Origin of the sequence: Litorihabitans aurantiacus (genome assembly GCF_030161595.1) — a bacterium.
Lineage (GTDB): Bacteria > Actinomycetota > Actinomycetes > Actinomycetales > Beutenbergiaceae > Litorihabitans > Litorihabitans aurantiacus.
The window spans coordinates 3321318-3435821 of record NZ_BSUM01000001.1 but is presented as its reverse complement, the minus strand read 5'-3'; the positions used below and the strand labels follow the sequence as shown (position 1 = coordinate 3435821).

Below are 114504 nucleotides of genomic sequence, written 5' to 3'. Positions count from 1 at the left end.
CATGCGGATCATCGACGCCGGCCTCCCGATCCCCGACCTCGACCACGTCATCCGGGAGTCCGACGCTAAGGAGTGGCACCTCGACTCGTATTTCGTCGCGTCGCGCCTCGCGTCGGAGTACGACGGACGCGCGAACCACAGCACCGCGGCCGACACGGAGCACGACGGCGGCCGGCGCGTCCACATCGGCTTCGTGCACTCCATCCGCTTCGTCATCGCCCACCGCGAGAACCTCTTCGGCGAGGACCCCGCCTACGAGCTCGAGCTCGGGGACGCTCTGGGGTGCGCCGTCCGGCCACGTACCTGGTGAGCGCGACGACGGCGGGTCCCGACGTCGTCGGAGACGTCAGGACCCGCCGTGACGGGCGTCGGCAATCCTCTCGGCGAGGGTCAGCAATCCTCTCGCGAAGGTCAGCCCTTGACCGAACCCGCCAGCAGGCCGCGGACGAAGAACCGCTGCAGCGCGATGAAGACCACGATCGGCACGATCATCGAGATGAACGCCCCCGCCGTCAGCAGGTGCCACTGGCCGCCGCGCGACCCCGCGAGCTCGGCGATCGCGACCGTGATCGGTCGGGACCCGGTGCTCGAGAAGGTCAGGCCGACCAGGAGGTCGTTCCACACCCACAGGAACTGGAAGATCGCGAACGACGCGATCGCCGGGACCAGCAGCGGCATGAGCACCTGGAGGAAGATCTTCACGTGCCCGGCGCCGTCGACCCGGGCGGCCTCCACGAGCGCCGGCGGGATGTCCTTCATGAAGTTGTGCAGGAGGAAGATCGCGAGCGGCAGGCCGAACATCGCGTGCGAGATCCACACCGCCCAGAACGACCCGTTGATCCCGAGGGACAGGTACGCCTTGATCAGCGGGACCAGCGCGACCTGCAGCGGCACCACCTGCATCGCGAACATCGCGACGAACAGGAAGTTCCGACCCTTGAAGTCGATCCACGCGAACGCGTACGCCGCCAGCAGGGCGATCGAGATCGGGATGACCACGGCCGGCAGAGTGATGACGAACGAGTTCACGAAGAACGACCCGAGCCCGCCCGACCCCGACAGCGCGTTCGTGTAGTTGTCGAGCGTGAAGTCACCGCCCAGGCCCGTCCACCAGCCGGAGCGCCGGATGTCGAGCTCGGGCCGGACCGAGGTGACCAGCAGCCCGAGCGAGGGCACGGTCCACAGGATCGCGATGATGATCGCGAGCGCGGACGCCCACGGGGAGCTCAGACGCTTGGTCGCGAGCTCGGCGCGGCCACCGATCCTGCCGCGTCCTCGGACGCGGCGCGGTCCGGGCTCCTGGACGGCGACGTCGTCGTCGACCAGCGCGGGGCCGACGGTCACGGGCTGGCTCATCGGATCTCCTCCGCCTTCTTCATCTGGCCGATGTTGTAGATCACGAGCGGGATCACCAGCACGAACAGGATGACCGCGAGCGCAGCCGCCAGCCCCTGGTTCGCCTGCCGGAACTGCTGCGTGTAGAACTCGTTCGCGATGACCGAGGTGCCGAACTGGCCGCCTGTCATCGTGCGGACGATGTCGAACACCTTCAGCGTGCCCATCGCGATCGTCGTGATCACCACGACGAGCGCCGGACGCACGCTCGGGATCGTGATGTGGCGGAACATGCCCACGCCCTTCACGCCGTCGAGACGCGCGGCCTCGACGACGTCGTCGGGGATCGCCTTGATTGCCGCCGACAACACGGTCATCGCGAAACCGGTCTGGATCCAGATCATCACCACGATGAGGAAGAGGTTGTTCCACGGCTGCGTGGACAGGAACTGCTGCGGCTCGAGCCCGACCCAGACGAGGAGCTGGTTCAGCAGTCCCGTCTGGCTGACGCCGGGCTGGTCCGGCTTGAACTCGTAGACGAACTTCCAGATGATCGACGCGCCGACCATCGAGATCGCCATCGGCAGGAAGATGAGCGCCTTGGCGAGCTTCTCGAACCGCGTGCGGTCGACGAGGACGGCGTAGATCAGGCCGATCGCCGTCGCCAGGATCGGCACGAGGATGACCCAGACCGCCGTGTTGCGCAGCACGATCTGGAACTGCCCCTCGGTGAAGGCCTGGGCGTAGTTGGCGAACCCGACCCAGTCGCGCCCGTTCGTGCTCTTGAACGAGTTGACGATCGTCAGGATGCCCGGGTAGACGAGCCCGACGGCGACGAGCGCGATCGCGGGGCCGGCGAACGCCGTCGCCACCACCCAGCGGGGCACGCGCCGCGGCCGGTCGACCGCGAACAGGATCACGGCCATGACGAGGACGAACAGGACGATGGCCACGACCATCACCAGGAACTTGCCCCCGGTCGAGCTGGGGTTGATCAACCAGTCCATGTGAAAACTCCCCTCCGGCGGGCACCATCGCCCGCGCCACCTGCTCGGAGCCCGACGAGGGGACCCGCCGATCGGCGGGCCCCCTCGTCGGATCGGATCAGCTCGTGGGCCAGGAGGCCTCGACCTGGTCGACCACCGTCTCGGTGTCTGCCCCGGTCAGCCACTCGACGATCGCGGTCCAGAAGGTGCCGGCACCGACGGAGCCGGGCATGAGGTCGGAACCGTCGAACCGGAACACGGAGTCGGGGTCCTGGAGGATCTCGGCGTTCAGCTGGTCGAACTCGGTGACGAGGTTCTCGGGGTCGAGGCCCTTGTTGGCGCTGACCCAGCCACCGGTGTCGGTCACCTTGGCCTTGGCGTTGGCCCACTCCGGCGAGGACAGGTAGGTCTGGAACGCCTGGACCTCGGGGCGGTCGGAGAACGCCGCGACGAACTCGCCACCGCCGAGGACGGGGCGGGTCTCGCCGTCGCCCGGGAGGTAGAACGCGTACACGTCGCCGTCGGGCGCGACGGTCGTGCCCTCGGGCCACTGCGTGGCGTAGAAGTTGGCGGCGCGGTGCAGGTAGCAGGTGCCGTCGAGGATGCCGAGACCGGCGTCGGTCCACGGCGTCGTGGCGATCGAGTCGACCCCGCCGAGCCCGGCGTTGACGTAGTCCGGGTTCTTCAGGATCTCGCCGGCGGCGTCCCACGCCTCGACGATCTGCGGGTCGTTGAAGGGGATCTCGTGCGTCACCCACTGGTCGTAGACGTCGGGGCCGGCGGTGCGCAGCACGACGTCCTCGATGAAGTCGGTGCCCGGCCACCCGGTCGCGTCACCGGACTCGACACCGGCGCACCAGGGCATCGCGCCGTCGTCGACGATCTGGTCGGACAGGGCGAGCAGGTCGTCCCACGTCTCGGGGATCTCGTAGCCGGCGCCCTCGAACACGGACGGCGAGTACCAGACGAACGACTTCACGTTGGCGCCCAGCGGCGCGGCGTAGAACGTGTCGTCGACCGAGCCGTAGCCCTTCCACGCGGGGTCGAAGTACTCGTCGACGTTCGCCGCGGTCTGCGCGGGTGCCTCGACGATGGCCTCGGGGTACTCCGTCACGATGGTGTTGAGCAGGCCCGGCTGCGGCAGGAAGGCGATGTCGGAGGTGTTGCCGGCCTGGATCCGCACCAGGAGCTGCGCCTCGAACTCGCGCGAGCCCTCGTAGTCGATGGTGACGCCGGTGCAGTCCTCGAACGGCTTGTAGGAGTTGATCTGCTGGTCCGACTCCGGCTCGACGATCGAGGTGTAGACCGAGACGGACGTTCCGTCGAGGTCGCCGAACTCCTCGTAGGGGGTGCAGTCGATCTCGCCGGCGGCGCTGGCGGTGTCGTCACCCCCGCCACCTCCGCCTCCGTCGCCGGATCCGCCGTCGCTGCACGCGGAGAGGACGAGGGCGAGGGCGGCGGTCGCGACGACCGCGGCGCTCCCGCGCCTACGAGAAAGGGGCGATGCAGTCATGAGTTCCTCCACAGCGTCGTGGTGCCATCCCGTGCGCTCCAGGCACGGGCGATCGCCTGAACGTCCGGGCGACGGAGTGATCCAACGCCCCCTCTGGACCCCCTGGCAACTGTCGAATCGTTTCGACCATCATCACAGTTTGGTCTCAGTGGGATCTCAGCCGCGCGGCAGCACCCGGCGCTCAGCGAGGGACGACGACGGCGGCCGGGGCCGTGGGCGACGTGCCACGGCCCCGGCGTCGGGAATCCTCTCGGCGAGGGTCAGCAAACCTCTCGGGGAGGGTCAGCAAAGCTCTCGCGAAAGTGTCAGGCGAGGCCGGCGCGCACCTCGCGGGCCGCCGCGACCAGGTGGCGCAGCGACGTCGTCGTCTCCTCGTAGCCCCGCGTCTTCAGACCGCAGTCCGGGTTCACCCACAGGGTGCGCTCGCCCACCGACCCCAGCGCCCCGCGCAGCAGCTCCGCCACCTCGGTCTGCGACGGCACGCGCGGGCTGTGGATGTCGTACACACCCGGGCCGATCCCCCGCTCGAACCCGGCCGCCGCCACCGCGGGCAGGATCTCCATGCGCGAGCGCGCCGCCTCGATCGAGGTGACGTCGGCGTCGAGCCCGTCGATCGCGTCGAACACCTCCTCGAACTCCGAGTAGCACAGGTGGGTGTGGATCTGCGTCTCGGCCGCCACGCCCGAGGTCGCGAGCCGGAACGACGCGACCGACCAGTCGAGGTAGGCGGCGTGGTCCGCGCGGCGCAGCGGCAGCAGCTCGCGCAGCGCCGGCTCGTCGACCTGGATGATCCCGATGCCCGCCGCCTCGAGGTCCGCGATCTCGTCGCGCAGCGCCAGCGCGACCTGGTTGGCCGTCTCACCCAGCCCCTGGTCGTCGCGCACGAACGACCACGCCAGGATCGTGACCGGCCCCGTCAGCATCCCCTTCACGGGAGCCGTCGTCAGCGAGGACGCGTACGTCGCCCACGGCACGGTGATCGGCGCGGGCCGCGAGACGTCGCCCCACAGGATCGAGGGCCGCGCGCACCGGGAGCCGTAGCTCTGCACCCAGCCGTGCTGCGTCACCGCGAACCCGTCGAGGTTCTCGGCGAAGTACTGCACCATGTCGTTGCGCTCGGGCTCGCCGTGGACCAGCACGTCCAGGCCGAGCTCCTCCTGCAGCGCGATCACGCGCGCCACCTCCTCGCGCATGGCCGAGGTGTACTCACCGTCCGACAGCGTCCCGGCGCGCAGCGCCGCCCGTGCCCGGCGCAGCTCGCCCGTCTGCGGGAACGAGCCGATCGTCGTGGTCGGCAGCGCGGGGAGGTCGAGCACCGCCTCCTGCGCGGCCCGGCGCACGCCATACTCCTCGCGCGAGAACGACGACGGCGCGAGCGAGCCCGTCCGGTCCCGCACCTCCGCGCGGCGCACGCCGGGCGCCGCGGCGCGGTCGGCCGCGACCTCGCGCGAGCGGGCGAAGGCGGCGGTGGCCACCTCGGGCCCGGCCGCGAGCGCCAGCACCTCGCCCACCTTCTCGTCGGCGAACGCGAGCCACGAGGCCACCTGCGCCGGCAGCTCGGGGTTGCCGGCCTCGTCGGCCACGGTGTGCGGCACGTGGAACAGCGACGTCGACGTCGTCACGCCGGTGCTCGCCGCGCCGAGCGCCCGCAGCTCCTCCAGCCGCGCGGCGGCGCGGTCGAGGTCGGTCGCCCACACGTTGTGCCCGTCGACCACCCCGCCGAGCAGCGCGACCCGTGAGAAGTCGCGCGTCGCGCCGTCGGGCGCCGACGCCGCCGGCACCTCGCCCTTCACCAGGTCCAGCGCGATCGCCTCCACGCCGGCCGCGAGCAGCGGGTCGATCGCGTCGCCGAGCGCGCCGTAGCCCGCCGCGACGGCGATGGCGGGCCGACCGCCCGTCGCGACCTCCGCCGTCGTGAGCACGCCGTAGGCGCGGGCGACGGCGCCGCGCACCTGCGCCGGCGACGCGGCCCAGGTGTCGCTCGTCAGGGCGGGCTCGTCGAGCTGCACCCACGCGGCCCCGGCGGCCCGGAGGTCAGCGAGCAGCGCGACGTAGGCCTCGACCACCTCGTCCAGGCGGTCGAGCGGCGAGAAGCCCTCGGGCGCGCCGTCGGCCGCCTTGGCCAGAAGCAGCAGCGACACCGGCCCGACGACGACCGGACGACCCACGACGCCGAGCGCCGCCGCCTCGCGCACCTCGGCGACGCGACGCGACCCCGCGTAGCCGATCGCCGTGTCCGGCCCGATCTCGGGCACGAGGTAGTGGTAGTTGGAGTCCAGCCACTTGGTCATCTCGAGCGGCACCCGCTCGCCCTCGCCGCGCGCGAGCGTGAAGGAGCCGGTGAGGTCGATCGAACCGTCGGCGGCGCGCACGTCCGCGAACCGCTCGGGCACGATCCCGAGCGCGAGCGTCGCGTCGTGCACCTGGTCGTAGTAGGAGAAGTCCAGCGGGATCGCCGAGTCCTCCGCGCCGAGACCGAGCTCGCGCAGGCGCTCCAGCGTGCGACGGCGCAGCGCGGCCGCGCTCGTCTCGAGCTCCCCGAGCGTGGTGCGGCCGGCCCAGTGGCTCTCGACCGCCTTCTTGAGCTCGCGGCGCGGGCCGATGCGGGGGTAGCCGAGGATCGAGGCGGTCGGGTGGGCGGGGGCGTGCGTGGCGGAACTGGTCACGTGTGCTCCTTCGAGCGTCGGTGGGTGCGGTGAGCAGCGGCGTCGCGCGGGGCTCCGGCATGCGACGTCGTGCGGGGTGATCGGGTGGCTCTGGTGGTGCCGGGTGGTCACGCCGCGCGGGGCTCCGGCTGCGGCGCTTGGTTCCGGTGGTGCTGGTCGTGCTGGCTGGTGGGGGCGTCAGACGGTCTGGCGCAGGACGTCCTCGAGGAGGGCGGTCACGCCGTCGGACCTGTTGAACGTGTAGAGGTGCAGGCCGGGGGCGCCGGCGTGCAGCACCTCGCGGATGAGCGACGACGTCGCCTCGAGGCCCACGCGCGCCCGGTCCGGCTCCGGCGCGTCCTCGAGCCGCGCGAGCAGCTCGCGCGGGTGCGGGATCGCGTTGAGGTCGCACAGGCGGCGTATCCGTGAGGGGTCGGTCAGCGGCAGGATGCCGGGCACCAGCGGGATCGTGATGCCGGCCGCGACGGCGGCGCGCAGCAGCTCGCGGTACGCCGCAGCGTCGAAGAACAGCTGCGTGATGGCGAAATCGGCGCCCGCGTCCTGCTTGGCTCGCAGGGCGGCGAGCTCGTCGTCGCGCACGCGGAAACCCGCGCCCGGTTCGGGCATCCCCGGGTAGGCGGCGACGGCGATGCTCACCGCCGCGCGGCGGCTGCGGTGGTCCGCCAGGCGCGAGAGCGGGTCGAGCCCGCGGGTGCCGAACCGCTCGGCCTCGACCTCGCGGATGAGGGTGACGAGGTCGCAGGCGCGCGCGACCTCGTCTGGCCCGGGCGCCCAGTCGGTCTCCCCCGCGGGCGGGTCGCCGCGCAGCGCGAGGAAGTTGCGGACGCCGGCGTCGAGGAACTCGCCCACGACCTCGCGCAGCTGCGGGTCCGTGCGGCCCACGCACGTCAGGTGGGCGATGACCGGGACGCGCGTCTCGGCGATGATGCGCGCCACCAGCGCCTGCGACCTCTCCGCCGTCGAGCCCGAGGCGCCGTAGGTCACGGAGAAGTAGTCGGCGACGTGGTCGCTGAGGGTGGTCACGGTGTCCCACACCTGCGCCTCGCCCTTCGGCGTGCGCGGGGGTAGAGCTCGTAGCTGATCGTCGGTCGGGGCGGCCGGTACAGGTCGGAGGTGGTCATGCCACGCGCCTCCCGGGTACCGGACGCCGAGAGGGGTGTGCCCGCATCGGTGTCTCCATCGGTCCTGGCGTGAGCACCCTTCCCGCGGGAGGCTTCCGTTGGGGGTTGCTGCGGCGTCGACGAGCCAGGTCTCTCGGCCGCTCTGGATGGTGCTGCGACCCTAGCCCGACGGCGGGGCCCGAGTCCACGGGACGGGCGGGGCGTCCGCATCGTGGTCGGCTCGAGCCCGGGCCACTCCGAGGACAGCACAGCGCCCCGCCCCCCTGATCGGGGACGGGGCGCTGTGGGTCAGCGGGGTGAGGCTCAGGACATCATCGACGGCGGCATGAGCACCGTGTCGATGAGGTAGACCGTGGCGTTGGCGGTCTGGACGCCACCGCAGATGACGGAGGCCTGGCCGCCGACCATCAGGTCGTCGCCCGAACCCTCGATCGTGAGGTCCTCGCCCTCGACGGTCGTGTGGGTGCCGACGACCTGCTCGGGGTCGAGCTGGCCGGGGACCACGTGGTAGGTCAGGACCGTGGAGAGCGCGGTGGCGTCGCCACCGAGCGACTCGAGGGTCGCGGGGTCGATCTTCGCGAACGCGTCGTCGACCGGCGCGAAGACGGTGAACTCGTCGCTGTTCAGCGTGCTGACGAGGTCGACCTCGGGGTTGAGCTGGCCGGAGACCGCGGAGACCAGGGTGGTCAGCAGCGGGTTGTTCGACGCGGCCGTGGCGACCGGGTCCTGCGCCATGCCGGAGACGGAGCCGGCGCCGTCCGGCACGGCCTCCGCGTAGGCGGCGCAGCCGGGGCCGACGAGGTTGGCGGCCGGGTCCATGCTCGGGTCCATCGACTCGGACTCGGTCATGTCCTCGGACGGGCTGGCCGACGTCTCGGTCTCGGACGGGCTCATCGACTCCGAGGACGACGAGGTCTCGCTCGGCGACATCGGGGTCTCGGCCTCGTCGCCGCCGCCACCGCACGCCGACAGCGTGAGCGCGAGAGCGGCAGCGGCGGCCAGCGACGTGAAGGTCTTCTTGGTGGTGAACATCTGAGTGTCTCCTTCGATCGGGGTGCGGCCTGTCGGCCGGTCTCTCACGGATGGTTCGGCGCCCCCGGGAAAGCGGATGGGTCGGATCGAGAAAATTCTCGATCCGACCCATCGATGCTGGTCAGGTGGGGTGCGACAGGGTCGCCCCCGGTACGTCAGGTGACCGTGATGCTGCGCGAGTCGTAGCCGGAGGACCCGTTCGGGATGGGGGCGACCATCTCCTCGATCTGGAGCTCGCCGTCGCCGTCGTAGGCGCGGCAGCGGATCGTGTGCACGCCCTGCTCGGCGGTCCACGTCGTGCGCCACTGGCGCCACGTGTCGTTCGAGAGCGCCGGCGAGAGCTCGACCTCCTGCCACTCCCCCTGGTCGACCTGGATCTCCACCGAGGCGATCCCCCGAGTCTGTGCCCACGCGACACCACCGATCACGACCTCGTCGCCGGCGCTGACCTGGCTGAAGCCGCGCGGCACGTCGATGCGGGAGGCGGTCTTGATCGGTGCCTGCTCGGCCCAGCCGCGCTCGGTCCAGTACGCGACCTCGTCGGCGAACCTCGAGACCTTCATCTCCACGACCCACTTCGTCGCGGAGACGAAGCCGTACAGACCCGGCACGACCATGCGCACCGGGAACCCGTTGCGCTGCGGCAGCACCTCACCGTTCATCCCGACGGCGAGCAGCGCGTCGCGCCCGTCGGTCAGCGCCTCGAGGGGGCGGTCAGCGTGAACCCGTCGATGCTGGTGCACAGCACGCAGTCGGCGTCCGACGCCGGGCCGAGGTCCTTCAGGAGCGGCTCGAGGGGGTACCGGTCCACGTGGCCGTCCCGACGAGCGAGCCCCCGACCTCGTTGGAGACGCAGGTCATGGTGATCGTGCGCTCGACCTGCTCCAGCTCCAGGAGCTCCTGATACGTCAGCGTGCGCTCGGTGTCCACGAGGCCGTAGATGCGCAGCGACCAGTCCTCGGCAGTGATGTTGGGCAGCGTCAGCGCCGTGTCGATGCGGTAGAAGTCCTCGTTCGGCGTGAGGAACGGCTCCTGCCCCTCGACCGCCTCGTCGATCGTGTCGAGCGAGAGGCCCGAGGGGAACTGCTGCGGCGTCGCCTCGGGGAGCCGGAGCGCCTCGCGGCTCGCGTTCACGTCGGCCGAGCTGGGCAGGAGTCGCCCGACGGCGGTCGCGGCCGCCGCCGCGGCGGCGGTGATCCCGACGAGACCGAGGAAGCGACGGCGGCCCAGGGAGCTGGCGTAGGCGGGCTTCGTGGAACGACGCGTGGGGTACTCGCGCGGGTCGGTCGTCCCGGCGCCCTCGGCGGCCTTGGCGTCCGTCTCGGCCTCGGTGTCCGTCGCGTCCTCGGCGTCCTTCGAGCCCTTCGTGTCCTTGCCGCCCGTCGCGCCCTCGCCGTCGCGCTCGGCGATCAGCCGCTCGCGCGTCTCGCGGTCCAGCGCGGTGCGGCGGAAGAGGAGGCCGAGCACGTAGACGCCCACCACGCCGCCGACCAGTGACGGGATGAGGTCCCACACGCCGACGGCGGCGGGCCGGGTGATCACCGCGACCCCGCAGACCGCCACGAGGAGTCCGAGGATCACGGCCGCGATGCGCGGGCTGCGGCGCGCCACGACGCCGATGACGCCGGCGAGCACGAGGACGGTGATCCCCATGCCCACCTGGAGCGCGATCTTGTCGGACTCGCCGAACGTCGCGATGGCGAACTGCTTGAGCCACTCGGGCGTCAGCGTGATGAAGGCGGCCCCGATGGCCAGCAGCGGTGAGCTGAACTGGTTCAGGAGCTGGAAGCGGTCACCGAGGATCGACAGGAGCTCGGCGACGGCGAGGGCGAGCCCGGTGACCACGATCCCCGCGAGTGCGGCGGTCAGGATCCCGGGCTGCCAGAGGCGGGGTGCGCCGCGGTCGGGTGCGGGACGAGCCGCGTCGGCGGTCGTCGCGGCACCCGTGCCGGTCCGTCCGCTGCGCTCGTCGCTGGGATTGGCGCCGTTCGTGGTCTCGTCCATGTACGAAGTTCGACACGGAACGGTGTCCGGATGGGTGCGACACGCCGTCGGGCGCACCTTCTCAGGCGCGGAACAGCGCCTCGCCGCGCTCGGGGAGCGCGTCCGCGATCCGGGAGCGCATGCGCTCCGTCATCGGCGGGAGGTCGTCGACGTCGCACCACCGCGCCTCGGTGTTCTCGCCGTCGGCCGGGTGCGGCCGACCGGAGACGAAGTCGCAGCGGAAGGTGAGGTCGAGGTACTGCGTGCGGTCGCCGTTGTCGTAGACGACCTCCTCGGTGACGGCCACGCTCGCGAGGCGCTGCGCCGTCGCGACGACGTCGGCCTCCTCGAGCACCTCGCGCACGGCCGCGACGGCCGGCTCCTCGCCGGGGTCGACGATGCCGGTGACCGGCGTCCACGCACCGTTGTCGGCGCGCCGCACCAGCAGCACCTCGCGCCCGCGGAGCACGACGGCGGTCACGCCCGTCAACCACAGCGGTGCGGTTCCGACGTGGCGGCGGAGCTCGAGGATGAAGTCGGGGGTGGGCACGGCCCCACGCTACGGCGGACCGTGCCCACCCTGGTGCAGCACGCTCACGTCACTCGGGCACGACCAACCCCCGCGTCACGGCGCGCGCGAGCCGGCGTGGCACCCGCACCCACTCCCCGGCCGGCGTCCGGACGGGGACGAGGTCGACGGGCTCAGCCTTCCACCGCGACCGTCGCGAGCGCGTGTTCGACCGCGACAGCTTGCGCTTGGGGACCGCCATCAGCCCTGCCTGCCCTTCCACCGAGGATTCTTCTTGTTGATCACGAACACCTTGCCGCGCCGTCGCACGACGATCGAGCCGTCCTTGCGCGCGAGCGAGGCCAGGGAGGCGCGGACCTTCACGAGGCACCGCCCGAACGGCCGTAGCGGCGGTTGAACTTCTCGACGCGACCGGCGGTGTCGAGGATCTTCTGGCGGCCCGTGTAGAACGGGTGGCTCACCGAGGAGATCTGGACCTCCACGACGGGGTAGGTGCGGCCGTCGGACCACACGGTCGTGGCGGTGGCGGAGGTGGCCGCCGTGGAGCGCGTGAGGAACTCGCGGCCGGGCGTGCCCTCGGGCACGGAGACGTCGCGGAACACGACGGGCTCGTAGACGGGGTGGATGTCTCTCTTCATCAGCTCACCAGCTCGACTTCGTCACGCCGGGGAGCTCCCCGGCGAGGGCCATCTCGCGCAGCTTGACGCGCGAGAGGCCGAACTTGCGGTAGTAGGCGCGCGGCCGACCGTCGGAGACGTCGCGGTTGCGCACGCGGGTGGGGCTCGCGTCGCGCGGGAGCCGGTGCAGCGCGCGCATCGCGGCCTCGCGCTCGGTGTCGGTGCGTGCGGGGTCGACGCTCGCGCGCTTCAGCTCGCGCCGCACCTGCGCGTGGCGCTCGACGACGGCGCGGCGCTGCTCGTTGCGCGCGATCTTGCTCTTCTTGGCCATCAGCGCTCCTCGCGGAACTCGACGTGGCGTCGCACCACGCGGTCGTACTTGCGCAGCACGAGCCGGTCGGGGCTGTTGCGACGGTTCTTGCGCGTCACGTACGTGACGCCGGTGCCGGCGGTGGAGCGCAGCTTGATCTTGGGGCGGACGTCCGCGGTCCTGCTCGCCATCAGACCTTCCCTCCCCGCGCACGGATCTGCGCGACGGCGACGTCGATCCCGATGCGGTCGATCGTGCGGATCGCCTTCGTGGACAGCGTGAGCGTCACGGTGCGGCCGAGCGACGGCACGAAGTACCGCTTTCGCTGGACGTTGGGGTTGAAGCGGCGGGACGTGCGCACGTGCGAGTGGGAGACGGACCTCCCGAAGCGCGGGTGCACGCCGGTGAGCTGGCAGATGGCTGACATGCGGACCAACCTAGAGTTTGAGAATCGTTATCGTCAAGGCTACGCTCGTGGCCATGACGACCTCCGCCGTTCCGATCGTCGTGCTGGCCAGCACCGATCGCACCGACCGCGACGCCCTCGTGATGACCGCGCTGCTCGACGCGCCCGGCGTCGTCGCCGTCGTGCACGATCTCGAGTCCGACGGCGACGGCGGGACCGACGGCGACCCCGACGTCGTGCTGCGCCGGCGCGTGCTCGGCGAGGGCGGGCTCGAGGGTTCGCTCGGGTTCCGGTCCGGCGACGCAGGGCCCGCGTCGCCGTCGCGCGACGAGGTCGTGCCGATGGAGCACGCCTGCCCCGGTTGCGCCCTGCGCGAGGACGCGGTCCCGGTCATCGCCGAGCTGCTCGAGGCCGCCGCCGACGGGAGCACCCCCTGCGCGGCGTGCTGCTCGCCCTCCCGGTCGGCGCGGAGATCTTCCCGGCCACACGCACCCTCCTCGCGGCCTCCGGACCGGAGGGTCCCCTGCACCGCGCACGGCTCGGCCTCACCGTCGCGGTGGTCGACGGCGCACGCGCACTCCCCCAGCTGCACGACGGCGACGACGCGCTGCTCGCGCAGCTGACGGCGGCCGACGTCGTCGTCGTGGCACCCGTCGACCGCGAGGCCGCGCTCGACCCGAGCGCCCGGCGTGGCAGCGACGTCGTCGACGCGCTCCGCTCCCCCGCCTCGCACCGCTGCGACGACACGTGCGCCCCGTGGCTCGCCGACGCGCTGGCGGGTGAGCACGACGACGCGGCGCTCGAGATCGCGCACGACCCGGTCACGCTCGGGGCGGGGCACGGTTTCGTCGAGGCCGTCACGACCGCCGACGGCGCCCGCCTGGCCCCCTCCGGTGCGTGGTCGCTCGACCTGCGCAGCGAGCGGCCGTTCCACCCCGACCGGCTGATGGAGCGCATCCGCGACCTCGCCTGCGAGCGCACCACGAGCCGCGGCCGGTTCTGGCTGCCCAACCGGCCCGACGCGGTGTGCGGCTGGGAGGCGACGGGCGGGACGGTGTGCGTCGGCGTCGCCGGACCGTGGGAGGACGCGCGCCCCGAGACGTACCTGACCGTCGTCGGCACCGGCCCGGCGAGCGAGCGCACCCGCCTGCGGCGCGCCTTCGACGAGGCGCTGCTGACCGACGCCGAGATCGCCGCCGGACCGGCCGCGTGGCTCGGCCGCCCCGACCCGCTCGAGGTCTACCTCGGCGACCCCGCGGACCTGTACCGGTCCTGACTCGCACCACCACCAGACCCGCACCACCCAGATGAAAGGCGCGCTCCCCGCCCGGGGAGCCAGGTTCCACCCATGAGCGTTTCGACCCGACGCCCGCTCGCCCTCACCGGCGCGCTCGCCCTGACCCTCGTGCTCGCCGCGTGCGGCGGCAGCGACACCGACGCCGCCGACTCCGGCACGTCCGGCACGTCCACGCCGTCCGAGTCCGGCACCGCGACCGAGTCCGACGACCACGAGGGCGAGGGCGAGGAGGGCCACGACGAGGAGGCCGGTGCCACCGAGGCCGCGGCGCGCACCCCGCGCGTCACGCTGACCTACGACGGCGGCCTCCTCGTGCTCGACGCCTCGACCCTCGAGGTCGAGGCCGACCTCCCGCTGGACGGCTTCAACCGCCTGTCCGACGCCGGTGACGGCCGGCACGTCGCCGTCACCACCGCGGGCGGCTGGGCGCTGCTCGACGCCGGCACCTGGAGCCAGGCGCACGGCGACCACTCCCACTACTTCACCGCCGCCCCGGCCCTGCACGACGTGATCGTCGAGGCCGAGACGCCTGCCCACGTCGTCGTGCACGACGGCCTGACCGCGCTCTTCGACGACGGCACCGGCGACGTGACGGTCGTCCCGGCCGACGGCTGGGCCGACGCCGCCGAGGCGGGCGAGGTGGCGCCCGTACGGACCTTCACGACGCCGTCGGCGCACCACGGGGTCGCCGTGGCGTCGCAGGACGGCCAGCTCGTGGTGACCGAGGGCACCGACGAGGGCCGTACCGGCGCTCGCGTGCTCGACGCGTCCGACGTCGAGCTCGACGCGAGCGCGGAGTGCCCCGGCGTGCACGGTGAGACCGTGGCCGGTGAGGAGACCGTCGTGCTCGGCTGCGAGGACGGCGTCCTGATCCTGCACGGCGACCACTTCCACAAGGTCGCCTCGCCCGACGCCTACGGCCGCATCGGCAACCAGTTCGGCACCGAGACGTCCTCGGTCGTGCTCGGCGACTACAAGACCGACCCCGAGGGCGTGCTCACGAGCGTCTCGCTGATCGACACCGAGGCGGAGACGATCCAGATCGTCGACATCGGCTCGCAGTACACCTTCCGCAACCTCGCGCGGGGCGACGACGACACCGCGCTGGTGCTCGGCACCGACGGCGCGCTCCGCGTGATCGACCCGACCACGGGCGAGATCGTGCGCACCGCGCCGGTGATCGACGCGTGGGAGGTGCCCGAGGAGTGGCAGCAGCCGCAGCCGGCCGTCAAGGTCGTCGACGGGATGGCGTACATCACCGAGCCCGCGACGAACGAGCTGCACGTCGTGGACTACGAGACCGGTGAGGTCTGGAAGTCCACGGAGCTGCCCGCGACGCCCAACGAGATGGTGGTCGTCACCGGCTGAACCACGTCGGCAATCCTCTCGGGGAACGTCAGCAACCCTCTCGCGAATTTCGCGAGAGGGTTGCTGACGTTCCCCGAGAGGATTGCCGACAGACCCCGAGGATCACCCCTCCCGTAGGGTCGGGTGATGGTGAGCATCCAGCGCGTCCTGACCCGCGGCACCCACCCCGTCGACGGCCGCGAGGTCGAGCTCGAGAACAACGTGTGGATCGTGGGTGACGACACCGAGGTCGTCGTCATCGACGCGTCCCACCAGCCCGACGTCATCGCCGAGGCCGTCGCCGGCCGACGCGTCGTCGGCATCCTGCTGACCCACGGCCACCGCGACCACATCGGTGGCGCACCCGAGCTGGCCCGCCTCACGGGCGGCCCGATCTGGCTGCACCACGCGGACGAGTTCCTGTGGGAGGCGGCCCACGGCGACACGCCCTTCCCCGCGACGGCGCTGCCGCCGCACCAGATCGTCCACGTCGCCGGCACCGAGCTCGAGGTCCGGCACACCCCGGGCCACACGCCGGGCGCGAGCGTCGTCGTCGCGACGGGGCTCGGTGCCGTCTTCACCGGCGACACCCTGTTCGAGGGTGGGCCGGGCGCCACCCGCTGGGACTACTCCTCGTTCGGGCAGATCGTCGAGTCGATCACCGACAACCTCCTGACGCTGCCGCCCGAGACGGTCGTCCACACCGGGCACGGCCCCGACACGAGCATCGGGGCCGAGGCGCCGCACCGCCAGGAGTGGATCGACCGCGGGTGGTGAGCGATCAGCTCGACACGGACACCTTCCGCGGGCTCGTCGGCCGGCACCCGGCGGGCGTGTGCGTGATCGCGTGCGTGGACGACGGCGGCGCACCGGTCGGCTTCACGGCCTCCTCGGTCGTCTCGGTCTCCTCCTCGCCGCCGGTGCTGGCGTTCTGCGTGCGCGGCCGGTCGTCGGCGTGGCCGGCGATCGCCGTCGCGCGCTCGGTCGCGGTGAGCTTCCTCGCGCGCGACCAGGCGGACCTCGCCGAACGCTTCGCCGCCCGCGGCACCGACCGGTTCGCCGACGGCGGGTGGACCTCCCTGCCCGGCGGCGAGCCCGTGGTCGACGGCGCGCGCGAGTGGGTGCGCGGCCGGGTGCTCGAGCGCATCTCGCTCGGGTCGAGCCACCTCGTGGCCTTGAGCCCGACGGCGCACGGTGCGCCCCGACCCGACGCGCCCCCGCTGCTCTACCGCGAGGGTGACTACCGGGGCCTCGACGCCCACGACGCCTGAGCCCGCCGGCCGGCGCCACGCCGTGATCGCACCGGGTCACCGGCTGCACGACCCGGTCCGGCCCGGTGGCGGCGCCGTCAGACCCGCGCGAGCTCCGCGGCCTCGAGCTCGCGCACCAGCGGCAGCACCTCGCGACCGAAGTACTGCACGTCGTCGTGGTAGTGCAGGAAGCCGAGCAGCATGAGGTTCGCGCCGGTGCGCTTGTACTCCAGGATCCGCTCGGCGATCTGCTCGGGGGTGCCGACGAGTCCGGTGCGGAAGCCGTCGTTGTACTGCACGAGGTCGGCGAACTCCGAGTCCTGCCACATGCCCTTCTTGTCGCCGGTCGACTGCCCGGCCTGCTTGACGGCGGAACCGAAGCCCTCGACCGCCTGGCGGTCGGCCTTGGCGATGATCTCGCGCAGCACGTCGCGCGCCTCGGCCTCGGAGTCGCGGCCGATGAGGAAGCCGTTGACGCCGAAACGGACCGCCCCCTCGCGGCTGTGCTCGCGGGCGACCTCGCTGACGTCGCGGACCTGCTCGGCGATGCCCTCGGGGGTGTTGCCGTTCATGAAGTACCAGTCGGTGACCCGGCCGCCCATGCCGCGGGCGTCGGTGGAGTTGCCGCCCATGAAGATCTCGGGGTGACGCCGGCCGGGGACCTCGACGGGCTTCGGCCTGAGGTCGAAGTCGTGGAGGTTGTAGAAGTCGCCGGAGAACTCGGCGTGCTCGGAGGTCCAGATCTCGCGGACGTAACGGATGAACTCCTCGCTGCGGCGGTAGCGCTCGCCGTGCTCGAGCCACGGCTCGCCGAGCTTGGTGAACTCGTCCTTGAACCACCCGCTGACGACGTTGACGGCCATGCGGCCGCCCGTGATCTGGTCGGCGCTCGCGATCAGCTTCGCCAGCACGCCGGGCTGCCACAGCCCGGGGTGGACGGCGGCGATGACCTTCAGGCGCTCGGTGGCCAGGGCGATCGCCAGGCTGATGCTGGTCGACTCGTGCTGGTAGGCCGCGCCGTAGGAGGCGATGTAGCGCACCTGGCTCAGGGCGTACTCGAAGCCGTTCTGCTCGGCGAGGATGCCGAGCTGCTTGTTGTAGTCGTAGCCCCAGTCGGTGCGCTGCTCGATCGTGCTGACGACGAGGCCACCGCTCACGTTCGGCACCCAGTAGGCGAACTTCAGCGGATCGGCGAACCGTGCGGGGTCGGCGGGCCGGGTCGTTGCAGTCATCGTTCTCCTCGGGTGGGTGCGGGGTGGACGTGGCGGACGGGGCGATCCGACGACGGCGCCCACGGTGGTGGACCGCGTCCGACTCGGGCAACGGTCGCCCCGGGTGTCTCACCATTCGTCCGGGAGGCGGTGACACGGGATCGCTGCCGCTCTGCCGCCGACCGTGAGGCCGAGCACGAAGGACCCGACGCTGCGGAGGGCGCGCGCCTGCCGGTCTCCGAAGCGCCACGCTGACGCACCGTTGACGTCATACCCACACGGGACGGCGGGGCCTCACTGTTTCGCGATAGTTCGTGTCCTTCCGATCTGACCTGACCGGCGACGGGCGCGCACCGCGTCCCGGGGTGCCGGTGCCAGGTGCGGAGTGCTCGGTGCGGAGTGCGGAGTGTTCAGTGCGGTGTGCCGAGTGCGGTGTGCCGAGTGCGGAGTGCCAGGCGCGGGGCGTCTCGTGCGGAGCGCCCGGTGCCGGTTGTGAGGGCACGAACGAGGGGCACGAACCATCTCGAACGTGTTGGCGTCGGGAAGCCTCGGCGCGCCCGAGATCGCGACACGCCGAGTCGCGCGAGGCGCGAACGGCGGAGGGACGCCGACGCCGCCCCCGGCTGGTCGGGTGACCTGCCGGGGGCGGCGTCGTCGTGCGCGTCGTGCTGTGGTGCTGGTGACGCTGGGTGTCAGCTGTCGGTGCTGCCGCCGACGTTGCTGAAGCCCGCGTCGTCGTAGCGGTGCAGGAACGCCGCCATCGCATCACGGTTGATCGGGTTCACCGGACGGTAGATCGCCGTCCCGTCGTTCCCGAGCCACCCCGTGGTGATCCCCTCCGAGGCCAACCACGTGATCTCCGAGTAGAACTGCGTGGACGGAGTCAGATCCGTGAACGGCGAGACCGCCGGCGCCTCGAACTCGGGGCTGTCGGCCATCCGGTACAGGAACGCCGCCATCGCGTCACGGTTGATCGGCTCCAGCGGACGGAAGGAGAACGTCCCGTCCCCGTTGTCCCACCCGGTTGAGATGTCCTGGTCGGCCAGCCACGCGATCTCCTTGTAGAACTGGTTGTCCGTGGCCACGTCGCTGAACGGCGAGACCGTCGGCGCCGTGAACGCGGGCGAGTTCGCCTGGCGGTACAGGAACGCCGCCATCGCATCACGCGCGATCGGCTGCAGCGGACGGTACTCGCGACCGTCAGCCGTCTCCCACCCCGTCGAGATCCCGTTCTCGAACATCCACTGGATGTCCTCGAAGAAGAGCATCCCCTCCGGCACGTCCACGAAGTCGCCCGCGGCGTCGAACGTGAACGTCCACTCCGCCGTCGCACCCTGCGCCAGGGCGTACCCCGTGGCAGCGCGAGCCGTGACGGTGACGGTCCCGGTGGCGGGGTAGGTCCCGGCCGCCACGACCGCGTCGCCCACGAGGTACTGCACGCCGGCCGAGCTCGGGACGGTGTAGGTGTCACCCGTCGTCCCGGCCACGTCGGTGGCGGTGACCGCCGCCGGGGTGACCGTGTACGGCTCCGGCGTCGGGTTCGCCTCGCCGGCCTCGAGGCCGGTGAGGTACTCGAAGCCCTCGGCGGAGAACGAGTCGTTGGCCGGGGAGCCGTCGTACTCCATCACGTACAGGTCGACGTCCTGCTCGACGGCCTCGGCCAGGATCTCCTGGAGCGGCACGTCACCCTCGCCGAGGTTGACGAACGTCGGGCGCGGCTGGGTCACGAGACCCGTGGCGTCCTTGATGTGCAGCAGGTCGATCCGGTCGCCGTGCTCCTCGAGCAGCTCGGGCACGTCGATCCCGGCGTGCGTCGCCCAGGCCACGTCGACCTGGAAGGTGACGAGCTCGGGGTCGGTCTCGGCCACGAGGATCTCCCAGGCCGAGGTCATCTCGCCGTTGTACTCGTACATCGTGGTGAACTCGCCGGCGTGGTTGTGGCCGAAGAACTTCCCGGTCCCGTTCGCCACCGACAGCGCACCCAGGCGGTCCATCGTGTCCGCCGTCGTCAGCGTGTTCTCCAGCGAGCCGATGCCGGGGGCCGCGAAGCCACCCGAACCCACGTACCGCTGACCCAGCGTCTTCACGTACGCCAGGGTGTTCGCGAACGTCGCCTCACCCACGTCGTAGTGCGACGACGGCACGTCCAGGCCGTAAGAGTCGGCCATCGCGCGGAACTGCTCCGCCGAGAAGCCGCGCAGCGTCCCGCCGAAGGGCTCGATGTTCTCGAACCCGATGGTCTCCAGACGGTCCAGGACCACCGGGAGTCCGTCCTGGTTCGCCCAGGCGCTCAGCGAGAACATCCCCATGGAGACCTGCTCCGCCGGGATCAGCACGGGCTCGGGCTCCGGCGTCGTCGCGTCGAAGGTGTACGACCACTCCGTCTCCCCCGCGAGCACGAAGCCCGCGAGCGCCCGCGCCGTCACCGTGACCGTGCCCGCACCCGGGTACGTGCCGGCGGCGACGACGTCGCCGTCGACCAGGTACTCCACACCCTCGACCGCGGGGACGGTGAAGGTGTCGGCCTCGGTCCCGTCCTCGTCGGTGAACGTCACCGGCTCGGCCGTGACCGTCACGGCGTCCTCGAGGTCCATCACGCGGACGTTGCGGTAGTTGACCGCCTCGCCCGCGCCGTGGTTCTGCATCCCGATGAAGCCCTGCGCGAGGTCGCGCGCCGGGTCGGTGCTGGTGAAGTCGTTGACCTGCGTGCCGTTGAGGTAGACCTGGATCGTCTGGTCCTGCACGACGATCTCGTACGCGTTCCACTCGCCGACGGGGTTCAGCGAGGCCTCGACGGCCGCGAGGTCGGCGCCCTGGAAGGTGTAGATCGCGCCGGTGGTGCGGTCGTCCTCGTCCGTCGCGTCGATCTGGATCTCGTAGCCCTGGTTGACCGCGACCCACGGGTCGGTGCCCGGGTCGGGGAACCCGACGAAGATGCCGCCGTTGTCGTCCTTCGTCAGCTTCCAGTCGAGCTTGAGGCTGTACTCACCGAGCTCCTCGCCGTGCCACAGCAGGCCCATGCCGCCGCTGGTGCGGAGGCTGCAGTCGGCCTGGCGTCCGAACGACCCGGGGCCGGCCATGTTCCAGTCCGCGAACGTCGCGAGGGTGCCGTCGAAGAGGCTGCGGTAGCCGTCCTCGGTCTCGGCCGGCAGGCAGATGTCGCCGCCGTCGCCGACCTGGAGCAGGTCCAGGTTGACGTGGCCGTCGTCGCCCTCGTCGTGACGGATCGAGACGGCGTTCGCGCCCGCCTCGAGCGCGACCTCCGTCGTCGCCGTGCCCCACTGGTTCCAGGCGCCCGTGGGCGGCAGCGTCCAGGGGCCGATGCGCTCGCCGTTGACGTACAGCGAGACGTCCTTGTCACCCACGAACGGGTTGGGGCCGTTGGCGTAGCGCAGGTGGAGCGGCTGGGTGCCCGCCTCCTCGGCGTTCACCGTGAACGTCACACCCGTGCCGACGTCGCCGAAGTTGTCCACGAACCCGGCACCCGAGTACCCGTTGTGCTCGGTGTCCAGGCCGGCGTTGCCGCGCAGCGCGGCGTACTCCGCCTCGTACCAGCCGCGGTCGGCCGGCGCCTCGTAGCCCGGCAGCGAGTTGAGCGTGTACCAGGCCTCGGTGCTCCACAGCTCCTTGCCCGACTCGGACTCGAACGGCCGCGGGGAGCGCAGGTGCACCACGTGACCGGGCTCGAGACCGTCCAGCTGCAGCGTCACCTTCGTGCGGTCCTCCGAGACGACGGCGTCGCTCACCACCAGCCCGGTCTCGTCGACCTTCGGACCGCCGTAGCCGGCCGTCGGGACGTAGCGCCACTGCGTGGCGCGGTAGGCGTCCGCGATCGACTCCGCCGTCTCGGTCGAGATCGGCTCGGTGTAGGTGATCTCGAACCCGCCCTCGACCACGCTCACCGAGGTCATGTCGAACGTGTCGGCGTTGACCGGGGTCAGCTTCTGCAGGCCGTAGCGCAGCTTGCCCGACTCGCCCCAGTTGCCGCCCTCACCCGTGCCGCCGACGTACAGCGCGCCGTCGGGACCGGTGATGACGCGGTTGGCGCCGACCTCGAGGCCCGCGGTGTGGCGGAACGCCGCACCCTGGTACTCGCCGTCGACCTCCTCGAGGAACGCGCGCTGCAGGCCGCCGTAGGTGACGTCGCCGAAGAGCATCTGACCCGCGAACGGGCCCGCCTCCAGCGTGATCGGTGTGCTGGGCGAGTTGCTGATGTCGTTCTGCGGCAGCCAGAGCGCCGGCGGCGTCACCGGCTGATCGTCGAAGCGGCCGGCGGGGTTGGTGTAGTGGTTGAAGAACCGGCCGTCCTTCACGTGCACGAGCTTCGAGCTCGGCAGCCAGTCGCCCTGGTTGTCCATCGCGAAGATCTCGTTCTCGGGCCCGAAGCCGATCCCGTTCGGGGTGCGCAGACCACCGGCGACGTACTCGACCTCGCCGGTCTCACGGTCGATGCGCAGCGTGGTGCCGCGGTCGGCGGCCGGCTGCGGGTTGGTGGACGCGCCGCCGTTGTTGATCGCGACCGAGAGGTTGACGTAGAAGTTCTCCTCGTCGTGGATCAGGCCGAACGCGAACTCGTGGAAGTTGCCGCCGTCCGGCCAGGTCGCGAACGTGCGGTGGTCCTCGTAGAAGCCGTCGCCGTCGAGGTCGCTGAGCTCGGTCAGACCGTCGCGCTCCGAGGCGTAGAGCTTCCCGTCGACGTAGGCGATCCCCATGGGGTTGAACAGGTCGCTGGCGATCTTCGTGTACTCGACCTCGGCCGCGCTCGTCTCGCCCAGCACGTTGTCGAGGGCGAAGACCTCGCCGGGCTCGGCGTCGGGCACCCAGCCGCCGGAGCTCACCGAGCCGGTCGTGGAGACCAGCAGGCGGTCGGCGTCGTCGAACGCGAGGCCGGAGACCTTCGGCTCGAAGTCGGCGGGGCGCAGGTCGGTCAGCGTGTAGTTCGGGTTGACGGAGTCGAGCTGCAGGCCGTCACCCGCGGTGTCCTCGGCGCCCTCGCAGTACTTCGTGCCGGGCGCGGTCACGCGCACCACGTCGGCCTCCGTGCTGAGCACGCTCGAGGGCACGACGGCGAAGCTCGCCGCACCCGGCGGGCGCCACTCGAGCAGGAGCCGCTGGTTGTTGGTGCCGTCGAAGTGCTCGACGAACAGGTCGTGGACGCCCGCCTCGAGCTGGACCGTTCCCTCGACGGACGTCGTGTCCTGCGGGCCGTCGTTGTCGAGCACGACCTCGTCACCGATGGTGAGGCGGGAGCCGTCGTCGCTCGTGATCCGGAACTCGTAGGCCCCGCCCTCCGCCACGGTCAGGTTGGCGCGAGCGTGCGTGAGGAAGTTGTCCCCGAGGCCGAAGTCGTCGTTCGTGGTGAGGTCGATCTGCGGCACGAGCTTGTCGACGTTCGGCGTCGTACCGCCGCGGAGCGTGCAGAGCGCGTTCATGCCGGGCGGCATCTGGAACGTGCGCAGGGTGACACCGGGCTCCTGGGGAGGCAGCGTGCCCGGATCGATCGGGTCCGCCGCCGCGGGGAGCGCACCGCCGGCGAGGGCGGCACCCCCACGAGGGCGCTGAGGGCGAACAGTCCGACGGTCCGGCGCAGGGAGCCGGGTCGCAGGGCTGGTGGGCGGGGTGAGGGCATCGTCGCTCCTGGTTGGTTGCCGTCGTTGGCGTGTCGGCGCGACCCACCCGGCGACCGTGCCCGGTGCGGCGACGCTAACGTCGCCACTGAACCATCTTTATCAAAGCACGTCCACCAGTTGCGCTCAGTTTCTTCGAACTTTCGCCGACCTCAGCCGTAAGGGGTCACCCCAGGGCGACGGCGCGCGTCGCGAGGGCGTCGACGTCAGCCTCGTCGTGGGTCACGAGAACCGCAGGCACGGCGAGCTCACGCAGCGCGTCGGCGACGAGGGCGCGCACGTCGGCGCGCACCCCGACGTCGAGCGCCGCGAACGGCTCGTCGAGCAGCACGTAGGCGGGGTGCGCGGCGAGCGCACGGGCGATCGCGACCCGCTGCGACTGGCCGCCCGAGAGGGCGTCGGCGCGCAGGTGCGCGCGGTCCGAAAGTCCGAGCCGGTCGAGCCATCCCGCAGCCTCGGCCCGCGCCACCCGCCGGCGCACCCCTCGCGCGCGCAGCCCGTAGGCGACGTTCTCCACCGCGCTCAGGTGGCCGAACAGCAGGTGCTGCTGCGGGACGAGGCCGACGCCCCGTCGCTCCGGCGGCACCCAGGCGGCCACGCCGTCGAGCACCTCCCCGCCGAGGGAGAGCGAGCCCGACGCGAGCGGCAGCGTGCCGGCGAGCGCCGCCAGGAGGCTCGACTTCCCGGTCCCGTTCGGGCCCGTCAGCGCCAGCACCTCCCCCGGGTCGACCCGCAGGTCGAGGCGCACCTCGAAGTCGCCGCGGCGCACGACGGCGTCGCGCAGCTCGAGCGCGCCCCGCCCCGCGGGCGCCGTCGCCCCGGTCACGAGCGCCCCGCCCCGGCACGCCGGGTGGAGCCGGCCGCACCGACCGCACCCACCGCACCGACCAGCCCGCGCAGCCACCGCGCGCGCAGCAGGATGAGCACCGCCGCGGAGATCCCGATGAGCACGATCGACAGCGCGATCGCGGCGTCGGGGCTGCTCTCCATCGCGAGGTAGATCGCGATCGGCATCGTGCGCGTGGTCCCGGGGAAGTTGCCCGCGAAGGTGATGGTCGCCCCGAACTCGCCCAGCGCCCGCGCGAAGCACAGCACCGCACCCGAGGCGACGGCGGGGGCCACCATCGGCAGCGTCACGCGCCGCAGCGTGGTCCAGCGCGAGGCGCCGAGGGTCGCCGAGACGTCCTCGTAGCGCCGGTCGAGCCCGCGCAGCGCGCCGTCGACCGAGAGGACGAGGAACGGGAGGGCGACGAAGGTCTGCGCGAGCACGACCGCCGTCGTCGTGAACGGGATGGTGACGCCGAACCACGCGTCGATCTGCTGCCCCAGCAGACCGCGGCGGCCCAGCAGGCTGAGCAGCGCGACGCCGCCGACCACCGGCGGCAGCACCATCGGCAGGGTCACGACGGCGCGCACCACCCCCGCGCCCGGCAACCGCCCGCGGGCGAGCAGCCACGCGAGCGGGACCCCGAGCACGAGGCTCAGCGCGGTCGCGGTGCCCGCCGTCCGCAGCGACAGCCAGAGCGCCTGCGCCACCGGTCCCGTCCCGACGATCGAGACCAGCTCCGACCACGGCGCCCGCACCAGGAGCGCGAGCAGCGGCAGCACGAGGAAGGCGAGGCCGAGAACCCCGGGGACGAGGAGCAACCACGGGGTGCGCCCGCGACGCCTCGCCGAGGCGCGCTGACCGGGCCGCGCTGCGCCGTCGCCCTCGCCCTGCCCCGCGCTCACGGGAGCGTGAAGCCGGCGGCCTCGAGCACGGCGGAACCCTCGGGCGAGCGCACGAGGTCGACCCACGCCTGAGCGGCGTCGGGGTTCGGCGCGGCGGTGAGCGTAGCGATGAGGTTGTCGTTCACGGCCTCGGCGGCCTCGGGGAACGTGATGGTCGTGACGGCGTCGCCCGCGCTCCGGGCATCGGTCGCGTAGACGAGCGACGCGTCGACCTCGCCCGAGGAGGCGAGGTTGAGGGTGGCCGTGACGTTCTCGGCGAACGTGTCGATCGCGGGTGTGATGCCCGCCGCGGTGAACACCGCTTCCGCGGCGGCGCCGCACGGCACCTCGACCGCGCAGACCGCGAGGGTGAGGTCGCCGTTCGCGAAGTCGCCCAGGCCCGTGACCGCGCCGGGGTTGTCGCTCGGCGTCACGATGACGAGGGTGTTGCTCGCGAAGGTGGCAGGGTCGGTCACCTCGGCGGCGGCCTGCTCCATGGTGGCCGCGCTCGCCGTCGCGAGGACGTCGGCGGGCGCACCGGAGTTGACCTGCTCGGCGAGCGCCGAGCTGGCGGCGAAGCTGAAGGTGACCGTGACGCCCGGGTGCTCCTGCTCGAACGTGGTGGCGAGCTCCTCGAAGACGCCCTGCAGCGAGGCGGCGGCGAAGACGGTGAGGTCGCCGGTGAGCTCGGGGGCGGCGTCGGTCTCGCTCGAGCTCGACGAGGTGTCGCTCGGGGACGCGTCGGGGGCCGACGACGTCTCCTCGGCCCCGCCGTCTCCCGAGCACGCGCCCAGGAGGGCGATCGCGGCGGCGAGCGCCGCCGTCGTGCGCGCGTGGCGCGCCGTGCGGATCCTGCGGGCGGTGCGAGTCATCGGGTGATCCCTTCGATGCCGACGTTCGTGGCCTTGACGGTGGCGGCGACGAGGGAGCCCTCCTCGAGGCCGAGCTCGTCCGCTGCCTCGCGCGAGATGAGCGAGACCACGCGGAACGCTCCGGCCTGCACCTCGACCTGGGCCATCACGCCGTCGCGCACCACGCGCGTGACGATGCCGCGCAGGCGGTTGCGCGCGGAGGCGGGTCCGAGGTCGCCGAGCTGGTCGTGGCCGGCGGCGGCCGCGGCGGCCTGCTCGGTCGCGAGGCGCGCGACGGCGGCGGCCGGGTAGGAGGTGACACCCGCAGTCGTGCTCGGCTCGATACCGGCGGCCTGCGCGCGCCGCCGCACGGTGTCGGTGCTGACGCCGAGCAGCGCGGCTGCCTCGGCGACCCGGATATCACGTGCGCTCATGCGTCGATCTGACCATAAACTCGCCGCAGATGCGAGGCGTGAGAGCCTCGCTGTCCCCCACAAGTACCTCGCGAGGTCCCACAAACCCCTCGCGAGTTCCCACAAGTACCTCGCGGCGCCCCACAGGTACCTCGCTGAGGGCCCGTCGTAGGCTGGGACGATGCGCCTGCCACCGCTGGTCCCGCCCGGTCCGCCGAGCTCGGACGCCGAGGCGCGGCGCACCGCGCGCCAGAGCCTGCTGCCCGAGATCGGCGAGATCGGCCAGCGCCGTCTCGCCGCCGCGCACGTCGCCGTCGTCGGCGCCGGGGGTCTCGGCGCCCCGGTCCTGCAGTACCTCGCCGCGGCGGGCGTCGGCACGATCACGCTGATCGACGACGACGTCGTCGACCTCACCAACCTCCACCGCCAGGTCATCCACGCCGCGAGCGCCGTCGGGGAGCCCAAGACCGCGAGCGCCGCGCGCCGGATGCACGAGCTGGCGCCCGCCGTCGTGGTGCACGAGCGGCGCGAGCGCCTCGTCCCCGAGAACGCGACCGAGCTGCTGTCCGGCGTCGACCTCGTGATCGACGGCACCGACACGTTCGCCACTCGCTACCTCGTCTCCGACACGTGCGCCGCGCTCGGCGTCCCGCTCGTGTGGGGTTCGGTGCTGCGGTTCGACGCGCAGGTGTCGGTGTTCTGGTCGCGGCCGCCGGGCGCCGTCGCCCCCGTCACGCTGCGCGACCTGTTCCCGCTGCCGCCCGCGCCCGGCAGTGTCCCCTCGTGCGCCGAGGCCGGGGTGCTCGGTGCGCTGTGCGGGATCGTCGGCGCGATGATGGCGACCGAGGCGGTCAAGCTCGTCGTCGGGGCGGGCGACGTGCTGCTGGGCCGCGTCGCCGTCGTCGACGCGCTGACGATGCGGGTGCGGGAGGTGCCGCTCGTGGGTGCGTCCACCGCGACCTCCCACGAGGCGGCCCCGGCCGTGGCGACGCCCGAGGCGGCCGAGATCGCCGCCGTCGTCGCCCCGCTGCTCGCCGGTACCGCCGACGAGCTCGCGGCCGGGGACGACGGCGAGGCCGGGGTCGTGCTCGACGTCGCCGCCTACCGGGCGCTGCCGGACACCGCCGTGCTCCTCGACGTGCGCGAACCGTCGGAGTTCGCGGGGGACGCGCTGCCCGACGCCGTGAACCTGCCCGTCTCCGTGCTCGAGCAGGCCGCCCGCGAGAGCGCCGACGCGGTGCTCGCGCTGCTGGCCGACGCCGGCGCCCCGGCGGGTGCGACGCTCGTGACCTACTGCTCGGCCGGCGTCCGCGCCGCGCGGGCCGCGCTCGCCCTCACCGACGCCGGACGGGACGCCCGGGTGCTGCACCCCGACGCCGTCGACCACCTGCGTGCCGAGCACCTCGCGGCCACGAACGACACGGTGGAAGCCACCACGACGGCGGGAGCGCTGCGATGACACCGATCTCCGACCACCTCGACCGCGTCCTCGCGACGGTCGCGCCCCTGCCTCCGCGGGAGGTGCCGCTCGCCGACGCGTGGGACCGCCGGATCGCCGAGCCGGTCCGCGCGCTGGTCCCGATCCCGCTGTGGCGCAGCTCCTCGATGGACGGCTACGCCGTGCGGTACGACGACGTCGCGAGCGCCGACGACGCGCCCGTCACCCTGCGCGTGGTCGCCGACATCCCCGCCGGCAGCGACCTCGACCCCGCGCTCGCCCCGGGTGACGCCGCGCGCATCATGACCGGGGCGGTCCTCCCGACCGACGCCGACACGATCGTCCAGCTCGAGCACACCGACCGGCTCGACCCGCTCGCGCCGGTGAGCGAGAGCGTCGAGGTCCGGCGCGCCCCCTCGCGCGGCCTGTTCGTGCGCGGCATCGGCGACGACCTCGCGACCGGCGACCTCGTGGCCGGGGCGGGGACGCTCACGACGGCGGGCGTGCTGGCCGCCGTCTCCTCCGCCGGCCACGGCACGCTGCGCGTCCACCGCGCCCCCCGCGTCACCGTGATCGCGACCGGGAGCGAGCTGGTCGCGCCCGGGGAGCCGGTCCGGCGCGGCCAGATCCCCGACGCGAACTCGCTCATGGTCGCCGCGCTGGTGCGCCGCGCCGGGGGCGAGGTCGACGCCGTCGCCCAGGTCGGCGACGACCCGGCCGAGCTCGAGTCGGCGCTGGCGCGCGCGGGCGGGAGCGACGTCGTCGTGCTCACGGGCGGGGTGAGCGCCGGTGCGTACGACCCCGTGAAGCAGGTGTTCGACGGCTCGCGCGACGTCACGTTCACGTCGGTGTCGATGCAGCCGGGCAAGCCGCAGGCGTTCGGCACGCTGCCCGGCGGCGCCGTGCTGTTCGGGCTGCCGGGCAACCCCGTGAGCGCCTGGGTGTCCTTCCACGTGTTCGTGCGGCCGGCGCTCCTGGCGATGCAGGGCGCTCCCGACGGCGAGGTGCGGCTCGCGCCCGTGCCCGGCCGCGCGGGGGCCGACTGGGGCACGCCGCCGGGGCGCACGCAGATCCTGCCCGCGCGACTGTCGGTCTCCGGGGGCGTCCTGACGGCGACGCCGGTGCACGCGCTCGGCTCGAAGTCGCACCTCACGGGGAGCCTCGCGCTCGCCGGGGGCTACGCGGTCGTGCCGGCCGAGGTCGAGCGGGTGCAGGCGGGGGACGCGGTCGACGTCGTGCTCATCGGGGCCGATCTGCCGCTCGCCGCGGGCGAGGATGGGGTATGACCTTCACCCACCTCGACGACGCCGGGCACGCCCGGATGGTCGACGTCACCGAGAAGACCCCGACCGTGCGCTCGGCCACGGCGACCGGCGTCGTGCACTGCCCGCCCGCCGTGCTCGACGCCCTGCGCGACGACACCGTGCCGAAGGGCGACGCGTTCGCCGTCGCCCGGATCGCCGGGATCGCCGGCTCGAAGCGGTGCGCCGAGCTGCTGCCGCTCGCGCACGTGATCGGGGTGCACGGGGCGAGCGTCGACCTCGAGCTCACGCCGGGCGGCGTCGCGATCCGCGCGACCGTGCGCACCGCCGACCGCACCGGCGTGGAGATGGAGGCGTTCACCGCGGTCTCGGTGGCCGCGCTCGCGCTCGTCGACATGGTCAAGGGGCTCGACAAGGGCGTGTGGATCGGAGAAATCCGACTCGAGAGCAAGACCGGCGGGAAGTCGGGCGACTGGGCACGGGAGTGACGGGGGTCACCACGCGGGCCACGCCTGTGCCTACGGTGGGGTGACACCGACCCTGGGGGGACCTGATGAGGTATCGCACGACCACACTGATCGCGGCCACCGGCGCGGCCGCCCTGCTCGCCGGGTGCTCGTCCGGCACCGACGACGAGGCTCCGCCGGCGACGGAGACCTCGACCGCGACCGCCACGGAGACGGCGACCGAGACGGCGAGCCCGAGCCCGACCGAGCCGAGCGGGACCGCGACGACGAGCGAGCCCGCGCCGCCTCCGCCCGACGACGAGGCCGGGGACGCCGCACCCGCGTTCCCGACCACCACCGACCCGCAGACGGGTGAGAGCGACAGCACTTCGCTCCACCTCGAGGGCGTCCGGGTCTCCGAGCACGACGGGTTCGACCGGATCGTGCTCGACTTCGCCGGCGAGGGGCTGCCCGGGTGGGACGTGCAGTACGTACCAGCCGCGGAGTCCCAGGGCAGCGGCGCCCCGATCCCGCTCGAGGGCGACGCCGTCCTGCAGATCACCGGCATCCACACGATGCCCGAGGACCCCGCGGCGTACGAGACCGAGCCCGTGGTCGAGGGTGACGCCGGCGCCGTCGAGCAGGTCGTGTACGACACCCTGTTCGAGGGTCGGACGGTCGTCTTCGCCGGTGTCGACGAGGGAGCCGTGCCCTTCCGGGTGTTCGCGCTCGGCGAGCCGTCCCGCCTCGTGGTCGACGTGCTGGACGACGACGACTGACGCCGGGGTACGGGGCCGGTCTGGGCGGCGCCCCGCGCGAGAGGGGCGAGAATGGACCGATGCGTACCGCGACGATCGCCCACCACGCCCTGCGCGCCCCCGTCGGCCGGCCTGCGGGACGGCTCGCGTGAGCGCCCCCATCACGGTCCGGCTGTTCGCGGGCGCCGCCGAGGCGTTCGGCGGGGAGTCGGCACGGGTGCCGTCGACCGTGGGGACGACGGTCGGCGACGTCGTCGCCGTGCTGGTGGCGAACGGCGGGCCGGGGACGGCCGACGTGCTGGGTCGCTGCTCGTTCCTGGTGGCCGGGGTGCGCGCCGACGGCGCGGCGACCCCGGTCGCCCCGGGTGCCCAGCTCGACGTGCTGCCACCCTTCGCCGGCGGCTGAGCCCTCGCCCACGACGACACACCCCTCGCTGACCACGGCACCCCCTCGCTCACGACGGCAAGCCCCTCGCTGACGACGGCGGTCCGTATGCCGGACCGACCTCGCTGTGAGCGGCTGACCCCTCGCTCACAGCGGCCGACGGTGACGACCCTCGGCAGCACACCGCTCTGACCTGCAGCGATGCCCCCTCGGCGCCGCGGCCGGAACCACTGACCGCTGTGAGCGAGATCCAGCCGCTCACAGCGAGGGCTCCGGTGGCGGGCGCGGCGCCGTCGTAGGCGAGGGGGTGGCTGTCGTGAGCGAGGGGGATGCCGTCGTAGGCGAGGGGCGTGCCGTCGTGGGCGAGGGGGTTGCCGTCGTGGGCGAGGGGCGTGCCGTCGTCAGCGCGCCCCACTGGTCGACCCTCAGCCGCCGATCGCGTTCATCCCGCGCGCCGGCTGCAGGAACCCCGGGTCGTTGATCGCGTGCCCGGGCAGCTTCGCGTGGATCGCGGAGCGGAGCATCGCGTCGACGTCGCCGTCCACCCGCGAAGCATCCGAACCCCGCAGCAGCGGCAGCAGGTCGAACTCCGCGTTCGAGAACAGGCAGTTGCGCAGCTGACCGTCCGCGGTCAGCCGCATCCGGTCGCAGTCGCCGCAGAACGGCGCCGTCACCGATGCGATCACGCCCACCGTGTGCTCGCTGTCCCCGAGCCGCCACCGCTCGGCGGGCGCGCCGCCGCGCCCCGGCACCGGCTCCAGCGCCCACCGCTGCGCGAGCGCGTCGAGGATCTCCTCGCGCGTCACCATCTGCGCGCGGTCCCACGTGTGCCCGGCGTCGAGCGGCATCTGCTCGATGAACCGCATCTGCGCGTCGTGCGCCACGGCGAACTCCACCAGGTCCACGAGCTCGTCGTCGTTCACCCCGCGCATCGCGACGGCGTTGATCTTCAGCGGCCGCAGCCCGGACTCGCGCGCGGCGGCGATCCCGACGAGCACGTCCTCCAGCCGGTCGCGGCGCGTCAGGTCGCGGAAGCGGTCGGGCCGCAGCGTGTCGAGGCTGATGTTCAAGCGCTGCAGCCCGGCGGCCATCAGCGCGGGCAGCTGACGGTCCAACGTGATGCCGTTGGTGGTCATCGCGATCTGCACCGGTGCGCCGTCCGGCCCCCGCAGCGCCGCCAGCCGCTCCACGACCTCGGGCAGGTCGCGCCGCAGCAGCGGCTCTCCCCGGTCAGCCGGAACGTCGTGATGCCCGCGTCGGCGCAGATCCGCGCGACGCGCACGATCTCGTCCGTCGTCAGCACCGACGAGCGCGCGAGCCACTCCATGCCCTGCTCCGGCATGCAGTACGTGCAGCGCAGCGAGCACCGGTCGGTCAGCGAGATCCGCAGGTCGCGGTGGACGCGGCCCCAGGTGTCCACGAGCGGGTCGCCGGGGCCACCCGCCCCCGACGGCGCAGCGCCCGGCACCACGCCCTCCCACCGCGGCGGCCGGCGCCCGATCGTGACGGGGACGCCCGTCACGGGAGGCCCCTCACAGCCCCACCCAGTGCGTGCGCCCGCCCACCTCGTGCTGCCGCTTCCAGATCGGCAGCTCGGCCTTGACCGCCTCGACCAGTGCGCGCGAGACGTCGTAGGCGTCCCCGCGGTGCGCGGTCGCGACGCACGCCACGAGCGCCAGGTCGCCGACGGCGAGCGTCCCCACCCGGTGGCTGACCGCGATCCGCACACCCTCCGGCCCGGCGGCCGCGGCGCGCGCCGCGATTTCGCCCAGGATGCGCTCGGCGTCCGGGTGGTGGGAGTAGTCGATGCCGGTGACCTCGCCGTGCGCGCCCGGGTCGTGGTCGCGGATGCGCCCCACGAACGTCACGACGGCGCCCGAACCCGCGTCCTGCACCGCCGCCTCGTGGGCGGCAAGGTCGAGCACGTCGCTGGTCACACGTGCGATGAGAACACTGTCGGCGTCGGCCATCAGTGGTCGCCCCCGCCCAGCTGGTCGATCACGTGACCCACGAGCGGCAGCAGCACCTCGAGCGACTCCGCGACGGCCTTCGGCGACCCCGGCAGGTTCACCACAAGGCCGCCCGGGCCGTGCGCGAGCCCGCCGATCCCCGCGACCCCGCGCGAGAGCGCCGCCATCGGGGTGGCGGCCAGGCCGCGGGCGCGCACGACGTCGGCCACGCCGGGCATCGGCAGGTCCAGGACGGCGGCGGTCGCCTCGGGCGTGCGGTCGCGCGGCCCGACGCCGGTGCCCCCCAGCGTGAGCACGAGGCGGGCCCCGCCCGCGAGCGCGGTGGTGAGGGCCTCGCCGACGGGGGCCTCGCCGTCGGGCACGACGACGACGTCGACGTTCGCGACGCCCGCCGCGAGCAGGAGCTCCCGCGCGGCGGGGCCGGAGGCGTCGGCGCGCTCGCCCGCGGCGGAGCGGTCCGAGACCGTCACGACGACGGCTCGGACTTGCGAGAGCGGCACACCCGGGGCGGAGGTCATCCTCCGACCCTACGTCCGCGCGCCGGTCACGGTGGCGTGTTCAAGCGAGGTCACCGCGCTCCAGCCGAGGCAGCGCGGCCTCGCCGATCTCGCCGCGCAGCGCTGGACGACGGCGGTAGAGGTCGAGCACGTCGGCCAGCAGCCGGGCGTCGCTCGCCAGGTCGCGCGCGCCGACGTCGATCAGCACCGACCCGTCCGCCCCGCTCAGGTGGAGCCGGGCGCCGCGCAGCTGCACGCGCCGTACGTCGTCCCAGCGCGCCGCCCGCTCGCCGCGCGCACCGACGAAGCGCACGCCGTCGGGGTCCAGCACGAGGTGGCTGTACCGCGCCCGCCCGCTCCACGCGCGCACGGCGGCCGGCAGCGCAAGCGCGGCCACGACCGTCGGGGTCGCGAGCCCGAACAGCGGCAGGTCACCCGCGGTGCCCTGCGCCAGCGCGATACCGGGCGGCACGATCAGCAGGGACGCGAGCGTCGCGAGCCCGCGGTTGACCCACGGCAGCGCGGCCGGCGCCGGGAAGGTCAGCCGCGCCGGTTCCGCCACGACCTCCAGACGCCCCGCGCGGGGGTGACCCAGCACCAGCACCGCCGCGGCCGCACCACCGACGGCGAGGCCCGCGAGGACGACGCCGAGCACCGCCGTCGCCGGGCTCGAGGACGCGATCAGCACGGCCGCTCCCGCGAGCACCGCGAGCGCCAGCAGCACGGTCAGCGCCACGAGCGTCACGACGGCGGAGCGCGGCTGCCCGGCCCGCGCGCTCGGCCGGGCGGGGCGCACCACCCGGCGCTGGGCCGTCGGCGCGGGGTCGGTCACCCGAACGCCCAGTCCCACGCGGCTCCGACCGTGTTGTCCCACGCGTCCTCGGCGAAGTCGGTCGTGGCGTCCCAGGCGTCCGCGATCCCGGCGTCGATGCTCTCGCGCACGTCCTGCGGCACGAGCCCCTCGTAGGCCCACTTCGCGCCTGCGCCGACGGCGACGGCCGCGCCGCCCACGACCAGGGCCGTGCCCCAGACGGGCAGGGTGACACCGGCCAGCGCGATGATTCCGACGGCGGCCGCACCGCCGGCGACGCCGCCCAGGAACTCGACGCCCACCGAGCTCGGCGACTCCCCTGCTGCGATCTGGCTGCCGGCCAGCACGACGTCGAGCGCCGTGCCCGCGATCGGGAGCACCCGGCCCGCGCGGCGCAGGGCCTCCGCCGCCTCGGACAGCTCGCGCGCCTCGATCCGCAACCCGGTGGGGCCGGCGGCCGCCGCTGCCGCGCGCACGGCGGGGTTGCCCGAGCGGAGCTGCCTCTTGAACTCGGCGGCGTCCTCCGCCATGGTCGCGGACCGGTCCTGCAGCTCGATGACGTTCGTCTGCCACTGCCGCTCGTTGTAGTCGAGGTAGGTCGTGGCCACGGTGGTGTCCTGGTCCGCCAGGAACCCCAGGAGCTCGCTCGCGGGCGTGGTCGGCACGTCCACGATGAAGGCCGTCAGGTTGTCCTGGACCCACGTCTCGAGGTCGCCCCACCGCGTCCCGACGTCCTCGGCGATCTCGTTGAACAGCTCGACGCGGTCCAGGTGGTCCTGCCAGTCGTCCCACAGCGGGTCGTCGCGGTCGGTGGGGCAGTACGGGAGCGTGGAGGTCGGCGGCTCGATGGTCGTCGGCGTCAGCGTCAGCCCGGCGCTCGACGCGGCGTCTCGGTGGTCGGCGATGTAGCCCTCGAGCCGTTCGAGCTGGCCCGCGTAGGAGCGCAGCTTCTCCGCCACGTCCTTCATCAGACCCTCGACGTCGTCGGCGGCGGACATCGCGAGCGAGAGGGTGCTGCGGTAGGCGTCGCCCGACGTCGAGATCCAGTGGCCCCCGCTGTAGCCGAACAGGTTGCGCATGTCGCCGGAGGCGTCGTCGACGGCGTCGGAGGCGGTCGGGTCGAGCCACTCGGCGGCCGCGCGGACCTCGGAGTGCTCACCCGGGACGCGGGTGTCGATGCTCATTCGCCCATCAGCCCCTCGAGCAGGGGCAGGAACGCCTCCCTCGCCCCCTCGTCGGTGCGGATCGCGTCGTTCGCGATGTCGGTCATGATGCCGCCGATCATCGTGTTGATGTCGGCCACGGCCCCCGCCTCACCAACCGCCAGAGCGATCATGACCGCGACCTCGTTGGCCGCGATCCCGCCGTCGACCGAGCTCGGGACGCCGTTCAGCGCGGTGTGCAGCGTCTCCCCGACCTCCTCGTGGGTGCCCGCGTCGCGGAGGGCGAGCTCCGGGTCGATCTCGATGCTCATGCGATCGCCCCGTCCCGTCGGTACTGCACCGGCACCTCCATGTCGAAGATGACGACGTCGAAGGGTTGGCGGGCCTTGATGTCGCCCAGCTCCGCGGTCTTCACGAGGACCCACGGCTGGTTCTCGCCGCACAGGGTGGCGAGGCGGTCGAGCGCGGTGTACGCGAGCACCGCGAGCCTCCCGTCCTTCAGCTCACGGATCTCGACGCGCGTCTCCTCGGGGCTCGAGGTGCGGGCGAGCGGGAGGTAGAGGACGGGCGGCGGCGTCGGTCGCTCCGTGGCGGTGGCGGGCGGGCCGAAGGCCGGGGGGACGGCGTGGTCAGACATCTCGTGCTCCGTCGATCGGTGCAGGGTGGGCGAGCATCCGAGGTTAGGCGACCGTCACAGCCGGGTGGGGGATGGATTCGCGTGCCAGGATCGAGCATGGACGAGTCCGCACGCGCCGCCCTGACCGCACTGCTGCAGCACGAGCCGGCCGACGACGACGTCGCGGACCTCGGCAGTTCGGACCGCTCGCACGTGGTCCGGGTGCGCACGCGCGACGGCGACACCGTCGTCGCCAAGGCCTTCACGGGCGAGGACGCCGAGACGTCCTACCGCCGCGAGGTGGCTGGGCTCCGGCACCTGCCGCGCACCCCGACCCTGCTGGCGCACGACGACGCCGCGCGGCTCGTGGTGATGACCGACGCCGGGCGCGACGCCACGCTCGCCGACCTGCTCGGGGCCACCACCGGGGCCGGCGGTGATCCCGATGCCGCGTGGGCCGCCGCCATCTCGTGGGCGGGCGCGCTCGGCGACGCCGCAGGACGCACCGCCTCGCGCATCGACGCGATCCGCGCGGACCTCGACGGGGTCCCGGTGTACGACCCCGCACCGGCGCTCCGCGCGGGTGCCGCGGCGCTCGCCGAGCTGGCGGGGGTGGAACCCGCCGCCCTCGAGGTGGACCTCACCCGGATCGACGCGCTGATCGGCAGCGTCGGTGCCGAGGTCGCGTGGCCCACCGACACGTGCCCGGACAACGCCGTGCAGACCCCGAACGGGTGGATGTTCCTCGACCTCGAGGGCACGGACGTCAGCCACGCCGCGCTGGTCGCGGCCTACCCGCACCTGCCGTTCGCGACGTGCTGGTGCGTCTTCGACCCGCCGCCCGACCTCACCGAGCAGATGCTCGCCGCCTTCACCCTCGCGCTTTCCGGCCACGCCCCGCACATCACCGAACGGCCCGAGTGGCTCGACGAGGTGCGGATCGCCGCGGCGGCGTGGATCCTGGCGACGACCGCGTGGCTGCTCCCGAACGCCCGCGACGCCGACGGTCCGATCGGCCCGGAGGGGCGCCCCTCCCCCACGCGGCGCCAGCTGCTGCGCTCGCGGTGGCGCTGGCTCGCGGAGCACGTGGGCGAGGCGCTGCCCGGCCTCGCGGCGGCGGGCGCCGGAGCGGTGGCCTGGGCCGCGACAGCCTGGGCCGACGAGCCGACCCTCGGCCCGTACCCGGTCTTCGCCGATCGGGACGGCGACGACGCGAAGGGCGACATCCCCGAGCACGAGTAGCCCCGCACCGCGATCCGGGGGGCGCTCGTGGGGAAGTTCCGGACGCTTCTGACGTCCGGAACTTCCCCACGAGCGCCACCCGGTGCGTGATTGCGCTGGACCGGCCTGGGATGATGGATCGCGAGATGACCGACGCGACCCCGCCCCCACCGACCGCCCCGAGGGCGGTACCCGTCCGACGAACCGTGGGGACGAGCGCGGGAGCGGTGACGGCCGGACCGGTGAGCGTCGACGCGGGGGCGAGGGCCGCCGTCGTCCCGGGCGGGGTCGAGGGCGTGGACGGGACGGCGAGCGCCGTGAGTCGCGCGAGGGCGGAGAGCGCACCCAGCGGTCCGGGCGCGACCCCCGCTCGCGCGGCGCCGGACGCGGCGGCCGTTCCGCCCCGCGGCCCCTGACGCCCGAGCAGGTCGAGGCGCGCCGGGCCGCCGTCCCGGCGATCACCTACCCCCCGCAGCTGCCCGTGACGGCGCGGCGCGAGGATATCGCGGCGGCGATCCGGGACCACCAGGTCGTGGTCGTCGCGGGTGAGACGGGATCGGGCAAGACCACGCAGATCCCGAAGATCTGCCTCGAGCTCGGACGGGGCGTGGCGGGCACGATCGGGCACACGCAGCCGCGACGGATCGCGGCGCGCGCCGTCGCCGACCGCCTCGCGGAGGAGCTGGGTGGGGAGCTCGGCGGCGTCGTCGGCTTCCAGGTCCGCTTCACCGACAGGGTCAGCCCGACGACGCTGGTCAAGGTCATGACCGACGGCATCCTGCTCGCCGAGATACAGAGGGATCCAGCTCTGTCGCGCTACGACACGATCATCGTTGACGAGGCGCACGAGCGCTCCCTCAACATCGACTTCATCCTGGGCTACCTGCGCCGCCTGCTCCCGCAGCGCCCCGACCTCAAGGTGATCATCACCTCGGCGACGATCGACTCAGGTCGGTTCGCACGCCACTTCGCGCAGACCCCGGACGGCCTCGTCCCCGCCGACCCGAAGCGCGCGGCCGTCGGCGCCGGCGCCGACGTCGAACCGGCCCCGGTGATCGAGGTCACGGGCCGCACCTTCCCGGTCGAGATCCGCTACCGCCCCCTGACCCCCTCCTCCCTCCCCCTCGACGACGGCGACCCGACGGACGAGGACGAGCCGGGCCGGGGCGCGCGCGACGATGGCGGGCCTGGCGGGAGCCCGCGAGGAACGAGCGGGCGGATGGCGGCGCGCGCGCCCCGGCCCGGCTCGTCCGGACCCGGCCCCAGGAACACCGAGGACGACCTCGACCAACCGACAGCGATCGCCCGCGCCGTCGACGAGCTCGCCGCCCTCGGCCCCGGCGACATCCTCGTGTTCTGCTCCGGCGAGCGCGAGATCCGCGACGCGACCGACGCCCTGCGCGAGAGCCTGGGCACGCGCTTCACGCACCCCGGCGACCGCAGCACGGTGCCGGGTGCGATCGAGGTGCTGCCGCTGTACGCGCGCCTGAGCGCGGCCGAGCAGCACCGCGTCTTCGAGTCCCACCCCTACCGCCGCGTGGTCATCTCCACGAACGTCGCGGAGACGAGCCTGACGGTGCCGGGGATCCGCTACGTCGTCGACACGGGTCTGGCGCGCATCTCGCGCTACTCCCACCGCACGAAGGTGCAGCGGCTGCCGATCGAGCCGATCTCGCAGGCGAGCGCCAACCAGCGCTCGGGCCGCTGCGGGCGCGTGGCCGACGGCGTCGCCATCCGCCTGTACGCGGAGGAGGACTTCGCGGGGCGCGCGGAGTTCACCGAGCCGGAGATCCTGCGCACCTCGCTCGCGAGCGTGATCCTGCAGATGGCCGAGCTGGGGCTCGGGCTCATGGAGGACTTCCCGTTCGTGGAGCCGCCGGAGGTGCGGGCGATCCGCGACGGCGTCAACCTTCTCACCGAGCTCGGCGCCATCGCGGTGGACGAGAAACCTCTCGGCGAGGGTCAGCAAACCTCTCGCGGGGTGGGGTTGACGCACGTGGGGCACCAGCTCGCGCAGCTCCCCATCGACCCGCGGCTCGGGCGGATGCTCATCGAGGCGCAGCGGATCGGGTGCGTCAGCGAGGTCATGGTGATCGTGGCCGCGCTGTCGGTGCAGGACGTCCGCGAGCGCCCCGTCGACAGGCAGGAGCAGGCCGACGCCTCCCACCGCCGCTTCGCCGACGTCTCCTCCGACTTCCTCGGGCTCCTCACGCTCTGGGACTACCTCGGCGACCAGCAGTCCGTCATGGGCTCCAGCGCGTTCCGCCGCACGTGCCGCGCCGAGTTCCTGCACTTCCTGCGCGTGCGCGAGTGGCAGGACGTGCACGGCCAGCTGAAGCAGCTGGCGGGCGCCGTCGGGATCCACCCGGAGCGGGGCGCGAGGATCGACGGCGAGCCGGAGGCGGGCGTGGTGCGTCGCCGTCGCGTCGACTCCGACGGGGTGCACACCGCCATCCTCGCCGGCCTCCTGAGCCACATCGGCAGCTGGGACGAGCGCAAGCGCGACTACGCGGGCGCGCGCGGCACCCGGTTCGTCCCGTTCCCCGGATCGGCTCTGGCCCGCAAGCCCCCGGCGTTCGTGATGGCCGCCGAGCTCGTCGAGACCTCGCGCCTGTTCGCCCGGACCGCCGCACGCATCCAGCCCGAGTGGGCCGAGAAGCTCGCAGGCGACACCGCGAGGCGGACGCACTCCGAGCCGTACTGGTCCAGCAAGCAGGGCGCCGCGATGTGCCACGAGAAGGTGCTGCTCTACGGCGTCACGCTCGTGCCGGACCGGATCGTGCCCTACGCCAAGGTCGACCTCCCGCTGGCGCGCGAGATGTTCATCCGGAACGCGCTGGTCGACGACGCCTGGACCACCCACCACCGCTTCGTCGCCCGCAACCGCGAGCTGCGCGCCGACGCCGTCGAGCTCGCCGAGCGCACCCGGCGCCTCGACCTGCTGGCCGACGACGAGGACCTGGTCGAGTTCTTCGACGAGCGCCTGCCCGAGCACATCGCCACCGCGCGCACCTTCGACGCGTGGTGGAAGGACGCCCGGCGCGAGACGCCCTACCTGCTCACCTACACCCCCGACCTCCTCGCGCCCGGGGCCGCCGACGTCGACACCTCCGGGCTGCCGGAGACGTGGACGCAGGCCGTTGCCGGCGCGGGGGCAGGCGGCATCGAGCTGCCGCTCACCTACCAGTTCGCCCCCGGCCAGGACGCCGACGGCGTGACCGTCCACATCCCGCTCGCCGTCCTCCCCCGCATCCGCCCCGACGGGTTCGACTGGCTCGTCCCCGCCCTCGTCCCCGAGCTCGCGACGGCGACCATCCGCGCCCTGCCGAAGCCCGTGCGCGTCCAGCTCGTCCCCGCGCCCGACACCGCCGCGGCCGCCCTCGAGCGGCTCCCGGACTGGGCCGACGTCGCCCCCGCTCCCGACGGCGCCCCCACCTTCCCGCAGGCGTTCGCCCGCGCACTGCGCGAGGTGCGCGACGTCGTCGTGCCCCCCGAGGCGTTCGACGGCGTCGCCGAGAAGCTGCCCGCGCACCTGCGGATCACGTTCCGGGTCGTCGGTGAGCGCGGGCAGGTGCTCGAGGAGTCGCGGGACCTGCGGTACCTGCAGCGGCGGTTGGCGGCGCAGTCGCAGGCGGCGGTGCAGTCGGCCGTGCGTCGGGCGCTTCGGGAGGCTTCTTCGGAGGGGGCGGTCGGGAGTGGGGCGGACGGGACGCCGGGACGTGCGTCGGGGGGCGGACGGGAGGAGCCGGAGTCCTCGGCCGCCATCCGCGACGGGTCGGCTCGTTCCTCGCGCGACGCGTCGCTCCCGCCAGGCCCACCATCGTCCGAGGACTCCGGCTCCTCCCGTCCTTCAGGTGGGTCCGCCGGATCACCTGGGGTGGGGAGTGGGAGTGCTGGGGTGACCTCGGTTGGGGGGTTGACCAGCGCTGGGGCTGTGGAGGTTGATGTCGTCGAGTCCTGGGAGGGGCTCGGCGGTCGGGTAATCCCGCGTGAGGTGGCGACCGTCGTGGGCGGGCTCGAGGTGCGGGGGTATCCCGCGCTCGTGGTGGAGGAGGCCGCGTCCGGGAAGAGGGCCGGGCGGGTGGCGCTGCGGGTGCTGTCGCAGGCCGAGCTCGCTCCGGCGTCGCACGCCGCGGGGGTGCGGGCGCTGCTGCTGCGCGACCTCGCGCTGTCGGAGTCGCGCGTGACCTCGCGGTGGACCGGGCGCGAGGCGCTCACGCTCGCGTCCTCGCCGTACCGGACCACCGCCGACCTCGTGCACGACGTGCAGGCCGCCGCCGTCGCCGCCCTCACCCAGGGGGTGGATCTCGGTGCGGTGCGCGACGACGTCGCCTACCGCACGGTGCGAGCCGACGTCCGCGGGGCGCTCGAGGACACGGTCTACGGCGTCGTGGCACGGGTGGTCGAGGCGCTCGTCGCGCACCGCGAGCTCGAGGCGGCCGTGAAGGGGGCGACGTCGATCGCGCTGCTCGCCACGCTGCAGCAGATCCGCGAGCACGCCGCCACGCTGGTCTTCCCGGGCTTCGTCGCCGCGACGCCGCCGGAGGCGCTGCGCCACCTCGTGCGCTACCTGCGGGCCGACGGCGTGCGCCTGGCCAAGGCGCAGGAGAACCCCGCGCGCGACGCGACCCTCGCCTGGGAGGTGCAGGAGCTGACCGACGCGCTCGCCGTCGCCGACGCCCCCACGCTCACCCCTGCACGCCGCGCCCGTGCGGCGGCCGTGCGCTGGCAGATCGAGGAGCTGCGCGTCTCGCTGTTCGCGCAGCAGCTCGGCACGAGTGCACCTGTGTCGGCCAAGCGGATCCGCAAGGCGCTCGCCGAGGTGTGACGCCGAGCGTCAGACCTCGTGCGGCGGGAGCGGCGTGCCCGTGAAGACCCCCGCCGGGTCGTAGCGCCGCTTCACCTCGAGCAGCCGCTCGAGGTTCGCGCCGTAGGCGCTCGCGACCTGGTCGACGCGGTCGCGACTCAGGAAGTTGGGGTAGCCGCCCTCCAGGGCGTGGGGCTCGAGCGCCGCCCAGACCTCCTCGACCCACGCCCGCTGCGGTGCGCCGTCGCCGTCCGCGGGCCAGCCCGCCGAGATCTCCAGGACCACGTGCGGGTCGCGCCGGCCCACCGCCGAGTCCGACGGCGGCACCCGCGTCGCGGCGCCGTGGAACGGGCGCAGGCCCACACCGATCCCGGGCCCGGGGCCGCGCTCGAGGGCGCCGGCCAGGAGTGTCGCGACGGCGTCGTCCACCTCCGCGATCGTCCGGGTGGCGATGTGCCACCCCATCCCCGCAGGCACCTGCTGGTCGAACTGCTCGAGGAGGGCCGGCTGATCGATCGGCGCGACGGTGTCCGCCACGGCCTCGCCGAGGGCGCGCACGCGCTCGAGCGCCTCCTCGGCGCGCGCGGGGTCGCCCGACCAGACGGGAACGACGAGGAGGCCCGGCCCCGTCTCGGGCACGACGGTCAGCTCGAGCAGCACCGTGAGCTCCTCGGGGCAGTCGGCCAGCAGATCCGCGAACCGCGACAGCACGCCGCGGGCACCCTCCCAGGGCAGCATCAGCACGCCCCCGACCAGACCGTCCCCGGGGTGCAGCCGCAGCGTCATCTCCGTCACGACGCCGAGGTTGCCCCCACCGCCGCGCAGCGCCCACAGCAGCTCGGGGTCGTCCTGCGTCCGCACCACCACACCGTCGGCCAGCACGACCTCGGCCGCCACGAGCCGGTCAGCCGCCAGACCCGCTGCTCCGAGCAGCGGTCCGTAGCCCCCGCCCAGGGTCAGGCCCGCGAGGCCGACCCGACCCGCCGTCCCGGTGACGGCGAGCATCCCGTGCCGCGCGGCCTCGGCCGCGAGGTCGGCCGCCGTCGCGCCGCCCCCGACCGTGGCGAGGTCACCCCGCACCTCGACGCCGCGCATCCCGGAGAGGTCGAGCACGACCTCGCCGTCGACCGCCCGGCCCAGCCAGTCGTGACCACCACCGCGCACGGACACCGAGGCGTCGTGCTCGACGGCGACGGCGACGGCCTCGGCGACCTGGTTGGCCGAGGTGGGCCGCACCACCGCCCGCGGTGTCGCGACGACCGCGCCGTTCCACACGTCCAGCGCCGCGACGTGGGCGTCCTCACCCGGCTCGTGGACCGTCCCCGCCTCCAGGCGGTCACGGAGGTCGGTCGTCAGGCTGTCTCGGGTCACGGGGGTCCTTCCAGGGGCGAGGTCGCACGGGTCCGCCCAGTCAAGACCGTGACGTCGCGGCACGGTCAAGTCCCGGTTCGAGCCCCGGCCCGACCCCGGACGCACGACGACGGCGGAGCGCGAGGTGCGCTCCGCCGTCGCGGCGGGTGGGATCAGCCCTTGTTCAGGTGGTCCTTCAGCTTGTCCCCGCCGGTCTCCACGTGCTGGTCGACCTGGTCCGGGGTCTTCTCCTGGACGGCATCCACACCCTTGTCGATGTGCTCGTCGGCCTTGCCGCCGCCGAGCGCGTCCTTGGCCTTGCCGGTGATGTCTCCGAGTCCCATGACGGTGCTCCATCTCCGCCGCGCCACGACCGGCCGTGACCCCCTGTCACGGGCCGGGCCCCGAGGGCTGCGCGACCTCGACCACCGTAGGACGCCGGCGGCGCACCTGGCCTGGGTCGTGCGGCCGGCCAGGGCTACGGCTGCTTCTTGTCCAGGAAGTTCTTCGCGGCCTCGGCCGCGCGGTCGACCTTGGCGTCGACGTCGTCGGACGTGCGGTCCTTGATCATCTCGGCGGCCTTGTCGATCGCGCCGTCGGCCTTGCCGTCGCCGAGCGCGTTCTTCGCCTTGGCGATGATGTCGTCCAGAGCCATGCTGACCTCCCGTGTCGGGTCGCACCGCACGTGTGGGCGCGACGCCGTGAGCATAGGCCCGCGGGCTGGGTGTCGGCTGGACGGCGAGACCGACGGCGTCACACCGCCCGGCGGAACACCACGCTCTCCCACGGTCGCAGGACGATCCGGCCCTCGCCGTCGGGCCGGGCGGCCTCCGCGTGCGAGGCGACGGCGACGTCGTGGAGATCCGCTCCGCCCTCAACACCGATCGCTGCGAGGTCGACGGCGAGCTCCCCGCCCGAGAGGTTCGCGAGCACGACGAGCTGGGAGTCCTCGGTCGTCCGCGTGAACGCCCACAGCGACTCGTGCTCGGGGGCGAGGAGCGCGAACGCGCCGTCGACCACGACCGGATCGGTGTGGCGCAGCTCGATCAGGCGGCGGTAGTGGTGGAAGACCGAGCCCTGGTCCGCGCGCTGGGCGCGGGCGTTGGTCCGCTCCCAGCCCGGCGTCATGGCGATCCACGGCTCGCCCGTGGTGAAGCCGCCGTGCGGCGAGTCGTCCCAGGGCACCGGGGTGCGCGCGTTGTCGCGGCTCTGCGCGGCGAGTCCGCGCAGGACGTCATCCGCGTCGAGGCCGCGGCGCTCCGCGTCGGCCGCGTAGTTGAGGCTCTCCAGGTCGCGGTACTGCTCGAGCGCGGTGAACCCCGCGTTCGGCATCCCGAGCTCCTCGCCCTGGTAGACGTACGGCGTGCCGCGGTGCAGGTGCAGCACCAGCGCGAGGGTCTTGGCGGAGACGACGCGGTGCTCGCCATCGTCGCCCCACCGGCTCACCGCGCGCGGCTGGTCGTGGTTGCCGAGGTACAGGGAGTTCCAGCCCGTCTCGGCGAGACCCTCCTGCCAGCGCGCGAGGTTCGCCTTGAGGTCGGGCAGGTGCAGCGGTCGCGGGTCGAACTTGCCGCCGGGGCCGTGGTCGAGCCCCACGTGCTCGAACTGGAACACCATGTCGACCTCACGACGCTCCGGGTCCGTGTACTCCCTGGCCTGCTCGAGCGTGACGCCGGGGGTCTCGGCGACGGTCAGGTACGTGCCGGGGAAGGCGTCGAAGACCTGCTCGTGCATCTCGGCGAGGAACGCGTGCATGCGCGGGCCGTCGACGTACTGCGCCGAGCCGTCGCCCCACCCGTCGGGCCGTTCCGGTCCGTCCGCGAGCGCCCCACCCGGACCGACGCGCTTGGAGATCAGGTTGATGACGTCCATGCGGAAGCCGGCGACGCCGCGCGCCAGCCACGAGCGCATCATCGCGTAGACCTCGGCGCGGACCTCCGGGTTCTCCCAGTTGAGGTCGGGCTGCTTCCTGCTGAACAGGTGCAGGTAGTACTCCCCCGAGGCCTCGTCGTACTGCCAGGCGCTGCCCGAGAAGAACGAGCCCCAGTTCGTCGGCTCGGCGCCCGGCTCACCCGGGGTGGTGCCGGGGCGCGCGGGGCGCCACCAGTACCAGTCGCGCTTCACGCTGTCGGCGCTCGAGGCGCTGTCGCGGAACCACTCGTGCTCGTCGCTCGTGTGGTTGACCACCAGGTCCATGACGATGCCGATGTCGCGCTCCGCCGCCTCCGCGATGAGGTGGTCGAGGTCGTCGAGGGAGCCGAACAGCGGGTCGACGTCGGTGTAGTCGGAGATGTCGTAGCCGTTGTCGTCGTGCGGCGAGCGGTAGACGGGCGAGAGCCACACCACGTCGACGCCGAGCTCGGCCAAGTGGTCGAGTCGGCTCGTGATGCCGGGGATGTCGCCCACGCCGTCGCCGTTCGTGTCGGCGAAGCTGCGCGGGTAGACCTGGTAGACGACGGCGGTGTGCCACCACGGGCGCCTCGTCTCGCGTCGGCGGTCGCGGCGGCTGGTCCTGGTCTGCGACGCCGCGTTCCCCGGGGGCGCGACGGCGTCACCGGGGGTGGGATCGAGGGCGTCGGTGCGTTCGGTCACCGGCCGATCCTCCCACCGCGCCCGGCTCTGCGGTGGGACGTGGCGGCCGTCCCCCTCAGGGTCTGCGCGGGCCGCGGCGCAGGACCCGTCCCGATCAACGGCCACGAGCCTGTCCGAATGACGAGATTTCCCGGGGGTGATCCGTCATCGATGAGGCCCTGCGCACGGTCGCTCGCACGCGCGCCATCGCAACGGTCGGCGCGATCTTGACCGGCTGTTGAACGGCGCGCCGCTGATGTCACGGACATGTCTCGGCCTGACTGGATCACTGGACCGCATCCAACAACGCTTGCTACCCATGGTTTTGCCAAAACACTCACTGAACCTCTACTGAGAGCAAGGAGAGCATCGTGCGCAGAGCCACACTGGGCCTGACGGCGGTTCCCGCCGCCGCAGCCGTCCTGTTCGCCGTCGCGACGCCGGCGGGTGCCGACCCCGACACCCCGGCGGCAGCCTCGCCGGATCCGACGGAGGCGACCGCCGAGGTGACGAGCAACGTGCCCGCGGACCTGCTGGAGTACGCGACCGCCGTCGACCTCGCCTACCCCGAGGTCTCGCTCGTGTGGGACGAGGGCGCGAGCGCGCTGCGCGTCGTGCTCGACCCCGGCGCGGACGCCGTGGAGGCGACCGCGCTCGCCGTGGAGCGTGGCGTCGAGGCGGAGGTCGTGGTCGAGGAGGCCATCTACGGCCAGGCGGAGCTGAAGCGGGCGGCCTCCGACCTCGTCGCCTCGGGCGGGGCGACCTGGGCGGCCCCGAGCCCCGCCGGGAGCGGGCTCGAGATCGGCGTCGAGATCGCCACCGCGCAGCAGGGAGGCGACTCGCCGTCGTCCGCACCGCAGTCCGAGGCACCCGCCGAGACGCCCGCAGGCATCCCTGTCGAGGTCGTGGAAGAGGCTCCGGTCGAGCTGGCCTCGCGGGATCTCGACAGCTCCCCGTTCTCCGCGGGGGCCGACATCTCCCGCCTCGGCGACCAGCCCGGTCGCATCAACCTGTGCTCGACGAGCTTCGCGTTCACCCACACGCTCGCGGGCGGCGCCACCGAGGAGCGGCTGTTCACCGCCGACCACTGCGGTGCGACCGGCCAGACCTGGCACACCGGTCGCAGCCTGAGCAACCCCGTCGTCGGCACGATGACCGCCCCGGCACCGGGCGTCCCGAATGCGGACATCGCCACGATCGGCGGACAGGACTACGCCGCTCGCTCCTACCGTGGGCCGAACACCTCGGCGGAGACCCTTTCCGTGTCCGGGTACTCCACGGCGATCGTCAACTCGACGCTCTGCTACTCCGGCGCCCCCAGCGGGACGGTCTGCGACAACCGGGTGCAGAACGTGGGGCTGACCATCGACTACGGCTCGGGCTTCGTCTACGAGAACCTGACGCGCACGACGCAGGTCGCGGGGATCCCGGCAGCCGGCAGCGGCGACTCCGGCGGACCGGTCTACGCGCTCACCGAGGACGGGCGAGCGAGCGCCGTCGGTGTCATCAGCGGAATCTCGAACGGCGGCTCGCGATGCTCGGGCGACCCGTCGTCCCAGAGCCGCCAGTGCAGCCGGACCGCATTCTTCGCCCCGGTCGACGAGTACTTCGCCAACAACCCGCAGGCCAGCATCCTGACCTCGAGCTGACGAGACTCGACCCCCGACGAACGGGTCCGGACCACCGCGGTGGTCCGGACCCGTTCCTGGTTCCAGCCGTGGATGTCAGACCCCCTGCCTACTCTCGGAGCACGACATCGCACACGCGTTCGAGAAGGGGATCGGGACATGAATCTGTTCGAGGCCAGGCGGCTCGCCGTCACCCTGCTGCACCACCACCGGCTCGAGGGCTGGCGGGTCGAGTTCAGCCGCGCCAAGACCCGGTCGGGCCAGTGCCGGCACGAGCGGCGCGCCCTCGTGCTCAGCGCACCGCTCGTCGCCGTCATGTCCGAGCACGAGGTCACCGAGACGGTGCTGCACGAGATCGCGCACGCCCTCGTCGGTCCGGAGCACGGGCACGACGGCGTGTGGCGCGCCACCGCGCAGCGCATCGGTGCCACCGGGCGGGTCTCGCTGCACACGTCGGCCGCCGCGCCCCACGACTGGGCCGGCACCTGCCCGCGCGGCCACGTCGCGCAGCGGCACCGCCGCCCGGCGCACCCGATGTCGTGCGGCGACTGCGCCCGCGAGTTCGACGTGACCGCGATCGTCACGTGGCGCTACAAGGGGCGCGACGTCCCGATGACGCCCGCCTACCGACGGGAGGAGGCCGCGCTGCGCGCGGGGATGGCGACATCGGCGTGAGCGGGTCGGCGCGAGCCTCGTGCGGCTGACGCGCCCGTCGGAGCGTCCGGTGGCGGGACCGCCGCACGGGTGACGACGTAGCTCACCACGCCCGTCGCGGTGACGATCACCGCCCACCACGGGAACCCGGGCCCCGTCGGCGGGAGCGCCACCTCAGCCTGCCCCTCCCCCGGCACCGTCGGAGCGTCCACCCGTTCACCGCGGACCAGCAGGCGGTGGGTGTTGACGCCGACCGGTGTGCACGTGATGAGGGTGACGAGGTCGGTGCCGTCGGTGACCTGGAGGCTGTCCGACTCCTGCGGCAGGACCTCGAGGATCTGGTCCACGCGGTAGTGGAGCGTCTCACCGAGGACGTGGATCTCGAACCGTGAGCCGGGTCCGAGACGATCCAGGTCGTCGAAGAGCGTGGCGCCGATCTGCCCGGAGTGCGCCGTCAGCACGCTGTGGGTGCTCGCACCACCGACCGGGAGCGAGGAGCCGAAGATGTGCCCGACCCCGCGGGTCAGCGCCCCCGGGTCCGTCCCGTGCAGCACGGGCAGGTCGACGTCGATCTCCGGGACGAGGAGCCGCGCCATCGGCTCGACCCCGGGGACCGCGAGCTTCGTGTAGTAGTCGGCGACGTAGTCCCCGACGGCGGTCTGCTCGACCACACCGTCCGGTCGGAAGGGATCGCGGAGCGGCCCGCGCGGCAGCCAGGCGTTGTACGCGTGCGCCTCCGCCAGCAGCTCCGCCGCCGAGGCGTCCGGGAGCGCCGCCACCGCCTCGCCGTAGCTCGCGACCTGCCCCGTCTGCACCCGGGCCGTGAACCACGACGCCGCGGACGGGTACTGCAGCACCCCTACGCCTCCGACGGCGATGGCCACGACGAGCCACTGCTGCCACGACATCCGGCGGCGCCGCACCACAGGCCCGACACCGCGCACCGACGTTCGCCCCGTCGCGTGACGCGGTGCCCGGACCGCACCGACCCCGTCGCCACCCCGGAGACCACTACCACCCCGGACACCCACGAACGAGACTCCGTTCTCCGCCGCCGCGGGCCGGTGCGACGGCACCGGCCCGCGGCAGACCCCTCAGGCGAACGACACCCGGCGTCGGCGGGACCGCTGACGCGCGAGCACCAGGGTCGCTCCGGCCAGCAGGAGCACACCGGCCACGCTGAACCACACCGTGCCGACACCGCCCGTGAACGGCAACGTGAAACCCGCGTTGCTGGCGACGTTGACGATGGGCATCTCCACGCGGGTCGGGACCGACGTGCTCGTGCTGGCGTCGATGACGGTGAAGCCCACGGGCGCCGCGAGCAGCTCGTGACCGGCGAGTGGTGTGACCTCGCGGAGCCAGTAGTGGCGATAGCCGGGGTCGCCGGGGGTGACAGCGCCGCCGTCGGACAGGTCGCTGTACCGCAGCGGGCCGAGCGTGACGCGCCCGTTGCCGGCGGTGGGGAAGACGGTCTCGCCATCGATGGTCAGCTGGACGGCGGCGGTCGCAGTGGCGGGTCCGCCGGGGGCGACGACGGTGGTGCCGTCCCAGGAGGGGCCGGTCGTGTAGAAGAGCTCGAACTCCGCCCCGCCCAGCGCCGAGGTGCCTGTGGAGGAGGACTTGACGATCGTGACGTCGCCCCACTTGGACTCGACTCCCGGGGTGAGGGTCGGCGCACCGTTCACGGCCGCCTGGCTCGGGAAGACCTGGGCGACGTTCGTGATCTCCGCGATCGAGTCGACGGTCACGAGGATCGAGACGCTGACGCGGGCTGACGCGGACGCGTCCCCCGCCGCCCGGATCACGGCGAGGCCGGCGGTGTTCACGTCGATCGCCACGTCCTGGGTGGTGACCCCTGCCCCGGGGGTGGGCAGATCGACGGCGTAGTGGACCCCGAAGTCCAAAGGAACCGAGGCCGCGCCACCCGTGACCGAGACGATGATGTCGCTGTGCGTCGCATCGGGCGCGTACGTGAGGCTCTCGTGCAGCGTGTCGATCACGACGTACCGATCCATCCCCTGGGCGGGGATGTCCCCGAGGATCTCGTACCTGATCTGGTAGCCCTCGGTGGCCGGGTCCTGGTCCACCGCGTCCGTCACGGTCTTCGAGGCCGTGAAGGCGGGGTTCTTGGGGTAGACGTGAACGTCGTAGTCCCACCCCTGCTCCTGCGTTCCCGGATCGGTCTGCGTCAGGGGCACGGTGACCATGAACGAGGCCGCCGGTGAGAACCCGGCAGGCGTGCCCGTCTCGACCACCAGGTACAAGGCGATCGGCAGGTTGGCGAACACCGCCGTGCCCTCACCCGCGGTCGTCACGGGATCCCCCTGCTGCACGATCGGGTAGTCGCCCACCACGGTCGCGCCGTCGCCGGAACGAACTGTGGCCGGGTCGAAAGTGCGCTCGAGCGCCTCGGCCGCCACCCAGCCGGCATTCGTCGTCAGGTCGATACCGGTGACGCGGTAGAGGGTGAACTGGGCGCCGTTCAGGGGCTCGGCACCGGGGATCGGGTCGGTCAGCTCGGACCCGTCGTTCGGCAGCCCGGTCGGCACGTCCGGCTGCTCGTACTTGTGCACGGTCAGGGAACCGAGCGTGCCCGGTGCGATCACCGGAGCGGCGGCAGCCGTGCCCGCGCCGAGCGCGAGCAGGAGCCCACCGACGAGGCCGGCGGCGAGGGCGCGCCGTCGGCGCACCCGGGTGGTCATGGACATGGGATCTCTCCTGCGGGGATAGGGGCGGTGGTGGTCGACGTCGTTCGAGGTCCGGCGCGGTGCCGGAGCGTGAGGAGGCCCAGCAGGGCCAGGGAGGTCGCCACGAGGGCGAGGCCGAGGGCGCGCGGTGCGGCGTCGCCGGTCCCGCCCGCCTCGGGGATCGTGAAGCGCGGGACGTCGCGCACGGTGACGAGCGAGAACCCCGTCGCAGCACCCGCAGCCGGGTTCGTCACCGTCACGGTGGGTCCCGCACCGGGGTCGAGGGTGACGCTGCGGTCGGCACCCACGCGCAGCAGCACGGGTTGCGCCAGGAGCGAGTAGCCCTCGGGCGCGGCGGTCTCGACGAGGTAGTGCGTGCCGACCGCGATCCCGGGCACCCGGAACCGACCCGTCACGCCCTCCACCGCGACCGGGACGACCGAGGCGTCGACCGGACCGAGCGCCGGACCGTCGGCGGTGTCGAGCACCGTGTGGATCGCGAAGGTCGAACCCGCCATCGGGACGCTCGTACCGTCGCCGTCGAGCCCCGTCTTCTGCAGCTCGACGAGCCCCGTGACCGGGTGCACGGTCTGGCACGCGGGGTCGACGACGTCGACCGGCGGCAGCGGGCCGGTGACGACGGGGCACGCCGTGGGCGCGAGGTCGCCGCGGACCCCCGCGACGTTCCGCACCCGACCGAACCACGCGTCGTCGACGACCTCGACGTCGAACCTCAGCGTCGCCGCCTCCCCCGGGGGAGCGTGAACGCCGGGGTCGTGAGGGTCCACTGCTGCGTCGCCGGGTCGTACGCCGGCTCGACCGTCAACGGCTGCGTCGACGCCCCGACCGCCAGCGCCACCGACCCGGCGACGAGGGTGGCGTGGTCCAGCACCTCGGTCAGAGTGTCCACGATCTGCACGTCCGTGACCGGTCCCGTGCTCCGCTCGTGGCTCGTGACCGTGATTTCGTAGGTGAGCCGGTCCCCCGGATCGACGGGCGGGCCGGCGACGGGGTTCGCCCGCTTGACGAGGTCGTAGCTCGCGAGCGGCGTCTCGGTGCACGTGCTCGAGTGGGGCTCGCACAGCACCGGCGGCTGCTCACCGGCGCGGACGACGGCGTTGCGCAGCACCGCGTCGCCGTCGCCCGCGACGACGTCCTCCCACGACCGCACGCGCACCTCGTAGCGGATCGTGGCGGTGCTCCCCGGAGCGAGCGTCCCCGTGACCGCGACGCGCTGCGCCGCGGGCAGGAAGACGGCCTCGAGGTCGGCGCCGCCCGGTGCGACCACCATCGGCGGCACCGGATCGCCGCCCGGTCCGACCGGCCAGTCGGCGTCGTCGAGCACACCGTCGAGAACGTCGTCGTGGTCCACGAGCGCCGGGGTCGCGGCATCGTTGGTGAGGGTGAGGACGTAGGCGACGACGGCGCCCCCTCCCGCCGTGGCGCTCCCCGTCTCGACCGTCTTGACCACCTCGGCGACCGGCCGGGGCGCGTTCACGACCGTGCACACGACGCTCAGGGGACTCGAGTCCACGACGGTGTAGGTCCCGATGCTGCCGGACCCCTCGGTCAGGAGCGCGCCGGTGTCCTCGTCCGTGCAGCGCCAGGAGGGGTCGTAGTCCGACAGGTCGGCACTCGGCGACCCGGCGCCGGTCTCGCTGAAGTGGTACGTCCGTCCCACCTGACCGATCCGGGGGCCGGCGACGACGGGCTGCACCCCCGTCGTCGCGCCGCTGGTCGTCGCGGTCAGCGCCCGGTCACCCGACGCGTCCAGGGCCGACGACACGGTGAACTGGTCGGTCGGCCGGACGCGTGCCACGACGTCCTTCGCCACCCGGATGCTCCGCGTCGGGGCGCACGAGCCGAGATCGACGGCGGCGAAGGTCGACGTCGTCGCCCGGCCCACGACCGCGCCGGTGACGGCGTCGACCCGCTGCAGCACCGACGGTGCGCCGGCGGTGCCGACGTTGTTGACGTGCAGGAACCCGTCCGGCGCGAACGCGATGCCGTTGCTCGCGGCGAACTGCCCGCGCGAGACCTCGGTGCCGGCCAGCGGTCCGGTCCCCGCGGTCGTCGGCAGGGCCGCCACGGGGACGGCGGTGACGACGTCGTCGCTCACGATGTGCAGGTCGCCCGCCGACGTGAAGGCGTAGTCCCCGTTCCCGACGCCCGCCCCGGGCGAGGTCCCCACCTGGAAGCTGTCGCCGCTGACCGCGTCGACCATGTAGATCGGCGCCCCCGCGGCGGCGCCGCCGTAGTAGAAGTGGCCCGTGACCGGGCTGACCGCGCCGGCGACCAGCACGTCCGGTGCGACCACGGGTGTGTGGGAGTAGAGCCCGGAGCCCGTGTCGTACCGGCTGAGCACCGTGGCGCCGTCGCGCGTGGCGACGTACATCAGCGCCGACCCGTCGGCGGCGACTCCCAGGGCGTTCGCCTGCGTGGTGCCCGCGATCGCGGGCAGGAGCGGCTCCGACGTCGCCGCGGCCTGTTCGCCGACGGCGGCGAACGGCAGCGCACGCACCTCGCCCGACGCGCCGAGCTGGTACATCGTGGTGGCGCAGGCCAGCGGTGAGCCCGGCCCCTCCACCCGGAACGTCAGGGGTGCGGCAGCCGTGCTGCGCTGCTCGTCCGCCACCGCGTAGGTGAGCGCCGGCGCGTCACCCACGAAACCGGCCGCCGGTCGGAACGTCGCGACCCCGTCGGCCGCGAGCGTGACCGTGCCCGCGCTCGACACGGCCCTGCGGCCGGCGCCCTCGAGGCTCCAGCCGGTGGATCCGACGAGAGTCGTGGCCGCCGGGACGAGCGGGACGGCGCCGAGCGAGGGGACGACGGCGGGCGTGGCGGCCGCGACGAGGTCGGCCGTGACCGCCGTTGCGGGCGTGGTCTGACGGTGCACCGCCGACGCCGTCGGCACCGGCTGGTCCTGGAGCGCGACCGAGAGGTGGAACGTGTCCCCGGGGGTCAGGCCGGCGCTCAGCAGACCCGAGACGCTCACCGAGGCCGACACCGAGAAGGTCACGCTCGTGAAGGTCCCGACGAGCCGCACCCGGCCGCACCCGGCGTGACCGGTGGCGAGCGACGACACGAGTGCACCGCAGGCGGCGGACGCTCGCGCCGCGCTCGCCTCGAGGCGGCCGCCCGCGACCCGGAGGCTGGGGGCCCCGCTCGGCGCGTTGCTGCTGTGGAGATCGCCGAAGGTGACGGTCGTCGGAACGCCCCGGTCCGAGGCACCGGCGATCGTCAGGCGTGCGGACGTCGAGAGCGTGAGCAGGACGAGCGCGACCAGCGTCGACTCCTGCCCCCCGAGGCCCGCGACCGACAGGAGCGGGTCGGTGACGGGTTCGGCGAAGGTGAGGGTGATCGTCCCGGTGTCGAGGCACTCGAACTCCGTCGTGCTCAGGGCCAGGAGCCCGCACGACGCGCGAAAGGTCTGAGCGACCGGAGCGGCGGGGAAGGGCTCGGTCGGTGCGGCTCGGAAGTGGTCCGCGGTGGTGCCGGGACCGGCCCACGGCCAGGCGGCCGTCTCGCTCCCCGGCAGCGTCCCGAGCAGGCCGGGCACGCCCACGGTCGTCCCGCCGGACGCCGACCACGTACCCGTCCGAGCAGCTGCCGTCGACACAACCGTGCCGATGGGCTGGGAGACGGCGGGGAACGTCTGCGTGCCCGCCGTCGTCGCGTCCGCGAACCGCAGCGCGATCGCCGGGCTGCCGACCGCGACCAGCGCGACCACGAGGAACGGCACGAGGAGCGTTCGGAGCGCACCGCGACCCGCCCGGCGACCGACCGCGGTGCGGCGGGACGCACGCGTCGTGCGGCGAGCGGGCGACGTCATGCGGGGTGGCTCCTGAGCGATCGGGCGTCATCACCCGGACGTGCAGAACCACCTCCGGAGCGGCGCGATCAGAGGCGGGAAACCCCTCTCCGACCGCGCCTGGCGATGAACGTACGCACCGCACCACTGGGCCGCGACCCCGGAACTATGCTTCTAATCAAACCGTTACCTAACGCTTTGAGGCAGGTGTGTTAGGGAGCGTTGTTCGTCGTCCGACGCGGCGAGACGACGTCGATCAGAGGCGTGCGGCGTCGTTGAGCCGCACGAGCATGCCCCCGAGGCTGTTCACCTCGTCGGCGTCGAGCGCACCGAGCCCCCGAAGAGGGTCTGCGTCATCGACGCGCGCGTCCGTTCGACCAGGACGCACGCCGGCTCCGTCGCGCGCAGCAGCCGACCCCTGCCGTCGGCAGGGTCGGGCTCGACGGTGATGAGCTCGAGCCCGCCGAGCACCTTCGCCTGCCGGCTCACGACGCTGCGGTCGGTGTCGAGGAAGTCCGCCAGCACCCCGGCGTTCGTCGGCCCGCGGCGCACCAGGTAGTTCAGCATCCGGTACCCGACCGGCTGGAGGTCCGGGTGGACCGACTCCGCCGCCCGCCGCCACAGCAGCTTCGCCCGCTGGAACAGCACGGAGACCTGCTCCTCGACGAGCGCGACGGCGGCCGCGTCGTGCTGCACCAGGCCCGGCACCCGCGGGTCCACTGCGGTCACGTCGGCGGCGGCGCTGTCGGTCATGGCCCCTAGTCTCCCGGGTGCGCGTGCGCCGTGTCGCGCTCGCGCCCGGATCCGACCGGCGCGAGCCCGGCCACGGCGCTCCCGGTCTCGACCGCGGAGTCCTCGACGACGTCGATCACGTGCGGGACGTCGTCGACCTCAGCAACGCCGGCGGCGGCCGCGGGTCCACCCTCCGCGGCGCGGCGCTCGACGCCGGTCTGCGTCCCCAGCGGCCGGTTCGGCAGCCGCAGCACGGCGACCACCGTCACGAGCGCCAGCGGCACGGCCGCGAGGAACACCCGGCCCGTCCCGATCCCGTAGGCCGACTCCACCAGCGTGCGCAGCACGTCGGGCAGCGCGGAGACCGTGGGGATCTCTCCGCCGCCGAGCGCGTCGGCCGCCGTCACCTGGTCGGCGGGGGCGAGGCCGCCCACGCCGGTCCGGATCTGCGAGGCGACCACCGACCCGAGGATCGCCCCCATCGCCGACACCCCGATCGTGCCGCCGAGGCTGCGGAAGAAGGTGACCGCGCTGGTCGCCACCCCCAGGTGGCGGGTCTCCACCGCGTCCTGCGTCACGATCACGAGGTTCTGCATCACCATGCCGACGCCCGCGCCGAGCGTGGCCATCGAGACCCCGACGATCCAGAACGGGGTGTCGTAGTGCAGCGTCGAGAGCAGCACGAGGCCGACCACCATGGCGATCGACCCGGTGACGACGTAGCGCTTCCAGATCCCCGTGCGGCTCACGACCGTGCCGATCACGGTGGAGGCGATCAGCAGACCGCCCATCATCGGGATCGTCATCACACCGGACTCGAGCGGCGTCGCGCCGCGCGCCAGCTGCATGTACTGCGCGAGGTAGACCGAGGTGCCGAACATCGCGACACCGGTGGCGATCGACGCGATCACGGCCAGGGTGAACGTGCGGTTGCGGAACATCGTCAGCGGCAGCAGCGGCTCGGGCGCCCGCAGCTCCCACCACACCGAGACGGCGAGGACCACGACGGCGCCCCCGATCATCGACAGCGACGTCACCGACGCCCACGGCACCTGGTTCCCGCCGAGCGAGACCCACAGCAGGATCAGCGAGAACCCGACCGACAGCCCGACGATCCCGGGGTAGTCGATGCGCGCCCGCGTGGAGGCGTGGCGCGGGAGGTGCAGCGAGCGCTGCAGCATCACGAGGGCGGCGACGGCGAACGGGATCGCCACGTAGAAGTTCCACCGCCAGCCCGCGGCGTCGGTGAGGAATCCGCCGAGGAGCGGGCCACCGACGGTCCCCACGGCCATCGCACCCCCGAACAGGCCCGCGTACCGTCCGCGCTCGCGGGGGACACGACGTCGGCCATGACGATCTGCGACAGCGCCGCGAGACCGCCGGCACCCAGACCCTGCACCACACGCATGGCGATGAGCATCTCGGTGCTGCGCGAGAGGCCGGCCACGGCCGTGGCCACGACAAAGATGACGAGCGCGAGCTGCAGCAGCACCTTGCGGTCGAAGAGGTCGGCCAGCTTGCCCCACACGGGCGTGCTGACCGTGGTGGCCAGCAGGATCGCCGTGACGACCCACGTGAACGCGGCCTGGTCACCGCCGAGGTCGGCGATGATGACCGGCAGCGACGTGCTCACGACCGTCGCCGCGAGCATCGAGACGAACATCGCCATCATGAGCGCGAGCATCACCGGCAGCACCCCGGAGCGGTGCGCCGGGGTGGGGTTGGCACCGGGAGCTCCGGCGGTGGGCGGGACGGCGGGGGCGACGCGTTCGTCCCGGCGGGTGGTGACCGACATGGAGCTCCAGACACGGAAAGTAGTTGACCGAGGTCAACCGTACGCCCATTCGGTTGATATTGGTCAACTACTTCGTGTGTCGTCGGCCACGCACCGTAACCGCGTCACTCCGGTCAGTACGCGGTGGGCGACTCCGGGGCGCGCGAGTCCTCGCTGCCGAGCACGCGCAGCACGTCGTCGAGCAGGCTGGAGGCGCCGAACCGGAACGTCGCGGGCGAGATCCAGTCCTCGCCGAGCAGGCGGTCGGCGATCTCGACGTACACGCGTGCGTCCGCGACCGAGCGGATCCCGCCGGACGCCTTGAACCCGACCGACCGCGCGCCGTCGGGCAGCCCCGCGATCACGCCGAGGATCGCCTCGGCCGCCTCGGGCGTCGCCGAGACGGGCGACTTGCCCGTCGAGGTCTTGACGAACTCGGCGCCGTGGTCGATCGCGAGCCGCGCGGCCGCCTCGATCACCGGCGCCGCCCCGAGCTCGCCCGACTCGATGATCACCTTGACGACGGCCGCGCCCGCTGCCTCGCGCACGCCGTCGAGCACCGCCTCGGCCGCCGGGACGTCGGCCGCGAGGAACGCGCGGTAGGGCAGGACGACGTCGATCTCGTCCGCCCCGTCGGCGACGGCGGCGCGCGTCATCGCGACGACGTCGGCCACGGCCTCGTCCCCCGAGGGGAAGTTGACGACCGTGGCGACCTTCACGCCGGTGCCGGCCAGCGCCTGCGCGCTCGCGGCGACGAAGCGTGGCCAGACGCACACGGCGGCCACCCCGTGCTGAGAGGCGCGAGCGACGAGTTCTTGGGCGCCCTCGAGCGTGGCGGCGTCGCCGAGGTCGGTCAGGTCGAGCGTGGCGAGGGCGAGGGCAGCCACATCGGCGTCGGTGCGTGTCATGGGTGCCACGCTACGCGCGTCAGAGCCCCCGCTCGATCTCCTTGCGGCGCTTCGGGTCGAGCTTGATCCAGGACGTGAACACCTCGAGGAACGCGCTGCGGACGCGGGCGTCGTCGAGCACGCCGCCCGCGCCGTCGAGCGCCCCGGTCGCCGCGCGCCGGCAGACGGTCAGCCAGGCCTCGCCCATGGCGTAGGTGAACGTCGAGGCGACCGACGCCCCGATCACCCCGCCGGCGACGGTTCCGGCGCCCGGCACCAGCTTGAGCAGCCCGGTCACCGCGGCGCGCCCACCCTGGGTCGCCGCCGTCGTCGCGAGCGTGGACATCAGGGCCGCCCGGTCGAGCGGCAGGTTGAACAGGCGTCCGATGCGCGCCATCATCCCGAGCTGGATCGGCACGAGCAGCGTCGCGTCGGCGAACGGGATCGGGATGGCGGCGGCCGTCGCGGCGCTGCCGACGGCGGCCCGGATCGCTATCCGCGCCTGCCGAACCTTGGCCGCGGTATCGATGGCCTGAGCCGCGGCGAGCGCCGCCTGGGCCCCGGCCGGAGCGACGCGAAAGGTGGCATCGAGGAGGTCGTGCAGGCCGTGGCTGGTCTGACCCGTGAACGGGTCCTCGAGCGCGTTCGTGGGGAACACGCGTCCTCCCACGACCGGCAGCCCCCGCGCGGCGATCGCGTCGGCGAGCGCGAGCGCGTCCGGGTGGTAGGCGCCCTCCCGCATCGGGACCTGCGTCATCACGACCACGACCGGCAGCCCGAGCGCGTGCAACCGCGTGATGAAGTCGGCCTCGGAGTCCTCGAACCGGCGGTCCATCCCGCGCACGCAGTACCAGGCGACGTGCAGCTGCTCCTCGACCGGCTTGCCGCGCGTGCCCTTGACGACGCGGTCGAGCTCCCCGATCAGCTCCTTGGAGTTCTTCCCGACCTCCAGTCCCTGGGTGTCCAGGATCCCGAGGTGGCCACCGACCTTGTCGAGGTACAGGCGCGAGCCCTGGGTGACGGGCTCACCGATCCCGGTCTCGGCGACGTCGTCTCCGAAGACGGCGTTGATCAGCGTGGACTTCCCCACGCCCGTCTTGCCGAAGATCGCGAGGTTGAAGCGCCCGAGCGCCAACCCCTGCGAGGCGTACTCCTCGCGGAACTTCCTGCGGAACAGCTCGTCGGCCGCGCGCACGCCTCCACCTCTCGATCGGTTCGCCACCCGTCCTGGCGATCCTAGGCTCGCGCTCCGGCAGGCTGTCGGATCGGCGGTCGGATCGACTGTCGGATCGTCGGTCAGATCACGGCCACGAGGTCGACGGCGGGCAGCGGCGGCGCACCCGCCGCCAGCCGACGCCACCGTCGGGCGCCCGGGGGTGTCGAGGACCCCGGGGACCACGGGGAGGCGGCGCCGGTGACGAGGTCGACCACGCGCGCACCGAGGACCCCGGGGCGCACCTCGAACGACCCGGGTGCGACCTCGCCGTCGTCCGTCAGCACGGCGCGCTCGACACGGCCGATCGCGACGGCGACCGTCCCGCTGCGGTGGACGACGCGCGCGTCGCGCGGCCGGGTGAGGGTCAGCACCGACGCCACCCCGGGGGCGCCGTCGCGCCCGGGATGTCCGCCCAGCACGACGACGAGGCCGTCACCCTCGGCGTGCACCGCCTCGGTGCGCCACAGCCGGCGCAGCGGCGCACCGCCGGCCCACCGGCCGCGCAGGACGACGGTGCACCACGGCGCTCCGGGCCCCGCGAGCACCCCGCGCACGACGGCGGCGAGGTCGGCACCACCGACCTCGCCCGGGGTCGGGAACGCGGGTGCGTCGCGGGTCACGGTCGCGGCGGCGTCGTCGTCGGGGCGGCGGCGTGGTCAGTTCAGCGGACGGATGCCGCTCGGCGGGACGTCACCGCCGTACACGCGCTCGGCCATGTCGACCAGCGCGCCGAGCGCGACGCGCTGGGTCAGCGGACCGTAGGACAGGCGCGCGACGCCGAGCTCCGCCAGGCGGGCGGGTGCCGGGACGTCGCCGAGCGCGATGAGGCTGACCCGGTTGTGACCGATCCCCGCCACGAGCTCGGCGATCACGTCCTCACCGAAGCCCCCGGGGACGAAGACGGTGGTGGCTCCGGCCTCGAGGTAGGCACGGCCGCGCTCGACGGCGTCGGCCACCGACTCCGCCACCGGGCGGTCACCGGCGCGCACGAACGCGTCGGTGCGGGCGTTCAGCGCGAACTCGACCCCCTCGGCGGCGGCAGCGGCCACGATCGCCTCGACCCGGGCGGTCGCCTCGCCCACGGGGCGCAGCCGGTCCTCGACGTTGGCGCCGACGACGCCGGCGTCGATCGCCCGCCGCACCGTCTCGCCCGGCTGCTCGTAGCCGTCGTCGAGGTCGGCCGAGACCGGCAGCTCCGTGGCGGCGGTGATGCGGCGCAGGAGGTCGAGGGTCAGGTCGAACGGGATGGTGCCGTCCTCGTAGCCGAACGTCGCGGCGATCGAGTGGCCCGCCGTCGCGATGGCGCGCGTGCCGGGCAGGTCGGCGACGGCGCGGGTGCTGACCACGTCCCAGACGTTGACGACCTGGAGGAGCTCGGGCGCGCGGTGCAGCCGGGTGAGCGTGGCGGCGCGGTCGGCGGTGGTGGGGGCGGCGGAGTCGTGCGAGGGGCTCGTCATCCCACCACCGTAGGCACGACCGTCCACCGATGTCACCGAGGGGGTACCGCATCCCAGGTCCGGGCGCTATTGTGCGCTCGGCGGGGGCGCTCATCCTGAGGGTCCCCTCACCTGGCGGGAACATTCGTGCTCCTGGGGGCGTTATGTCAGAGAGCCTCCTCACCGCGTCCGCGGGAGGTCGAGGCGCAGCAGACGGGGAAGGGCACGCGATGGTTCGGCGACGCGGTCGCATCGAGTTCGAGAACGACAGGGGCGAGATCGTCCACTACGCACGCCACGAGAACGGCGGCGGACTGGTCTCGCCCAAGGCGGACGTCCCGCACGACGTGGTGGTCGTGCCGGGGGCGTACGTCGAGGCCGGCGCCCGCATCGGCGGCGGCAGTCGGCTGAAGGCTGGGGGCTGGGTCGACGAGAACGCCCAGCTCGGTCGCGACGTCGTGGTCGCCGAGAACGTGCACGTCGGACCGGACGCCCGTATCGGCGACCTCGTGCGGCTCGGCCGCGGGGTACGCATCGGTGCCGGTGCCGTGGTCGGGGCGAACGCCCGGCTCGAGGACGACGTGCAGGTCGCCCCGGGTGCGACGGTGCGGCCCGGTCAGCTCGTGCGCTCCTCGGTCGTCACGGCGGCCTGACGCGCTCGTCGCCCGCGGGTGGGGCGTGCCGCGACGGCTCCGGCGTGACAGGCTGACGCCCGTGACACTCGCCGATCGCGTCGCCGACCAGGAGCTGCGCCTGCTGCGCGGACTCACGAGCGGCGCGATCGCCTCGGGAGTCGTCGGAGCGGCCGCCCTGGCCGTCGGCCTCGTCCCGGGGCGCCGCGCGGCGTTCGCCTTCGGGCGCCAGACGCTCGCGTGGGCGGCGGTCGACGGCGTCATCGCCGCGCTCGGGCGCCGCGGCTCCTCGCGGCCCGAGAACGACGGCGACGCCCGTGACCGCGCCCGCAGGATGCGCACCATCACGGCGGTCAACGCCGTGGCCGACGTCGGCTACGTCGCCGGCGGGCTCGCACTCGCACGGTGGAAGCCGTCGCTGCGGGCGGACGGTGTCGCCGTCGTGATCCAGGGAGCGTTCCTGCTGGTGCTCGACACCTGGCACGCCCGGGCGTTCGGTCAGCTCGCGCGCGACGCCGGCGCCGCGGTGGCGGAGGACGCGCCGGACACCGCCACCACCGCCGGCTGAGGTGTCGTTCTCGGCGCTGGTCGCGCTCGAGGTGCCCGCCGTCGGTTGGCTGATCCTCGGACTTTCCGCGCTCCTCATCGGGATCGCGAAGGCCTCGATCGGCGGGATGGCGGCGCTGTCGGTGGCGGGCTTCGCGCTGTTCATCCCGACGCGCGAGTCGACCGCCGCCGTCCTGCTCCTCCTGCTGATCGGTGACCTCGTCGCCGTGACGCTCTACCGACGCCACGTCGACCTGGCGATGCTGCGGCGGCTGCTGCCGGCCGTCCTGCCCGGCATCGTCCTCGGGGCCGTGCTGATCGGCGTCGTCGACGACCGGACCCTGACCGTCGTGATCGCGCTGTGCATCCTGGCCGCGCTGGGGGTGCAGCTGTGGCTGCGGCGGCGACCCGCCGTGGCCGGCGGGGGCGGTGCCCACGGCGCTCTGCCCACCCCGGCGTCGCCCCACCTGTCGGCGACGATCGGCGCGGGCGCCGCGGCCGGCTTCGCCACCATGGTCGCGAACGCGGCGGGGCCCGTGATGGCCGCCTACCTGCTGGCGGCGCGCGTGGACAAGGCGCGGTTCGTCGGCACCAACGCGTGGTTCTTCCTGCTCGTGAACGCGGCGAAGGTGCCGTTCTCGGCGGGGCTGGGCCTGTTCCCGCCGTCGACACTGCAGCTCACGCTGGTGCTGCTGCCCGTGGTTCTCGTGGGTGCCTGGCTGGGGCGTCGCCTCCTGCGTGCGATCGACCAGCGTAGGTTCGAGCTGCTCACGGGTGGTGCGGCGCTGCTCGCCGCGACCGTGCTGCTGGTGCGCGCCGCCGTCTGAGCGGGGTGCACCCGCGCGACGCCGCCGCCGTCGCCCTCGTGGGGAAGATCCGGACGTCTCCGCCGTCCGGATCTTCCCCACGAGCGGGTTCAGCGCCGGTCGATCGTGACGATCACGCGGTCGGAGCGGCGGCGCTGCAGCCGGCGCACCAGGCGCTCGAACGCCAGCACCACCGTGAACTGGGGGCCGTACTTGGCGCGCAGCGCGCGCGTGGCGGCCGCGCTGGTCGCCTCGTCGGCCACGAGCGCGCCCGTTCCCTCGAGCTCGGGATCACCGGGATCGATCTTGCCGAACCGGTCGCACACCCGCAGCACGACGCGATCGGTGTGCCGCAGCCGCTTGATCTTCCCGGTGGCGACCTCGCTGGTCAGCACGAGCCGGTCACCGAGCGGGGCGATCCACACCGGGGTGCGCACGACCTCCCCGCTGCGTCGCACCGTGCCGACCGAGACGAACCTCGCGCGCGCCAGCCGCTGCCACTCCGCGTCGTCCGCGATCGGCTCCATCGTTCGACCCTAGGTCCGCTCGGCGTCGGCGTCACCGGGGCGTTTCGCGGCGACGTCGTCGCGGTGGTGCAGACCCGTCGCGGCGAGCAGGAGCACGACGCCGACGGCGAGCGCCGCACCGCCGATCGTGTCGCTGAGCCAGTGCACGTCGAGGTAGGTGCGCGAGAGCAGCATCGTCAGCACGTAGAGCGACGCGAGCACCCAGGCCCACCAGCGCGCGAGCAGCAGCGCCAGCACGAGGGCCATCACGGTCGCGTTGGCGACGTGCCCGGAGGGGAACGAGCCGGCGTCGCTCGTGACGATCATGTCCGGCGGCCGCTCGCGCGCGAACGCGTGCTTGGCCACCTGTACGAGCAGGGCACCGAGGATCGTCGCGACGGCGAACAGCAGCGCGCCCCAGTGCCGGCGGCGCAGCAGCAGCACCGCGATCACCAGCGGTGGGACGACGACGGCCGCGGTCCAGCCGCCGCCGATCCGGTTGAGGGCGAGCGCGATCGGCATGAACCACGCGGCGTGCTCGCGCATCCCCGCCATCAGGGTGAGCCACGCCTCGTCGACGACGTTCTCCCCGCCGAGACCGACCATCACGACGAGGCCGATCGCCGTCGCGACCACCAGGCTCGCAGCGCCGGTGACGACGAGGCCGACGCGCCCGTGGGCGCGCCCGTGGGCGCGCCCGTCCGACACCACGGCGGAACCGGTCCGGATCGCGGAAACACGGCGGGGCACCTCGTCGTCGACCATCCGATCCACGCTATCCGCGGGAATGCGGCGGTGTCCGATCCGTGTTCCCCTCCCCATGAAGGCCATCACCTACACCGAGTTCGGCGGCGCCGACGTCCTCACCCTCACCGACGTCGAGGAGCCGCACATCGGCCCCGACACCATGGTCGTGAAGGTGGTCGCCTCCGGCGTCAACCCGGTCGACTTCAAGATCCGCGAGGGCTACCTCGCCGGACTCATCGACGGCGCGTTCCCGATCGTGCCGGGCTGGGACGTCGCGGGGGTCGTCACGCAGGTCGGGCTCGACACCCCGGAGTTCCAGGTCGGTGACGAGATCCTCGCCTACGCCCGGCAGGACTCGCTGGTCGGCGGAACGCTGGCGGAGTTCGCGGCGGTGCCGGTGCGCACGGCGACGCACAAGCCGGCGGGGCTGTCCTTCGAGCAGGCCGCCGCGCTGCCGCTCGCCGGGCTGACGGCGCTGCAGTCGGTGCGCCGCTCGGGTGTCCGGGCGGGGCAGACGGTGCTCGTGCACGCGGCGGCGGGCGGCGTCGGATCGATCGCGGTCCAGCTCGCGGTGCACGCGGGCGCCCGTGTCGTGGGCACCGCCTCGCCCCGCAACCACGACTTCGTCCGGTCGCTCGGTGCGGAGCCGATCGAGTACGGCGACGGCCTGGTGGCGGCCGCGCGGGACGCCGCACCCGGCGGCTTCGACGTGATCCTCGACTACGTCGGCGGGCAGGGCGTCGAGACCGCCGCGGAGCTCCTGGCACCCGACGGCGTGGTCACCTCGATCACCGACGCCCGGGCCCGCACCGAGCACGGCGGCCACTACGTCTGGGTGCGCCCCGACGCGGCGCAGCTCGCCGAGCTCGCCCAGCTGGTGGCCGACGGCGTCGTGCGCGTGGAGATCGCCGAGACCTTCCCGCTCGAGCGGGCGGCTGACGCGCACCGCGCCGTCGAGACCGGTCACGTGCGAGGCAAGGTCGTGATCACGGTCGTCGACCCCGCCTGACCGCGCGCCCCGGCGCGAGCCGGCCGCAAGCCGACGACCCCCGCCGGAGGGCGGCCGACCGCGCGACCCGGGCTCGCCGTCGTGATCACGACGGCGAGCTCGCCGCCGTCAGGAGTCCTGGCCGCGGCCGGTCTTCCCCTGCAGCCGGTCGATGTGCTCGGACGCCTCGGCCTTGGTGAGGTCGGCGGAGATCTCCTCCCCGCCTCGCGGGCCAGGGTGTCGAGGTAGCTGCGCTGCGCGTCGGTCATCGGCTCATCACCGGTGGTCCAGTCGCTCGGGTCCTTCTCGAGGGCCGGGTTGGCCACGGGCTCCGAGGAGCCGAGGGTCTCGGGGGTGCTCTCGTCGTTCGTCTGTTCGCTCATGCACCGACGCTACGTCCGGCCACCGACATCTGTCCGAACGGGTGTGACCGTCGCTCGCCCGACCTCTTCTGCCCCGCCGTCGGCTCGGTTATGGTGACCTCGGACGGCGACATCGCACCACCCGTGTGCGGGGCCGTCCGAAGTGCCACCGCCCCCGTCTCCGCCCGGACGGTCCGGCGGTGGGGGGCACGGGGGGCACCATGGCGGCGGAGATTCTGGACGAGTTCGACGGCGTGGCCGCGGACCGTCCGCTCATGTGGCGACTCATCGACGAGGCGGCGCTCGCCGTCGAGCGCGAGGAGTCCTTCGACGTGGAGGCGATGAAGCTCGTCTTCACGATCCGGGCGGCGAGCGGCGCCGTCGCGGCCCAGCTGCACGAACGCCTGCGCGAGGCGGACGCCGCCTCCCAGCGCACGCTCGTGGCGCTCCTGCTGATGTACGTGCGCGGGGAGATCGAGCAGGGCGACCTCGTGCGGCACGGCGGCTTCTCGAAGGCCGCGGCCTCCACCCTGGTCGAGGATCTCGCCGCGCGCGGTCTCGTGCACCGCCGCCCGTCGCGGCGCGACCGCCGCGTCGTCCTCCTGACCCTGACCGACGCCGGCCGCCTCTCCTTCCTGCGCGACTACGCCGTCGCGAACGACGCCGAGCGGTCCTGGGCGGAGGTCCTGCGACCCGACGAGCGGGCCACGCTCGAGCGGCTGCTGCGCCGGCTGGTCGACGGCGGCCTGGCGGGCGACCGGCGCGAGCGCAACTTCGCCTGAGGTCGCCGCGCGACGGGCGTCGGTCGCCCCGGCGGGCAGAGTGGTGCCCATGAGTGTCGTGCACCGCGTGGTCGCCGGTGCGCTCGTCGACGAGCGCGGCGTCCTCCTCCTGCACCGCGACGCCGGACGAACCTTCTACCCCGGCTGCTGGGACCTCCCCGGTGGCCACGTCGAGCCCGGCGAGGAGCCGGCGCGAGCGCTCGTGCGCGAGCTGCGCGAGGAGGTCGGGGTGATCGCCGACGTCGCCGGGGACGCCGATCTCCACGTCGTCGACGCGAGTGGGCCCGAGGAGATGGACCTGCGGATGTGGGTCGTGCGTTCGTGGTCGGGACAGCCGGCGAACCTCGCCCCCGACGAGCACGACGACCTGCGCTGGGTGGGGCCCGGCCAGTGGCAGGGGCTGGACCTCGCGCACCCGAGCGTGGCCGAGCTGCTGCGAGCGGTGCTCCACGGCTGAAGCCTTCCGCGGGCTCGCCCACGACGGCAACGCCCTCGCTCACGACGGCGGTCCGACAGGTGGACGCTCAGGTCCCGCGCGATCTCGCCGATCCGGATGGTCGGATCGGCGCAGGAGCCGACCTTCGCCGTCATGAGCGAGGGTGTCGCCGTCGTCAGCGAGGGATCGAGACCCGCGTCAGCCGACGACGGTCGCGCTGGGCAGCATCGCCGCGTAGGCGTGGGCGACGACGTCGCCCACCGCGTCCCAGCCGCGGTTCTGCGCCATGCTGCGGCCGGCCGCACCGAGGTGGGCGGCGAGCGCCGGGTCACCCGTGACGCGGCCGATGGCCGCGGCCCAGTCGGCGGGCTCGCGGCCGGGCACGAGGAGCCCGGTCTCGCCGTCGCGCACCGCCTCGACCAGGCCGCCGGTCGCGCTCGCGACGACGGGAACCCCGCTCGCCGCGGCCTCGAGCGCCACGAGGCCGTAGGTCTCCGAGTGCGAGGGCACCAGCACCAGCGTGGCCGCCCGCATGAGTCCCGCGAGAGCCGTGCGCGACTGCGGGCCGAGGAGCTCGACGTCGCCCGCAGCTCCGAGCTCGTCCGCGAGTGCGAGCAGCGAGCGGCCGAACCCGGGGTCCGCCGTCGCACCACCCGCGACCCGCAGCACCGGGCGGGCGGCCGGCGGGATCAGGGCGAGGGCCCGGATCGCGAGGTCGACGCCCTTGAGCGGCTCCAGCCGCGCGGCGATCAGGACGCTCGGGCGGCCGGCGGGACGGGTGTCGGCGGGGTGGAAGAGGACGGGGTCGACGCCGGGGTAGACGACGGTGAGCCGCTGCGGCGGCGCCCCGAGGCGCTCCAGCGCCGTCAGCGCCTCGGCCCGGGAGACGGCCAGCACGGCGTCGCTGTGCTGGGCGAGGTACGCCTCGCCGTCGAGCCGCCCGGGCGACTCGGGGCGCTCGCCCTCGGACAGCGCGGTGCGCTCGGGTGCCGCGATGCTGTGGAAGGACTGCACGTGCGGCACGCCCCACGCCCGCGCGACCGGGAGGGCGGCCATGCCGGAGAACCAGTGGTGGGAGTGCAGCAGATCGCGGGGCTCGAGCTCGCCCAGCGCGCGGCCGAAGTCGACCATGAGGCCCTCGTGCTCGCCCTTGGGCAGCGACCGCGCGGGCCCGACGGCGAGGCGGCGGATCGCGACGCCGTCGATCGTCTCCTCGCGGGCCGAGGCCGGATCGCTCCAGCGCGTGACGACCTCGACGTCGTGACCGGCTCGCGCCAGCGCGTCGCAGGTGTGCCGCACGACGACGTTCATCCCACCGACGTCGCCGCTGCCAGGAGGTGCGTAGGGATCCGTGTGGAGGCACACGATTCCTACTCTCAGGGGCGAGGACACCCCCACATTCTGCCCCGTCGTCGGAGGTGCGGCGTAGGGTCCGTGCCAGGTCCCGCCCGGGATCGCGGCGGTCGACGGCGAAGGAGTGACCGATGGCACTGCGCTGGTACACGAACGTGATCGAGACGACTCGTCCGCGCGAGCTCGCGGCGTGGTGGGCGGAGGCGCTCGACTGGCAGGAGGTCTACGCGGCCGACGACGAGGTCGTCATCATCCCGCGGTGGGCCCAGGAGCTGTCGTCGCAGCTGCCGTTCCACCGGCAGCCGCCCGGTCTGGTCTTCGTGCTCGTCGACCACGAGAAGGAGACGAAGAACCGGCTCCACATGGACCTCGCGCCGCACACGAGCGACGACCGCGACGCCGAGATCGCGCGCCTCGTGGACCTCGGGGCGAGCCGGGTCGACGTCGGGCAGGGCCCCGAGGTGACGTGGACCGTGCTGGCCGATCCCGACGGCAACGAGTTCTGCGTGCTGTCCTCACGCGACCAGTAACCGATCGTTGACCGGTCAGCGCGCGAGCAGGCCGCGCAGGTGTGAGCGCACGCCTGGCCACTCCGGGGCGGTGATCGAGTACACGACCGTGTCGCGCACGTAGCCGTCGGGCATGACGGTGTGGCGGCGCAGCACGCCGTCGCGGTGCGCCCCGATCCGCTCGATCGCGCGCTGCGAGATCGTGTTGCGGGCGTCGGTGCGCAGCTCGACGGCGATGCACCCCAGCACCTCGAACGCGTGCCCCAGGAGCAGGAGCTTGCTCTCGGTGTTCGTCCCGGTGCGCTGCGCCGAGGCCGCGTTCCAGGTGAAGCCGATCTCCAGGCGGGGCGAGGCCTGGTCGATGTTGCAGTAGGTCGTCATGCCGATGACCTCGTCCGGGCCGCCGTCGCGGCCCCGGCGCACCGTGGTGAACGGCACCATCGTGCCGCGCTCGGCGAGCGCGAGGCGCCGCTCGATCTCCTGCGCCATCCCGGCCGGTGAGGGCACGCGCGTGTACTCCAGGCGCCAGATCCCGCCGTCGTCGACCGCCGCCGCGAGGGCGTCACGGTCCGTGCGCTGCAGCGGACGCAGGGTGACGAGGTCGCCGGTCAGCAGGATCGGGGTCGCACCGATCGGGGTGTGCGACGGGGACAGTGACAGCGGCGGGGTCGGCGAGGGTGGCGGGCCCGGCGGGGTGGTCATGGCGGCAGCCTAGGGGCGGGGCCCTGACCGGCGGGGACGGGGCTGCGGAGACGCGGCTGTCCCCCAGCGCCGGCGCGCGGAGGTCCGCTCCACGGTGAGCGATGCCGGCCGGTCGCGCGTCGGAGGGCGGCGGTAGCGTCGCGGCATGACAGAGATCCCCGACGCCGATCCGGCCGTCACCGCGGCCACGCGCTGCTTCGGCGACGGCGACCCCCTGTACGAGGCGTACCACGACGACGAGTGGGGCGTCGCGTTCACCGACGGGCCCGACGAGCGCGAGCTCCTCGAACGCCTGGCGCTCGAGGCGTTCCAGTCCGGTCTCTCCTGGATCACGGTGCTGCGCAAGCGCGACGCGTTCCGCGCCGCGTTCGCGGACTTCGACCCGGCGGTCGTGGCCGCCTACGACGACGCGGACGTCGAGCGCCTGATGGCGGACGCCGGGATCGTGCGCAACCGCGCGAAGATCACCGCGACGATCGCGGGGGCGCGCGCCGTCGTCGCGATGCACGAACGCGGCGAGCGGCTGCGCGACACCTTCGAGCGCTACCGACCCGAGCACCACCCCGTGCCGGCCACGGCCGCCGACGTCCCGGGATCGACCCCCGCCTCGGCCGCGCTCGCGAAGGACCTCAAGGCGCTCGGTTTCCGCTTCGTCGGACCGACGACGGCCTACGCCGCGATGCAGGCGATCGGCGTGGTGGACGACCACCCCGCCACCTGCCCGTCGAGTCGGAATGTGAGGAGGCGGGGGCTGGAGGTCACTGGAGCGGGCGCCCGGTAGCGTCGTCGCCATGACCGAGGCCGAGCCGGGCGCCGCGCGCGCCGAGCGTTTCCCCACCCCCGCCGACCACCCCGACCGCGAGGTCCTCGAGTGGGGCACCTTCGGCCACGCCGTGCGGGACCTCGCCCGCGCCGTCGTCACCTCGGGCTGGGTGCCCGACGTCGTGCTCGCCATCGCGCGCGGCGGGCTCATCCCCGCGGGAGCCATCGCCTACGCGCTGGACACCAAGGCGATGGGCACGATGAACGTCGAGTTCTACAGCGGGGTCGGCGAGACCCTGCCCGACCCCGTGGTGCTGCCGCCGGCGATGGACCCCACCGAGCTGTCCGGCCAGCGGGTCCTCGTGGTCGACGACGTGGCCGACTCCGGGCGCACCCTCGACCTCGTCCTCACGCTGGTCGCGCAGCACGGGGGCGAGGCCCGCAGCGCCGTCATCTACACGAAGCCGACCTCGATCGTGACGCCCACGTACACCTGGCGGGAGACCGACCGCTGGATCCTGTTCCCGTGGTCCACGCTGCCTCCCGTGACCGGCGGGGCGAGCACCGATGCCTGAGGGCGACGGGCTCGTCGAGCTCGCGCTGGGGACGCCGCCGGGTGAGCCGGGCCACGGGCCGTGGCGACGCACCGCCGTCGCCGACCTCGCCCAGGAGCTGCTCGCGCCCGCGCTCGAGGCTCAGGCGAGCCGGTGCGTGCTCGCGATCGACGGGCGCGGCGGCGCCGGGAAGTCGACGCTCGCGGCGCGGCTGCTCGCCGCCGTCCCCGCGGCCACGCTTGTCAGCACCGACGACCTCGCGTGGCACGAGCCGATGTTCGGCTGGGCGCCGCTCGCGCTCGAGGTGCTCGCGCCCTACCGCGCCGGCGAGGACGTCCGGCTGCGGCCGCCCGCGTGGGAGCGGCAGGGACGCGACGGCGTCATCGAGGTCTCCCGCACGAGCCCGCTGCTGATCCTCGAGGGCACCGGCGCGGCGCAGCGCGCGCTGGACGCCCACCTCGACGCCGTCGTGTGGGTCGCCTCGGACCGCGAGCGCGCGACCCAGCTCGGCCTCGCGCGCGACATCGCCTCGGGCGTCAACGGGGACGAGGCGGCGAGCCGCGCGTTCTGGGACGAGTGGATGACGCACGAGGACGCCTTCTTCGACGAGGACCGGCCGTGGGAGCGTGCCGACCTCGTGGTGGCGGGCACGCGGCCCGGCGTCGGCGGATCGGCCGACGCCGGGGACTCGGGCGACGACGCCGCACCGGTCGAGGAGGACGTGCTGGTCGCGTCTCCCTGAGCGCCCGAGTCGGCTCAGGCTCCCGGTCAGCTCACGCGGTCCGAGCGGCTCAGCCCGCTGACTCGCCGATGCGGGCGCGTACGTAGTCCACGATCGCCGGGGCGCACGCCTCGATCGTCGCGAGGGTCTGGACGAAGTCGTCGCGGTCGCCGAACCAGGGGTCGGGCGTGTCCTCCGCCAGCTCCTCGTGCAGCTGCGCCGCGCGCTCGCGCGCGAGCTCCGGGTCCTCGAAGGCCCGGAACAGCACCACCTTCTCGGGCGGGAAGCCGACGCGGCGGAGCCCGCCCGCGTGCTCACCCGTCATCGCGAGCGCGAGGTCGGTGGTGGCGACGTCCTCGCGCGTCACCTGCACGGCGCCGCGGGCGGGCACGTCGAAGCCGGCCTCGACCAGGACGTCGCGGGCGCGGGAGTCGATCGGGTTGCCGATCTCGTAGGCGGTCACCGCCGTCGAGCGGACCTCGACGTCGAGCCCGGCATCCGCGAACGCCTTCCTCAGCACCACCTCGGCCATCGGCGAGCGGCAGATGTTGCCGGTGCAGACGGTCATCACCGTGTAGGTCATCGGCCGGCCTCCTCACCCGTCAGGGGCGACCAGGCCGTGCGGCCGAACCGCTCCCAGCGCTCGACGACCTCGGGCGCCCGCCCGGCGGCCCCGGGCCGCAGCACCTCGCGGCCGCCGATGAACACCTGGCGCACGCGCGAGTCCAGCGCGAGCGGGTCGCCCGACCAGAGCACGACGTCGCCGTCGCGACCCTCCGCCAGCGCGCCGACGTGCGCGTCCAGACCGAGGATCGCGGCCGGGTTGGTCGTGAGCGCCTCGAGCGCGACCTGCGAAGGCAGGCCCTCGCGCACCGCGAGCTGCGCCTGCAGCACGAGCTGCTCGATCGGCACCACGGGGTGGTCGGTGGTGATCGCGACCTGGACGCCGGCCGCCGCCACCAGCGCGAGGTTGCGGATGGCGCGGTCGCGCAGCTCGACCTTGGAGCGCGAGGTCAGCATCGGGCCGAAGATGACCGGGATGCCCTTCTCGGCGAGCACGTCCGCGATCTTGTGAGCCTCGGTGCCGTGGTTGACCACGAGGCGGTAGCCGAACTCCTCGGCGAGCCGGATCGCCGTCGTGATGTCGTCGTGGCGATGCGCGTGCTGGTCCCACGCCAGCTCGCCCGCGAGCACCGCGGCGAGCGTCTCGTGCGTGAGGTTGCGGTCGAACGGCTTGCCGTCGGCGAGCGCGGCGTCGCGCCGGGCGACGTAGTTCTGCGCCGCGACGAAGGCCTCGCGCAGGACCGCGGCGACGCCGAGCCGCGTGGCCGGCGTCTGCTTGCGGTCGCCGTAGACGCGCTTGGGGTTCTCGCCGAGCGCGGACTTCACCGACACGTCGGCGGACAGGACCTGCTCGTCGACCGTGCGCCCGCCCCACGCCTTGAGCGCGACCGTGCGCCCGCCGATCGGGTTGCCCGACCCGGGCTTGACCACGATCGTCGTGACCCCGCCGCGCAGCGCGTCGCGGAACCCGAGCTCCTCGATGTCGATGCCGTCCAGGGCGCGGAACCGGGCGCCGTTCGGGTCGGTCATCTCGTTGGTGTCGTTGCCGGACCAGCCCTCGCCGTCCTCGTGGACGCCGAGGTGGCCATGCGACTCGACGAACCCGGGCAGGACCCAGGAGCCGCTCGCGTCGACGACGCGCGCGCCGTCGGGCACGGGGGTGCCCGAGTCGCCGACCGCGGTGATGACGCCGTCGGTCACGACGACGGTGCCGCCCGGGATCGCCTCGGCGGCGACGGGGACGACGTGGCCGCCGACGAACGCGACGGTGCTCGAGGCGGTGGTGGACGTGGTGGAGGAGCTCATCCGTCCACCCTGTCACGGGCCGTGCCGAGGTCCGCGAAAAAAGCCGTGGCGGATGTCGGGGGCCGGGCGTAGCCTCGCAGCACACGGGAAGGAGGTGGTCCGAGAAATGATTCACTCTGGGACTTGTGAGGTGGTCGCCCGCTAGTCGGGCCCACGGACGGCTCGCCGCGAATCCACGGCGATCACCGGAACCCGCGGGAGCCGCACCCTCGTCCAGTGCGGCGGTCGACGATTCGACAGCCCGCGGGTTCTTCCGTGCCCGGGTACGTCCCCGGTGCCCCCGCAGGGACGCGGCAGACTGGGGTCATGGATCTGCGCATCTTCATCGAGCCCCAGCAGGGCGCCTCCTACGACGACCAGCTCCGCGTGGCGCAGGCGGCCGAACGCCTCGGCTACGACGCGTTCTTCCGCTCCGACCACTTCCTCGCGATGGGCGGCGACGGGCTCCCGGGCCCCACCGACGCGTGGCTCACCCTCGGCGGCCTGGCCCGCGAGACCTCCACGATCCGGCTCGGCACGCTCGTCACGTCGGCGACATTCCGCCAGCCCGGACTGCTCGCGATCCAGGTCGCGCAGGTCGACGCGATGTCGGGCGGCCGCGTCGAGCTCGGCCTCGGGGCCGGCTGGTTCGAGCGCGAGCACGCCGCCTACGGCTTCCCGTTCCCGCAGCGCCGGTTCGGGCTGCTGACCGAGCAGCTCGAGATCGTCACCGGCCTGTGGTCCACCCCGGTGGGCGAGACCTTCTCGCACGACGGCGAGCACTACACCCTGGTCGACTCCCCCGCGCTGCCCAAGCCGGTGCAGTCGCCGCTGCCGGTGATCGTCGGGGGCAACGGTCCCCGCCGCACGCCCGCTCTCGCGGCCCGGTTCGCCGCCGAGTACAACACCAGCTTCCCGGAGATCGCCGACATCCCGACGCGGTTCGACGCGGTCCGCGGCGCGTGTGAGGAGGCGGGACGCGACCCCGGGACGCTGAAGCTGTCCGCGGCGCTGGTGCTCGCTGTCGGGCGCGACGAGGCCGAGTTCACGCGCCGGGCCGCGGCGATCGGGCGCGAGCCGGCCGAGCTGCGCGAGCACGGCATCGCTGGGACGGTGCCCGAGGCGCTGGACCGCCTGGCGCAGATCCGTGGGTGGGGCGCCGACCGCGTCTACCTGCAGGTGCTCGACTTGAGCGACCTGGACCACCTCGAGCTGGTCGCCGCGGAGATCGCGCCGCACCTGCGCTGACCGGCAATCCTCTCGGGGAGGGTCCGCAATCCTCTCGCGAACTCTTCTTCGCGAGAGCATTGCGGACCCTCCCCGAGAGGATTGCCGACCGCCGTCGCTACGGTGGGACGACGTCGACGCGAAGGAGCGCCATGAGGTTCGGACTGCACACCGGCTACTGGTCCGCCGGTCCCCCGCCCGGGATGGCCGACGCCGTCGCGTGGGCCGACACCCACGGGATCGACTCGATCTGGACCGCCGAGGCGTACGGCTCCGACGCGCTGACGCCGCTCGCCTGGTGGGGCGCGACCACCTCCCGCGTGCGCCTCGCGACCGGCATCGCCCAGATGTCCGCCCGCACCCCGACCGCCACCGCGATGGCGGCGCTCACGCTCGACCACCTCAGCGAGGGGCGGTTCGTGCTCGGGCTCGGAGCGTCCGGGCCGCAGGTCGTCGAGGGCTGGTACGGCCAGCCGTACGCGCGGCCGCTCGCCCGCACCCGCGAGTACGTCGCCATCGTCCGCGACGTGCTGCGCCGCGAGGCCCCGGTCACCGCACCCGGCCCCGCCTACCCGCTCCCGCTGCCCGACGGCGTGCCCGGCGGCACCGGTCAGGGCAAGCCCCTGCGCGCCACGGTCCACCCCCGGCGCGCCGACCTCCCCCTCCACCTCGCGGCCCAGGGGCCGCGCAACACCGCGCTCGCGGCCGAGATCGCCGACGGCTGGCTGCCCGCGTTCCTCTCCCCCGCGCTCGACGGCGAGGCGCGCGCCCTCCTCGCCGAGGGCTTCGCGGCCCGCGGCGAGGACCGCCGTCCCGACGGCGAGCACGACCCCGCGTTCGAGGTGTGCGCGACCGTGCCGGTCGCCGTCGCGGACAGCGTGGCCGACGCCGTCGACCTCCTGCGTCCGCACCTCGCCCTGTACGCGGGCGGGATGGGGTCGCAGCAGACCAACTTCCACCGCGAGGCGATGGCGCGGCTCGGGTACGGCGAGGCACTGACCGAGGTCGCGGCGCACTACGCCGCCGGCGATCGCGGGCGGGCGGCCGCCGCGGTGCCCGAGGAGCTGGTGCGCGAGGTGTGCCTGGTGGGCACGCCGTCGGACGTCGCGGCGCAGGTGGCGCGCTGGGAGACCACGTGCGTCACCACCCTGGTCCTGCAGACGGACCCGCGCGCGCTGCCGGCGCTGGAGCCGCTGCTCGCGGCCGGCTGAGCGCCGAGATCAGCCGCGGCTCGTTCAGTGCGCACGATTCGGGCCTTCCCCGGCGCCGAAGACCCGAATCGTGCGCACCGAACGCCTGGCGGGCGGCAGGGCGCGGCGGCCAGCGCGGGCCGCCCAGCCCACTGCCGCCGAGTTCGGGCTTTCGCCGCGAGTTCGAGGCCGGCGGGCACGACCTCGACGCCGAACCCCGAACTCAGCGGCAGTGGGCAGGGGCAGGCGCAGCGCCCGCGGGGCGGCCGCTCCGCTCAGGCGCGGCCGAGCCAGAGCGCGTGGTCCGCGCCCAGCGGCACCTGCGCGACCTCCGCGAAACCGACCGCCTCGAGGAGGCGGGCGCGGTCGCCGTCGAGCGCGACGGCGAGCACGTCGCCGTCACCCGAGACCACCGGGGCGACGACGGCGCGCGCCAGCTCCACGACCGCGGCGGGATCGACCTGGGGCGCCACCGTGACGGCGAAGAGCACCAGCCGCGGCTGCAGCACGAGCGCCTGCTCGAGCACCGCCTGCATGGCACCCATCAGCTGGGGGCGGACGTGCGGTGACGGGCCGATGGCCTCGCCGGGGTCGGTCGTGCCCAGCTCGCGCTCGAGGACCTGCCGCAGCTCGGCCGCGACACCCTCGACGTCGCCCGGCATCCAGACCGAGATCGCCTGGAGGTCGCCGGCGACGTCGTGCGCCACCCACAGGTCGCCGCGGTCGAGCACGACGTGCGAGAGCGCCATCCGCGCGGCCGACCCCGCGGCCTCGGGGTCGAGCGGACCGTCGGGCTCGCCGTCGCCGTCGATGTCGATGTGGCGGTTGCCGGCGGTGAGCATCCGGACCACCGCGTTGACGTCCACGAGGCCGCCGCGGCGCACCGTGATGCCCGGCGTCACGGGCCTCGGCGCTGCCACGGCGCCGTCCGGAACCGCGGGCGCGACCGGCGCGAGCGGGAGGAGCGGCAGGAGCGACGACGACGCGTCCGACCCCGGCGTCGGCGGGACCTCGGGCAGCGGGGTGAGCATGCCTCGACCGTACGTGCTCGACCTGCGAGTCACCTGCGACCCGGGCGTCCGGGGCGAACCGTTTCGCTGGACGCGCAACCGGGAACCCGTCCCGCCCGGCCCGTACCGCTCAGAGGGAACCGCCCGCGGCGAGGATCACCGACCGCCAGGCGTCCGAGAGGAGCGCGCCGTGCCGCTCGTCGACGCGCTCGCCCGCCAGCAGCAGGGCCGTCACGTACAGGCCGGCGACGGCGTCCGCGCGCACCTCCGCGTCCGGCAGGGTCGCGAGCGCCCCGACGGCCGGGCTGGCCAGGTTCATGACGAGCCGGGTCCGCGCCGGGGCGTGGGCGGGTCCGTCGAGCAGGTCGGCGAACGGGTCGGCGTCGTCGCGGGCGTCGGGCCCGACGGCGTCGCCCGCGGTCGCCCCGCGCGCCCCGCCCACCAGCAGCACCGGCACCGACGCGGGCTCGAACCGGCGCACGTCGAGGTCGACGTCGAACCGTGCGAGCACGGGCGCCGCCACGCGCGTCAGGGCCGCGGCGTCCGCGTCCCCGGTCGCGGGCACCGCGAGGCCGCGCAGGTAGGCGTGCCGGTCGAAGGGCCGGATGCGCCCCGACCCGGTGGACGCGAACCGGACGCGCTCGAGGATCTCGGCCCCGTAGACGTAGGAGCCGTTGACCAGCAGGTCGCCCGCGGCCCGGTGGATCGGCGCGAACGCGGCGAAGTCGGAGCGCGACGTCGCGTAGCGCACGCCGGTCCGCGTCCGCATCGCGTGCGCCAGCGTGAGGGGTCCCTCGCTCGTCTCCCACGGCACGTGCCGGACCACGAGGTCGAGCATCTCCGCGTCGACGGCGGCCATCGCCAGCAGCCCCGTGGCGTGCACCTCGAGGAAGCGCGCGAACGCCGCCGGGTCGCCGGTCGCGAGACGCTCGACGCCCGCGCGCACCTGCGCCCCGACCTGCTCGCGCACCTCGCCGAGCAGCGCGCCGTCCTGCAACGACTCGCGGGACGCGGTGAGCGGCAGCTCCCCCGCCTCCACGACGAGCCGCACGAAGTAGGCCCAGTCGGGGGCGAGCTGGGTGTTGTCGTCGGCCACGAGCATGCCGCGCGAGTACACGCGGTCCCCGCGGCGGTGACCGACGCGGCCGGGGGTGTCGGCCACGAGCGCCAGCCCCCGCACCCCGGCGAGGGCGACGTCGAGGCGCACCACCGCGAGCGGCGCGAAACCGAGCTCGCGCTCGCACCAGGCGGCGGCTGCGGCGTCGTCGCCCGCCCAGGGGGCCGACGTCGTGACGAGCGCTCCGCCGTCGGCGTCGTGGCCCCCGTGCCACCGCACGGGCACGTCGAGCAGCCCGGCGAACCGGCGCACGAGCATCTCCACCCGCGCGGGCTCGACCCACTCGCGGTCGTCCGGGCGGGCCCGGACCCGCACCCGGGTACCGGAACGGGGGAGCGGGTGCGCCGCCGTCGCGACGGTGAAGGTGCCGTCGGCCCGCCCCGTCCACACGAGCGTCGGCGCGTCCGGGGTGCGCGCGCTGCGCGAGCGGACCTCGATCTCGTCGGCCACGAGGAAGCACGCGAGCAGGCCGATGCCGAACTGCCCGAGGAAGCGGCGGCGGGCCTGCGTCAGGTCGCCGGTCTTGCTGGAGGCGCCGATCGTGGCCAGAACCTCGCGCATCTCCTGCGCCGTCAGGCCGATCCCCGTGTCGGCGACGGTCACCGCGCCCTCCTCGCGCTCGACCGTGACGGTGATGCCGTCCGGCGGTGCAGCGGCCCCGCCGGACCCGCCGGCCTCGTCAACGTCCTGCCGGGCCACGACGGCGTCGCGCGCGTTCTGCAGGAGCTCGCGCACGTAGACGCGCGGGCTGGAGTAGAGGTGGTGGGACAGGATGTCGACGACGCCGCGCAGGTCGACGCGGAACGCCTCGGGCCGGGCCCCTCCCCCGCCCGCGCCGTCGGGCCCGGACCCGCCGTCGACCCCGCCCGTCTCAGGCACGCTCGAACGCGGGGTCACCCGCGTACCAGCGCCGCCCGACCCAGGTGCGCCAGACGTCGGTGCCGTCGCGCTGCGCGAGCCCGGTCGCGATGGCGAGCGCGCGCTCGCGCAGCTCGGCGCCCCGCGCGTCGTCGGCGTCCCGCCCCAGCAGGAGACTGCCGCCGGCGGCGATCAGCCCGAGGTCGGCCGCGTTGCCGCCGTCGACCTCCTCCAGGAGCGCATCGAGCACGGCGACCGGTTTGCGCCCGGCGCGCACCAGCACCTCGAGCACCACCCACCCCGGCACGATGCCGAGCTCGGTGACGTCGTCGTCGGCCTCCTGCAGCACGGCCGTCAGCTCGGCGGCCACGGCCGGGTCGGCGGGGCGCAGCCAGCTGCGCCACACGGTGGCGGCGCGGATCTGCTCGGCGTCACCCGCCTGCACCACGATCGAGGCCAGGTGGTCGGCGAAGCCGGGCGAGAAGCGGGCCACGAGACGCACCAGCTCGAGGTAGATCGCGCCGCCGTCGATGCGCTGCTGCTCGTCGGCCACGGCGTCCTGGAGGTCGGCCGCGATCGCCTGCAGCCGGTCGACGTCGTCGACGTGGGCCGCGATCTCGGCGTGCGCGAGGATCACGGGCGCGCGCGGCGCGCCGGTCGCGGCGCGCACCTCCTGCTCGGTCGTCACGAGCGGGTGGATGTGGTCCCACGGCACGTCCGGGCTGGCGACCGCCTGCTCGACCACCGTGGGGAACAGCCGCTCCCCCATGGCGCGGATGTCGGGGACGACGTGGTCGGCGTTGGCCGGCAGCGCCCGCAGCTCCTCCAGGGCGCGGCCGTACCCGACGACCATGGTGGGGACGTCGCCGCGCCGCCCCGCACCCAGCCCGTGCAGCAGCGGGACGGCGTAGCGCGAGGTGGCGCAGCGCAGCTCGCGGGCGCGCGCGGTCAGGCGGGTGGCGAGGGCGTCGGACTCCTCCGCGGTCTCCGCCGACATCAGCTGCATCGTCTCGCCGAGCAGCGCCTGGTAGCGGTACTTGATCGCGATGGGCGGGTCGTCGGCGCAGACGGCCCCGACGCGGCCCAGCCACCCGGCCGAGAGGATGTGCTCGGCGCGCTCCTCCGGCTCGCCCCAGACGTCGGGGACGTGGGTGATCGCGGGCGGCGACGCCGGCGGCAGTCCCGCCCACCACAGCTCCGCGAGCTCGCGGGAGTGCACGTCGGTGCCGGCCCGCTCGTCGTGGGCGCGGGCGCCCTCCTGCGCGAGCGCGCGCAGCAGCTCGCCCTCCGTACCGTGCGGCTGGGCGAGGAGACGGCTGCGCGCGGCGGCGGCCACCGCCTCCCAGTCGGAGGCGTCGAGCGCGCTCTCACCCAGCAGGCGGTCGACGGCGACGAGCGCGAGGTCGGGCCGCTCCTCCAGCGCGAGGATCAGGTAGTGCGGGACGACCTCGCGCGCGAGCACCTCGATACCGAGGGCGGCCACCAGCGCGTCGGCGATCGCCGTCGCCTCCTCGCGCCGCCCCTGCCGCACGCGCAGGAAGGCGAGCAGGGCGGCGAGCTTGGCCGCGCGGTCGGCGTTCGGGGCGCCTGAGTCGATGCGCACCGGGTCGATGCCGAGCACGCGCAGGCGCTGCTCGAGCGTCTCGGCCGCACGGTCGGAGTCGAAGCGCGCGATCAGCGGGATCTCCATCTGGATGACCCCGGCGTCGTCGGCGCGCCACCCGTCGCCCGCCTCGGCGCGCCAGCGGTCGATCCACTGCGTGGTCGCCTCGGCGTCGCCCGCGGCCGCGGCGACGGTCGCGCGGGCGACGTGAGCACCGGTGACGTCGACGCCGCGGGCGTGCATCTGCTCCTCGACGAGGTCGATCAGGCGCGTGATCTTCTCGAGCGGGATGCGCGGGTCGTCGGCCAGGGTGGTGGCGGCCGTGCCGATCGCGTTCAGCTGGACGGCGACGTTGCGGGGGTCGACGAGGTCACCGTGGCTGCGGAGCACGCGCATCAGCTCGACGAACGCCTCGAGCGCCTCGAGCGCCATGCCGCCGTGGGAGTAGATCGTGTACTGCGACAGCCGCGCGCTGGCGATCAGGTGCGGGAAGCCGACGCGCTCGCACTCGGCGATGAAGTCGTCCCACGCCTCGATCGCGCCGAGGTCGTCGGGGAGGTCGTGCAGGGCGTCGGCGTGGTCGAACAGGTCGGAGATCTCCTCGCGGGTCTCCGCGTCCAGCGTGTCGACATCGGCGTACGAGATCACCGGGGATCCTCCTTGGCGGGCGTACCCGCGGGGCGTCGGGGCGTTCGGGGCGGTGGCTGCCCGGCGGATCGCCGGCGATCCTCATGCTAGGGCGGCGCCCCGCGGCCGTGGGGGTGGGGTGCCCACCGCCGGGACGACGACGGCGCCGCCCACCTCGTGAGGTGGGCGGCGCCGTCGTGGTCCGTGAGGGTCGCGGGACTCAGAAGTCCCAGTCGTCGTCCTCCGTGGTGACGGCCTTGCCGATCACGTAGGACGAGCCCGAGCCCGAGAAGAAGTCGTGGTTCTCGTCGCCGCCGGGCGCGAGCGCGGCCAGGATGGCCGGGTTCACGTCGGTGAGCTCCTTCGGGTACAGCGCGTCGTAGCCGAGGTTCATCAGCGCCTTGTTGGCGTTGTACCGCAGGAACATCTTGACGTCCTCGGTCAGCCCGACGCCGTCGTAGAGATCCTCGGTGTACTTCTCCTCGTTGTCGAACAGCTCGTCGAGCAGCTCGTAGGTGTACGCCTGCAGCTCGTCGCGGCGCTCCTGGGTCTCCTTGGCCAGCCCCTTCTGGAACTTGTAGCCGATGTAGTACCCGTGCACGGCCTCGTCCCGGATGATCAGGCGGATCACGTCGGCCGTGTTGGTGAGCTTGGCGCGGCTGGACCAGTACATCGGCAGGTAGAAGCCCGAGTAGAACAGGAACGATTCCAGCAGGGTCGAGGCGACCTTGCGCTTGAGCGGGTCGTCACCCTGGTAGTACTTCATGACGATCTCGGCCTTGCGCTGGAGGTGCTCGTTCTCCTCCGACCAGCGGAACGCCTCGTCGATCTCCTTGGTCGAGCACAGCGTCGAGAAGATCGAGGAGTAGCTCTTGGCGTGCACCGACTCCATGAACGCGATGTTCGTGTAGACGGCCTCCTCGTGCGGCGTGAGCGCGTCCGGGATCAGGCTGACGGCGCCGACCGTGCCCTGGATCGTGTCGAGCAGCGTCAGACCGGTGAACACGCGCATCGTGAGGAGCTTCTCCTCCTGCGTCAGCGTGCCCCACGACGGGATGTCGTTGGAGACCGGCACCTTCTCGGGGAGCCAGAAGTTCGAGGTCAGGCGGTCCCAGACCTCGGCGTCCTTGTCGTCCTCGAGGCGGTTCCAGTTGATGGCGTTGACCCGGCTGACGAGCTTCAGCTTGTCGATCATGGGGTGGTTCCTTCGTCGTCGTGCAGATCGGTGGTCAGGTGCGGCGAGCCGGGGCGCGCCGGCTCACAGGGTGCAGGAGACGCAGCCCTCGACCTCGGTGCCCTCGAGCGCGGCCTGGCGCAGGCGGATGTAGTACAGCGTCTTGATGCCCTTGCGCCAGGCGTAGATCTGCGCCCGGTTGACGTCGCGCGTGGTGGCGGTGTCCTTGAAGAACAGCGTCAGCGACAGCCCCTGGTCCACGTGCTGCGTGGCGGCGGCGTAGGTGTCGATGATCTTCTCGTAGCCGATCTCGTACGCGTCCTGGTAGTACTCCAGGTTCTCGTCGCTCAGGTAGGGCGCCGGGTAGTAGACGCGCCCGATCTTGCCCTCCTTGCGGATCTCGATCGGGGCCACGATCGGGTGGATCGAGCTGGTCGAGTGGTTGATGTAGGAGATCGAGCCGGTCGGCGGGACCGCCTGCAGGTAGGCGTTGTAGATGCCGTGCTCGGCGACGCTGGCCTTCAGCTCGCGCCAGTCCTCCTGCGTCGGGATCGCGATCCCGGCGTCGGCGAACAGCTGCCGCACGCGCTCGGTGGCCGGCTCCCAGACCTGCTCCGTGTACTTGTCGAAGTACTCGCCCGAGGCGTACTGCGAGTCGGCGAAGCCGCGGAACGTGGTGCCGCGCTCGATCGAGAGCTTGTTCGAGGCGCGCAGGGCGTGGAACGCGACCGTGTAGAAGTAGATGTTCGTGAAGTCGACGCCCTCGGCGCTGCCGTAGTGGATCCGCTCGCGGGCGAGGTAGCCGTGCAGGTTCATCTGGCCCAGACCGATGGAGTGCGACGCGTCGTTGCCCTCCTGGACCGAGGGGACCGACGTGATCTGCGTCTGGTCCGAGACGGCCGTGAGCGACCGGATGGACGTCTCGATCGTGCGCGCGAAGTCGGTCGAGTCCATCGCCTTCGCGATGTTGAGCGAGCCCAGGTTGCACGAGATGTCGCGGCCCACGACGTCGTAGCTCAGGTCGTCGTTGAACGTCGAGGCGGTGGAGACCTGGAGGATCTCCGAGCACAGGTTGCTCATCGTGACGCGGCCCGCGATCGGGTTGGCGGCGTTCACCGTGTCCTCGAACACGATGTAGGGGTAGCCCGACTCGAACTGGATCTCCGCGAGGAGCTGGAAGAAGTCGCGGGCCTTGATCTTCGTCTTGCGGATGCGGCCGTCGTCGACCATCTCGGCGTACTTCTCCGTCACGGAGATCTCCGAGAACGGCACGCCGTAGACGCGCTCGACGTCGTAGGGCGAGAACAGGTACATGTCCTCGTTCTTCTTCGCGAGCTCGAACGTGATGTCCGGGATGACGACGCCGAGGGACAGCGTCTTGATGCGGATCTTCTCGTCCGCGTTCTCGCGCTTGGTGTCGAGGAACCGCAGGATGTCGGGGTGGTGCGCCGAGAGGTAGACGGCGCCGGCGCCCTGGCGCGCACCGAGCTGGTTGGCGTAGGAGAAGGAGTCCTCGAGCAGCTTCATCACGGGGATGACGCCGGAGGACTGGTTCTCGATCTTCTTGATCGGCGCGCCGTGCTCGCGGATGTTGCTCAGCAGGAGCGCCACGCCGCCGCCGCGCTTGGACAGCTGCAGCGCGGAGTTGATGCCGCGCGCGATGGACTCCATGTTGTCCTCGATGCGGAGCAGGAAGCACGAGACGAGCTCGCCGCGCTGCTGCTTGCCGGCGTTGAGGAACGTCGGCGTCGCGGGCTGGAAGCGGCCGGTGATGACCTCCTCGACCATCGCGCTCGCGAGCGCCTCGTCGCCGTCGGCCAGCGTGAGGGCGACCATGACGACGCGGTCCTCGAAGCGCTCGAGGTAGCGCTTGCCGTCGAACGTCTTGAGCGTGTACGAGGTGTAGTACTTGAACGCGCCGAGGAACGTGGAGAAGCGGAACTTGAACGCGAACGCCTCGTCCCAGATTCGGTGGAGGAACTCGCGGGAGTACTTCGCGAGCACCTCGCCCTCGTAGTAGCCCTCCTCGACGAGGTAGGAGAGCTTCTCGTCGAGGTCGTGGAAGAACACGGTGTTCTGGTTGACGTGCTGCAGGAAGTACTGCCGCGCGGCCGCGTGGTCGGCGTCGAGCTGCAGCCGGCCGTCGGGGCCGTACAGGTTCAGCATCGCGTTGAGGGCGTGGTAGTCCATGCCCTCGAACCGGTGCGCGGGGGTCAGGCCGGGATCTGCGAGCGTCGTAGCCAAAACTGTGCCAATCCTTCTCGGACGCGCGTGACGTCCTGATCGGTGCCGAGGAGTTCGAAGCGGTAGAGGTAGGGGACGTCGCACTTGGCGGCGACGATGTCCCCCGCGAGGCAGAACGCCTCGCCGAAGTTCGTGTTCCCCGCGGCGATGACGCCACGGATGAGCGAGCGGTTGCGGGGGTCGTTCAGGAACCGGACGACCTGCTTGGGGACGGCGCCACCCTTCGTGGTGCCACCCCCGTAGGTCGGCAGGATCAGCACGTACTCCTGCGTGACCACGAGGGGCTCCTCGCGGCTGCGCAACGGGATCCGCTGCGCCGGGAGCCCGAGCTTGCCCACGAAGCGGTGGGTGTTCTCGGAGACGGAGGAGAAGTAGACGAGGCTCATGGTCGGTCCCTCTCCTCCTCGCGTGGCGGGACGCCCCGCGCTCGCGCGGGACGTCCGTGGTGCTGCTGCGGGGTGGCGGTCCGTGACGGGACGCCACCCGACGGTGCGGTGGTCCGGCGACGTGCGCCGGACCACCGACGGGCTACCGGTCGATCAGGAGACCTGGGCCGGGACCTCGACCGCGGCGGCGGCGAGCGCCTTGATGCGGTCGGGGCGGAAGCCCGCCCAGTGGTCGCCGTTCGCCAGCACGACCGGGGCCTGCTGGTACCCGAGCGCCTTGACGGACTCGAGGGCCTCGGCGTCGACGCTCAGGTCGACGACCTCGTAGCTCAGGCCGTGCTTGTCGAGCGCGCGGTAGGTGGCCGTGCACTGGACGCAGTTCGGCTTGCTGAAGACGGTGATGCTCACGTGTTTCCCCTCGTCGTTCCCCGGATCTCCGGCCCGTGTAACTACACGGATGTCATTCGAGCCCGGATGTCGTGCTTCCCGGGCTTCAGACACTACACCTAGTGGTCGCTCGTGCACCCCACCACCACATGTCGTGTTCGACGGCGTGTCGGCCCACAACGGGGGACGAGCGTTTCCCCACCCTGTGGACAGGTCGACCGCCTCGCGCACGGCCCCGCCGATCGGCTCTCGTCCGCCCTGTTGACAACGTGTGGAACGAGCCGCGAGGGACCCGGCGGCACAGCCCACGACACGCCGAGGATCGGTTCGGCGCGACATGCGGGCGGGTCCCGTGGACATGCCTCCAGCGTCCCACCGACCACCGACATCCAGCCCTGTCGAGCCATGTCCAGCCCTGTCCAGCCGCCGCCCGCCCGCCGCGGTGGCCGCCCGTGGAGCACCGGACTCGGAACGAGGCTCAGAACGAGCGGTGCGGCGGAGGCGCCATCCGGTGGCCGCGCCGGGGCGCCTCGACCCCGGTCGCCAGCACGAGCCGCACCACGCGCTCCCGGTGGCCGGCCCACGGCTCGAGCAGCTGCGCCATCCGCGCGTCGGCGTCGGCCGCCGGGAGCAGCTCGCGCGCCAGCGCCCAGCAGACGGCCCGCGAGACGTGGGCGTCGCCGTAGGCCGGGTGGTCGGGGTCGCCGTGCGCGGTCTGCGTCACCAGCGCACTGGTCCACACCCCGATCCCCGGGAGCGAGCGCAGCGTCGCCGTGACCTCCGGCCCGCCGCGCCCCAGCCGCAGGGTGCGCTCGAGCCGCGGCGCGACCTCCGCGGCGCCGACGACGGTGCGCCAGCGCCGCTGCGCGATCCCCGCCTCGTGAAACGCCCAGGCGGGCACCGCGCGCCACTCCCGGGCCGACGGCGGCACCGTCAGACGGGGGACGGCGGCGCGCTGCGCCGGCGTCAGCCCGGTGGGCGCGGGAGCCGGCGACCCGTACCGCAGCACCAGCAGGCGCCACGCCCGCAGCGCCTCCGCCCCGGTGATCTCCTGCTCCAGCACGGCGGGGACCAGCGCGTCGAGCACGCGGTTGGAGCGGGTCAGTCGCAGCCCGTCGAACCGTCGTGCCAGCCGGGCGACGACCGGGTGCAGCGAGGGGTCGAACCCGGCGTCGTCGTCGCCCTGACCGATGAGGTCGGGGACGGACGCGATCGCCCACTCGGCTCCCGGCCCCCACGCGTGGGCGGTGACGCCGCCGACGGTGCGGACGATCGCCAGCGTCGCGGCACCCAGCGGGGTTCCGAGCGCGAACCACCCGCCGTCGGCGCTCAGGTGGGCCGCCGGGTCGCTCCCGGCGTGCCGCAGCGGCGCCAGCGTGCGGCGCAGGTCGAGCGGGCGCTCGACCGTGACCGTGGTGGTGAGCGCAGGAGCGGTGGGCGCGGGCGGGGTGGGCGCGGCCGAGGGCCCGCGCGCGACACCCTCCCGGCCCGTCATCCCGCCACCGTAGGCCGTGCATGCGACAGCCGACGCGTCCGCTGTGAGCGGCCGGCTCCCGCACCGCCCGACGCCCGGCACCGTCGTGGCGCCGATCCCCCGACCGGGCGAGGCGCGCGTCACCCGGTCAGCCGCTCCTGGCGGACACCCCCGACCGGGGAGCGGCCGTCAGGCGGCGGGCCGCGTCCCTCAGGCGGCGGGTAGCGGCGCCGCGACCGGCCCGGGCGCCGGGCGCGCCGACAGCGAACCGTGCCCCGCGACGTCGACCGCGACCTCGAGGATCCGCGAGATCGACACCTCGCTGCCCTCCTCGCGCGTCACCTCGACGCGCGAGACCGACGCGTTCGGCAGCGGCACGAGCCCGCTCGGGTCGATGGTCGCGAGGTAGGCCCCCAGCGTGAGCCCGTGCCCGACGACGAGCACGTGCCCCCGGGTGCGCCTCGACGATCCGCGCGAACGTCGTGCGCACGCGGTCCATGAAGTCGGCACCGGACTCCCCGCCCGGCAGCCCCGGGTGCTCGCCGGCGAGCACGCGCGGCACGAACACCGCCCAGGGCTCGATCTCGTCGAGCTCGCGCTCGGGGCGGCGCTCGTAGCGGCCGAAGGAGAACTCGCGCAGCCCCGCGACGCTGCGCAGCGGCAGCTCGTCGTGGTGGCGCACGATCTCGACGGCGGTCATCACCGCGCGCCCCTGCGGCGAGGAGTAGGCGGCGTCGAACGCCTGCGTCGAGAGGTGCTGCGCGGTCACGAGCACCCCGGCCCGCCCGGTGCGGGTCAGGGGCGAGTCGCACGCGCCCTGCATGACGCGGCGGGCGTTGAGGTGGGTCTGGCCGTGGCGGACCAGGGTGAGGGTGGTCGTCGTGGGGGTGGTCGTCGTCGGTGCGACCTGCGTGGTGTCCATGCCCGCGACGCTAGGCCGCGTGCGCGCCGCGCGGGCGACGGCCGTGTAGCGGCCTCGTGAACAGTCGGTTGCGGCCCGCCGCGACCAGACGCGGCTCACACGCCGTCGCGGTGCGTCCACTCCCCGCGAGCAGCGTCCCCGCCACGCGCGTGCCGGCGTCGGCGAGCAGGGGGTCGACGTCGCAGATCGCGAGGTCCGCGACGTCGCCGACACCCGGCGCCACACCCCGACCACCCGTCGAGGCCGCGAGCGCCGCCGCGGCGTCGATGCGCTGCTCGCCGTGCCACGCGGGGCGCTCGTCCCCGGTGCGGTGCACGGCGGCGGCGATGGCGAGCCACGGGTCGAGCGGTGCCACGGGGGCGTCCGACCCCAGCGCGAGGCGTGCGCCGGCCGCCACGAGCGAGGCGAGCACGAAGGCGCGGTCGGTCCGGCCGGGCCACAGGTCGTCGGCCACGTCGCGGTCGTCGAGGAGGTGCGCGGGCTGCACGCTGGCGGTCACGTCGAGGCGGGCGAAGCGCCGCACGTCGGCCGCGGTGAGGAGCTGGGCGTGCTCGATGCTGCCCCACGCGCCCGTGGCCTCGAACGCGTCGAGCGCGAGGCCGCACGCGTCGTCGCCGATCGCGTGGATCGCGCTCCCGATCCCGGCGTCCTGCGCGCGGCCCATGAGATCGCGCAGCTCGGGCGGCGCATAGGTCAGCACGCCGCGGTCGTGGGTGCCGGGGTAGGGGTCGTGGCAGTAGGCGGTGCGCGTGTTGAGCGAACCGTCGCTGATGACCTTGAGCGGCCCGACGGTGAGGAGCGCGGCGCCGGTGGCGTCGCTCGGCGACCCGGGCAGCGCGTCGCCGCTGCGCCGCCTGGCCGCGATCTGCTCGTCGAGGAACTGCGGCCACACCCCCGCCTGCACGCGCACCGCGATGCCGTCGGCGAGCGCGCTCTCCGCCGCGACGTCGCCCGCCCGCCGCGACCACGACAGCGGGTGCTCCGCCTCGAAGTCGCGGATGCCGACGACGCCGCGCCGGGCCGCCGTCCGCGTCGCGGCCCGCACCCACGCGTCGCGCCGCGCGTCGTCGGCGTCGTCGAGGAACCCGGCGATCGGGAGGAACGCCTCCTCGCGCACGAGGCCGGTGGCGTCGGCGCGCACGCCGAAGCGGCGCAGCGCCGCGCTCGAGAACCAGCCGCAGTGCAGGTCACCGCTCACGAGCACGACGGCGCGTCCCCCGCCGCCGCGTCCAGCACCTCCGCGGTGGGCAGGTCCGGCCAGGAGGCGTCCCGGAAGCCGAACCCGACGAGCGTGGCGCCGGGGTCAGACGCGTTCGGTGCGTCCGACGTCGCGCCGCCGACAGCGCGACCGGTGCCAGCGAGGTGCGCCGCCACCAGCGCCGCCGCCTCGGCCGCCGAACCCGCCCCCGAGACGTCGAGGCGCTGCTCGGCGAGCGCCTGCTGCACCAGGTGGACGTGCGCGTCCCACAGGCCGGGCACCAGCCAGCGGCCCGCCAGGTCCACGGTCTCGGCACGCGGGTGCGCCGCGAGCGCCCCGGCGGGGGCGATCGCCGTCGTGACGCCGCCCTCGACGCGCACGTCGACGGGCCGGGCGTGACCGACCAGGCGGGCGGAGCGCAGCAGCAGGTCGGGCGGGGTGGGGCGGCCGGTCACGGCAGGTCGGGGTGGACGGCGCGCATCGCGGCGGCGAGCGCGGGGTCGGCGTGCACATCAGCCGGGTCCTCGAGACCCGCGACGATGCGGGCGACGACGGCGGCCGGCTTGTCCTGCGACATCTTGTTCTTGCCGCGCCAGTCGGTGACGTGGAGGCGGACGCCCCGCACGCCGCGAGCGAGGCGGCGCGCGTAGGCGAGGTCGTCGGCGGCCAGCACGAACGGCTCCGGGCGGGCGCTCTCGAACGCCGCGACGGTGCGCACCAGCACGTCCCAGGTGCCGGCGTCGTCGAGGAGCTCGACGCTCGCGGTGAGGTGCGCGACCTCGACGTTCCAGGTCGGCACCGCCGGACCCCACGCGTACCAGGTGGGCGTGACGTACCCGGAGGCGCCCTCGACCACCACGAGCACCTGCACACCGTCGGCGAGGCCGAGCGTCTCGTCGTCGGGGACGCCGAGGTGGGTCACGAGCGTGAGGGCCTCGTCACCGCCGTCGCCCCCCGCGTTCTCCAGCAGCACCGGCATGTGCGTGGCGGTGGGGACGCCGTCGGGCGCGGCCACGATCGTGGCCCACGGGCGGCGGGTCAGGAGGTCGCGCAGCCACGCGAGATCGCGCGTGGCGTAGTCGGGGACGTCGAGCACGCCGCACAGTCTCGCACCGCGACGTGACCGGTTCGTGACACGTCCGACCGCACCCGCGACACCTCCGCCGACGGCGCGCGGCTCACCAGTCGTGGACGGACCCGTCCAGCCGCCGCGCGACCGGCAGGTAGCGCGGCTCGTACTCGAACCGGGCAGCCGCCGCGTCGTCGTAGGTCACACCGAGGCCGGGCTCCTCGCTCACGTGGAGCGAGCCGTCGGCGTACGTCGCCCCACCGTGGAACACCTCCGCGGTCAGGTCCGGGTACCCCATGTGCTCCTGCACCCCGAGGTTGGGGATCGCCGTGGCCAGGTGCGTCGCGGCCGCCTGCGTCACCGGGGAGAGGTCGGAGGCCCCGTGCGACCCGGAGCGGACGTCGTACAGCGCGGCGAGGTCGTAGATGCGGCGCAGATGCGTGATCCCACCGGCGTGCACGACCGAGCAGCGCACGTAGTCGATCAGCCGCTCGGTGATGAGGTCCTTCACGTCCCAGATCGAGGTCAGCACCTCGCCGACGGCGATCGGGGTCGTCGTGTGCTGCCGGATCAGACGGTAGGCGTCCTGGCTGTCGGCCGGGGTGGGGTCCTCCATCCAGAACAGCTTCACGTCCTCGACCTCGCGGCCGAACCGTGCCGCCTCGATCGGCGTGAGGCGGTGGTGCACGTCGTGCAGCAGGTGGACGCCGTCCCCGAGGTGCTCGCGCGCGGCGCGCAGGTAGCCCGGGGCGAAGTCGAGGTAGGCCTCGGTGGACCAGAGCTGCTCGTCGGGCAGCGCGTGGTCGGCCGGCTCGTAGCGCCCGTTCTTCTTCACCCCGTAGGTGCCCGCGACGCCCGGCACCGCGGCCTGCACCCGGATCGCGCGGTAGCCGAGCTCGCGGGCGCGGTCGGCGTCCTCGAGCATCTCCTCGACACTCGACCCGCTCGCGTGCGTGTAGACCATGACGCCGTCGCGGGAGCGCCCGCCGAGCAGCTGGTAGAGCGGCAGCCCGGCGACCTTGCCCTTGACGTCCCACAGCGCGACGTCGACGGCGGCGATCGCCGTCATCGTCACCGGCCCGCGGCGCCAGTACGCCCCGCGGAACAGGTACTGCCACATGTCCTCGATCCGCGCGGGGTCCTTCCCGATCAGCAGCGGTACGACGTGGTCGCGCAGGTAGGTCGCGACGGCGAGCTCGCGCCCGTTCAGCGTCGCGTCCCCGAGCCCGACGACGCCGTCGGAGGTCGTGATCCGCAGGGTGACGAAGGTGCGCCCGGGCGAGGTGAGCAGGACCTCGGCGCGCTCGACGGTCGCCATCAGCGGGCCAGCACGACGACGTCGGCGGGCTCGAGCCGCAGCGTCTGACCGGTGCGCAGCTCGCTCCCGGTGAGGAGATCCCGTCCGCCCGCGTGCAGCGCGACCGTGACGGCCTCGGTGCCGTGGTGCAGCAGGAAGTCGACCACCTCGCCCGACGGCGAGACGCGCGTCGCGAGCTCGAGGCCGCTCACGTCGGCGTACGGGCCGAGCAGGTCGTGCCGCGCGAGGACGCGCCGCACGACGTGCGCCAGACCGGGCTGGTCGAGCTGGGTGCCGAGGTACCAGGCCTCGCCGGGCTCGCCCGCGCCGTCCACCGTCACGGAACGGCGCGTCACGGCGGGCACCCCGGCGTAGAAGTCGGCGCCGTAGCGCGCGACGACGTCCGTCCCCTCGCGAGGCTCCAGCAGCTCGAAGATCATGCGGCCGGGCACCTCCAGCCGCTCGTCCGCGTCGACGTCCTCGAACACGATCGGGTTGGCCTCCTGGGGCTCGGCGGCGTCGGTCTCGGTCACGCGCACGCCGACGAGATCGGCCAGCGGGCCGGGGACGTCGGCGAGGAACCGCCGGTCGTCCTCGTCGGCCCGACCGGACAGGTACCCGGTCAGGACGGTGCCGCCGCGCTCGGCGACGGCGCGCAGCCGCTCCGGCAGGTCGCCGACGACCAGGTGCAGCAGCGGTGCGGCGACGACGTCGTAGCCGCTCAGGTCGGCGGTCACGGGGACGACGTCGAGCTGCGCACCCGCGTCCCAGAACGCCCGGCCCCACTCCAGCAGCGTCGGGAGGTAGCGCACGAGGCGGTTGGGGCCGTCGGCCATCTCCACCGCCCACCACGAGTCCCAGTCCACGAGCAGCGCGACGCGCGCCGGCGTGCGGCCCCCGCGGATCGCCTCGCCGGCACGCTCGAGCTCGGCGCCGAGGCCGGCGGTCTCGCGGAACGCGCGCGTGTCCAGCCGACCGGAGTGGTCGAGCACGGCGCCGTGGGTCATCTCGCACGCGCCGCGGGAGGCGCGCATCTGGAAGTACAGGACCGAGTCCGAACCGTGGGCCACGGCCTGCCAGGACCACAGCCGGTTGATGCCCGGCCGGCGCACGGGGTTGACGTCGCGCGAGGCCGTCACGGTCGGGGTCTGCTCCATCAGCCAGAACGGGGCGCCGTCCTTCAGGCCCCGCATGAGGTCGTGCGTGATCGCGGTGCGCCACGGCTCGTCGCTGCGCGGGGGTAGTTGTCCCACGAGGCGAAGTCCAGGTGCGGCGCCCACCGGTGGTAGTCCAGCGGCTGGAAGAAGCCCATGAAGTTCGTGGTGGTGGGGAGGTCGGAGTGCTCGCGGATCGCCGCCCGCTCCTCGGTGTACTGCCGGATCGCGTTGTCGGTGGTGAAGCGGTAGTAGTCGAGCGTGATGCCCTGGAAGGCGGTGTGCCCGCGACCCTTCCAGTGCTCCGAGAGCGCGCTGGGCGGGACGATCTCCTCCCAGTCGGTGAACCGGTGGGACCAGAAGGTGGTGTTCCAGGCCTCGTTCAGCTCGTCGAGCGTGCCGTAGCGCCGCTGCAGCCAGAGCCGGAACTCCGCGGCGCAGAGGTCGCAGTAGCAGGCGCCGCCGTCGCCCCCGTACTCGTTGCCGATGTGCCAGGCGACGACGGCGGGGTTGTCCGCGTACCGCTCCGCGACCCTCCCCGCGATCCCTGCCGCGAGCCGCCGGAACTGCGGTGAGCTCCAGCACGCGTTGTGCCGCTGGCCGTACAGGTGGCGCCGACCCTCGAAGTCCACGCGCGTGACCTCCGGGTGCGCGCGGGCGATCCACGGCGAGAGCGCCCCGGTGCCGGTGGCGAGGCAGATGGTGCGGCCCTCGTCCGCGGCGCGCTGCACGATCTCGTCGAGCACGGTGAAGTCGAAGACGTCCTCCGCCGGCTGCGTGAGCGACCAGATGAAGACCCCGACCGTCAGGGTGGTGATGCGCGCGGCGTCGAACGCCTCGTGGTCGGCGTCCCAGACGTCCTTGCCCCACTGCTCGGGGTTGTAGTCGCCGCCGAAGGCGATCCCCCGCGTCGCAGGCAGGACGGCGGGTGTCGGTGCGGGCGCGGGGGTGCGCGGGGCGGTGCGGGGATCAGGCACGAGCGGTGAACCTCTCGGTGACGTCGTCGACGACGGGGCGGGTGAACGGGCGGAGCATGGCGAGCAGGACGCCGGAGGCGAGCACGAGCGCGGCGTCCCACGTCGTCGCGACCAGCGCCGCCGCGACGAGCAGCAGGCAGAGGACGGCGACGGCGAAGCGCCAGTGGCGGGCGAGCCCGCCGAGCGCGATGCGCACGGCGTCCCGCGTGCGGAAGCGCAGCACGGACGTGATCACGAGCAGGTGCGCGCAGACCAGGACGAGCACGACCAGCAGCACGAGGGTGAGCGGCACGAGTGCCGCACCCCCGGGCACCGCTCGCGCGCCGGCGAGGTTGACGGCGAGGACCGTGCCGACGGCGAGGACCGGCAGCCACCACCGCAGCACGTCCCCGAGGTTGCGGCGGTAGCCCCGCCAGAACGGCAGCGCGGGCCGCTGGTCGTCGTCGCGCTCCCAGGACCGCTGCGCGTACAGCCCCGCCGAGAGCGCCGGGGCGAGCGGCACGAGCGCGAGCACGTACAGCGGGATGTTGGAGGCGTCGCGGTGGAGCGCGAACGCGAGGGCGGCGCCCGGCAGTGTGGTGAGCGCGATCAGCGCGGTGAGGGTGACGTGGCGGTAGACCACGGCCGCGACGCGGGACAGCGGACCGCGGCCGACCTCCTCGGCGCCCGTCGCACCGCGCGAAGCACCGGGTGTCACGGCGCTCACCGTGCCACCTGCCCGGCCGGGTCGAGCCCGAGCAGCCGCGCGTCGTCGAGCCACGGGGCGTGCTGCGGGTCGGTGGGAGAGACCTCGACCAGCGCGACGCCGTGCCGGCCGAGCGCGACGTCGAGGTGCACGCGGCCCTCGCGCACGGGGACGGCGCGGCCGACGAACGCCGGTTCGGACGCCGCGTGCAGGTCGTCGGTGGCTCTGGAGGTCGGCGCGAGGGGCGAGCCCATGGCCTGCCAGGCGGTGCGGACGTTGCCGCGCTCGGCGTCGACGTGACGCTCCGCGACCCACGCCTCGCCGACTCGACCGCCTCCCCGGCCTCTGCCCCGGCCACCGGGACGTCCAGGCGGACCCGGTGCCCTGCCGTCGCGAGCGCCTCGGGGTCGACCGGCTGCCACAGCAGCGCGGCGATCCTGCCGTCGGGGTGACGCGTGACGAGGTGGTCCTCCCCCGCGCCAGCACCTCGGTGCCGAGCCGCGCCATGAAGGCGTAGAGGTGGAACGCCGGCTTGCGCAGCTGCCGGTGGCCGAGCAGCCCGAACCCGCCGTGCAGCGGCGCCGTGGGGATGCCGACCTCCTCGAAGACGTCGCACAGCGTCCAGTAGGACAGCGAGTCGACGACGTCGCCGCCGGCGGCGAGCACGGGAGCGAGGTACGCGGCCTGGTACGCGGTGTCGTGGATCGGGTTGTCGGGGCGGTAGGAGGAGGAGAACTCGGTGATGTGCACCGGGAGGCCGGCCAGGGCCGTGCCGGCCAGGAGCGTGCGCGGCGTCGCGAGCTGGGCCAGGAGCTGCTCCGGTCCGCGCAGCGTCTGGTAGGTGCCGAACGGCACGTGCTGCGCCGGGCCGGTCGTGTAGGCGTGCTTGCTGACGAAGTCGCACGGGATGCCGCGGCGCTCGACGACGTCGGCGAACCTCGGCAGCCAGTCGTCGGCGCCGGGCGAGATCGCCGGACCGCCCACGGCGATCTCGGCGTCGACCTCCTTCACCGCGTGCGCCGTGACCTCGTACAGGTCGTGGTAGTCCGCCTCGCTCCCGCTCCAGAACACCGGCAGGTTCGGTTCGTTCCAGACCTCCACGGGCCAGGTGCGCACGCGCTCGATCCCGTAGCGGGCGATCAGGTGGCGCAGCAGCGCCCGCACGAGGTCGGCCCACGCGCGCGGATCGCTCGGCGGGGTGATGTTGCCCTGCCACCAGAAGACCGTGTCGGTCCCCGAGGCGAGGTCCTGCGGCATGAACCCGAGCTCGAGGAACGGGTCGACGCCCGCCTCGAGCCAGGTGTCGATCACGAGGTCGAGGTAGCCGAACGCGTACCGGGTGGCGGCCTCGCCGTCGTGGCCGTGGCGGCGCACCAGACCCATGTCGTCGTGCAGGATCCCGTGGGCCCGCACGGCGCCGAAACCGATCTCGCGCTGCACGAGCGCGAGGGAGTCGCGGTAGTCGGCGTGCAGCACCTCGCGCGTGCGCCCCGTGCCGACGCACGCGCGCCAGGCGGGCGGGAGCGTGCCGGTGGGGAGGGTGGGGACGACGACGGTCATGGGTCTCCTCGGGCGCTGGAGCGGCGGGGCGGGGCGGGGCTGGGTGGGGCGACGGCGCCGCCCGGCCGGGTGCGGTGGGCGACCGGCCGGGCGACGCCGCCCGATCAGCCCTCCTGCCGCTCGAGCGCGGTGTTGTAGGTCTCGATCAGCTGCGTGGCACCCAGACCCTCGATCTCGGTGACGTAGGCGTCCCAGGTGTCCAGGGACCGCTGCCCGGTGATGAACGCCGCGGTGGCCGCCTGGACGGCGTCACCGATCTGGGTGTCCAGCAGGGAGGTCTGCTCGAGCTCGAGCTCCTCGAGCTGCGGCGTCGGTGCCACCGGCAGGGTCTCCTTGCCCGCGAGCACCTCGTCGGTCCACTCCCGGATCTCCTCCGACATCACCGACTGCAGCAGGTCCGTGGTGGAACCGTTGGCGAGCAGGAAGACGCCGTTGCTGAAGCCGTAGTCGGCGTTCAGTCGCTCGGGCGCGTCGGGGTTCAGGGCGTTCCAGCCGATGGTCGGCAGCAGCGTGCGCGTGCCGTCGGCGTCCTTCGTGTAGGTCTCGCCCTCCACGCCCCACTGCGCGAACTCGATGCCCTCGTCGGAGTAGTAGAGCCAGTCGACGAACTGCAGCATCGCCTTGAAGTGCGGCTGCTGCGCCGCCGAGCTCGAGATCATCAGGCCCGAGGAGAGCTGGCTCCCGGCGAGGTAGTCGCCGTAGGGGCCGCCCGGGATCGTGATGAGACGGATCGGCACGTCCTGCCCGCTCTCGGCGATCTGCGTGCGGTAGGCGGTGATCTCCTGCGTGTTCCCACCGATCGCGGCGGTCTGGCCCGAGACGAACTTGGCGATCGCCTGGTCGTCGCTCTGCGTGATCTCGGGGTCGAGCAGGCCGTCGGAGACCAGGCCGGCGAGGTAGGTGAGCATGTCGCGGTAGGCGTCCGTGGTGCCGGTGAGCACGAACTCGCCGGAACCCTCGTCGTACCAGCGGTTGTCGTAGCCCCAGCCGCCCGAGGTGCCGAAGCTCGGCGACATGAAGTTGAGGGTGGCCCCGAGCGGCGTGGTGTCGGTCCACCGGTCGGACCAGACGTAGGACAGGTCGGGGTTGGCGGCGTCGACCTGGGCGAGCTGCTCCGCGAACTCGTCCCAGTCCGCCGGGTCCTGCGTGACGCCGGCGGCCTCGAACAGGTCCTCGCGGATCGCGACGGAGTACTGCACGTCGGGGATCTCCCGCAGCCCCGGCAGCAGGTAGTACTTGCCGTCGGCCTGGCGCAGCTGCGACTCGATCTCCTCCTCGAGACCCCAGTCGGCGACCTTCTGGGTGTAGTTCGGCATGTGCTCGAGGTAGTCCGAGACGGGCAGCAGGGCCCCACCGCTGACGAACTGGACCTCCTGACCGGGGTAGGTCACCGGGATCAGCTCGGAGGCGTCACCGGCGCCGATGAGCAGCGCCTTGCGCTGGTCCCAGTCGGCGAGCGAGACGTCGGTGCGGCTGAAGGAGACGTTCTGCTCGGCGGCGAGCTGCTCGAACGCCAGCCAGCTCGCCTGGACCGGGTAGTTGGGGTGGTCGCGGTACATCAGCGAGAACTCGACCGGCTCGGTGGCGCGGAACGTCGTCCCCGCCGCGTAGTCGTCCATCGCACCGACCGACTGCGCCTCGTCGATGACGCCGGGTTCGCCGTCGACCCCACCACCACCGTTGCCGCCGCCCCCGAGCACGCCGCCAGCACTGCCGTCACCGTCGCGACGGCGATCGCCGTCGTCACGCGTGAGCGGGTCTTTCCCATGGTTCTCTCCTTCGAGTTGACCTTCGAGTGGTGCGCCCGGCGGGCGCGTGAGGAGGCGCTCATCCCTTGACCGACCCGAGCATCACGCCCGAGACGAAGTACCTCTGGATGAACGGGTAGAAGCAGATGATCGGCAGCACGGTGAGCAGCATCGTGACCGACTGGATGTTCGCGCCGATCTGGACGGCGTCGCCGCCCGCGCCGCCCGTGACGGACTCCGTGCCCGTGGCGGCGGCGATCAGGTTGCGCAGGTAGACCGTGACGGGGAAGAGCTCCTTGTCGTCCAGGTACAGGAACGCGCTGAACCAGGAGTTCCACAGCCCGACGGCGTAGAACAGCGTCATCGTCGCGAGCACCGCCTTCGACAGCGGCAGCACGATCCGGGCGAAGACGCCGTAGGTGGACAGCCCGTCGATCGCCGCCGCCTCCTCGAGCTCGGCCGGGAAGTTCTCGAAGAACGACTTCATGACGAGCAGGTTGAAGACCGACAGCGCACCGGGCACGACGATGGCCCACATGGAGTTGCGCCAGCCGAGCACGTTCGCCACGAGCACGTAGTTCGGGATCAGGCCGCCGCTGAAGAACATCGTGAACACCGCGATGCCGATGAAGAACGACCGGCCCTTGAGGTGGCTGCGGCTGATCGCGTAGGCGTAGGTGGTGGTGATCGCCATCGCGATGAGCGTGCCGAGCACGGTGTAGACGACCGTGTTGCGGTAGTTCGTCCAGAACAGCGGGTCGCCCATCACGGCCGCGAAGGTCGCGGTGTTGAACCCGCGCGGGATCAGGTTGACCTCGCCGGCCGCGATGAACCCCTCCGAGGAGAAGGCCTTCGCCACCAGGTTCACGAACGGGTACAGGGTCACGAGGCACACCGCGGCGAGCGCGGCGGCGTTGACCACGCGGAAGACGCGGTAGCCGCGCCCGTCCCGCAGCGCACCACCCTCGCGGCGCACGGCACCCAGGTCGGGTCCGGGGTCATCTGCTCGGTCACCACAGCGAAGCTCCTGTCACGCGGCGCGAGATCCCGTTCGCGGTGAGGACGAGCACCAGTCCGATCAGGGCCTCGAACAGGCCGATCGCGGTGCCGTAGGAGAACTGGGCCGACTGGATGCCCACGCGGTAGAGATAGGTGGAGATGACGTCGGCCGTTGAGTAGATGAGCGGGTTCTGCAGCAGCAGGACCTTCTCGAAACCGACCGCCATGAAGGAGCCGATGTTCAGGATGAGGAGGACCATCATCGTGGGGCGGATGCCCGGCAGCGTGATGTGCCAGGTCTGCTTCCACCGGTTGGCGCCGTCGATGCGCGCCGCCTCGTAGAGCTGCTGGTCGATGGTCGTCAGCGCCGCCAGGTAGAGGATCGTCCCCCAGCCGACCGTCTGCCACACCTCGGAGGAGACGTAGATGGAGCGGAACCAGTCCGGCCGCTGCATGAAGCTGACCGCGTCGCCACCGAAGGCCTCGACGATCTGGTTCACGGTGCCGTTGACCGCGGTCAGCTGCATCACGAGGCCGGCCACGATGACGATCGACATGAAGTGCGGCAGGTAGGAGATCGTCTGCACGAGCCGCTTGTACCGGCGCGAGCGCAGCTCGTTCAACATGAGCGCGAGCACGATCGGGAGCGGGAAGCAGATCGCGAGCGTGAGCCCGCCGAGGATCACGGTGTTCCAGAACACCGACCAGAACTGCTGGTTGGTGATGAACGCCTCGAAGTAGTACAGCCCCACCCACTCGTCGCCGAAGATCGAGCTCCCCGGGCGGAACCGGCGGAACGCGATGATGTTCCCCGCCATCGGCAGGTAGCGGAACACGAGCAGGAAGACCAGGGGCACGATCAGGAACGTGTAGAGCTGCCAGTCGCGGCGCAGCGCCCGGCGCCACGTCAGGCGTGCGACCGGCGCACCGTCGCCGTTCCCGCCGCCACGGCCGCCGCGGCGCAGCACGCGCGGTCGGCGCGCACCCGCGTCGACGGCGACGGCGGGCGCCGAGCCGGGCGCCGCGGGGGCGCCGGCGCGGGTGGCCGCCTCGGGCTCGGTGGTGGTCATGCCGGGACCACCTCCAGCGTCGGGTCGGCACCGGCCGCGAGGACGACGGCGGAGGAGACGGTCGTGAGGCGACGGGCGGCACCCGTGCGCCGTCGTCGCCCGACCATCTCCAGCGGGAGGGTCGCGTGCACGTCCGCGCTGGACCGTGACACGCGCAGCTCGACGGCGCCGGGGTCGACGATCCGGTCGCCGGCGCGTCCGACGTAGGAGGCGAGGTCCGCGTGCACCCGGAAGGTGACCGCGGCCTCCTCGCCCGCCGCCAGCATCACGCGCTGGTAGCCGACGAGCCGGACGTCGGGCCGCGGCACCTCGGCCACCGGGTCGTGCAGGTAGAGCTGGACGACGTCGGCGACCTCGCGGCCGGTGGCGTTGGCGACCTGCACGCTCACCTCGACCTCACCGTCGACCGCCCACGTGTCGGCGGACGCGGTCACCTCGCCCCACGTCGCCTCGGCGTAGGAGCGGCCGTGGCCGAACGGGTACAGCGGCGTCGGGTCGAGGTTGGAGACCTCGGTGCGCAGGCCGTAGGGCGGGGCGAGGTAGGTCGAGGGCTGCGAGCCGGGATCGCGCGGGACGCCGACCGGGAGGTGGCCCGAGGGGTTGACCGCGCCCGTGAGAACCTCGGCGATCGCGGTGCCGCCGGCCTGGCCGGGGAAGAACGTCTGCACGATCGCGGCCGCGCGGTCCGCGAACGCGCCGAAGGCGTAGGGGCGGCCGGCGAGCGCGAGCACGACCACCGGGGTCCCGGTCCCCAGGACCGCCTCCACGAGCGCGTGCTGCTCACCGGGCAGGCGCAGGTCGGCGGCGTCGCACCCCTCGCCCGAGGTGCCGCGGCCGAACAGCCCGGCCTGGTCACCGACCACGACGACGGCGACGTCGGCCTCGCTCGCCCGCGCCACCGCGTCGGCGAAGCCCTCCCGCCCCGGGGCCTTCACGTCGCACCCGGGGGCGTGGGTGACCTCGCCGTCGTGCTGCCGCCGCAGCTCCGCGAGCACCGTGGGGATCTCGATCCCGACCTCCTGGTGCGGGTGGTGCACGCCGACGTGGGCGGGGAAGGAGTAGCAGCCGAGCATCGCGTACGGGTCGTCCGCCAGCGGGCCGACGACGGCCAGCCGCGCGCCCGGGCGCAGCGGCAGCGCGCCGCCGTCGTTCGCGAGGAGCACGACGGCCTCGCGGGCCAGCTCGAGCGCCAGGGCGCGGTGCGCGGGCGGGTCGAGGTCGATCGCGCCGTCGACCTCCGGCGTCCAGCCCGGGTCGAGCAGCCCGAGCTCGATCTTCTGCGTCAGCACGCGCCGCAGCGCGCGGTCGACCGTCTCGGTGCCGACGAGACCGTCGCGCAGGGCCGCGAGCAGGGGCTCGCCGTAGGCGTGCACCGAGGGCAGCTCGACGTCGATACCCGCGGTGAGCGCGAGGGCCGCGGCCTCGCCGTCGGTCGCGGCCACGCGGTGCAGCGTGCGCAGGAAGGCCACCGCGAAGTAGTCGGCCACGACCGTGCCGGCGAAACCCCACTCCTGCCGCAGCAGCGTGGTCAGCAGCTGCTCGTCGGCCGCGGCGGGCACGCCGTCCACCTCGGCGTAGGAGTTCATGACCGAGCGGGCGCCGCCCTCGCGCAGCGCGGCCTCGAACGGCGGGTAGAAGACCTCCTGCATCTCGCGCGGACCGGCCGAGACGGGGGCGTGGTTGCGGCCGGCGCGGGATCCGGAGTAGCCGGCGAAGTGCTTGAGGGTGGCGACGACGCCCGCGCCCTCGAGCCCACGCACGTAGCCGGCACCGATGGTGCCCACCAGGTAGGGGTCCTCGCCGACCGTCTCCTCGACGCGGCCCCAGCGGTAGTCGCGCACGACGTCGAGGACGGGCGCGAGGCCTTGGTGGACGCCGACCGAGCGCATCGACGCCCCGATCGCGCCCGCCATCTCCTGCACCAGCTCGGGGTGGAACGTGGCGCCCCAGGACAGCGGGACGGGGTAGGCGGTGGCACGCCATGCGGCGAATCCGGCCAGGCACTCCTCGTGCACCTGGGCCGGGATCCCGAACCGGTTGGCGGCCATCACGGCGCGCTGCGAGCGGGCGAGCGACCGGGCGCCGAGCTCCGGCTCGACCGGTGCCGTGCCGAAGGGGCGCGTCAGCTGGCCGAGCCCGTCGACGATGACGTCGGCGAGCTCCGGACCGTGCTGCGTCATGTCGCCCTGGTGCGGCGCGACGTCCCCGCCGGAGGCGTCCGCCCCGACCCACAGCCCCACGAGCTGGCTGACCTTCTCCTCGAGGGTCATCGCGGCCACGAGGGCCTCGACCCTCGCGGCCGTGCTCAGCGAGGTGTCCTGCCAGGGGCCGGACGGTGTCACCTGATTCATGCGTCCCCACTTCGGTGTGGTCGAAACATTTCGGTATCGGCTCCGATACCTTTAGGCTCGACACCGTACGAAGGTGAGCGCCGTCACGTCAAGCCCCGACGCGATTCGAGGCTGAACCGTCACCAGGCGCCACCGCGATGCCCTACGCTGGGCGACACTTTCGAAGGAAGGTTCTCCGTGGCTCAGGGTCGTCCCACGATCGCCGCCATCGCCCGCGAGGTCGGCGTCTCCGTCCCCACCGTCTCCAAGGTGCTGAACGGCCGGCTCGACGTCGCCCCCGCCACGCGCACCCGCGTCGAGGAGGCGCTCGCCCGGCACCGCTACCGCAAGCCGGTGGCGGGCACCCCCGGCGGTGGCGGTCCCCGCCTGCTCGACCTCGTCTTCCACGAGGCCGAGAACCTGTGGGCGCAGGAGATCATCTCCGGCGTCGAGCACGTCTGCGGGCAGCAGCGGATCGGCGTCGTGCTCTCGGAGCTCGGTGGATCGCACCGCCCGCCGCAGGAGTGGATCGACGACGTGATGGCCCGCCGGCCGCTCGGGGTGCTGCTCGTCCTCTCGAGCCTCGACGAGACCCAGCGCCACCAGCTCAGCTCGCGCTCGATCCCGTTCGTCGTGCTCGACACGCAGGGCGAGCCGCCCCCGGCGTACCGACCGTCGGGTCCAACAACTGGAACGGCGGTCTCGCCGCCACGCGGCACCTCGTGGGCCTCGGTCACCGGCGGATCGCCGTCGTCTCGGGCCCGGAGGACGTGCTGTGCTCGCGCGCCCGCGTCGACGGCTACCGCTCCGCGCACGACGAGGTGCGGCTGCCCCGCGACCCCTCGCTGGTGCGGTGGGGCGACTTCGACGCCGACGGCGGCTACCTCCACGGCCGCGAGCTGCTGAGCCGCCCCGACCGCCCGACCGCGATCTTCGCGGGTTCGGACTACCAGGCCCTCGGCGTGATGCGCGCCGCGCGCGAGCTCGGGCTGCGCATCCCCGAGGACCTCTCGGTCGTGGGCTACGACAACCTGTCGATCTCGCGGTGGTTCGACCCGGCCATCACCACCGTGAACCAGCCGCTGCGCGAGATGGCCGCGCTCGCGACGCAGATGCTGCTCACCCTCTCCGACGGCGGAGTGCCGGCGTCGACGCGCGTGGAGCTCGGCACCGAGCTCGTCGTGCGCTCCTCGACCGCGCCGCCGGCCACCCCCTGACCCCGCCGGCCCCCTGACTCGTCCGACGCCGGATCCGCCCACCCCAGGAGCACCGATGCCCCACCCGCCCCGCGCGACGCCGTCGTCCCGCGGCGTCCCCGAGCGCGCGCTGCTGGACCTGGTCGAGGACCTCTCTGCCGGAGGGCTCGACCCGCACGCGCTCGTCGTCGTGCGCCACGGCGACGTCGTGCTCGATACCGCGTGGCGCCCGTGGTCGGGTGACCATCCGGCCCTCGTCTACTCGGCCTCCAAGACGGTCACCGCGCTCGCGATCGGCCTGCTGGCCGACGACGGCCTCCTCGGTCTCGACGACGCCGTCGGCCCGCACCTCGGCGTCGCCGACCCCCACCACCTGACCGTGCGGCAGCTCCTCGGCATGCGCACGGGCCACGACCGCGAGCAGACCCTGGCGATGCCGCTCACGGTGGCGGCGCTCCTGGGTACGCCGCCCCGGCACGCCCCCGGTCACGTCGCCTACAGCTCCCCCGCCTCGCTCGTGCTCTCCGCGCTCGTCACGCGCCTGACCGGTGAGCGGCTCGGCGACGTCGCCGGGCCGCGGATCCTGGCGCCGCTCGGGATCGGGCCGCGGTGGTGGCGCCCGGCCGGCGACCTCGACCAGGGCTACTCGGGTCTGCACCTCACCGCGGGCGACCTCGCGCGCCTCACGCTGCTGCTCGCCCGGGGCGGGGTGTGGCACGGGCGTCAGGTCGTCCCGGCGTGGTTCGTCCGCGAGATGACCGACGACGTCGCCCCGGTGGTGGGCGAGAGCGCCGCCGACTGGTCGCGCGGCTACGGGCTCCACGTGTGGCGCAGCACGCACGGGTTCCGGCTCGACGGCGCCTACGGCCAGCTCGGCGTCGCCGTGCCGGAACGCGGCCTCGTCGTCGCGATCCTCGGCGCGAGCACCGACGTGGAGCGCACGCTCGCGGCGTGCTGGCGCCTCCTGGGTACGCTCGCCGACCACCCGCTCGAGCCCGACGACGACGCCGCCCGCGCGCTCGCGGAACGGACGTCGTCGCTCGACTCGTGGGACGCGCGGGACGCGCTCGCGGCGGGGGACGCCGTCGACCTCGACGCGCTCGGTAGCTGGACGCTGCGCGAGGCCGCCGAGGGCGACGGGTGGCTGCTCAGCCTCGGCGACGCGGCGGGACCGGCCGTGCCGGTGCCCGCCCACGGCTGGCACCACGCGGTGCTGCCGCGCGGCGACGACGTGCTCGTCCTCGCCGCGCGCGGCGAGCGGCTGCCCGACGGCGGCGTCCGCGCGCACGTCGTCGTCCCCACCTCCCCGCACCGGCTGATCCTGCACCGCGACCCCGCCGGCGCCCTGACCGCGCACTGGCACACCACCCCGCTGTGGGACGCCTCGCCGTCCGCGCTGACCGTGCCGCCGGAGCTCGCACGTCCAGCGCCCGTCCTGCCCTGAGCGCATCCGCTCCCGAACCCCTGACCCACCTCACCCCTCCCCGACCGCACGCCCCCGGAGCCATGACACCCGACACCGCCGTCACCCCGTCCCGCCCCTCCCGGAAGACCATCGCGACCACCCCCTCCCCCGCCCCGTTCGCCTCACCGCACCCGGCGTGGCTGCCCGACGCCGCGCTCGACCTCGTCCGCACCGGCACCGTCGCGGTGCTGGGCACCGGTCGCGCCGACACGATCCGCGCGGAGCTCGACGGCGCCCCCGTCGCCCCGCCCGACCGCGCCGACCTCGTGGTGGCGGTGCGCGACGCCGTCGCGACCGCCGCCGAGCTCGGGCTGGCGGGTGACCTGACGCAGCCGCCGGCGCACGGCTACGCCGTCGTCCGCGAGGCCGGGCGCACCGTGGTGCTCGGGGCGGACGACGTCGCCGCGCTGCACGGGTTCTGGGCGGTGGTGCGCGAGCGCGCCGTGGCGCGGCTGCGTGGCGGCGACGCGGACGCCCGCGGTGGCGCCGCGGACGCCGTCACGACCTCGGCACCGCTGCAGCCGATACGCGTGCTGGACCACTGGGACAACGTGGCCGTGCACCCGGTGATGGGGCAGGTCGAGCGCGGCTACGCGGGCGGCTCGATCTTCTACGCCGCGGGCGAGGTGCGCGCCGACCTCTCCCGCGTCCGCGCCTACGCGCGGCTCCTGGCGGCCACCGGCGTCGACGACGTGTGCATCAACAACGTCAACGTGCACGCGCGCGAGGCGCAGCTGCTGACCGACGACCTCGACGGCGTCGCCCGCATCGCGGCCGAGCTGCGCGCGCACGGGATCACGACCCACCTGGCGGTCTCGTTCGGCGCGCCCGTGCTGCTCGGGGACCTCGACACGGCCGATCCGCTGGACCCCGCCGTCGCCGCGTGGTGGGCGGACGCCGTCGCGCGCGTGTACGCGGCGGTCCCCGACTTCGGGGGCTTCGTGGTCAAGGCCGACTCCGAGGGGCAGCCGGGGCCGTTCGCCTACGGTCGCACGCACGCCGACGGCGCGAACCTCCTCGCCCGCGCGCTCGCCCCGCACGGCGGGACGCTGGTGTGGCGTGCGTTCGTCTACGACCACCACCAGGACTGGCGCGACCGCCGCACCGACCGGGCGCGGGCCGCGCACGACCACTTCACACCGCTCGACGGCGAATTCGAGCCGAACGTCGTGCTCCAGGTCAAGCACGGGCCCCTCGACTTCCAGGTGCGCGAGCCGGTCTCACCCGTGCTCGCGGCGATGCCGCGCACGCGGGTCGCGCTCGAGCTGCAGGTGACGCAGGAGTACACGGGGCAGCAGCGGCACGTGTGCTGGCTCGGGCCCTGGTGGGAGGAGATCCTGGGCTTCCGGCTCGACGGCGCGCGCACGGTCGCGCAGATCGTCGCCGGGCAGGACGGGAGCAACCCCGCGGGCGGCGTCGCCGCGGTCTCCAACGTGGGTGCGGACGAGTTCTGGACCGGCCACCCGCTCGCCCAGGCGAACCTGTACGCGTTCGGTCGCCTCGCGTGGGACCCGACCCTGGCCGCGACCGACGTGCTGGACGAGTGGATCGCGCTGACCTTCGCGGCGGCCGACGACGCCGCGCTGCGCCGCCTGCGCGACGTGCTGCACCGCGTGATGGACGACTCCTGGCGCCGGTACGAGGGCTACACGGCGCCGCTGGGGGTGTGCTTCATGGTCAACCCGGGCGACCACTACGGTCCGGCGGTCGACGGGTACGAGTACTCGCCGTGGGGCACCTACCACTTCGCCGACCGCGACGGCATCGGCGTCGACCGGACGCGCGCGAGCGGCACGGGCTACACGGGCCAGTACCCGGCGCCCTGGCGCGACGTGTACGAGTCGGTGGAGACCTGCCCGGACGAGCTGCTGCTGTTCTTCCACCACGTGCCCTACGGCCACGTGCTGCACTCGGGAGCCACCGTGATCCAGCACGTGTACGACTCGCGCGCCGACGCCGTCGAGCAGCTCACCGAGGTGGAGGAGGCGTGGTCGTCGCTGTCCGACCTGGTCGGCGGTGCGCTGCCCGCCGCGTTCGACGCGCGGGTGCGCGAGCGCCTCGCCGAGCAGCGTCGCAGCGCCGTGGAGTGGCGCGACCAGGTGCGCAGCGCGTTCTTCCGCCGCTCCGGGGTGCCGGACGCGAGCGGGCGGACGATCTACTGAGGCGACGACGCCGGTGCGCACCCCTGATCGGGTGCGCACCGGCGTCGTCGTGCCGGCTCCTGTGTCGACCCGGTGTCAGCTCGCGCCGTGCACCGCCCGGTGCAGGAACGCGGCCATCGCGTCGCGCGCGACGGGCGCGAGCGGCGCGTAGTAGGCCCGCCCGTCGTTGCCGGCCCAGCCCTGCGCGATGCCGGACTGCTGCATCCAGGTGATCTCCGCGTAGAACTGCGTGGCCGGGGTCACGTCCGCGAACGGCGACGTCGTGGGCACCGCGACGTCGGGCGAACCGGCCTCGCGGTGCAGGAAGGCCGCCATCGCGTCACGCGCGATCGGCTCGAGCGGTCGGAACGACGCCGTGCCGTCGCCGTTGTCCCACCCGGTGGAGATGCCCTCCTGCGCCAGCCACACGATCTCCTCGTAGAACTGGTTGTCGGGCGCCACGTCGGTGAACGGAGAGATCGCGGGGAGCTCGACGTCGGGCGAGCCGGCCTTGCGGTACAGGAACGCCGCCATCGCGTCGCGGTTGATGTCGGCGAGCGGGCGGTAGGAGGCGGTGCCGTCCCCGTTGTCCCACCCGGTCGCGATCCCGGCGTCCACCAGCCACGCGATCTCGGTGTGGAACTGGTTGTACCGGTCGACGTCGCTGAGCAGATCGCTCGGCGACGGCTCCGGGCGCAGCAGCGTGACGCGGTCGATCTCGAGCGTGCCGGCCTCGTGGCGCAGGCTCAGGGTCGGCGCCCAGCCCTCGGCCTCCTCGACCGACATCTTCGGGTAGACGTTCGTGGCCGAGAGCCGGCTCCACTCGCCGTCCTTCTCGATCCAGGAGCTCAGCTCGCCGTCGCGCATCACGGCAGCCATCCGGTCGCCGCTCTCCCAGCGCACGCTCTGGTCGCCGACGCCGGAGCCGTAGCCCCAGCCGCTGACCTGCACGTCGAAGTTCGTCGCGCCCCGGTTGTGGTTGTACCAGCTGTGCGTGCGGCTGGCCGGACCGTTCGTGAGACCGAGGAACAGGCTGTTCTCGCCGGTGGTGCCCGGCAGGAAGGTCTCCGGCTCGACGATCAGCGCGAACTCCTGACCGGCCGCGGTCGGGAGCGCGAGCTGCGTCCAGGCGCGTCCCGCGGAGGTCGAGGTGAGCAGGCCGCGGTCGGTGTCGACGCCGAGCTCCGAGACGGACTCCGTCTGGCCGCCGTAGACCGTGTACTCCGCGAGGCGGTCGGCGCTGAAGTCGTCGTCGAACACGACCTCGCCCCACGTCTCGTCGTCGAACTCCGTCAGCGGGGCCGGTGCGGCCGGGAACGGCAGCGGGTCCGGCGTCGCGGGGATCGTGGAGGGGTCGGGCGCCGGGGTGCCCGGGAGGTGGATCGTGACCTCGTCGACCACGGTGCGGCGGGCGGTCTCGTAGGTGGTGACGGTCATGGCGTCGTCGCGCACCTGGATGTGGGAGAAGCTCGGCGTGTACTCCTGCCAGCGGCGCTCGATGTAGTCGTAGCCGTTCGGGTCGGCGTCGGCGATCTGCTGGGCCGGGCGCGGGTTGTAGTACTTGCTGCCCGAGGAGGAGTTCGCCGTCACGTAGACCGTCTGCCCCTCCTGCGGGTAGACCTCGTCCGTGCCGGGCCAGTCGATCGGCTCGCGGCCCTGGAGGACCTTCGTGCGGGCGTAGGAGTGGTCGTGGCCCGAGAGCACGACGTCGACGCCGAGCTCGGAGAACGCGGGCGCCAGGTTGTTGCGCATCGTGACGACCTGCTGGTTGGTCGAGTGGTTGGCGACCGAGAACAGCGAGTGGTGGAGCGTGGCGACGTGCCAGCGGGCGCGGTCGCCCTGCTCGGCCATCGTCTTGCGCACGAACTCCACGTGCGTGGGCCAGGAGGAGGTGTCGTAGAGCGTGTTGGAGTTGAGGTTCATCACCAGGGTGTCGTCGTAGATGAACCAGCTGTTGCCGTTGGAGTGGCCGGAGTTGCCGTCGTTGCCGTAGCTCTCGTCGACGTTGGGGTCGAAGAACTGCTGGCGGTAGGCCGGCGTGAAGTTGTCGTGGTTGCCGATCACGGTCGTCAGCGGGGTCTCGCGCAGGTTGTCCGGCGCGAGGAAGTGGCGGTACTCCTCGGAGTTCGTGTGGCTCTCGACCTGGTCGCCGACCGAGTGGATGAATTCGGCGTCCGGGAACATCTCCTGCGCGACGTCGAGCGTGCGCTGCCAGCCGCGGCCGTCCGACTCGCGATTGCCCGAGGCGCCGATCTGCGCGTCACCCATGAGCAGGAAGTCGAAGCCGTCGTCGCTCGCGAACGTGCGCAGCGTGGCGACGTCGGAGAAGTCGCCCTCGTTCGCGTCACCCGTGCCCACGCGGTAGACGTAGCTGCGCTCGGGCTCGAGGCCGTCGATGACGGCGTGGTGGTAGTGGCGGCCGTCCCAGGCGGGGCCGGACGCGACGGTGGCGCTGGTGCTGGCCGCCGCGAGGGGGAACTCCTCGCCGGTCATGGCCTCGGCGGGCGCCCACTGCACGACGCCGTCGCCCGCCCGCTCGGTCATCCACGCGACGTTGCGCTGCGTGTCGTCCGAGCCGAGCTGGAGCTTGAGGTCGGTGACGGGGTTCGGCGCGTCGGGGTCCGGGGCCGCGACGGCCTCGAGCGAGCGCAGGTCCAGGTAGATGTCGGAGCTGCCGGCGTTCGTGTTGTGCAGCGCGACGGCGATGGTGTTCTCGCCCTCGACGAACTGCTCGGCGTCGATCGAGAACGTCTCCTCGCGCGGAGCGGAGTCGTTGCCGCCGACGTACTGCATGTTGGTGGCGGCGCCGGTGTCGAAGCGGTCGTCCCGGCCGCCCCAGACGTACTCGCCGTTGAGGAAGACGCGCACGGCGTCGTCGTAGGCGATGTCGGCGGTGAAGGAGCCGACGCCGTCGAGGTCGTCCGCGTCCAGGTCGACCTGGGTGCGCAGGAAGAACGTCTCGACGTTCGTGGTCGTGCCGGGCTTGTACTGCTCGAGCTTGGTGGCGACGCCGAAGCGGCCGTGGATCGGGTTCTCGTGGACGTTGCGCATGGCGCCGAACGCGCCGGTGGCGCTCTTCCACGCCGCGTCGTCGAAGTCGGGCGCGGCCCAGGCGTCGAGGTCGCCGCCCGTGGCCGGGTCGACACCGGTATCGAGGTAGGACCAGACCGTCCCCGCGTCCACGACGCGGTCCCCGGGCTGGAGCTGGGCGGCGGCGGGGACACCCGCCGTGAGGATCCCGCATCCGAGGGCGACGGCGAGCGCCGCGCCCCCGATCGTGCGACTGCTCTGCGTTGCATGCGTGCGTCTCTCCAGGTCAGGTGGTGGGCGCACCGCCCCGGCCCCCACCGACGCGCGTGCTGGCGCCCGCCGCGCGGACGCCCGGAGCCATCCCACCGGGCCTGCATGACGCGGCCACGAATCGGCGGTGGCGCGGAGGTGAACATGTCGGGCCGCTCGCCCGACTCGCGGGGCGGTGTCCGGCGTCAGGGGACGTCGCGCGTGTCGGGTTCGCGCGCCGTCGCGGGAGCGACACCCTCGAGCAGCGTCAGCAGCTCGGGCAGCCGCCGCGCCGTGTTCCACCGGCTCTCGTGGCCCACGACGATCCAGTCCGCGTCGCCCAGCACCTCGACCCCGTCACCCGCCGCGCGGACCAGGTCGCGGCGCACGCCTCCGAGCTCGGCCTCGCCGAGCGCCGGCTCGCACCGCAGCGCCGCCCAGGTCAGGTAGCGCGGCCGGTGGTCGGTGCGGGTGCCGTGCTCCTGCGAGGTCACCTGGGCCACCCGGTGCACCCGGGTGCCCATCGCGACACGGCGGCCTCCGGCGTCACCCGAAACGACGTCGCGGTGCACGCCCGTGGCGGCTCGCGCCGTCGCGACCGCCCCCGGCACCTCGGTCGGCTCCGCCGCCATCCGGAAGGTCAGCGCGTTGCGGCTCGCGAACAGCTCCATCCGCGCGTGCCGCTCCCACCGTCGCGCGCGCCGCAGCGGCCCCGCCGACACCGCCGTACCCAGCAGAGCCACCAGCAGCACGGTCCCCACCACCGCCGGCAGGACGAGCCCGGGCTCCGTCAGCGCCACCACCACGCCCACGATGACCCCGGGGACACCCGCGACGACGGCGATCGTGCCCACCGTCGCCGTGACGCTCCGACCGCCGGCCCCCGCGGCGTTCGCCGGTCCGGTGCCGTGCAGGCCCTGCGCCGCCTCGCTCCGCACGCGCTCGACCTCGGCGGACGGGACGCGGTCGCGCAGCGGCCGGAGATCCAGACCCATCGTCATCAGAGGGCGTCCTGCGGCCCGCGCTCGCGCTCCAGCGCCGCCGCGGCCCGGCCGAGGTGGATGAGCAGCTCGGGCAGCCGGTCCAGCGGGTCCTTCTTGTGCTCCACCGACACCACGACCCAGGAGTCCTTGATGCGGGCGCGCACCTGACCGAGGTCGCCGATCTCGCGCCGGGCGACGCCCTGCTGGCGCGGCGTGATCTCGTGCACCGGGCGGAGCGCTGCCCAGACGAGGTGGTGCGGCACGTCGATCGAGTACGAGCCCTCGTTCGTCGAGCGCCGCTCGCTCACCTGGCGCACGCGCGTGCCCACCACGAGGTGACCCGCCTCGTCGACGCGCGTGACGACGTCGTGGTGGACGACCTTCGGCGAGCTCCCCTTCCCCTCGAGGATCGACGGCGGCACCTCCTCGCCGCTCGCCACCAGGCGCAGCGTCATGCCGTTGGCGCGCGCGAACGCGGCCATCGTCGCGTGCCGGCGCCACCGGCGGGCCCGCTGCACGGACGTACCGAGGAAGATGCCGCCGGCTACCAGGACCACGAAGAACAGTCCCACCCAGATGCTCATCGAGAAGAGGTCGGGGTCGGCGAACGCGATGACGAGCGAGGTGAGAGCGAAGACGCCGCCGACGATCGCCGCCGCCGCGAGGGCGTTCGAGCGCGCCTTGCCGTGCACCTCGACCGCGCCGTCCTGCCCGGGTCCGAAGGTCCCGGCGGCGGCGTCGCGCCGCACCTGCGCGATCTCCTGGCGGGTGGGGCGGCGCCGCAGCGGCTCGACGTCGAGGTTCAGGGCCATCCCGCCACCGTAGGTCGCCGCCGCGCCCCGCGGGTGATCCCGGTCCGCAGCCGACCCCGTCGCGCCGCGCGCGTCGCACCCGCGACCTAGGCTGGTCGGATGCACGCCCCCATCGAGCTCGTCGGCCTCGTCGGCCGGCACGCGTTCGACGCCGGGAGCGCCTACGCCCGCCAGCACCGGGCGGTGGTGCGCCGGCACGACGAGCAGGCGCACGTCGTCGTCGGTTCCGTGGACGGCAGCGGCCGCAACGTCTACACCGCCACCACCTACTACGGCCTGACGCGGAACGGCACGATCAGCTCCTTCGACGGCCGCTGCTCCTGCCCCGTGCAGACCGACTGCAAGCACACCGTCGCGCTCCTGGTCACGGCGCTGGAGCAGGAGCGGGCGGCGGCGGCGCGCACCGTCGAGGTGGGGCGCTGGCGCTCGCAGCTCGAGGGGATCTTCCCCGACCTCGGCGAGCAGGAGTGGTCGCCCCTCGCGCTCGCCCTGCAGTTCGTCCCGCCGCCCGACCACACCTCCGACCCCCGCGGGCGGGGTGGTCTCGGCGGCTACCGCGCGGCCCACGAGGGCTCGCTCGAGGCCCGCGCGATGCGCCTGGGCAAGCGGGGCCAGTGGATCGCGACCGGCGCCGAGTGGCACGCCGTCACCCGCAACGGGATCCCCGACGCCGATCCGGCGCAGCTCGAGGCGCTCACCGCCCTCGTCCGGCTCCACCAGGCGTCGGACACCTACGCCTACGGCGTGCCGACCTGGCTCGCGCTGCAGGCCGTGCCGAGCCGGGCGCTGTGGCCGGTGCTGCGCGACGTCGTCGCCTCCGGGGTGCAGCTGCTCGAGCCCGACGGCGAGCACGCGGCCCTCTCCGACGACACGGCGTCCGCCGCGGTCACCGTGACCTCGGCCGAGCCGGACGCCCCACCGATGTCCGACGCGTCCGACACGTCCGACGCGAGCGACGCGAGCGACCTCGAGGTGCTCGCCACGATCGACCACCCCGTCACCCTCACGGAGACCCTCCTGCTCGGCCGCCCGGTCCACGGACTGGTGGGCCGGGACCCGCACGGCACGCTCACGCTCGTCCCCCTCGAGGCTCCCGCGACCCGCGCCTGGATCGACCTGCGCCGCGCGGGCGCCGTCCGGGTGCCCGCCGCCGAGCGCCCCCTGTTCGAGCGCACCGTGCTGCCCCGCATCCGTCGCCAGCCGTGGCACGCCGCCGGCGAGTTCGCGCCCGAGGAACCGCCCGGCCCGACGCTCGTGGTCCGCGTGCGGCTGCTGTTCACCGCGCTCGGCTCGACGCCGCGCGCGTCCGTGGAGTGCGAGTGGCGCTACGGCGCGGCCGACAACGCGTTCGCGCTCACCTTCACCCTCCCGCCGGACCCGCGCCGCCCCGACCGGGACGCCACCGCCGAGAACGTCCTGCTGCACCGCGCGGCGGCCGCGATGGCCGCCGTCCCCACCCTCCTGACCCGCGACGGGCTGCCGCTGGAGGAGATGGTCGTGACCGGCCACTCCGTCGTCGCCCTCGTCGAGGACGTCATCCCGGCGCTGCTGCAGGTCGAGGGGATCGAGGTCGACCTGCCCGACGAGGACCTGCCGACGTTCCGCGATCTCGGGGAGCCGGAGATCGCCGTCGACGTCGTGGGGACGAACCGCGACTGGTTCGACCTCGAGGTGCGGCTGCGCCTGACCGACCGCGACGTGCCGGTCGGGCACGTCATCACCGCGCTCGCGCGACGCGAGCAGACCCTGTTCCTCGAGGACGGCGGGTACATCTCGCTCGAGCGACCCGAGCTCGACCAGCTGCGCGCGCTGCTCGAGGAGGGCCGCGCGCTGCAGGACCAGCGCCGCACCGGGCTGCGCGTGAGCCGCCTCAACCTCTCGTGGTGGGAGGAGCTCCAGGCGCTCGGCGTCATCGACGCGCAGGCGAGCGAGTGGCTCGACCGGGTGCGCGCCGCGACGTCGCTGGAGGGCGACCCGCCGCCCGTCCCCGCCGGGCTGCGCGCCGAGCTGCGCCCCTACCAGCGCGCGGGCTACGAGTGGCTGGCGCGGTTGCGGCGCGCCGGTCTCGGCGGGGTCCTGGCCGACGACATGGGGCTCGGCAAGACCCTGCAGACCCTCGCGATGATCCTGGATGCGAAGGACTCCGGGGCGCTCACCGCCCCGGTACCGGGCGGCGCGAGCGACGGCGACGCCGCGACACCCCGGCACCGCCCCTTCGTCGTCGTCGCCCCCACGTCCGTCGTGCCGAACTGGGCCGCGGAGGCGGCGCGATTCGCGCCCGACCTGCGCGTCGCCGTCGTGACCGCGACGGGGCGCAAGCGGCGCGAGAGCATCGCCGAGCTCGCAGCGCAGGCCGACGTGATCGTGACGAGCTACGCGCTGTTCCGGCTCGAGCACGAGGAGTACGAGGTGTTGACGCCCGCGGGGCTCGTGCTCGACGAGGCGCAGAACATCAAGAACCGCACCTCGCGCGGGTTCGCGCTGGCGAAGACGCTGCCGGCGGACGTGAAGTTCGTCGTCACCGGCACCCCGATGGAGAACAACCTCGCCGAGCTGTGGGCGATGTTCGCGATCGCCGCGCCGGGGCTGCTGGGCACGCCGCAGCAGTTCACCGAGGTCTACTCCGCCCCGATCGAGCGCGGCAACGGCGTCGAGCTCGGGCTGTTCGCGCGCCTGCGCACCCGGATCGCCCCGTTCCTGCTGCGGCGCACGAAGGAGGAGGTGACGCCGGACCTGCCGCTCAAGCAGGAGCAGGTCCTCACCGTCACGCTCGACCCCGCCCACCGGAAGATCTACGCGCGCCACCTCGGCCGCGAGCGCCAGCGCGTGCTCGGGCTGGTGAAGGACATGGAGCGCAACCGCGTCGAGGTGCTGAGCGCGCTGACCCGCCTGCGCCAGCTCGCGATCGACGCGTCGCTGGTCGACGAGGAGTACGACGGCGTGCCCTCCTCGAAGCTCGACGTGCTGATGCCCCTGCTCACCGAGGCGGCCGCCGAGGGGCACCGCGCGCTCGTGTTCAGCCAGTTCACGCGCTACCTCGGCAAGATCGCGGCGCGCCTCGACGCCGAGGGCATCCCCTACGCCTACCTCGACGGCTCGACGACGAGGCGCGCCGCCGTCATCCGCGGCTTCGCCGAGGGCACCGCCCCGGTGTTCCTCATCAGCCTCAAGGCGGGCGGCGTCGGCCTGAACCTGGCGATGGCCGACTACTGCATCCTGGCCGACCCGTGGTGGAACCCTGCCGCCGAGGCACAGGCGGTCGACCGGGCGCACCGGATCGGTCAGACGCGGCCGGTGATGGTCTACCGGATGGTCGCGCAGGACACGATCGAGGAGAAGGTCATGGCGCTGCAGGAGAGCAAGCGGGCGCTCGTGGCCGGTGTGCTCGGCGGGGGCGCGGCCGACGGCGACGCCGGTGGCGCCGCCCCGCGTCGTCTCGACGCCGACGACGTCCGGGCGCTCCTGGACTGAGACGCGCCCGCCGTCGACCGGCCGTCAGCGCGACGGCGACGCCACGGACTGCCGCTCCACCAGCGTCGCGGGCACGAGCTCGACCCCGGACGTGCGGCGGCCCCGCTCGATCTGCTCCACGAGGTGGCGGACGCTGCGCCGCCCGACCTCCGCGAAGTCCTGCCGGACGGTCGTCAGGGGCGGCAGGAAGTTGTCGGCGCCCGCGACGTCGTCGAACCCGACGACCGAGACGTCCTGCGGGACGCGCCGACCGCGCTCGTGGAGCGCCCG

99 protein-coding genes, 6 pseudogenes and 1 riboswitch (2 of these 106 running past the window's edge) are annotated in these 114504 nt (G+C 73.5%); of the genes and pseudogenes, 32 read left to right on the top strand and 73 right to left on the bottom strand.

The window, feature by feature from the left end:
• Positions 1-310 carry the final stretch of a type IV toxin-antitoxin system AbiEi family antitoxin gene (locus QQK22_RS16355; protein ID WP_284252123.1) on the top strand. Its footprint begins 602 nt before the window's first position, so the window shows 310 of its 912 coding nt (coding positions 603-912); its start codon lies off the left edge, out of view; its stop codon occupies positions 308-310.
• 101 nt (positions 311-411) lie between these two features.
• Here QQK22_RS16355 and QQK22_RS16350 read toward each other — a convergent pair whose 3' ends face one another.
• The 15 genes and pseudogenes from QQK22_RS16350 to rpmB all read right to left on the bottom strand — a co-directional run bounded on the left by QQK22_RS16350 (position 412) and on the right by rpmB (position 12519).
• Positions 412-1356 (bottom strand): carbohydrate ABC transporter permease, encoded by a 945-nt coding sequence (locus QQK22_RS16350; RefSeq protein ID WP_284252121.1) that lies wholly within the window; start codon positions 1354-1356, stop codon positions 412-414.
• Complete coding sequence (locus tag QQK22_RS16345; RefSeq protein WP_284252119.1) at positions 1353-2342, bottom strand: carbohydrate ABC transporter permease; 990 nt, start codon at positions 2340-2342, stop codon at positions 1353-1355. Before QQK22_RS16345 ends, QQK22_RS16350 begins: the two co-directional genes overlap by 4 nt.
• 97 nt (positions 2343-2439) lie before the next feature.
• Positions 2440-3834 (bottom strand): ABC transporter substrate-binding protein, encoded by a 1395-nt coding sequence (locus tag QQK22_RS16340; RefSeq protein WP_284252117.1) that lies wholly within the window; start codon positions 3832-3834, stop codon positions 2440-2442.
• A 305-nt stretch (positions 3835-4139) separates the two neighbouring features.
• Complete coding sequence (gene metE, locus QQK22_RS16335; RefSeq protein WP_284252115.1) at positions 4140-6500, bottom strand: 5-methyltetrahydropteroyltriglutamate--homocysteine S-methyltransferase; 2361 nt, start codon at positions 6498-6500, stop codon at positions 4140-4142.
• A gap of 177 nt (positions 6501-6677) precedes the next feature.
• A pseudogene (locus tag QQK22_RS16330) lies at positions 6678-7556 on the bottom strand (methylenetetrahydrofolate reductase); the annotation flags it as partial.
• A gap of 117 nt (positions 7557-7673) precedes the next feature.
• Positions 7674-7774, bottom strand: a riboswitch (SAM riboswitch).
• Positions 7775-7924: 150 nt separating this feature from the next.
• Positions 7925-8653 carry a fasciclin domain-containing protein gene (locus QQK22_RS16325; protein ID WP_284252113.1) on the bottom strand — a complete coding sequence of 243 codons (729 nt, stop codon included), beginning with the start codon at positions 8651-8653 and terminating at the stop codon, positions 7925-7927.
• A 155-nt stretch (positions 8654-8808) separates the two neighbouring features.
• Positions 8809-9396, bottom strand: coding sequence for a molybdopterin-dependent oxidoreductase (locus QQK22_RS16320; protein ID WP_284252111.1), 588 nt, complete (start codon positions 9394-9396; stop codon positions 8809-8811).
• Positions 9397-9433: 37 nt separating this feature from the next.
• Entirely contained in the window at positions 9434-10657 is a 1224-nt protein-coding gene (locus tag QQK22_RS16315; protein ID WP_284252108.1) for a molybdopterin-dependent oxidoreductase, read from the bottom strand.
• 61 nt (positions 10658-10718) lie between these two features.
• Positions 10719-11186 carry an NUDIX hydrolase gene (locus QQK22_RS16310; protein WP_284252106.1) on the bottom strand — a complete coding sequence of 156 codons (468 nt, stop codon included), beginning with the start codon at positions 11184-11186 and terminating at the stop codon, positions 10719-10721.
• A 49-nt stretch (positions 11187-11235) separates the two neighbouring features.
• On the bottom strand, positions 11236-11406 hold the full coding sequence (gene rpmF, locus QQK22_RS16305; protein WP_284252807.1) for a 50S ribosomal protein L32: 171 nt from the start codon (positions 11404-11406) through the stop codon (positions 11236-11238).
• A complete protein-coding gene (gene ykgO, locus QQK22_RS16300) occupies positions 11406-11528 on the bottom strand; it encodes a type B 50S ribosomal protein L36 (protein ID WP_284252104.1) in 123 nt (40 codons plus the stop codon). Before ykgO ends, rpmF begins: the two co-directional genes overlap by 1 nt.
• A complete protein-coding gene (locus QQK22_RS16295) occupies positions 11525-11803 on the bottom strand; it encodes a type B 50S ribosomal protein L31 (RefSeq protein ID WP_284252102.1) in 279 nt (92 codons plus the stop codon). The genes ykgO and QQK22_RS16295 overlap by 4 nt, the downstream gene beginning before the upstream one ends.
• A 4-nt stretch (positions 11804-11807) precedes the next feature.
• Positions 11808-12113 (bottom strand): 30S ribosomal protein S14, encoded by a 306-nt coding sequence (rpsN, locus tag QQK22_RS16290; protein WP_284252100.1) that lies wholly within the window; start codon positions 12111-12113, stop codon positions 11808-11810.
• A complete protein-coding gene (gene rpmG, locus QQK22_RS16285; protein ID WP_284252097.1) occupies positions 12113-12283 on the bottom strand; it encodes a 50S ribosomal protein L33 in 171 nt (56 codons plus the stop codon). Before rpmG ends, rpsN begins: the two co-directional genes overlap by 1 nt.
• The gene (gene rpmB, locus QQK22_RS16280) at positions 12283-12519 is read right to left on the bottom strand and encodes a 50S ribosomal protein L28 (RefSeq protein ID WP_284252095.1); all 237 of its coding nucleotides are present in this window, start codon (positions 12517-12519) and stop codon (positions 12283-12285) included. Before rpmB ends, rpmG begins: the two co-directional genes overlap by 1 nt.
• 53 nt (positions 12520-12572) lie before the next feature.
• On the opposite strand from rpmB, the gene QQK22_RS16275 reads away from it, so the two are divergent.
• The 5 genes from QQK22_RS16275 (at position 12573) to QQK22_RS16255 (ending at position 16413) form a co-directional block, all read left to right on the top strand.
• Positions 12573-13121, top strand: a complete 549-nt coding sequence (locus tag QQK22_RS16275) for a hypothetical protein (protein ID WP_284252093.1) — start codon at positions 12573-12575, stop codon at positions 13119-13121.
• A complete protein-coding gene (locus QQK22_RS16270) occupies positions 13055-13774 on the top strand; it encodes a GTP-binding protein (RefSeq protein WP_284252091.1) in 720 nt (239 codons plus the stop codon). Before QQK22_RS16275 ends, QQK22_RS16270 begins: the two co-directional genes overlap by 67 nt.
• Positions 13775-13846: 72 nt before the next feature.
• Positions 13847-15163 carry a hypothetical protein gene (locus QQK22_RS16265; protein ID WP_284252089.1) on the top strand — a complete coding sequence of 439 codons (1317 nt, stop codon included), beginning with the start codon at positions 13847-13849 and terminating at the stop codon, positions 15161-15163.
• Positions 15164-15289: 126 nt separating this feature from the next.
• Positions 15290-15919 carry an MBL fold metallo-hydrolase gene (locus QQK22_RS16260; RefSeq protein ID WP_284252087.1) on the top strand — a complete coding sequence of 210 codons (630 nt, stop codon included), beginning with the start codon at positions 15290-15292 and terminating at the stop codon, positions 15917-15919.
• Positions 15916-16413, top strand: coding sequence for a flavin reductase family protein (locus QQK22_RS16255; protein ID WP_284252085.1), 498 nt, complete (start codon positions 15916-15918; stop codon positions 16411-16413). The genes QQK22_RS16260 and QQK22_RS16255 overlap by 4 nt, the downstream gene beginning before the upstream one ends.
• A gap of 77 nt (positions 16414-16490) precedes the next feature.
• On the opposite strand, the gene sfnG is transcribed toward QQK22_RS16255, so the two are convergent.
• The 6 genes from sfnG to QQK22_RS16225 form a co-directional block, all read right to left on the bottom strand.
• Positions 16491-17624, bottom strand: a complete 1134-nt coding sequence (gene sfnG, locus QQK22_RS16250) for a dimethylsulfone monooxygenase SfnG (protein ID WP_284252083.1) — start codon at positions 17622-17624, stop codon at positions 16491-16493.
• Positions 17625-18295: 671 nt separating this feature from the next.
• Entirely contained in the window at positions 18296-23089 is a 4794-nt protein-coding gene (locus QQK22_RS16245; RefSeq protein ID WP_284252805.1) for a 3-keto-alpha-glucoside-1,2-lyase-like domain-containing protein, read from the bottom strand.
• Positions 23090-23396: 307 nt separating this feature from the next.
• A complete protein-coding gene (locus tag QQK22_RS16240) occupies positions 23397-24056 on the bottom strand; it encodes an ABC transporter ATP-binding protein (protein ID WP_284252081.1) in 660 nt (219 codons plus the stop codon).
• Entirely contained in the window at positions 24053-24961 is a 909-nt protein-coding gene (locus QQK22_RS16235) for an ABC transporter permease (protein ID WP_431310171.1), read from the bottom strand. The genes QQK22_RS16240 and QQK22_RS16235 overlap by 4 nt, the downstream gene beginning before the upstream one ends.
• Complete coding sequence (gene modA / locus QQK22_RS16230; RefSeq protein WP_284252079.1) at positions 24958-25812, bottom strand: molybdate ABC transporter substrate-binding protein; 855 nt, start codon at positions 25810-25812, stop codon at positions 24958-24960. The genes QQK22_RS16235 and modA overlap by 4 nt, the downstream gene beginning before the upstream one ends.
• Positions 25809-26225, bottom strand: a complete 417-nt coding sequence (locus tag QQK22_RS16225) for a TOBE domain-containing protein (RefSeq protein ID WP_284252077.1) — start codon at positions 26223-26225, stop codon at positions 25809-25811. Before QQK22_RS16225 ends, modA begins: the two co-directional genes overlap by 4 nt.
• Positions 26226-26385: 160 nt before the next feature.
• On the opposite strand from QQK22_RS16225, the gene QQK22_RS16220 reads away from it, so the two are divergent.
• From QQK22_RS16220 to QQK22_RS16200, 5 genes are all read left to right on the top strand, one after another.
• Positions 26386-27663, top strand: a complete 1278-nt coding sequence (locus QQK22_RS16220; protein ID WP_284252075.1) for a HesA/MoeB/ThiF family protein — start codon at positions 26386-26388, stop codon at positions 27661-27663.
• Positions 27660-28928, top strand: a complete 1269-nt coding sequence (locus tag QQK22_RS16215; RefSeq protein ID WP_284252072.1) for a molybdopterin molybdotransferase MoeA — start codon at positions 27660-27662, stop codon at positions 28926-28928. The genes QQK22_RS16220 and QQK22_RS16215 overlap by 4 nt, the downstream gene beginning before the upstream one ends.
• Positions 28925-29392 carry a cyclic pyranopterin monophosphate synthase MoaC gene (gene moaC / locus QQK22_RS16210; protein ID WP_284252070.1) on the top strand — a complete coding sequence of 156 codons (468 nt, stop codon included), beginning with the start codon at positions 28925-28927 and terminating at the stop codon, positions 29390-29392. The genes QQK22_RS16215 and moaC overlap by 4 nt, the downstream gene beginning before the upstream one ends.
• Before the next feature lie 65 nt (positions 29393-29457).
• Complete coding sequence (locus tag QQK22_RS16205; RefSeq protein WP_284252068.1) at positions 29458-30129, top strand: AMIN-like domain-containing (lipo)protein; 672 nt, start codon at positions 29458-29460, stop codon at positions 30127-30129.
• A 127-nt stretch (positions 30130-30256) separates the two neighbouring features.
• The gene (locus QQK22_RS16200; protein ID WP_284252066.1) at positions 30257-30514 is read left to right on the top strand and encodes a MoaD/ThiS family protein; all 258 of its coding nucleotides are present in this window, start codon (positions 30257-30259) and stop codon (positions 30512-30514) included.
• 404 nt (positions 30515-30918) lie between these two features.
• On the opposite strand, the pseudogene moaA reads toward QQK22_RS16200, so the two are convergent.
• From moaA to QQK22_RS16165, 7 genes and pseudogenes are all read right to left on the bottom strand, one after another.
• A pseudogene (gene moaA / locus QQK22_RS16195) lies at positions 30919-31961 on the bottom strand (GTP 3',8-cyclase MoaA).
• 64 nt (positions 31962-32025) lie between these two features.
• A complete protein-coding gene (locus QQK22_RS16190) occupies positions 32026-32430 on the bottom strand; it encodes a molybdenum cofactor biosynthesis protein MoaE (protein WP_284252064.1) in 405 nt (134 codons plus the stop codon).
• A 32-nt stretch (positions 32431-32462) separates the two neighbouring features.
• Positions 32463-32981 (bottom strand): MogA/MoaB family molybdenum cofactor biosynthesis protein, encoded by a 519-nt coding sequence (locus tag QQK22_RS16185; RefSeq protein WP_284252062.1) that lies wholly within the window; start codon positions 32979-32981, stop codon positions 32463-32465.
• 40 nt (positions 32982-33021) lie between these two features.
• Positions 33022-33792, bottom strand: coding sequence for a PH domain-containing protein (locus QQK22_RS16180; protein WP_284252060.1), 771 nt, complete (start codon positions 33790-33792; stop codon positions 33022-33024).
• Positions 33789-34955, bottom strand: a complete 1167-nt coding sequence (locus QQK22_RS16175) for a hypothetical protein (RefSeq protein ID WP_284252058.1) — start codon at positions 34953-34955, stop codon at positions 33789-33791. The genes QQK22_RS16180 and QQK22_RS16175 overlap by 4 nt, the downstream gene beginning before the upstream one ends.
• A complete protein-coding gene (locus QQK22_RS16170) occupies positions 34952-35245 on the bottom strand; it encodes a hypothetical protein (protein WP_284252054.1) in 294 nt (97 codons plus the stop codon). Before QQK22_RS16170 ends, QQK22_RS16175 begins: the two co-directional genes overlap by 4 nt.
• Entirely contained in the window at positions 35242-35571 is a 330-nt protein-coding gene (locus QQK22_RS16165; RefSeq protein WP_284252052.1) for an SAV_915 family protein, read from the bottom strand. Before QQK22_RS16165 ends, QQK22_RS16170 begins: the two co-directional genes overlap by 4 nt.
• A 96-nt stretch (positions 35572-35667) precedes the next feature.
• Between QQK22_RS16165 and QQK22_RS16160 the strand changes: the two genes are divergently transcribed.
• Both QQK22_RS16160 and hrpA read left to right on the top strand, forming a co-directional pair.
• Entirely contained in the window at positions 35668-36792 is a 1125-nt protein-coding gene (locus QQK22_RS16160; RefSeq protein ID WP_284252049.1) for a hypothetical protein, read from the top strand.
• A 460-nt stretch (positions 36793-37252) separates the two neighbouring features.
• Complete coding sequence (gene hrpA / locus QQK22_RS16155; protein ID WP_284252047.1) at positions 37253-41599, top strand: ATP-dependent RNA helicase HrpA; 4347 nt, start codon at positions 37253-37255, stop codon at positions 41597-41599.
• 9 nt (positions 41600-41608) lie between these two features.
• On the opposite strand, the gene QQK22_RS16150 is transcribed toward hrpA, so the two are convergent.
• The 4 genes from QQK22_RS16150 to QQK22_RS16135 all read right to left on the bottom strand — a co-directional run bounded on the left by QQK22_RS16150 (position 41609) and on the right by QQK22_RS16135 (position 45520).
• Complete coding sequence (locus QQK22_RS16150; RefSeq protein ID WP_284252045.1) at positions 41609-42949, bottom strand: FAD-binding oxidoreductase; 1341 nt, start codon at positions 42947-42949, stop codon at positions 41609-41611.
• A gap of 152 nt (positions 42950-43101) precedes the next feature.
• Entirely contained in the window at positions 43102-43272 is a 171-nt protein-coding gene (locus QQK22_RS16145) for an Rv0909 family putative TA system antitoxin (protein WP_284252043.1), read from the bottom strand.
• 134 nt (positions 43273-43406) lie between these two features.
• Entirely contained in the window at positions 43407-43583 is a 177-nt protein-coding gene (locus tag QQK22_RS16140; protein WP_284252042.1) for an Rv0909 family putative TA system antitoxin, read from the bottom strand.
• Positions 43584-43681: 98 nt separating this feature from the next.
• Positions 43682-45520, bottom strand: a complete 1839-nt coding sequence (locus QQK22_RS16135; protein WP_284252040.1) for a glycoside hydrolase family 13 protein — start codon at positions 45518-45520, stop codon at positions 43682-43684.
• Positions 45521-45870: 350 nt separating this feature from the next.
• Here QQK22_RS16135 and QQK22_RS16130 point away from each other — a divergent pair, with 350 nt between their 5' ends.
• Positions 45871-47148 carry a trypsin-like serine protease gene (locus tag QQK22_RS16130; protein ID WP_284252038.1) on the top strand — a complete coding sequence of 426 codons (1278 nt, stop codon included), beginning with the start codon at positions 45871-45873 and terminating at the stop codon, positions 47146-47148.
• A 138-nt stretch (positions 47149-47286) separates the two neighbouring features.
• The gene (locus QQK22_RS16125) at positions 47287-47802 is read left to right on the top strand and encodes a SprT-like domain-containing protein (RefSeq protein ID WP_284252036.1); all 516 of its coding nucleotides are present in this window, start codon (positions 47287-47289) and stop codon (positions 47800-47802) included.
• Here QQK22_RS16125 and QQK22_RS16120 read toward each other — a convergent pair.
• The 11 genes from QQK22_RS16120 to QQK22_RS16075 form a co-directional block, all read right to left on the bottom strand.
• Entirely contained in the window at positions 47751-48689 is a 939-nt protein-coding gene (locus tag QQK22_RS16120) for a class C sortase (protein ID WP_284252034.1), read from the bottom strand. The two genes, QQK22_RS16125 and QQK22_RS16120, sit on opposite strands and share 52 nt — an antisense overlap.
• Positions 48690-48875: 186 nt before the next feature.
• Positions 48876-50492, bottom strand: coding sequence for a SpaH/EbpB family LPXTG-anchored major pilin (locus QQK22_RS16115; RefSeq protein ID WP_284252032.1), 1617 nt, complete (start codon positions 50490-50492; stop codon positions 48876-48878).
• The gene (locus tag QQK22_RS16110) at positions 50483-51259 is read right to left on the bottom strand and encodes a SpaA isopeptide-forming pilin-related protein (protein WP_284252030.1); all 777 of its coding nucleotides are present in this window, start codon (positions 51257-51259) and stop codon (positions 50483-50485) included. Before QQK22_RS16110 ends, QQK22_RS16115 begins: the two co-directional genes overlap by 10 nt.
• The gene (locus tag QQK22_RS16105) at positions 51205-54303 is read right to left on the bottom strand and encodes a DUF7927 domain-containing protein (RefSeq protein WP_284252028.1); all 3099 of its coding nucleotides are present in this window, start codon (positions 54301-54303) and stop codon (positions 51205-51207) included. Before QQK22_RS16105 ends, QQK22_RS16110 begins: the two co-directional genes overlap by 55 nt.
• Positions 54304-54588: 285 nt before the next feature.
• Positions 54589-55035 carry a MarR family winged helix-turn-helix transcriptional regulator gene (locus QQK22_RS16100; RefSeq protein WP_284252026.1) on the bottom strand — a complete coding sequence of 149 codons (447 nt, stop codon included), beginning with the start codon at positions 55033-55035 and terminating at the stop codon, positions 54589-54591.
• Between the two features lie 5 nt (positions 55036-55040).
• A complete protein-coding gene (locus tag QQK22_RS18985; RefSeq protein ID WP_348525614.1) occupies positions 55041-56306 on the bottom strand; it encodes an MFS transporter in 1266 nt (421 codons plus the stop codon).
• Positions 56195-56809, bottom strand: a complete 615-nt coding sequence (locus tag QQK22_RS18980; RefSeq protein WP_348525613.1) for an MFS transporter — start codon at positions 56807-56809, stop codon at positions 56195-56197. The genes QQK22_RS18985 and QQK22_RS18980 overlap by 112 nt, the downstream gene beginning before the upstream one ends.
• Before the next feature lie 113 nt (positions 56810-56922).
• Positions 56923-57696: a deoxyribose-phosphate aldolase gene (gene deoC / locus QQK22_RS16090; RefSeq protein ID WP_284252024.1), complete on the bottom strand. Its 774-nt coding sequence runs from the start codon at positions 57694-57696 to the stop codon at positions 56923-56925.
• Between the two features lie 19 nt (positions 57697-57715).
• Positions 57716-58870, bottom strand: a complete 1155-nt coding sequence (locus QQK22_RS16085; RefSeq protein ID WP_284252022.1) for a GTPase family protein — start codon at positions 58868-58870, stop codon at positions 57716-57718.
• Between the two features lie 101 nt (positions 58871-58971).
• Positions 58972-59511, bottom strand: a complete 540-nt coding sequence (locus QQK22_RS16080) for a hypothetical protein (RefSeq protein ID WP_284252020.1) — start codon at positions 59509-59511, stop codon at positions 58972-58974.
• Positions 59512-59547: 36 nt separating this feature from the next.
• On the bottom strand, positions 59548-60348 hold the full coding sequence (locus tag QQK22_RS16075; protein ID WP_284252018.1) for an isocitrate lyase/PEP mutase family protein: 801 nt from the start codon (positions 60346-60348) through the stop codon (positions 59548-59550).
• 209 nt (positions 60349-60557) lie between these two features.
• Between QQK22_RS16075 and QQK22_RS16070 the strand changes: the two genes are divergently transcribed.
• The 3 genes from QQK22_RS16070 (at position 60558) to QQK22_RS16060 (ending at position 62332) form a co-directional block, all read left to right on the top strand.
• Positions 60558-60980 carry a transferase gene (locus tag QQK22_RS16070; RefSeq protein ID WP_284252016.1) on the top strand — a complete coding sequence of 141 codons (423 nt, stop codon included), beginning with the start codon at positions 60558-60560 and terminating at the stop codon, positions 60978-60980.
• 61 nt (positions 60981-61041) lie between these two features.
• Positions 61042-61527: a DUF6992 family protein gene (locus QQK22_RS16065; protein ID WP_284252015.1), complete on the top strand. Its 486-nt coding sequence runs from the start codon at positions 61042-61044 to the stop codon at positions 61525-61527.
• Position 61528: 1 nt separating this feature from the next.
• Complete coding sequence (locus QQK22_RS16060) at positions 61529-62332, top strand: sulfite exporter TauE/SafE family protein (RefSeq protein ID WP_284252012.1); 804 nt, start codon at positions 61529-61531, stop codon at positions 62330-62332.
• 89 nt (positions 62333-62421) lie between these two features.
• On the opposite strand, the gene QQK22_RS16055 is transcribed toward QQK22_RS16060, so the two are convergent.
• Positions 62422-62838 carry a PPOX class F420-dependent oxidoreductase gene (locus tag QQK22_RS16055; protein ID WP_284252010.1) on the bottom strand — a complete coding sequence of 139 codons (417 nt, stop codon included), beginning with the start codon at positions 62836-62838 and terminating at the stop codon, positions 62422-62424.
• A gap of 9 nt (positions 62839-62847) precedes the next feature.
• Positions 62848-63582, bottom strand: a complete 735-nt coding sequence (locus QQK22_RS16050) for a phosphatase PAP2 family protein (protein ID WP_284252008.1) — start codon at positions 63580-63582, stop codon at positions 62848-62850.
• 55 nt (positions 63583-63637) lie between these two features.
• On the opposite strand from QQK22_RS16050, the gene QQK22_RS16045 reads away from it, so the two are divergent.
• Complete coding sequence (locus tag QQK22_RS16045) at positions 63638-64573, top strand: NADP-dependent oxidoreductase (RefSeq protein WP_284252006.1); 936 nt, start codon at positions 63638-63640, stop codon at positions 64571-64573.
• A 108-nt stretch (positions 64574-64681) separates the two neighbouring features.
• On the opposite strand, the pseudogene QQK22_RS16040 reads toward QQK22_RS16045, so the two are convergent.
• Positions 64682-64935: pseudogene (locus tag QQK22_RS16040) on the bottom strand (DUF3072 domain-containing protein).
• Between the two features lie 179 nt (positions 64936-65114).
• Between QQK22_RS16040 and QQK22_RS16035 the strand changes: the two are divergent.
• Complete coding sequence (locus QQK22_RS16035) at positions 65115-65696, top strand: MarR family winged helix-turn-helix transcriptional regulator (protein ID WP_284252004.1); 582 nt, start codon at positions 65115-65117, stop codon at positions 65694-65696.
• A 49-nt stretch (positions 65697-65745) separates the two neighbouring features.
• A complete protein-coding gene (locus tag QQK22_RS16030; protein WP_284252002.1) occupies positions 65746-66153 on the top strand; it encodes an NUDIX domain-containing protein in 408 nt (135 codons plus the stop codon).
• A gap of 177 nt (positions 66154-66330) precedes the next feature.
• Here QQK22_RS16030 and QQK22_RS16025 read toward each other — a convergent pair whose 3' ends face one another.
• Positions 66331-67524, bottom strand: coding sequence for a glycosyltransferase (locus QQK22_RS16025; RefSeq protein WP_284252000.1), 1194 nt, complete (start codon positions 67522-67524; stop codon positions 66331-66333).
• A gap of 92 nt (positions 67525-67616) precedes the next feature.
• On the opposite strand from QQK22_RS16025, the gene QQK22_RS16020 reads away from it, so the two are divergent.
• Positions 67617-68015: a VOC family protein gene (locus QQK22_RS16020; protein ID WP_284251998.1), complete on the top strand. Its 399-nt coding sequence runs from the start codon at positions 67617-67619 to the stop codon at positions 68013-68015.
• Between the two features lie 15 nt (positions 68016-68030).
• On the opposite strand, the gene QQK22_RS16015 is transcribed toward QQK22_RS16020, so the two are convergent.
• The gene (locus QQK22_RS16015) at positions 68031-68696 is read right to left on the bottom strand and encodes a GNAT family N-acetyltransferase (RefSeq protein WP_284251995.1); all 666 of its coding nucleotides are present in this window, start codon (positions 68694-68696) and stop codon (positions 68031-68033) included.
• A 145-nt stretch (positions 68697-68841) separates the two neighbouring features.
• Between QQK22_RS16015 and QQK22_RS16010 the strand changes: the two genes are divergently transcribed.
• Genes QQK22_RS16010 through QQK22_RS16000 form a run of 3 tightly spaced genes read left to right on the top strand, consistent with a single transcriptional unit; the run spans position 68842 to position 70754 of the window.
• On the top strand, positions 68842-69477 hold the full coding sequence (locus QQK22_RS16010; protein ID WP_284251993.1) for a DNA-3-methyladenine glycosylase I: 636 nt from the start codon (positions 68842-68844) through the stop codon (positions 69475-69477).
• Between the two features lie 10 nt (positions 69478-69487).
• Positions 69488-70033, top strand: coding sequence for a phosphoribosyltransferase (locus QQK22_RS16005; protein ID WP_284251991.1), 546 nt, complete (start codon positions 69488-69490; stop codon positions 70031-70033).
• Positions 70026-70754 (top strand): uridine kinase family protein, encoded by a 729-nt coding sequence (locus QQK22_RS16000; RefSeq protein WP_284251989.1) that lies wholly within the window; start codon positions 70026-70028, stop codon positions 70752-70754. Before QQK22_RS16005 ends, QQK22_RS16000 begins: the two co-directional genes overlap by 8 nt.
• Before the next feature lie 49 nt (positions 70755-70803).
• Here QQK22_RS16000 and QQK22_RS15995 read toward each other — a convergent pair whose 3' ends face one another.
• Positions 70804-71316, bottom strand: coding sequence for a low molecular weight protein-tyrosine-phosphatase (locus QQK22_RS15995; RefSeq protein WP_284251988.1), 513 nt, complete (start codon positions 71314-71316; stop codon positions 70804-70806).
• On the bottom strand, positions 71313-72602 hold the full coding sequence (locus QQK22_RS15990) for an amidohydrolase (protein WP_284251986.1): 1290 nt from the start codon (positions 72600-72602) through the stop codon (positions 71313-71315). Before QQK22_RS15990 ends, QQK22_RS15995 begins: the two co-directional genes overlap by 4 nt.
• Before the next feature lie 306 nt (positions 72603-72908).
• On the opposite strand from QQK22_RS15990, the gene QQK22_RS15985 reads away from it, so the two are divergent.
• Both QQK22_RS15985 and QQK22_RS15980 read left to right on the top strand, forming a co-directional pair.
• Positions 72909-73829, top strand: coding sequence for an LLM class F420-dependent oxidoreductase (locus tag QQK22_RS15985; RefSeq protein WP_284251984.1), 921 nt, complete (start codon positions 72909-72911; stop codon positions 73827-73829).
• Between the two features lie 131 nt (positions 73830-73960).
• A complete protein-coding gene (locus tag QQK22_RS15980; RefSeq protein WP_284251982.1) occupies positions 73961-75019 on the top strand; it encodes an LLM class F420-dependent oxidoreductase in 1059 nt (352 codons plus the stop codon).
• Between the two features lie 254 nt (positions 75020-75273).
• Here QQK22_RS15980 and QQK22_RS15975 read toward each other — a convergent pair whose 3' ends face one another.
• The 19 genes and pseudogenes from QQK22_RS15975 to QQK22_RS15885 all read right to left on the bottom strand — a co-directional run bounded on the left by QQK22_RS15975 (position 75274) and on the right by QQK22_RS15885 (position 100908).
• Entirely contained in the window at positions 75274-76029 is a 756-nt protein-coding gene (locus QQK22_RS15975) for a hypothetical protein (RefSeq protein ID WP_284251980.1), read from the bottom strand.
• Between the two features lie 109 nt (positions 76030-76138).
• Positions 76139-78004, bottom strand: a complete 1866-nt coding sequence (locus QQK22_RS15970; protein WP_284251978.1) for an HSP90 family protein — start codon at positions 78002-78004, stop codon at positions 76139-76141.
• Entirely contained in the window at positions 77997-80234 is a 2238-nt protein-coding gene (locus QQK22_RS15965) for a hypothetical protein (protein ID WP_284251976.1), read from the bottom strand. The genes QQK22_RS15970 and QQK22_RS15965 overlap by 8 nt, the downstream gene beginning before the upstream one ends.
• A 199-nt stretch (positions 80235-80433) precedes the next feature.
• Positions 80434-81408, bottom strand: coding sequence for a class 1b ribonucleoside-diphosphate reductase subunit beta (gene nrdF, locus QQK22_RS15960; protein WP_284251974.1), 975 nt, complete (start codon positions 81406-81408; stop codon positions 80434-80436).
• Between the two features lie 63 nt (positions 81409-81471).
• Positions 81472-83577: a class 1b ribonucleoside-diphosphate reductase subunit alpha gene (gene nrdE, locus QQK22_RS15955; RefSeq protein ID WP_284252801.1), complete on the bottom strand. Its 2106-nt coding sequence runs from the start codon at positions 83575-83577 to the stop codon at positions 81472-81474.
• A 23-nt stretch (positions 83578-83600) separates the two neighbouring features.
• Positions 83601-84017, bottom strand: coding sequence for a class Ib ribonucleoside-diphosphate reductase assembly flavoprotein NrdI (nrdI, locus tag QQK22_RS15950; protein WP_284251973.1), 417 nt, complete (start codon positions 84015-84017; stop codon positions 83601-83603).
• A 153-nt stretch (positions 84018-84170) separates the two neighbouring features.
• Positions 84171-84425, bottom strand: coding sequence for a glutaredoxin-like protein NrdH (gene nrdH / locus QQK22_RS15945; protein ID WP_284251972.1), 255 nt, complete (start codon positions 84423-84425; stop codon positions 84171-84173).
• Positions 84426-84882: 457 nt separating this feature from the next.
• Complete coding sequence (locus QQK22_RS15940; RefSeq protein ID WP_284251970.1) at positions 84883-85899, bottom strand: DNA-3-methyladenine glycosylase family protein; 1017 nt, start codon at positions 85897-85899, stop codon at positions 84883-84885.
• A 127-nt stretch (positions 85900-86026) separates the two neighbouring features.
• The gene (locus QQK22_RS15935; protein WP_284251968.1) at positions 86027-86800 is read right to left on the bottom strand and encodes a histidine phosphatase family protein; all 774 of its coding nucleotides are present in this window, start codon (positions 86798-86800) and stop codon (positions 86027-86029) included.
• A gap of 10 nt (positions 86801-86810) precedes the next feature.
• A pseudogene (locus tag QQK22_RS15930) lies at positions 86811-88279 on the bottom strand (amidohydrolase family protein).
• A gap of 170 nt (positions 88280-88449) precedes the next feature.
• A complete protein-coding gene (locus QQK22_RS15925) occupies positions 88450-89094 on the bottom strand; it encodes an FMN-binding negative transcriptional regulator (RefSeq protein ID WP_284251966.1) in 645 nt (214 codons plus the stop codon).
• An 82-nt stretch (positions 89095-89176) separates the two neighbouring features.
• Entirely contained in the window at positions 89177-90385 is a 1209-nt protein-coding gene (gene manD, locus QQK22_RS15920) for a D-mannonate dehydratase ManD (RefSeq protein ID WP_284251964.1), read from the bottom strand.
• On the bottom strand, positions 90385-91200 hold the full coding sequence (locus tag QQK22_RS15915) for a beta-galactosidase trimerization domain-containing protein (RefSeq protein ID WP_284252798.1): 816 nt from the start codon (positions 91198-91200) through the stop codon (positions 90385-90387). Before QQK22_RS15915 ends, manD begins: the two co-directional genes overlap by 1 nt.
• A gap of 141 nt (positions 91201-91341) precedes the next feature.
• Positions 91342-92495, bottom strand: a pseudogene (locus QQK22_RS15910) (beta-galactosidase); the annotation flags it as partial.
• Entirely contained in the window at positions 92488-94740 is a 2253-nt protein-coding gene (locus QQK22_RS15905) for a GH39 family glycosyl hydrolase (protein WP_284251961.1), read from the bottom strand. The pseudogene QQK22_RS15910 and the gene QQK22_RS15905, both read right to left, overlap by 8 nt.
• 104 nt (positions 94741-94844) lie before the next feature.
• Complete coding sequence (locus QQK22_RS15900; RefSeq protein WP_284251960.1) at positions 94845-96440, bottom strand: ABC transporter substrate-binding protein; 1596 nt, start codon at positions 96438-96440, stop codon at positions 94845-94847.
• 127 nt (positions 96441-96567) lie between these two features.
• Positions 96568-97464, bottom strand: a complete 897-nt coding sequence (locus QQK22_RS15895) for a carbohydrate ABC transporter permease (protein ID WP_284251958.1) — start codon at positions 97462-97464, stop codon at positions 96568-96570.
• 34 nt (positions 97465-97498) lie between these two features.
• Positions 97499-98557, bottom strand: coding sequence for an ABC transporter permease (locus QQK22_RS15890; protein ID WP_284251956.1), 1059 nt, complete (start codon positions 98555-98557; stop codon positions 97499-97501).
• Positions 98554-100908 carry a beta-xylosidase/alpha-l-arabinosidase gene (locus QQK22_RS15885; RefSeq protein ID WP_284251954.1) on the bottom strand — a complete coding sequence of 785 codons (2355 nt, stop codon included), beginning with the start codon at positions 100906-100908 and terminating at the stop codon, positions 98554-98556. The genes QQK22_RS15890 and QQK22_RS15885 overlap by 4 nt, the downstream gene beginning before the upstream one ends.
• Positions 100909-101085: 177 nt before the next feature.
• Between QQK22_RS15885 and QQK22_RS18975 the strand changes: the two are divergent.
• From QQK22_RS18975 to QQK22_RS15870, 4 genes and pseudogenes are all read left to right on the top strand, one after another.
• A pseudogene (locus QQK22_RS18975) lies at positions 101086-101175 on the top strand (LacI family DNA-binding transcriptional regulator); the annotation flags it as partial.
• 134 nt (positions 101176-101309) lie between these two features.
• A complete protein-coding gene (locus QQK22_RS15880) occupies positions 101310-102104 on the top strand; it encodes a substrate-binding domain-containing protein (protein WP_348525612.1) in 795 nt (264 codons plus the stop codon).
• Between the two features lie 55 nt (positions 102105-102159).
• Positions 102160-103527 (top strand): serine hydrolase domain-containing protein, encoded by a 1368-nt coding sequence (locus tag QQK22_RS15875; protein ID WP_284251953.1) that lies wholly within the window; start codon positions 102160-102162, stop codon positions 103525-103527.
• Positions 103528-103589: 62 nt separating this feature from the next.
• Positions 103590-105710, top strand: a complete 2121-nt coding sequence (locus QQK22_RS15870) for an alpha-glucuronidase (protein ID WP_284251951.1) — start codon at positions 103590-103592, stop codon at positions 105708-105710.
• A 75-nt stretch (positions 105711-105785) separates the two neighbouring features.
• On the opposite strand, the gene QQK22_RS15865 is transcribed toward QQK22_RS15870, so the two are convergent.
• The 3 genes from QQK22_RS15865 to QQK22_RS15855 all read right to left on the bottom strand — a co-directional run bounded on the left by QQK22_RS15865 (position 105786) and on the right by QQK22_RS15855 (position 110763).
• Positions 105786-108872 (bottom strand): fibronectin type III domain-containing protein, encoded by a 3087-nt coding sequence (locus tag QQK22_RS15865; protein WP_284251949.1) that lies wholly within the window; start codon positions 108870-108872, stop codon positions 105786-105788.
• Positions 108873-109174: 302 nt separating this feature from the next.
• The gene (locus tag QQK22_RS15860; RefSeq protein ID WP_284251947.1) at positions 109175-109969 is read right to left on the bottom strand and encodes a hypothetical protein; all 795 of its coding nucleotides are present in this window, start codon (positions 109967-109969) and stop codon (positions 109175-109177) included.
• Entirely contained in the window at positions 109969-110763 is a 795-nt protein-coding gene (locus QQK22_RS15855) for a hypothetical protein (protein WP_284251945.1), read from the bottom strand. The genes QQK22_RS15860 and QQK22_RS15855 overlap by 1 nt, the downstream gene beginning before the upstream one ends.
• Positions 110764-110862: 99 nt before the next feature.
• Between QQK22_RS15855 and QQK22_RS15850 the strand changes: the two genes are divergently transcribed.
• Positions 110863-114234: a DEAD/DEAH box helicase gene (locus tag QQK22_RS15850; RefSeq protein WP_284251942.1), complete on the top strand. Its 3372-nt coding sequence runs from the start codon at positions 110863-110865 to the stop codon at positions 114232-114234.
• Positions 114235-114258: 24 nt separating this feature from the next.
• Here QQK22_RS15850 and QQK22_RS15845 read toward each other — a convergent pair whose 3' ends face one another.
• Positions 114259-114504: the 3' end of a substrate-binding domain-containing protein gene (locus tag QQK22_RS15845; protein WP_284251940.1), read on the bottom strand. The gene runs 249 nt beyond the window's last position; the window shows 246 of its 495 coding nt (coding positions 250-495); the start codon falls outside the window, past its right edge; it ends in the stop codon at positions 114259-114261.

What these genes read in the sequence shown, in the direction of transcription:
- QQK22_RS16350 (WP_284252121.1), bottom strand. Translation starts at nt 1,356, where the DNA reads ATGAGCCAGCCCGTGACCGTCGGCCCCGCGCTGGTCGACGACGACGTC.
- QQK22_RS16345 (WP_284252119.1), bottom strand. Translation starts at nt 2,342, where the DNA reads ATGGACTGGTTGATCAACCCCAGCTCGACCGGGGGCAAGTTCCTGGTG.
- QQK22_RS16340 (WP_284252117.1), bottom strand. Translation starts at nt 3,834, where the DNA reads ATGACTGCATCGCCCCTTTCTCGTAGGCGCGGGAGCGCCGCGGTCGTC.
- QQK22_RS16325 (WP_284252113.1), bottom strand. Translation starts at nt 8,653, where the DNA reads ATGTTCACCACCAAGAAGACCTTCACGTCGCTGGCCGCCGCTGCCGCT.
- QQK22_RS16315 (WP_284252108.1), bottom strand. Translation starts at nt 10,657, where the DNA reads ATGGACGAGACCACGAACGGCGCCAATCCCAGCGACGAGCGCAGCGGA.
- rpmF (WP_284252807.1), bottom strand. Translation starts at nt 11,406, where the DNA reads ATGGCGGTCCCCAAGCGCAAGCTGTCGCGGTCGAACACGCGCTCGCGA.
- QQK22_RS16295 (WP_284252102.1), bottom strand. Translation starts at nt 11,803, where the DNA reads ATGAAGAGAGACATCCACCCCGTCTACGAGCCCGTCGTGTTCCGCGAC.
- rpsN (WP_284252100.1), bottom strand. Translation starts at nt 12,113, where the DNA reads ATGGCCAAGAAGAGCAAGATCGCGCGCAACGAGCAGCGCCGCGCCGTC.
- rpmG (WP_284252097.1), bottom strand. Translation starts at nt 12,283, where the DNA reads ATGGCGAGCAGGACCGCGGACGTCCGCCCCAAGATCAAGCTGCGCTCC.
- rpmB (WP_284252095.1), bottom strand. Translation starts at nt 12,519, where the DNA reads ATGTCAGCCATCTGCCAGCTCACCGGCGTGCACCCGCGCTTCGGGAGG.
- QQK22_RS16275 (WP_284252093.1), top strand. Translation starts at nt 12,573, where the DNA reads ATGACGACCTCCGCCGTTCCGATCGTCGTGCTGGCCAGCACCGATCGC.
- QQK22_RS16265 (WP_284252089.1), top strand. Translation starts at nt 13,847, where the DNA reads ATGAGCGTTTCGACCCGACGCCCGCTCGCCCTCACCGGCGCGCTCGCC.
- QQK22_RS16260 (WP_284252087.1), top strand. Translation starts at nt 15,290, where the DNA reads ATGGTGAGCATCCAGCGCGTCCTGACCCGCGGCACCCACCCCGTCGAC.
- sfnG (WP_284252083.1), bottom strand. Translation starts at nt 17,624, where the DNA reads ATGACTGCAACGACCCGGCCCGCCGACCCCGCACGGTTCGCCGATCCG.
- modA (WP_284252079.1), bottom strand. Translation starts at nt 25,812, where the DNA reads ATGACTCGCACCGCCCGCAGGATCCGCACGGCGCGCCACGCGCGCACG.
- QQK22_RS16225 (WP_284252077.1), bottom strand. Translation starts at nt 26,225, where the DNA reads ATGAGCGCACGTGATATCCGGGTCGCCGAGGCAGCCGCGCTGCTCGGC.
- QQK22_RS16220 (WP_284252075.1), top strand. Translation starts at nt 26,386, where the DNA reads ATGCGCCTGCCACCGCTGGTCCCGCCCGGTCCGCCGAGCTCGGACGCC.
- QQK22_RS16215 (WP_284252072.1), top strand. Translation starts at nt 27,660, where the DNA reads ATGACACCGATCTCCGACCACCTCGACCGCGTCCTCGCGACGGTCGCG.
- moaC (WP_284252070.1), top strand. Translation starts at nt 28,925, where the DNA reads ATGACCTTCACCCACCTCGACGACGCCGGGCACGCCCGGATGGTCGAC.
- QQK22_RS16205 (WP_284252068.1), top strand. Translation starts at nt 29,458, where the DNA reads ATGAGGTATCGCACGACCACACTGATCGCGGCCACCGGCGCGGCCGCC.
- QQK22_RS16185 (WP_284252062.1), bottom strand. Translation starts at nt 32,981, where the DNA reads ATGACCTCCGCCCCGGGTGTGCCGCTCTCGCAAGTCCGAGCCGTCGTC.
- QQK22_RS16175 (WP_284252058.1), bottom strand. Translation starts at nt 34,955, where the DNA reads ATGAGCATCGACACCCGCGTCCCGGGTGAGCACTCCGAGGTCCGCGCG.
- QQK22_RS16170 (WP_284252054.1), bottom strand. Translation starts at nt 35,245, where the DNA reads ATGAGCATCGAGATCGACCCGGAGCTCGCCCTCCGCGACGCGGGCACC.
- QQK22_RS16165 (WP_284252052.1), bottom strand. Translation starts at nt 35,571, where the DNA reads ATGTCTGACCACGCCGTCCCCCCGGCCTTCGGCCCGCCCGCCACCGCC.
- QQK22_RS16160 (WP_284252049.1), top strand. Translation starts at nt 35,668, where the DNA reads ATGGACGAGTCCGCACGCGCCGCCCTGACCGCACTGCTGCAGCACGAG.
- QQK22_RS16145 (WP_284252043.1), bottom strand. Translation starts at nt 43,272, where the DNA reads ATGGGACTCGGAGACATCACCGGCAAGGCCAAGGACGCGCTCGGCGGC.
- QQK22_RS16140 (WP_284252042.1), bottom strand. Translation starts at nt 43,583, where the DNA reads ATGGCTCTGGACGACATCATCGCCAAGGCGAAGAACGCGCTCGGCGAC.
- QQK22_RS16125 (WP_284252036.1), top strand. Translation starts at nt 47,287, where the DNA reads ATGAATCTGTTCGAGGCCAGGCGGCTCGCCGTCACCCTGCTGCACCAC.
- QQK22_RS16120 (WP_284252034.1), bottom strand. Translation starts at nt 48,689, where the DNA reads ATGTCGTGGCAGCAGTGGCTCGTCGTGGCCATCGCCGTCGGAGGCGTA.
- QQK22_RS16115 (WP_284252032.1), bottom strand. Translation starts at nt 50,492, where the DNA reads ATGTCCATGACCACCCGGGTGCGCCGACGGCGCGCCCTCGCCGCCGGC.
- QQK22_RS16105 (WP_284252028.1), bottom strand. Translation starts at nt 54,303, where the DNA reads ATGACGTCGCCCGCTCGCCGCACGACGCGTGCGTCCCGCCGCACCGCG.
- QQK22_RS16100 (WP_284252026.1), bottom strand. Translation starts at nt 55,035, where the DNA reads ATGACCGACAGCGCCGCCGCCGACGTGACCGCAGTGGACCCGCGGGTG.
- QQK22_RS18985 (WP_348525614.1), bottom strand. Translation starts at nt 56,306, where the DNA reads ATGGCCGTGGGGACCGTCGGTGGCCCGCTCCTCGGCGGATTCCTCACC.
- QQK22_RS18980 (WP_348525613.1), bottom strand. Translation starts at nt 56,809, where the DNA reads ATGTCGGTCACCACCCGCCGGGACGAACGCGTCGCCCCCGCCGTCCCG.
- deoC (WP_284252024.1), bottom strand. Translation starts at nt 57,696, where the DNA reads ATGACACGCACCGACGCCGATGTGGCTGCCCTCGCCCTCGCCACGCTC.
- QQK22_RS16075 (WP_284252018.1), bottom strand. Translation starts at nt 60,348, where the DNA reads ATGACGAGCCCCTCGCACGACTCCGCCGCCCCCACCACCGCCGACCGC.
- QQK22_RS16070 (WP_284252016.1), top strand. Translation starts at nt 60,558, where the DNA reads ATGGTTCGGCGACGCGGTCGCATCGAGTTCGAGAACGACAGGGGCGAG.
- QQK22_RS16055 (WP_284252010.1), bottom strand. Translation starts at nt 62,838, where the DNA reads ATGGAGCCGATCGCGGACGACGCGGAGTGGCAGCGGCTGGCGCGCGCG.
- QQK22_RS16050 (WP_284252008.1), bottom strand. Translation starts at nt 63,582, where the DNA reads ATGGTCGACGACGAGGTGCCCCGCCGTGTTTCCGCGATCCGGACCGGT.
- QQK22_RS16045 (WP_284252006.1), top strand. Translation starts at nt 63,638, where the DNA reads ATGAAGGCCATCACCTACACCGAGTTCGGCGGCGCCGACGTCCTCACC.
- QQK22_RS16030 (WP_284252002.1), top strand. Translation starts at nt 65,746, where the DNA reads ATGAGTGTCGTGCACCGCGTGGTCGCCGGTGCGCTCGTCGACGAGCGC.
- QQK22_RS16020 (WP_284251998.1), top strand. Translation starts at nt 67,617, where the DNA reads ATGGCACTGCGCTGGTACACGAACGTGATCGAGACGACTCGTCCGCGC.
- QQK22_RS16015 (WP_284251995.1), bottom strand. Translation starts at nt 68,696, where the DNA reads ATGACCACCCCGCCGGGCCCGCCACCCTCGCCGACCCCGCCGCTGTCA.
- QQK22_RS16010 (WP_284251993.1), top strand. Translation starts at nt 68,842, where the DNA reads ATGACAGAGATCCCCGACGCCGATCCGGCCGTCACCGCGGCCACGCGC.
- QQK22_RS16005 (WP_284251991.1), top strand. Translation starts at nt 69,488, where the DNA reads ATGACCGAGGCCGAGCCGGGCGCCGCGCGCGCCGAGCGTTTCCCCACC.
- QQK22_RS16000 (WP_284251989.1), top strand. Translation starts at nt 70,026, where the DNA reads ATGCCTGAGGGCGACGGGCTCGTCGAGCTCGCGCTGGGGACGCCGCCG.
- QQK22_RS15995 (WP_284251988.1), bottom strand. Translation starts at nt 71,316, where the DNA reads ATGACCTACACGGTGATGACCGTCTGCACCGGCAACATCTGCCGCTCG.
- QQK22_RS15990 (WP_284251986.1), bottom strand. Translation starts at nt 72,602, where the DNA reads ATGAGCTCCTCCACCACGTCCACCACCGCCTCGAGCACCGTCGCGTTC.
- QQK22_RS15985 (WP_284251984.1), top strand. Translation starts at nt 72,909, where the DNA reads ATGGATCTGCGCATCTTCATCGAGCCCCAGCAGGGCGCCTCCTACGAC.
- QQK22_RS15980 (WP_284251982.1), top strand. Translation starts at nt 73,961, where the DNA reads ATGAGGTTCGGACTGCACACCGGCTACTGGTCCGCCGGTCCCCCGCCC.
- QQK22_RS15975 (WP_284251980.1), bottom strand. Translation starts at nt 76,029, where the DNA reads ATGCTCACCCCGCTGCCCGAGGTCCCGCCGACGCCGGGGTCGGACGCG.
- nrdF (WP_284251974.1), bottom strand. Translation starts at nt 81,408, where the DNA reads ATGATCGACAAGCTGAAGCTCGTCAGCCGGGTCAACGCCATCAACTGG.
- nrdE (WP_284252801.1), bottom strand. Translation starts at nt 83,577, where the DNA reads ATGGACTACCACGCCCTCAACGCGATGCTGAACCTGTACGGCCCCGAC.
- nrdI (WP_284251973.1), bottom strand. Translation starts at nt 84,017, where the DNA reads ATGAGCCTCGTCTACTTCTCCTCCGTCTCCGAGAACACCCACCGCTTC.
- QQK22_RS15940 (WP_284251970.1), bottom strand. Translation starts at nt 85,899, where the DNA reads ATGACGGGCCGGGAGGGTGTCGCGCGCGGGCCCTCGGCCGCGCCCACC.
- QQK22_RS15935 (WP_284251968.1), bottom strand. Translation starts at nt 86,800, where the DNA reads ATGGACACCACGCAGGTCGCACCGACGACGACCACCCCCACGACGACC.
- manD (WP_284251964.1), bottom strand. Translation starts at nt 90,385, where the DNA reads ATGGCGACCGTCGAGCGCGCCGAGGTCCTGCTCACCTCGCCCGGGCGC.
- QQK22_RS15915 (WP_284252798.1), bottom strand. Translation starts at nt 91,200, where the DNA reads ATGGCCGACGGCCCCAACCGCCTCGTGCGCTACCTCCCGACGCTGCTG.
- QQK22_RS15905 (WP_284251961.1), bottom strand. Translation starts at nt 94,740, where the DNA reads ATGACCGTCGTCGTCCCCACCCTCCCCACCGGCACGCTCCCGCCCGCC.
- QQK22_RS15890 (WP_284251956.1), bottom strand. Translation starts at nt 98,557, where the DNA reads ATGACCACCACCGAGCCCGAGGCGGCCACCCGCGCCGGCGCCCCCGCG.
- QQK22_RS15885 (WP_284251954.1), bottom strand. Translation starts at nt 100,908, where the DNA reads ATGAATCAGGTGACACCGTCCGGCCCCTGGCAGGACACCTCGCTGAGC.
- QQK22_RS15875 (WP_284251953.1), top strand. Translation starts at nt 102,160, where the DNA reads ATGCCCCACCCGCCCCGCGCGACGCCGTCGTCCCGCGGCGTCCCCGAG.
- QQK22_RS15870 (WP_284251951.1), top strand. Translation starts at nt 103,590, where the DNA reads ATGACACCCGACACCGCCGTCACCCCGTCCCGCCCCTCCCGGAAGACC.
- QQK22_RS15860 (WP_284251947.1), bottom strand. Translation starts at nt 109,969, where the DNA reads ATGACGATGGGTCTGGATCTCCGGCCGCTGCGCGACCGCGTCCCGTCC.
- QQK22_RS15855 (WP_284251945.1), bottom strand. Translation starts at nt 110,763, where the DNA reads ATGGCCCTGAACCTCGACGTCGAGCCGCTGCGGCGCCGCCCCACCCGC.
- QQK22_RS15850 (WP_284251942.1), top strand. Translation starts at nt 110,863, where the DNA reads ATGCACGCCCCCATCGAGCTCGTCGGCCTCGTCGGCCGGCACGCGTTC.